Source organism: Bradyrhizobium cytisi, from assembly GCF_008123515.1.
GTDB lineage: Bacteria > Pseudomonadota > Alphaproteobacteria > Rhizobiales > Xanthobacteraceae > Bradyrhizobium > Bradyrhizobium cytisi.
The window spans coordinates 57,401-171,144 of the sequence record NZ_VSSR01000002.1 but is presented as its reverse complement, the minus strand read 5'-3'; the positions used below and the strand labels follow the sequence as shown (position 1 = coordinate 171,144).

The window sequence follows — 113,744 nt, the reverse complement described above, 5'->3', positions numbered from 1 at the left end:
AACTAACGGAAAGAACGCCGTGTCGCATTCAGACGAACAGTTGCAGTCGGTGCTCGAGACGCTCGAGGAGTGCCGCAAGGTTCTCAACGAGAGCAACAGCCGTGAGTCGGCTGAGCTGCTCTCGATCGTCATCCTCGATGTCAGGATGAAGCTCAAAGGAATTGACAGTGCGGACCTCAAGGCGCTGTGCGACGAAATGCTGCGGAGCGCTGCCAGCGAGCCGCTGCCCCCCTCCAAGCAGACGCAGGACCAGCCCCGGCGTCCGCTGCTCCGCGTGGTGAAGTAGCCGCGCCGCTGAATCTCGCTTTTTGGCGAGATTTGTGCGAGTCCCGATGCCGCATCTGTGATCGCAGACGGCATCGGGAGGAGCCTTGGTTTGATCGCGCCTCTGTTGCGCATTCCCCGGCATCGGCTACACCAGAGCCGGTTTGGCTCCGGCCATGCGCCCATTCCCGGCGCGCTGCCCGAGGGCCCGGGATGGCTCCGACTGCATCATGCAAAATGTCTCGATTACGGCGGCGCTGATTGCCGGCCTCGTCAGCTTCCTCTCGCCTTGCGTCCTGCCCCTGGTTCCGCCCTATCTGATCTATCTCACCGGCGCCACGATCGAGCATGTCGAAAGCGACGAGCCGGCGTCGACCTCCAAGCGCGCGATCATGATGGCGGCGCTGCTGTTCGTGCTCGGATTCTCGACGGTGTTCGTGGCTCTCGGTGCCAGCGCCTCGCTGGTCGGCGGGCTGATCCGCGCCTGGTCGGCGGAACTGTCGATCCTGGCCGGCATCGTCATCATCATCATGGGCCTGCACTTCCTCGGGCTGACGCGGATCGGCCTGTTGATGCGCGAGGGGCGCCTGACTGCACCAAGACCCGTCGGTCTCTGGGGCGCCTATGTGATGGGCCTCGCCTTCGCCTTCGGCTGGACGCCCTGCATCGGCCCGATCCTCGCCGCGATCCTCTCGATCGCTGCGGCGGAGGCGACGGTGACGAAGGGGGCGGGACTGCTCGCGGTCTATTCCGCCGGCCTCGGCATTCCCTTCCTGATCGCGGCGCTGATGATCGAGCAGTTCTCAAAGCTGTTCGCGCGCATGAAGGGCCAGCTCGTCAATGTCGAGCGCGCCATGGGCGTGTTGATGGTCATCACCGGCGTCGGCTTCCTCACCGGCGCCGTCTCCAATGTGAGCATCTGGCTGCTGGAGACATTTCCGGCGCTGCAGACGATCGGGTAGGCGTTCACCGCTCCTCGTCCAGCGCGCAGATGACCGTGCAGACCACGCCGCGCGGCAGGAAGTCGACCGTTGCCTCGCCGCCGAGCTGGTCGCGCGCGCTGCGCTCGATCAGGCGCGAGCCGAAGCCGCGCTGCACCGGCGCGGTCACCGGCGGGCCGCCAGTCTCGGTCCAGATCAGCCGGAGCCGCGGCTTGGGCGCATCTTCCATGATCTCCCAGTCCAGGGTCACCCGGCCGGTCTCGTTGGACAGCGCGCCGTATTTCGCGGCGTTCGTCGCGATTTCATGCACGATCATCGACAGCACCACGGCAAGCCGCGGTGACAGTGGCACGGTGGGGCCGGCCATCCTGATGCGATCGGGATTGGCGAGCAGGAACGGCTGTAGCGCGCGTGCGATCACGTCTCGCAGCTCCGAGCCCGCCCACTTCTCCTGGCTGAGGAGATTGTGCGCCTCGGCCAGCGCGCAGAGGCGCCCCTCGAATTTGGCCCGCTCGTCGCGGCTGGCGCTGCGAAAAGTCTGCACTGCGATGGCCTGCATCAGCGCCAGCGTATTCTTGACGCGGTGGTTGAGCTCCTCGATCAGCAGATTGTGCAGCATGTCGCCGCGCGCGATCGTGGTCGCCATCCTGACCGCAAAGGTGAGGCCGACCAGCAGCAGCACGCCGCCGATCAGGCTGGTGATCGCGATGTCGCGCCAGAGCGGCGCGATTAGCGAGCTCTCGGTGACGCCGGCGGCGACGGTCCAGCCGGTCAGCCGCGATCGCGCATAGGCCGAGGCGAGGGCCACGCCGTCGAGCGACACGCTCGACAGAACCGCCTCGGGTGCGCGGAACATCGCCTCATAGAGCGACGGCGAAGCCTGCTTGCCGAAGGTCTCGTTCGGATTGGGGGCGCGCGCGAACACGACGCCCTTGCTGTCGAGCAGCGATACCGTCCACTGCTCGTCGGGGCGCTGCCGTTCGACCAGGTGCTGGAAGATGTCGATCGGCGGGCTGAAGGAGAGCGTGTAGACGACTTCGCCGTCACGCAGCACCGGGACCTCGACCGTGACGATCGGGCGCTTCTTGGACGAGCCGGTGAACAGGTCGGAAAATTGCGGCGTCTTGCTCGCGAAGACTCGTTCGACGATATCGCGATTGTTGCGCGGCGGCAGGCTCGCCGTGTCGGTCGTCAGCGTCGAGAACAGCTGGTGCCCGGACTTGTCGGCCAGCAGCAGGACGCTGTCCTCGCCATACTGGCTGATGAACCCGACTGCAGAGCGGCGGAAACTGTCGAAGTCGTCCCTGTGCAAGGACTCGCTAAGCGCGAGCACCTGCAGGCCGCCCGTCATCCGCTGCACCTCGGAATCGAGCACGAGGCGCATGCTTCGCACCGTCTCGAGCACCCGGCGCGTCGCGTCGCTGCGGTCCTGGCGATAGTTGGAATAGGCGAGGCCGACGGCGAAAACGATCAACGGCAACATCGTTCCCGTCACCAGGAGAGCGAGCCGGACCGGCAAAGAGAGCTTTGACAACGCAGGCGTCCCGGTTCCAGCGCTGCGACGCCGGATTATGATTTTGTCAAACCATACGGGCAGGATTTGCGCTGCGCCATGATTTTCACATCCGGCGAGCAGGCCAGACAGGATTTTTGCGGCGCAATCGCCGCCGTCTCAACTCATGCTGATGGCGGTGAGCAGAAGACACATGGCGTCCACGACCGCCACGCTGAGCCCGGCGATCCGGGCTTCTCGATGCGATGTCGCGGGCTCCGCGATGATGCGCGAAGCCCGTTGCAACAAAAGTTGGGAAGGTCAGAGATTGCTCTCGGTGATCGCGGCGTAGATCATGCTGCGCAGCTCGCGGCGGAGCGGATAGGCGCTCGACGGCAGCACCTGCGTCATGAAGATCGTGATCAGCTCCTCGGCCGGATCGATCCAGAACGAGGTCGTGGCCGCGCCGCCCCAATTATATTCGCCGGGGCTGCCGGCGATCAGTGTCTCCGCCGGGCGGATGGTGACGGCGAAGCCGAGGCCGAAACCGATGCCGTTATAGGTCGCCTCGGAGAACAGCGAGCGCGATACCTCGGGAAGGAAGCGGCCGCCCGGAATGTGGTTGTTCGTCATCAGTGCCAGTGTCTTCGGCCCGATCAGCCTGACCCCTCCGAGCTCGCCGCCGTTGAGCAGCGCGCGGCAGAAGGTGAGATAGTCGGCGACCGTCGAGCACAGGCCGCCGCCGCCGGAGATGAAGGAGGGCGGCGAGAGGAACGAGCTTTTGGTCGGATCGTCCTGGAGCGTCAGGCCCTCGCGTCGCTGGCCGGCATGGAAGGTCATGCCGCCACCGGGATCGGCGGAATAGCAGGCGGCGAAACGATGCGCTTTCGAGGCCGGCACGTGGAAGTCGGTGTCGGTCATGCCGAGCGGATCAAGGATGCGTGTTTTCAGGAACTGCTCGAACGGCATGCCCGAGATCTTGCCGACGAGGTAGCCGAGCACGTCGGTGGAGACCGAGTAATTCCAGGCCTCGCCCGGCGAGAACTCCAGCGGGATCTTGGCCAGCGCCTCGATCATGGTCTGGAGCGTGCCTGACTTCTCGACCTCGCCGATCTTCTCGGCGCGATAGGCGGCATCGACATTGGAGCGCTGCTGGAAGCCGTAAGTCAGCCCGGACGTGTGGCGCAGGAGGTCGACGATCAGCATCGGCCGGGACGGCGGCCGGGTCAGGAAGGCGGGTGAGGTGCCCGCGACGAAGACGCCAAGATCCTTCCATTCCGGAATGTACTTTGCGACGGGCTCGTCGATCGCGACCAGGCCTTGCTCGACCAGCATCATGAAGGCGACGCTGGTGAGCGGCTTGGTCATGGAATAGATGCGGTAGATGGTGTCGTCCTTGACCGGCGCCTTGCGCTCGATATCGGCAAAGCCCTGGACCGAACTGTGCGCGACCTTGCCGCGGCGATAGACCAGCAGATGCGTGCCCGGGAAACGGCCGGCATCGATGTAGCGGTTCTTCAGGTGTGCATCGACGCGGTCGAGCGCGGCCTTGGACATGCCGACGGATTCGGGCGAGGCGGGGGTAGGGGCGAGCATCAGTTCCTCCGGGCAGTTTCTGCAGGAGGTAATAGCCGAAATGGGGACCCCATTCCAAGCGGGTCGCGCTTAACGCGAGCCCACCGACTGGTGTAGGCTCCAGTCTGGAACGCCTCCAGGGAGCCCCCAGGACTTTTCATGGGCCCAACGAGAAAAATGCAAGGCAAACGCATCATGACCCAGTTCAACGAGACCGAACTCACCGAAGCCGTCGTCCGGAGCTTTGACCAGACACCGAATCCGCGTGCGAAATTCCTGCTCCAGGAATTGATGAAGTCGCTGCACGATTACGTAAGCAAGACCGGTCTCACTTTCGAGGAATGGGAATACGCCATCGATTTCCTGACCCGCACCGGCCAGAAATGCACCGACACCCGTCAGGAGTTCATCCTGCTGTCCGACGTGCTCGGCGTCTCCATGCTGGTCGATGCCGTCAACCACCGCGACCGCGACGGCGCGACCGAGACCACGGTGCTCGGCCCGTTCTATGTCGGCGAGCACAAGATCACCGCTCATGGCACCGATATCTCGCCGAACAATCTCACCGGCGAGCGGATGTTCGTGCAGAGCCGCGTCACCGATCTCAAGGGCGAGCCGCTCGCCAATGTCCCCGTCGACGTCTGGCATGCCGACGATGACGGGTTCTACGATTCACAGAAGGCGAATTACGACGAGGTCGGCGCGTCGGCGCGGGCGCGTTTCATCACCGACGCCGACGGCCGCTTCTTCTTCCGCACCATTCTGCCGTGCAGCTATCCGATCCCGACGGACGGGCCGGTCGGCGAGATGATTGTGCAGACCAAGCGCCACCCGATGCGCCCGGCGCATGTGCACTTCCTGGTCAATGCCAAGGGCTACGAGCCGCTGATCACCCACGTCTTCATGGACGGCGACAAATATCTCGATTCCGACGTGGTGTTCGGGGTCAAGGACGACCTCGTCGCCAAGGTCGAGCCGCGCAACGACCCCGAGATGCCCGACGGCGGCAAGGCGAGCGGACAATGGCACCTGATGACCTACGAATTCCACCTCAAGCCGGGCGGCGGCATGGCGCCGAAGCCGCTTGGGACGAAGGCGGCGGAGCCGGCCTGACGGCCCTGCCGGGCGCGCCGCTTCTCACCTCCCGATATAGGCCGCCAGCTCGTCGGGCGTCCCCATCGGAAAGGCCTCCTTCATAAAGTCGAGGAAGGCGGATACGCGCGCGCTCAAGAGCCGGCGCGATGGATAGAGCGTCCACAGCGCGATCTCTGGTCCGTCGACGTTGCCCCAATGCACCAGCGTGCCGGCGGCGAGGTCGTGACTGACCAGTGACACTGGAAGGCGTGCGGCGCCGACGCCCGCCCGGACCGCATCGCGGACCATGACGAGCGATGACAGGCGAAGCACCGGATCAACCGCGATGCGCGATCTTCCAGTTGGCACCGTCACTTCCCAGGTGGTCAGCTGGTCGCCCGCTCCGCGCATGACAGCCGGCACAGCGAGATAGTCCCTCGGTCGTTTCAGCTCCGGGCTCGCCACGATCACCAGCCGGTCGCGCAGAAAGATTCGTCCGACGAGGCTTTCATCCGGATCCGGATTGACCCGGATGACCAGGTCGTAGCCTTCCTCCACCATGTCTACGGTCCGGTCTTCCGTTGTGACCTCAAGCCGGACCTCCGGACATCTGAGCGCGAACCTGGCCGCGAGCTTCCCCATCGCAGTCTGCGAGAACAGCAAAGGCGCGCTGATCCGCAACTTGCCTCGCGGGCTTTCTCCACCCGAAGCGATCGCTGCCGCCGCCTCGTCGAGCTCGGTGAGCAATGCCCCCGTTCGCTCGAAAAGGGCACGTCCTTCCTGGGTGAGCTTCAGGGCGCGCGCACCGCGCTCGAAAAGGCGCAGGTCGAGGCTGCTCTCCAGTTCCGCGACCCGGCGGGACAGGGTCGCCTTCGGCCGCCCAGCGGCACGTGCGGCCCGTCCGAACCCTCCGTGGCGGGCGACGAGATTGAAATCAGCGAGGGCGAGCAGATCCATGCGTTCCACCAGTGAGACAGAAGGTCTAAATATAGCGTCTATCGGGCCAGATGTGGATCGCTAGTTTCCGGAGTGTCTTTTGACCCCAACCGGAGTGGCCCCCATGACCATCCTCGTTACCGGCGCAACCGGCACTGTCGGCCGCCAAGTTGTCGAACAACTGGTGAAGCGCGGCGCCGATGTTCGTGCTCTCGTCCGCGATCCCGCGAAGGCCAATTTCCCGACAGGCGTCACCGTCGCGCAGGGCGACCTGCTCGATGTCGACTCCTTGCGCGGCGCGTTGTCAGGCGTATCCACCCTGTTCCTGCTCAACGCAGTGGTGGCAGATGAATTCACGCAGGCGCTGATCGCGCTCAACCTGGCGCGCGAGGCGGGCGTCGAGCGGATCGTCTACCTGTCAGTGATCCACAGCGATCTCTACGTGAACGTGCCGCACTTCGCGGGCAAGTTCGGTGTCGAGCGGATGATCGAGCAGATGGGCTTCAACGCCACCATCCTGCGGCCGGCCTACTTCATGAACAACGATCTCACGATCAAGGACGTCGTGCTCGGACATGGTGTCTATCCGATGCCGATCGGTAGCAAGGGGCTCGCCATGATCGATGCGCGCGACATCGGTGAGATCGCAGCCATCGAGCTGATCCGCCGCGAGCGGGCCACCGGGCCGCTCCCGCTTGACCGGATCAATCTCGTCGGTCCGGACACGCTGACCGGCGCGGATATCGCCGCCATCTGGTCGGAGGTGCTGGGCCGCACGATCGCCTATGGCGGCGACGACGCCGGCAGATTCGAGCAGAATCTCAGACAGTTCATGCCGGGCTGGATGGCCTACGACATGCGGCTGATGTGCGAGCGCTTCCTGACGGACGGCATGATTCCCGACGCTGGCGACGTCGAGCGTCTGACCGCGCTCCTGGGCCGTCCCCTGCGTTCCTATCGAGACTTCGCCTCCGAGATCGCGGCGTCGGCCTGAGGGCAGGGGCGATACCCGACAACGACAACAAGGATGCAATCGCCAGCGCAGGCGTCCCGCCTTACGAGGTAGCTACCATGCAAAATTCTGAAACCGACGACATCCGGACTGCCCCACCGAAGATACTGGTTCTTGGAGCGACCGGCGGTACTGGCCGTCTGATCGTCAGCCAGGCGGTGGCGCGAGGGTACGACGTCAGCGTGCTCGTGCGTTCTGCCGAGAAGGCGCGTGATCTCAAGGGGGCGAAACTCATTGTCGGAGACGCCCGTGACGAAAAAGTGCTGCGCCAGGCGCTCAAAGGCCGTGACGCCGTCGTGAGTGCGCTGGGCACACGGGCAAGCCCGTTTCGAGAGGTGACGCTTCTCTCGACAGCGACGCGCGCGCTCACGAGCGCAATGCAGATCGAGCAAGTCTCACGTCTGGTCTGCATCACGGGACTGGGAGCCGGTGACAGTGTCGGGCACGGCGGTTTTCTTTTCGACAAGCTGATTTTCCCGCTGCTCCTGCGCAGAGTGTACGCCGACAAGGATCGTCAGGAATCGATCGTGAGAGACAGCGGCCTCGATTGGGTTCTGGTTCGCCCCTCCGTCCTGAACAACAAGCCGAGCCGCGATACGATCCGGGCGCTCACGGATCTATCCAACTTCCATGGCGGAGGCATATCGCGAGAAGACGTTGCGAGGTTCGTCTTGGACCAGCTGCGCGCTGATGCCTGGCTGCATCGTTCTCCGTTGATCACATGGTGAAGGCGGCCGACCCGGCCTGACCCAGACCGGCCCTGCTAGCGCGCGTGCAGCAGGGCGAGCAGGACGACGACGGCGCAGGCCAGGACCACCGTGGTCAGTTTCCAGAACAGAAGCGGATTGCGCTCGATCAGGGGCGTGGTCCGCGTGCTGAGGTACGCGGGGTTCGGGATTCTGAGCTCGTAGGTGAATTCGGACACATCCTCGTGGCGCTTGTTGGGATCCGGATGCAGCGCCTTGCGTAGCGCGCCGTCGATCCAGACCGGGACGGCGCGGTCGTCATGGCTGGCCGGACGGTATCTGAGCTTCCAGGCGTCCGATCGTCCTCTGATACGGCCGACCTGGGCGCCGTAAGGCAGCTCTCCGGTCAGCATCTGGTAGCAGACGGTCGCCAGCGAGAACATGTCCGATCGGGGAGAGCCGCCTTCGCCAAGGAAGTATTCGGGCGCGGTGTACTGCACCGTGCCGAGGATTTCGGCCTCGCCCGGTGCCGCCTCGGCGACGCCGGCGACCTTGACCGCACCAAAGTCGATGATCTTCGCGGTGCCGGTCCTGTCGATCAGGACGTTGTCTGGTCGCAGATCCTGATGCAGCATTTCCATGCGATGGAAGGCGCGCAGGCCCGCGGCGATCTGGTCCACGATGCCGCGCACGGTCTCGAGGTCGGGGCGAGGATTGTCCAGCATCCACTGCCGTAGCGTCTGCCCCTCGATGAACTCGGTCGCGACATAGAGATAGTTGCGTCGTTTGGACCGCGAGCGGGGCTTCAGGACGTGCGGGCTGTCAATCCGTCGCGCGATCCATTCCTCCATCAGGAACCGCTTCAAATAGGCGGGATCGTCGCGAAGATCGATCGAGGGGATCTTCAGCGCGACCGTCTCCTCAGTCTCGGTGTCGACCGCGAGATAGATGTGGCTGCGGCTGCTGGCGTGAATCTCGCGGACGATACGATAGCCGTCAAACAGCGCCCGCGGCTCCGGCAGCGGTGGCGGCGGTAGCTCGGCCGTGCCGCCAAAAATGTCGGATGAGCCGGTCGGCGGCACTTCGTCGATGCGCAGGATCTGGACGGTGATGTTGTCGTCGCTGCCGCGCCGATAGGCTTCCTCGACGATGGATTTCGCCGCTCCATCGAGATCGTCCGCGTGCGTCGCGAGCGCGGTCCGGACGAAGCGATGATCGACGAACTCGTAGGCACCGTCGGTGGCCAGCAGGAAGATGTCGCCCTGCTCGATCTGGAGCGCCTGGTAGTCGATTTCGATTTGCGGGTTGATGCCGAGCGCGCGGCCGAGATAGGTCTGTTCCGACGAGACGATGACGCGGTGATCGTCGGTGAGCTGCTCGAGCGCCTTGCCGGCGACGCGGTAGATCCGGCAATCGCCGACGTGAAAGATATGGGCCATGGTCGATTTGACCACCATGGCTGTGAAGGTGCAGACATAGCCCTTGTCGCGATCATAGGCGTATTGGCTACGGCGCGTCTCGGCGTGGAGCCATGAATTCGTGGCTTCCAGCACGCGTCGCGCCGAGGTCTTCACCGTCCAGGACTCGGGCGTGCAGTAATAGTCGGTCAGGAAACTCTTGACCGCGGACTCGCTCGCCACCTGGCTCACCGCGCTGCTCGAGATGCCGTCGGCCAGGACGACGGCAATCCCCTTCAGGCCTAACAGCGGCTCCGCCGGGATGAGGGCGCCGTGAAAGTCCTGATTGACCGGCTTGCGCCCCCTGTCGGAGTGCTGCCCGATCGAAATTCGCAAGCCCCGGTCCATCCTCGCCACCAATGCAAAGGGAGCCTCACCTTATCAGGCGAGGCTCCCTTTGTTGACGATCAGGCCGCGGCGCGGGTCTGCGCCTTCGCACCCGGTTCGCGCTTCGGCTTCGTCAGCACATGCGTCGCGTACAGCGTCAGTCCGGTGAAGGCGAGGCCGCCCACGAGGTTACCCAGCACGGTCGGGATCTCGTTCCAGATGAAATAGTCCATGATCGAGAACTTGGCATGGAGCATCAGGCCTGAAGGGAACAGGAACATGTTCACCACGGAATGCTCGAACACCATGTAGAAGAACACCAGGATCGGCATCCACATCGCGATGACCTTGCCCGGCACAGTCGTGGAGATCATCGCGCCCACGACGCCGGTCGAGACCATCCAGTTGCAGAGCATGCCGCGGATGAACAGCGTCGCCATGCCGGCGGCGCCATGTGCCGCGTAGCCGAGCGTTCGGCCTTCACCGATATTGCCGATGGCCGCGCCGACCTTGTCCGGGTCCTGCGTGAATCCGAACGTCGTCACGAAAGCCATCATGAAGGCCACCGTGAGGGCGCCGGCGAAATTGCCGATGAAGACGAGGCCCCAGTTCCGCAAGACGCCGCCGAGCGTGACCCCCGGCCGCTTGTCGATCAGCGCGAGCGGCGCGAGCACGAACACGCCGGTCAGAAGGTCGAAGCCCAACAGATAGAGCATCGAGAATCCGACCGGAAACAGCAGTGCGCCGATGATCGGCTGGCCGGTGTTGACGTTGATCGTGACGGCGAACCAGGCGGCGAGTGCCAGGATGGCGCCGGCCATGTAGGCGCGGATGACCGTATCCCTGGTGGACATGAAGATCTTGGATTCGCCTGCGTCCACCATCTTGGTGACGAATTCCGAAGGTGCGAGATACGACATCAACAGCTCCTTTGCTCATGTGCATGATCGACCCGGTCCGTGCCGGATCGACGCCTTTGTCAGACCAGTGAGCTTTCGCGCCCCGTGGGATTGGGGCGCGTACCGGAAAGCGACATCGACATGCGCAAGGGATAGCGTCACGATGACCGCGCCTTGGCGGACCAGCGAATAGGCTTCCCAGTGGCCTTCGGTGGCTTCGCGCTCCGGCTCACTGTCAGTCATCGTTGACTAGGCAGAGTGGAAGCAATCGATGTGCCAGATGATCCGGCACGGCAGGCTGCATTCCGAGCCCAAATTTGCTCGTGCTGGAAGGGGATAGCCCTTCTGGAGAACATCGCGTCCGACCGCCGCCGCGGCGGGCTGGCGCGAAAACGGGCTCCTGCCCAACTCTTGTGCGACGCACAATCAACGGGCGAATCCGCATTCAAGAAATGAGCGGCCAGCAAGTTTTTGATGCAATTATAGGCGTGATTATTTTTTCATCATAGACACAAGTGGCTGTAATTACTTATTTTTCTCTCATTTGCCGACTTGGCATGGAGCTTGAATTAAGCGTCTCGACGCCATCGACGCCGTCACCGAGCAATCATTCAAATCGTGACACCGCCGAAAACGGGGGGCTTCCCCGAGCGTGCATCTTTGCGCCCCGCGTCAGTCGGTGTCCCGCTTCCTAGTGAAAGGGACTTTTCCAATGAAGGAAGGCAATCCGAAGTGGATTTCTGACTGGCGCCCCGAAGATGAGGCGTTCTGGAATGCGAGCGGCAAAGTCGTCGCCCGGCGTAATCTGATCTGGTCGATCGTCGCTGAGCACATCGGCTTCTCCGTCTGGCTGATCTGGAGCATCGTCGCGACCAAGCTGCCGCAGGCGGGCTTCCACTACTCGACCGACGAACTGTTCCAGCTCGTGGCTGTGCCGGGCCTGATCGGCGCCTTGATGCGCTTTCCCTATACGTTCGCGGTCACCACGTTCGGCGGGCGCAACTGGACGATTTTCAGCGCAGCCGTGCTGTTCATCCCGACTCTGGCGCTTGCGTATTTCGTCGGTCAGCCCGAAACGCCGTTCTGGCTGATGCTGCTGATCGCGTCGACGGCCGGTCTCGGCGGTGGCAATTTCGCTTCCAGCATGACCAACATCTCCTTCTTCTTTCCTGACCGGATGAAGGGTTGGGCACTCGGCCTGAACGCGGCCGGCGGCAATATCGGCGTCTCCAGCGTGCAGCTGCTGACGCCGATCCTGATGACGCTCGCCGTCATCAACCTGTTCCAGGCAGCGCCGGTCGGCGGCGTCTATCTCCAGAACGCGGGCCTGATGTGGGTGTTGCCGATCGCGATCGCGGTGATCGGCGCGGTGTTCTTCATGAATAACCTGACCTCGGCCAAGTCGTCGATCAAGAACCAGCTTGCGATCGTCAAGCGCAAGCACACCTGGATCATGGCCATCATCTACATCGGGACGTTCGGCTCGTTCATCGGCTACTCCGCGGCGTTTCCGCTGCTGATCAAGACGCAGTTTCCGACTGTCACGATCTCGATCGCGTTCCTCGGTCCGCTGGTCGGCTCGTTGTCGCGTCCGTTCGGCGGCTGGCTCGCCGACAAGGTCGGCGGCTCCATCATCACCTTCTGGAATTTCATCGCGATGGCGGCGGCCACGATCGGCGTGCTGTACTTCGTCGGAGAGAAGGACTTCACCGGCTTCCTCGCGATGTTCCTGATCCTGTTCCTGACGACGGGCATCGGCAACGGCTCGACCTACCGCATGATCCCCTCGATCTTCCGCGAGGAGAACCTGTTCAAGGTGCGCGGCAAGGGCGATGGGGCGCGCGCTCTCGCGCTGAAGACCGCGAGCATCGAGAGCGGTGCGGCTGTCGGCTTCATCGGCGCGGTCGGTGCGGTTGGCGGTTATCTGATCCCGAGCAGCTTCGGCAAGTCGATCGCGATGACGGGCGGACCGCAGGTCGCGCTCGCCATCTTCCTCGCGTTCTACGCGATCTGCCTCGGAATGACCTGGTGGTTCTACCTGCGTCGCAGCCCGCAGGCGGAAGGCGCGCCAAGCCTCGCCGAAGCGCGCGTGTAATCGCGCGTTACGAAACTCGCTTCTCCCCGCACGCGGGGAGAAGCCGCTCTGATGACGTTTGATCCATGAGCTTTCTCCGCAACGGCGCGGACAAAGGCAGACCGAAACAGACAGGAAACCATCATGACACCTCAGCAGATCGCCCTCGTGCAGCAAAGCTTTTCCAAGGTCGCGCCGATTTCCGAAGCAGCTTCGCAGCTGTTCTACGACCGCTTGTTCGAAGTGGCGCCGTCCGTGCGTGCGATGTTTCCCGAGGACATGACCGAGCAGCGCAAGAAGCTGATGGGCATGCTGGCTGCTGTCGTCAGCGGCCTGTCGAATCTCGAGACGATTCTTCCCGCGGCCTCGGCGCTCGCCAAGCGTCACGTCGCCTATGGCGCCAAGGCCGAGCACTATCCCGTGGTCGGCGCGACCTTGCTCTGGACCCTGGAGAAGGGCCTCGGCGAGGCCTGGACGGGCGAACTCGCAACCGCCTGGACCGACGCCTATGGCGTGCTGTCCGGCTACATGATTTCCGAGGCCTACGGCGCACAGTCGCAGGCCGCCGAATAGGAGATGCCTTGTGAGTGAACCGCTGGTCATCGTCGGTAACGGTATGGCGGCCGCGCGTCTGGTCGATGAACTCGCCAAGACTGCGCTCGGCCGCTACGCGGTTGCCGTTATCGGCGATGAGCCGCGGCTCGCTTACAATCGCGTGCTGCTCTCCTCCGTGCTGGCCGGCGAGACCGGCTCGCACGAGATTGAGCTCCGCCCGGCGGACTGGTGGCGCCATCGCGGTGTCACCGTGCGCTATGGCTATCGCGTCACCGAGATCGACACTGGCCGCCGCGAGCTCAAGATCGCCGGCGAAGAGAGCATGGAATATTCCAAGCTTGTGCTCGCCACGGGATCGACGCCGCTGCGGCTCAACGTGCCGGGCGCCGATCTCGCCGGTGTCCATACCTTTCGCGACACGCGCGATGTCGACCTGTTGCTGACGCTGGCGGCCGCGAAGAAGCGGGTCGTCGTGGTTGGCGGCGGCCTGCTCGGGCTTGAGGCAGCCTACGGCCTGGCGAAAGCCGGCGCGCCCGTGACGCTACTCCATCTGATGGACCGGCTGATGGAGCGCCAGCTCGATGCGCCGGCCGCCGATCTGCTCAAGACGCTGGTCGAGCGCAAGGGCATCCGCATTATGCTCAATGCCTCGACCGCCCGCATCCATGGCGAGCGCCATGTCGAGGCCGTCGAGCTTGCCGATGGTAGCCGCATCGAGGCCGACGCCGTGATCTTCGCCGCCGGCATCAGGCCCAACATTGCGCTGGCCAAGGAGGCCGGCATTGCGGTCAACCGCGGCGTCGTCGTCAATGACGAGATGCAAACCGCATCGCCCGACATTTACGCGCTCGGCGAGTGCGCGGAGCATCGCGGCACCTGCTACGGCCTGGTCGAGCCGGCTTATGAGCAGGCGCGCGTCTTGGCGCGGCATCTCGGCGGCCGACCCGCCGCCTATCAGGGCAGCGTGGTCTCGACCAACCTCAAGGTCTCCGGCGTCAGCGTGTTTTCCGCCGGCGACTTCATGGGCGGCGAGGGCAGCGAGAGCCTCGTGCTGACCGACCGCTGGCGCGGTACCTACAAGAAGCTTGTCATTGCCGACGGATGCCTCACCGGCGCCGTCCTGATCGGCGATACCACGGATGCGCTCTGGTATCTCGAGCTGATCCGCACTCGCGAGAAGATCGCCGGGATTCGCGCGGACATGATGTTCGGCCGCGCGCTCGCGTTTCCGTCCAAGGCGGCGTGAAGGAGACGGCTTGACATGACGGCGATCGACCCCAGCCTCCGCACCACCAAGACGACCTGTCCCTATTGCGGCGTCGGCTGCGGCGTGCTCGCAACGCCCGACGGCGCGGGTGGCGCTGCGATTGCGGGTGATCCCGATCATCCCGCGAATTTCGGCCGGCTGTGCTCGAAAGGCTCTGCGCTCGGTGAGACCGTCGGGCTCGAGAGCCGGCTGCTGTATCCGATGATCCGCTGCAAGGGCGTGCTGGAGCGCGTTGCCTGGAGCGATGCGCTCGATCACGTCGCCCATCGGATGCAGCACATCGTCGCGCGCGACGGTGCCGATGCGGTCGCGTTCTATCTTTCGGGCCAGCTCCTCACCGAGGATTATTACGTCGCCAACAAGCTGATGAAGGGCTTTGTCGGCACCGCCAATGTCGACACCAATTCGCGGCTCTGCATGTCGTCCTCGGTCGCCGGCCACCGCCGTGCCTTCGGCGCCGACACCGTGCCGGGCTGCTACGAGGATCTCGACCAGGCCGATCTGCTCGTTTTCGTCGGCTCGAATGCCGCCTGGTGCCACCCGGTGCTGTTCCAGCGCATGGTGAAGAACCGGCAGGAGCGCGGCGCGCGCATGATCGTGATTGATCCGCGCCGCACCGATACCGCGAGCGACGTCGATCTGTTCCTCGGCCTCAAGCCCGGCACCGACACCGCGCTGTTCTCGGGCCTGTTCGTCCATCTGGCCGACAGCGGCGCACTGGATCAGGAGTATATCGCTCGGAACACGTCGGGCCTTGATGATGCGCTGGCGCGCGCGCGCAGCATCGCCGGCAGCGTCACCGCGACCGCGCTGGCGACCGGCCTCTCCGAGCAGGACGTCGCAGCCTTCTTCAGGATGTTCCGCGACACCGAGCGTGTCGTTACGCTCTATTCGCAGGGCGTCAACCAGTCGGCGCAGGGTACCGACAAGGTCAACGCGATCCTGAATTGCCATCTCGCGACGGGGCGCATCGGCAAGCTCGGTGCTTCGCCGTTCTCGCTCACCGGCCAGCCCAACGCGATGGGCGGCCGCGAGGTCGGCGGCCTCGCCAACCAGCTCGCGGCGCACATGAACTTCACGCCGCCCGACATCGACCGTGTCAGGCGGTTCTGGAAAGCGCCGCGCATCGCCACCCATGAAGGGCTGAAGGCGGTGCAGCTGTTCGAGGCGATCAACCGCGGCGAGGTCAAGGCGCTCTGGGTGATGGGCACCAATCCCGCGGTGTCGCTGCCCGATGCGGATTTCGTGCGCGAGGCGCTGAAGAAGCTCGAGCTGTTCGTGGTGTCCGAGAACGTGCTCTCCAACGACACGGTCGAGGCCGGCCCGCACGTGCTGCTGCCGGCGCTGGCCTGGGGCGAGAAGTCGGGCACGGTGACCAATTCCGAGCGCCGCATCTCCCGCCAGCGCTCGTTCCTCCGCGCACCCGGCGAGGCGCGCCCCGATTGGTGGATCCTCAGCGAGACCGCAAAACGCCTCGGCTTCGGCGACGGATTCAATTACAAATCCGCCGCCGAGATTTTCCGCGAGCATGCCGCGCTCTCGGCGTTCGAGAACAACGGCAGCCGCGATTTCGACATCGGCGCGCTGACGTCGCTGTCTGACGAGGACTTCGACGCCTTGAAGCCCGTGCAATGGCCGGCGCGCGAGGGCGAGGCGCCGGGCGAGCGCTTCTTCGCGACTGGCGGCTTCTTCACCAATGACGGCAAGGGCCGCTTCGTCGCGCCGGAGGTGCCGGCACTGCGCAGCGAGACAGGACCGTCGCGTCCCCTGCGGCTCAACACGGGACGCATCCGCGACCAGTGGCACACCATGACGCGTACGGGGCTGAGCAAGCGGCTCGGCGGACACCTGCCCGAGCCGTTTGTCGAGATCCATCCCGACGACGCCAATAAATACGGTATCGTCCATGACGGCTATGCCCGCATCGCCACCGATTACGGCCAGTGCATTTTGAAGGCCGTCGTCAGCGAGCGGCAGCAGCGCGGCACGCTGTTCGCGCCGATCCACTGGAGCGCGATGAATGCCTCGCACGGCCGCGTCGGTGCGCTGGTCGCGCCGTTCACGGATCCGTTCTCCGGACAGCCGGAGTCGAAGGCGACGCCGGCTGCGATCGCGCCGTATGAATACGTCTTCCGCGGCTTTGTGCTGTCGCGCAAGCAGCTCGATCTGCCGCCGAATCTGTTGTGGACCCGCGCGACCGTCGCCGGCGGCTTCGGCTATCTCTTCGCCGACAATGCGGATCTGTCGCGCTGGCCGGCCTGGCTCGATGGCCTCGCCGGCGACGACGTGGCCGAGTACCGCGATTTCGGCGGCGGCGTCTACCGCGCGGCCTCGTTCGCGGGCGATCGCATCGAGGCCTGCCTGTTCGTCGGCCCCGCGCATGATGCCGGCGACTGGGAGGTGGTGAAGAGCGTTTTCGCGGCCGATCATGTCACCGACGATCAGCGCCGCATGCTGCTATCAGGCAAATCCAGCGAAGGAGCCGCGGCGACCGGCCCGATCGTCTGCGCCTGCTTCGGCGTCGGCCGCGGCACCATCTGCGATACCATCGCGAGCGGTGCCCGCACCGCCGCCGAGATCGGAGCCAAGCTTAAGGCCGGCACCAATTGCGGCTCCTGCATCCCCGAGCTGAAGCGGCTGATTGCGACGACCGAGGTGGCCCCGGCGAAGCAGGTAAAGGTCGCGGGCGCGGCGAGCTAGGCCCAGCTCTCTCCATCGTCATTGCGAGCGCAGCGAAGCAATCCAGATTTCCTCCGCGGAGACAGTCTGGATTGCTTCGCTACGCTCGCAATGACGGTGTTGATGCAGCTGTACACGAATTTTTGCGATGACATCCGCAGCAATCGACGGCCGCGCCGTTGTGCCCTATCGTGCCTGCCGTCCAACACCTTGCTGTCGTCAGTGAACTGAACTCTTGAGCTCCGTGGTAGTTGCTTGGACGAGAGATCGGCATCGGAGACGAACATGAACGCAAAACCCTTCGGCAGGACCGGCGCCAATGTCTCCGTGATCGGGCAGGGCACCTGGTATCTCGACCATGGCGATCGCAAACGTGCGGTCGCGGCGCTGCAACGCGGGCTCGATCTCGGCATGACCCATATCGACACCGCGGAGATGTATGGCGATGCCGAGCTCGTCATTGCCGATGCGATCGCGGGCCGCCGGGATGACGTGTTCCTCGTGTCGAAGGTGCTGCCGAGCAACGCCTCGCGTCGCGGCACCATCACCGCTTGCGAGCGCTCGCTGAAGCGGCTGAAGACGGACCGTCTCGATTGCTATCTGCTGCACTGGCGTGGCTCGTATGACCTTGAAGACACCGTCGCCGCGTTCGAGGAACTGGTGAAGGCCGGCAAGATCAAGTCCTGGGGCGTCTCCAATTTCGACGCCGCCGATCTCGACGAGATCCTCGACGTTTCCGGCGAAGGCAAGATCGCCTGCAATCAGGTGCTCTATCATCTCAAGGAGCGCGCGATCGAGCACGCGGTGATCCCGTGGTGCGAGCGGCATGGCGTCGCGGTCGTCGCCTATTCGCCGTTCGGACACGATGATTTTCCCGATGAGCGCAGCAAGGGCGGCGCCGTGCTCGCGCGCATCGCGGCGGCGCGTCGCGCGACGCCGCGTCAGGTCGCGCTGAGCTTCCTCACCCGTGCGACTACGGTGTTCGCGATTCCCAAGGCGTCGTCCGCGGAACACGCCAGCGAAAATGCGGCCGCTGGCGATCTCGTGCTGACGAAAGAGGAGATTTCAGCGCTGGATGCGGCGTTTCCGCGCGGTCCGAAGCCACATGGCCTGCCTATGCTGTAGTGCACAAAAGCCTATTATTAATGGAGTATTGACACGCGCGGACGTGAGCGCATATCGGCATCCTGTTTTCGGAAGTTGTGAAAGCGGCGCATTTGTCGTTTTTTACGACCGTTCCCGAATCGTCGTTTTCCCAGGTTCCAGCCGTGACACCGCCGCCCGCCGCAGCCGCAAGGCTCGACAGTATTTCCATGCCCGTGCCGGAGAAGAAGCAGCAGACGCGCCGCGCGCCTGCGCGCGTCGATCATCCCTTCAAGGGCATCGCGCTGGTGTTGCTGTCGACGGTGTTTCTCGGCTGCTCCGACGTCACCGCGAAATATCTCTCGACGAGCCTGCCGTCGATCGAGATCACCTGGATCCGCTTCGTCACCTTCGCGTTGATGTTCACGCCGGTGATGCTGCCGGGCTCGCCGCTACATGCGATGCGCACCGAACGTCTCGGGCTGCAATTGATGCGCGGCGTCGCGCTGCTCGGCTCCTCGCTGTTCTTCATCACCGGCTTGCGTTTCCTCCCCATCGCAGAAGCCTCGGCCACCGGCTTCGTCTCGCCGCTGTTCGTCACCGCGCTGTCGATCATCTTCCTCAGCGAGAAGGTCGGCATGCGTCGCTGGATCGCGACCGCGATCGGGCTGATCGGTGTGATGATCATCCTGCGGCCGGGCTCGAGCGCGTTCCACATCGCTGCGTTCTTCCCGATCGTCTCGGCGTTCTGCTGGGCTGCCGCGCTGATCATGACGCGCTTGATGAGCGGGCGGGAAGCCGTGCTCACCACGATGGCGTATTCGGCTCTCACCGGCGTTGCGATCCTCAGCATCATGGTGCCGTTCGTCTGGGTCACGCCGACCTGGACGGGCATCGGGCTCGGCATCGTGATCGGTCTTGCCTCAACGATCGGCCAGTGGATCGTCGTGCTCGCCTATCGTTATGGCGATGCCTCGGTGCTGGCGCCGTTCTCCTACACGCAGCTGCTGTGGGTCAGCATTCTGGGCTTCTTCCTGTTCGGCGAGCTGCCTGATGTCTGGACCGTCACCGGCGCGGCCTTCATCGTCGCCAGCGGTCTCTACATCGCCCATCGCGAACGCATCCGCCGCGCCCAGCTGCTGGTGCTGGAAGAGCGTTCCCCGAACCCCTGACGCAAGTTCACACGTCCTGCTTCGTGCTATCAACGGCTCCAACGAACAGGGAGGAGCCGGATGCGCGCTGCGATTTTCAGGAATGGTGAGATTGTCGTCGACCGGATGGCCGAACCGAAGCCCGGCCCCGGCCAGGTGCTGGTCAAGACGCTTGCCTGCGGCATCTGCGGCTCCGACCTGCACGCGCGCCAGCACGCGCCGCGGATGGTGGAGATGGCGAAGAAGACCGGGCGAACGCCGATGGATCTGTCGCGCGATGTCGTCTTTGGCCACGAGTTCTGCTGCGAGATCGTCGACTATGGCCCCGGCACCGCGCGCAAGCTCAAGCCCGGCACGCATGTGTGCTCGCTGCCCGCCCTGCTGACGCCGGAAGGCATCAAGGGCATCGGCTATTCCAACGACTTTGTCGGCGGCTATGCGGAAGCGATGCTGCTCAGCGAGCCGTTGCTGCTGGAGGTGCCGAACGGCCTTGCGCCGGAACACGCCGCGTTGACCGAGCCGCTCGCGGTCGGCGTTCACGCCGTGGCAAAGGCCAATATCGGTGGCGGCGAAGTGCCGCTCGTGATCGGCTGCGGCCCGGTCGGCCTCGCGGTGATCGCAGCTCTGAAGATCAAGGGGCTGCATCCGATTGTCGCGGCCGACTATTCGCCGGCGCGCCGCGCGCTCGCAGCTCAGCTCGGCGCAGATATCGTCGTCGATCCCCTGACGTCGCAGCCCTATGCGACCTGGGCCGAGCACGCGCAGATGTCGGAGGCGGAGAAGGCGGCGCGGCCGCCGCTCCAGGCCATGCTGCCGGCGCTGAAGCCCGCGGTCATCTTCGAATGCGTCGGTGTGCCCGGCCTGCTGCAGCAGGTGTTCGAAGGCGCGCCGCGCGATGCCAGGATCGTCGTGGTCGGCGTCTGCATGGAGAGCGACAGATGCGAGCCTATGCTCGGCATCATGAAGGAGCTCAACGTCCAGTACGTGCTCGGCTACACGCCGGAGGAGTTTTCGGGGTCGCTGCGCCTGATCGCCGAAGGGCAGGTGGATGCGGCGGCGATGGTGACGGCGGAAGTGGGCATCGACGGCGTCGCCAAGGCGTTCGCCGATCTCGCCAATCCCGAGGCGCACACCAAGATCATCGTGCAGCCGTGGCGATAACGGTGTCGTAGGGTGGGCAAGGGCGCAAAGCGCCGTGCCCACCATGCGTCCACGTCCGTGGTAAGAATGGTGGGCACGCTACGCTTTGCCCACCCTACGAGACCTTCGTCAGTATTTCGAAGGCACGTACATCTCCGGCGGGATCGGACCGCGGTGATAGTCGGGATTGCGCACGCGCGGCGGCAGCACCACCGGAGCGCGACCAACTTCCTGATAGGGGATCTGGCTCAAGAGATGCGCAATGCAGTTGAGGCGCGCGCGCTTCTTGTCGACGGCGTCGACGATCCACCATGGCGAGTCCGGCAGATGCGTGTGCTCCAGCATCGTCTCCTTGGCCTTGGTGTACGCCTCCCAGCGGCTGCGGGCCTCGACGTCCATCGGGCTCAGCTTCCACTGCTTCAAGGGATCCTTGATGCGCATGGTGAAGCGGAACTGCTGCTCGTCGTCAGTGATGGAGAACCAGTATTTGACCAGGATGATGCCGGAGCGGATCAGCATCCGTTCGAACTCCGGCACCGTCTGGAAGAACTCCTGGTACTGCTCGTCGGTGCAGAAGCCCATCACGCGTTCGACGCCGGCGCGGTTGTACCAGCTGCGGTCGAACAGCACCATCTCCCCGCCGGCCGGCAGGTGCGACACATAGCGCTGGAAATACCATTGCGTGCGCTCGCGCTCGCTCGGCGCCGGAAGCGCCGCGACGCGGCAGATGCGGGGATTGAGGCGCTGGGTGATGCGCTTGATGACGCCGCCCTTGCCGGCGGAGTCGCGGCCTTCGAACAGCACGACGACCTTCTTCTTCTCGCTCTGCACCCAGTCCTGGAGCTTGACCAGCTCGGCTTGAAGCCGGAGCAGCTCCCGGAAATAGAGCCGGCGATCGACCGTCGGGTTGAGAACGTCGGTCTCGTCCAGCAACTCGTCGAGCCTGGAGTCGTCCAGCTCCATCTCCAGCTCCTCGTCGAGATCGTCGGCCATCTCCTGGATGATGCGCTCGCGCTTGGCGGTCTGGGAGGTGCGGTCGGATGCAGTCATGGGTCTCTCTCTCGGGCCAAGGATGCCTGTCGCCCGCGACCATCGACGGGGTTTATTGCGTCCATGTGACACCGGTGGCTGGCAGGGGCCGTCAGACCGGCAGCGCGATCGAATATTTGACCTGGCTGAGCGCAAAGCTCGACTCGATCGAGGCGATGCCGTCGAGCCGGGTCAGCTTGGTCTTGAGGAAGATCTCGTAGGAGGCAAGGTCGGCCGCCACCACGCGCAGGAGGTAGTCGCGGTTGCCGGTCATCAGATAGCATTCCAGCACCTCGTCCCATTTCGATATTGCGCGGGCAAAGCGGTTGAGGTCTTCCTCCTTCTGCCGCGCGAGCTTGATCGAGATGAAGACGCTGACATGCAGCCCCAGCGCTTTCTGGTCAACGGTTGCGATGTAGCGCGAGATGACCCCGCGCTCCTCCAGGAGCTTGACCCGGCGATGGCAGGGCGAGACCGAGAGCCCGACCTTGTCGGCAAGCTCCTGCATGGTCAGTCGGCTGTCGGTCTGGAGAGAGCTGAGGATTTTGCGGTCGATGGCGTCGAGCTCGGGCATTGGAATGGAACCTACGTTTGGCTGGCTGTCATTGGTAAACTATCCCAATATTTGAGCGCACGGCGCGAAAAATTGAGAAGTTTGGCGCCGCCCGCAGGCGTATCATCTTCCGACCTGTTTTCCGGGAGCATTGCCATGCCCGTTGATTCCGCCCGTCTCGACACATTGACCGCGCTGGCCCGCAAGGCGCTGTGGCTGTCGTCATGGACCATCCACCATGCCAACCACGTCCGGTCGAACACGGATGGACTGAAGGTCGGCGGACATCAGGCCTCATCGGCCTCGCTCGCCACCATCATGTCGGCGCTGTATTTTAGCGTGTTGCGGCCTGAGGACCGCGTCGCGGTGAAGCCGCATGCGAGCCCGGTGTTCCACGCCATCCAGTATCTGTTCGGCCGGCAGAGCCGCGAGAAACTGGAGAATTTTCGCGGCTTCAAGGGCGCGCAGTCCTATCCCTCGCGCACCAAGGACGTCGACGACGTCGATTTCTCGACCGGCTCGGTCGGCCTCGGCGTCGCGCAGACGCTGTTCGCCTCGCTGGTGCAGGACTACGTCAAGGCGCATGGCTGGATGAAGGATCGCCGCGAGGGGCGGATGATCGCGCTGGTCGGCGACGCCGAGATGGACGAGGGCAACATCTTCGAAGCGCTGGCCGAAGGCTGGAAGCACGGCCTGCGCAACACCTGGTGGGTGGTCGACTACAACCGCCAGTCGCTCGATGCCGTGGTGCGCGAAGGTCTCTGGGAAAAGTTCGAGACCATGTTCCGCAATTTCGGCTGGGACGTGATCATCGTGAAATACGGTCGCCTGATGCGCGAGGCCTTTGCCGAGCCCGGCGGCGAGGCGTTGAAGCGCTGGATCGACAATTGCCCGAACGCGCTCTATGCGGCGCTGTGCTTCCAGGGCGGCGCGTCCTTTCGCAAGCATTTGCATGACGAGATCGGCGACCAGGGGCCGATCACGAAGCTGATCGACAAGCGCAGCGACGACGAGCTCTTGGCGCTGATGTCGAATCTCGGCGGCCACGACATGGCGAGCATGCTGGAGGCGTTCGAGTCCATCGATCACGATCGCCCGGTCTGCTTCATCGCATACACCATCAAGGGTGTCGGCCTGCCGTTCCAGGGCCACAAGGACAATCACGCCGGCCTGATGACGGTCGCGCAGATGGAGAAATATCGCGAGAGCCAGAACATCCGCCCCGGCCACGAATGGGACAAGTACGAAGGCCTCACGCAAAGTGCCGCCGAGCTCGACGCCTTCCTCGCGCGCGTGCCGTTCAACAAGGACGGCCGTCGGCTGACGGCGCCCGTCGTCGAGGTGCCGCAGCAGCTGGCGTTCAAACCCTCGCCGCAGATGTCGACGCAGCAGGGCTTTGGCCTCGTGCTGAACGAGATCGCGCGCGGCGACAGCGAGCTGGCACAACGGATCGTCACGACCTCGCCCGATGTCACGGTCTCGACCAATCTCGGTCCGTGGGTGAACCGGCGTGGCCTGTTCGCGCGCGGTGAGAAGGCGGATTTATTCCGCAGCGAAAAAATTCCGTCCACCTTCAATTGGGACTTCTCGCCCAAGGGACAGCATCTCGAGCTCGGCATCGCCGAGATGAACCTGTTCATCATGCTCTCGGCGCTCGGCCTGTCGCACCAGATCAACGGCGCGCGGCTGTTGCCGGTCGGCACGCTCTACGATCCCTTCATCGAGCGCGGTCTCGATGCGCTGAATTACGCCTGCTACCAGGATGCACGCTTCATGGTGGCGGCGACGCCGTCAGGCATCACGCTCGCGCCGGAGGGCGGTGCGCACCAGTCGATCGCGACGCCGCTGATCGGCATGGCGCAGGACGGGCTCGCCTCGTTCGAGCCGGCCTTTGTCGACGAGCTCGCCGTGATCATGGGGTGGGGCTTTGAGCACATGCAGCGCGATCCCGGCGAGGGCGGTTCCGTGTACCTGCGGCTCTCGACGCGCTCGATCGAGCAGGCGCAGCGGATCATGACGCCGGAGCTGCAGCAGGGCATTACCGATGGCGCCTACTGGCTGCGCAAGCCGGGCCCCAATGCCGAACTCGTGATCGCCTATACCGGCGCGGTCGCGCCCGAAGCGATCGAGGCGACCGGCTTCATCGGCGAGAGCCGGCGCGACATCGGCCTGCTTGCGGTCACCTCGGCGGATCGCCTGCACTCGGGGTGGACCGCCGCGCGAAAATTGCGGCGCGACCGGCGCGGCGTGCAGCACCTCAGCCACGTCGAAAAACTGCTGGCGCCACTGCCGCGCGATTGCGGCATCGTGACTGTGATCGACGGCCATCCGTCGGCGCTCGGCTGGCTCGGCAGCGTCCGCGGCCACCGCGTCGAGGCGCTTGGCGTCGAGCAGTTCGGGCAGACCGGCACCATCGCGGACCTTTATCGGCACTATGGCATCGATGCGAATGCGATCATCGATGCGGCGGAAAGCCTCACCACCGGCGCGCCGGTGCTACATCGCAAGATGGCGGTGTAGTCGACGTAACCCGGTCGCATGGGCCCCGGCTCTGCAGCGCATCACTGAAGAGGTGCTGCGCTGCGTCCGGGGCACGAGAATGGTTCGGCGGATGCGATCTCGTGTCCCGGACGCGGCGCGACATGAAATGTCGCGACGCAGAGCCGGGACCCATGGCGCTTGCTTCAATCGAACGCACGCACCATATTCCGCGCGTCCGCCGCAGCGCTGGCCCCGCATATGGCGGGTTCAATTGCCGGCGCTTTCGTGCAAGGATGCCTGCCGAAACGCCCCCTCCAAGCCCCAAGAAGAGGTTAACGATGGTCAATCGCATGCAATTCTACATCGACGGCGCCTGGGTCGATCCCGCCGTCAAGAAGTCCACCCCGGTCGTCAATCCGGCGACGGAAGAGGCGATGTACGAGGTTGCGCTGGGCTCCAAGGCCGACGTGGACAAGGCGGTTGCCGCCGCCAAGCGCGCCTTTGCAACGTTCTCCCAGACCAGCCGCGATGAGCGCGTCGCGCTGCTCACGAAGGTGATCGAGGTTTACAAGGGCCGTCTCAAGGAGATCGGGGCCGCCGTCTCCGACGAGATGGGCGCGCCGCTGCCGATGGCTGAAAAACTCCAGGCCGGCGCCGGCCTCGGCCATCTCATGACCACGCTCGACGTGCTCAAGAACTATCATTTCGAGGAGCCGGTCGGCACCGCCATGGTGCTGCGCGAGCCGGTCGGGGTGGTCGGCATGATCACGCCCTGGAACTGGCCGCTCAACCAGATCGCCTGCAAGGTCGCGCCCGCGCTCGCCGCCGGCTGCACCATGATCCTGAAGCCGTCGGAGTTCACGCCCACCTCGGCGCTGATCTTCGCGGAAATCCTCCATGAAGCCGGCGTGCCGAAGGGCGTGTTCAACCTCGTCAACGGCCTCGGCCCCGAGGTCGGCGCCGCCATGAGCGAGCATCCCGACATCGACATGATCTCCTTCACCGGCTCGACCCGCGCCGGCATCGACGTCGCCAAGCGCGCGGCGCCGACCGTGAAGCGCGTCAGCCAGGAGCTGGGCGGCAAGTCGCCGAACGTCATCCTCGAAGGCGCCGACCTGCAGAAGGCGGTGACCGGCGGCGTGATGCACATGTTCAACAACTCCGGCCAGTCCTGCAACGCGCCCTCGCGCATGATCGTGCCGCTGTCGAAGATGAAGGAAGTCGCCGCGATCGCGAAGGCTGTCGCCGACAAGACCAAGGCCGGTGATCCCCGCGCCGAAGGCACCACCATTGGTCCGGTCGTCAACCGCGGCCAGTGGGACAAGATCCAGGGCCTCATCAAGAAAGGCATCGACGAGGGCGCAACGCTCGTGGCCGGCGGCCCGGGCCTGCCCGAAGGCGTCAACAAGGGGTTCTACGTCCGCCCGACCATCTTCGCCGACGTCACCCCCGAGATGACGATCGCCCGTGAAGAAATCTTCGGACCGGTGCTGACCATCATCGGCGCCAAGAACGAAGCCGACGCCGTGCACATCGCCAACGACACGCCGTATGGCCTCGCTGGTTACGTCACGGGCGCTTCAGTCGAGGATGCCAAGCGCGTCGGTCGCCAGATCCGCGCCGGCAACGTCAACCTCCAGGGCGTGCCCAACGACCGCAGCGCGCCGTTCGGCGGCTACAAGCAGTCGGGCAACGGCCGCGAGTGGGGCAAGTACGGCCTCGAGGACTTCCTCGAAGTGAAGGCCGTCGCCGGCTTCAACGCCGCGTAAGTTTTAGCGCCTGAACAGAATGACGCCGGAGCGGGAAACCGCTCCGGCGTTTTTCGTTTCGTTTCTCTCCGTCATTGCGAGCGAAGCGAAGCAATCCAGGAATCCTTCCGCGGAGGCAGTCTGGATTGCTTCGTCGCAAGGGCTCCTCGCAATGACGAGGAGAGAGTTCGAAAGCCTATCCCCCCACCGCCCCCTGCGTGTTCACATACAGCGCGTAGATCGACTGGCTCGCAGCCATGAACAGGCGGTTGCGCTTGAGGCCGCCGAAGCAGAGATTGGCGCAGCGCTCGGGCAGCGCGATACGGCCGATCATGACGCCGTCGGGCGCGAACACCACGACGCCGTCGAGCTCGGGATCGCCCATGCCCCAGCCGCACCACAGATTGCCGTCGATGTCGCAGCGCATGCCGTCCGGCGTGCCCGGACCCGCATCGATGTGCACGCGCTTGTTGGAGATCGTGGTGCCATCCGCCGAGACGTCATAGGCGAGGATTTTTCGGTTCGGTTGCCCGCGCGATTCCACCACGTACAGTACCTTCTCGTCCGGCGAGAAACACAGCCCGTTCGGTCCCAGCACGCCCTCGGCGACGACACTCGCCTTGCGCGTCGCGGGATCGAGCCGGTAGACGTTCGGGTCGATCTCGGAGTCCGCCTTGTAGCCCTCGTAATTGCCGAGCAGGCCGAAGGTCGGATCGGTGAACCAGATCGAACCGTCGGACTTGACCACGACGTCGTTCGGCGAGTTCAGCCGCTTGCCGTTGAACGATTCCATCAGCACCGTGATCTCGCCGTCATATTCGGTGCGGGTCACGCGGCGGCCGCCGTGCTCGCAGGTGACAAGCCGTCCCTGGCGGTCGCGCGTGTTGCCGTTGGCGAAATTGGAGGGCTTTCGGAATACCGACACCGCGCCGGTCTCTTCCTCCCATTTGATGATGCGCTGGTTCGGGATGTCGCTGCAGAGCAGATAGCGCCCGTCGCCGAACCAGACCGGGCCCTCGGCCCAGCGCAGGCCGGTCGCCAGCCGCTCCACCGCAGAAAGTTTCAACCAGTATTTTTCGAAGCGGGGGTCCAGTGCTTTTATCGCTGGATCGGGGTAATAGGTCGCCGGCTGCCAGCCTGACCGCTCCTCGGTGTGGGACGATGCCTCATTCATGTCGGTTCTCTCGTTTCGTTCCCTCTGGACAATCCAGCTATCATTAGAGACACGTGACGGCAAATCTGTCGCCAAAGACGAGGAATGACATGCGCATCTTGATGACGGGAGCTTCGGGCGGGATCGGAACGCGCCTGCGGAAACTTCTGCCCCCGATCTATCCGGACCTCCTGCTCTCCGACATCCGCCCGCCCGCCGATCTCGGGGCGAACGAGCAGTTCAAGGCGGCGGACCTGTCCGATCTCGCGCAAGTCGAGGCGATCTGCGAGGGCGTCGACGGCATCATCCATTTCGGCGGCTATTCGGTCGAGGGCCCGTGGGACGACATCCTCCAGGCCAACATCATCGGCGGCTATAATCTGTTCGAGGCCGCGTATCGCAAGGGCGTCAAGCGCGTGGTGTTCGCGTCCTCGAACCATGCCGTTGGATTCTATCCGCGCCACCGCAGGATCGATACCGACGTCACCGCGCGCCCGGACGGCCGCTATGGCGTCAGCAAGGTGTTCGGCGAAGCACTCGGCGCGCTCTACGCCGATAAGCACGGCCTGAAGGTGACTTGCCTCCGCATCGGCAATTTCGGTGACGTGCCGCTGGACCTTCGCCGGATCTCGATCTGGCTGAAGCCGGAAGACCTGGTGCAGCTCTGCCAAATCGGGCTCGAGCATCCCGACATCCATTTCGAGGTTTTTTACGGCGTGTCGCTGAACGAGCGCGCCTGGTGGGACAACCACCGCGCCTACGAATTCGGTTATCGTCCCACCGGCCGCTCTGAGGATCATGTCGCGCACGCCATGGCCGAACAGGCCAAGCTGAAGCCGGATCCGGTCGGCGACCACTACCAGGGCGGCGCGTTCTGCAGCAACGAGTTCGACGGCGACACGAGCCGGATCATTGATTGGAATAAGCGGTAGTCTTGAACGGCGGCGCTAGCTCTCCCCCGCAATCCTTGCCAGATAATCCGCTTTGCTGAACTGCATGTGATCCACACAGAGCTGCGCCAGCGCCCAGCTGTCGCGGCCCTTCAACAGCTCGATCATCAGCTCGTGCTGGCGCCGAGACTGCGCCAGCCCTTCGCGGTCGGCGAGGTTCTTCGCGCGCATCGGCAGCGTCAGGCTCATATAGTCCTGCAGCGAGCGCACCAGGTAGGGATTGCCGCAAGCCGAAAACAGCGCGACGTGGAAGGCGTCGTTGGCCTCGTGGATGCCGCGCAGATCCTGCACGTCCGCCCTGGCACAATATTGTCGTTGCAAGGCGGTCAGCTCGTCGATCAGGACTTGCGGCGCGGGCAGGGGGATCATCAGCGCGGCCTGCCGCGTCAGCATCTCCCTGACCTCGTAGATCTGCCGGACCTCCTCGGCGGAATAGAACCGCACGGTGGCGCCGACGTTCTTCTCGCGGCGGACGATGCCGCGGCGCTCTGCGTCCACCAGCGCCTGCCGCACGAAATGCCTGGAGGTGCCGTAGCGCGACATCAGCGCGTCCTCGGTCAGGCGCGCGCCCGGCGGCAGACGACCGAAGATGATGTCCTCCTCCAGCCGCGCGACGACGTCATCGGGATCGTCGCGCCGGATAGTCATGGCGTCTGCGGTGCGAATGTCGGACATGCCCTCAGCCTCCGGCGCCTCGCCGGTCCGCCTTGTGGAGCAGGGCGAACCCAGATTGTCAATAATTTGTGCCCAGGAGCGCCATCAGGAGCAGAAAGCGTGGCGATCCGGCCCTGTCTTATTGACAATCAGGGGGCAGGCTGTACCACAATGGCAAGCTAAGGAGCGGCATGATGACGAGTGGTTTGCGCAAGGGTCTGACGAGCTATGGCGATGCCGGCTTCTCGCTGTTCCTGCGCAAGGCGTTCATCAAGGCCATGGGCTATTCCGACGACGCGCTGGAGCGCCCGATCGTCGGCATCACCAACACCTATAGCGACTACAATCCCTGTCACGGCAACGTCCCTCAGATCATCGAGGCCGCCAAGCGCGGCGTGATGCTGTCGGGCGCGATGCCGTTCGTGTTCCCGACCATCTCGATCGCCGAGAGCTTTGCGCATCCGACTTCGATGTATCTGCGCAATCTGATGGCGATGGACACCGAGGAGATGATCCGGGCCCAGCCGATGGATTCGGTGATCGTGATCGGCGGCTGCGACAAGACGCTCCCGGCGCAGGTGATGGCGGCGATCAGCGCCGACCTGCCGACCGTGGTCATTCCCGTCGGTCCGATGGTGGTCGGTCATCACAAGGGCGAGGTGTTAGGGGCCTGCACCGATTGCCGCCGTCTCTGGGGCAAGCATCGCGCCGGCGAGATCGACGATGCCGAGATCGAAGCCGTCAATGGCCGCCTGGCGCCGTCGGTCGGCACCTGCATGGTGATGGGCACGGCCTCGACCATGGCCTGCATGATCGAAGCCATGGGCCTGTCGCTGCCGATGAGCGCGACAATTCCGGCGCCGCATGCCGAGCGTTTCCGTCTGGCCGAGGCGAGCGGCCGGGTTGCGGCCGAGATGGCCAAGACCAAGGGCCCGAAGCCGAGCGAGCTCTTGACGCCGGCCTCCTTCAAGAACGCGCAGGTCGTGCTGCAGGCGATCGGCGGCTCGACCAACGGCCTGATCCATCTGACCGCGATGGCGCACCGCTCGCCGCACCGGCTCGATCTCGAAGTGTTCGACCAGATCGGCCGCGAGGTGCCGGTGCTGGTCGATCTCAAGCCGTCCGGCGAGCACTACATGGAGCATTTCCATCACGCCGGCGGCGTGCCGAAACTGCTGGCGCAGCTCGGCGATCTCGTCGATCTCGACGCGAAGACGATCTCGGGCGAGAGCCTGCGCGACGTCGTCGCGAATGCGGAGGACGTGCCGGGCCAGGACGCGATCCGTCCGCGCCACAATCCGATCAAGAAGGAGGGTGGCCTTGCCGTCCTGCACGGCAATCTCGCGCCGCGCGGCGCGGTCATCAAGCAATCTGCTGCGAGCCCCAAGCTCCTGCAGCATACGGGCCGCGCGGTGGTGTTCGAATCCGTCGAGGACATGACCTTGCGGGTCGACGATCCCGATCTCGACGTCACCGCCGACGACGTGCTGGTGCTGCGCAATGCCGGCCCGAAGGGCGCGCCCGGCATGCCCGAGGCGGGCTATCTGCCGATCCCGAAGAAGCTCGCACGGAATGGTACCAAGGACATGGTGCGCATTTCGGATGCGCGCATGAGCGGCACCGCGTTCGGCACCATCGTTCTGCACATCACGCCGGAATCCGCGGTCGGCGGCCCGCTGGCGCTGGTGAAGAACGGCGACAAAATTCAACTCGATGTGGCCAAGCGCAGCATTGAGCTTTTGGTCGATGCCGCCGAGCTGGAGCGTCGGCGCGCCGCGCTGAAGCCGGCCGCAGCGCCGGATGAAGCGCGGCGCGGCTATGCCTGGCTGTTCAACGAGACCATCATGCAGGCCGACGAGGGCTGCGACTTCGATTTCATGCAGAGGGCTGGGAAGAAGACCGAGAAGGGGTGATAACCACCCAAACGAACGCTCAGACCGCTAAAGCGGCGAGCGATAAACAGGGGGAAACGATGATTGAACGATCGATGCCAAGATTCTTACATCGGCTGGCGGCAACGGCCGCTGTTCTCTTCGTCACGGGCGCCGGGGCGCAGGAGGTGAAGCATTATCGCTTCGCCTATGACCAGCCCAAGATCACCGGCTATGGAATCCTCGGCGACATCTTCAGCGAGAAGCTCAAGGCGCTGAGCAAAGGAACGATGTTGATCGACCAGTATCCCGGCGCGCAGCTCGGGCAGGAGCCGCAGGTGTTGCAGCTCGTCAAGGCGGGGGATATCGAGTTCTGTATTTCATCGTCTGCGAACGCCGCGACGCTCTCGCCCCAGGCAGGCGTTATGTCAATGCACTACCTGTTCCGCTCGGAAGACCATCTCATCAAGGCGATAGCGAATCCCGAGGTGGCAAATGCGGTCAAAGTGATGATTGCAGAGACAGTTCAGGGCACTCATGTCATCGCGCTGGCGACGCTTGGCTTGCGCAACATGTATTCCAAACGGGAGATCAAGAAGGTCGAGGACATGAAGGGCCTCAAGGTGCGGGTGCAGGCGACGCCGACCGAGGACATAATGTTCCCGGCCTATGGCGCCCAGATCGTGCACATGCCGTTCGGCAGCGTCTACACTTCTCTGCAAACCGGCGTGGTCGATGTCGCCGAGAATGGCGTCAACGTCTACCTCGCCAACAAGCACTATGAAGTGGCGCCGGTGCTCTCGATGACCGAGCATGAGGCCAACAACAGTCTGGTCTGGGTCAGCGACAAGCTCTGGAACAACCTCACACCAGAGCAGCAGGGTTGGGTGCAGGCCGCCGCCGACGAGGTCAACAAGACCCAGCCCGCCAAGGCGATCGAGCTTGAGCATCAATCGCAAGTCAAGCTGAAATCGATCGGCGTCAAGATCGTTCCCGATGTTGACAAGTCCGGCTTCATTGCGATCGCCGATCCCTATCTCGACAAGCTCGCCAAGGAGCTCGGCCCGCACGCGGTGAAGGTCAAGGACCTGATCCGGTCGATCAAGTAGACCCCGCGCGCAGGCGCTTCTCCGCGTCGTCCCGGCGAAGGCCGGGACCTCTACTCCGCGGCGGCGCTTTGGGGGGATAGCTGTCAACTCGCTAACACAATGAGCAGCTGGGGCTATGGGTCCCGGCCTTCGCCGGGACGACGAGGGTAACAATGGCCATCGCCGACAAGCTCGTATTGCAACGCCAGCGTCACCTGAAATGGCGCTGGCTCGACTGGCTCGAGCTCTCGCTGATGATCCTCTGCGGCGTGCTGTGCTTCGGCTTCTCGCTGTCGGTCACCGCCGACATCGTCACCCGCACCATCGGCCATCCCTGGCTGTGGCTGCAGGAAGTCACCTCGACGCTGTTCATCTATGCGATCTTCATTGGGACCGCGGTTGCGACCCGCCGCAACGATCACCTCTATCTCACCGCGATTTCCGAGGCGATGCATGGCGTGCCCAGGATCATCGTCGAAATCATCATCCGTCTCATCGTGCTCGGCGTCGCCTTCTGCCTGATCTGGTACGGTTACCAGAACTATCTGCGCGGCTTCGGCAGCTTCCGCCTGCCATCGGGCACGCCGATTGCCTCGCTTTACGCGATAATTCCGCTATCCGGCGTCCTGGTCGGCCTGTTCACCATCGAGCAGCTCGTCAACGGTCTGCGCAACGGTTTTGACCATCCGGAGCCGCTGGACGAGGACGCTGCGCCCGTCGTCACCGAAGCGCAAATGAGGGCGCAGCCGTGAGCGCACCCATTGTCCTGGCGTTGATGTCGATCTGCTTCCTGTCGTTCGGCTACCTCGGCGTGCCCGTGCCGTTCTCGCTGATGGCGGGTGTGTTCATCGGTGCGATCCTGTCCGACGTCTCGCTCGCCGCAATCATCCAGAAAATCTTCGACGGCGTTGATTCCGAGGCACTGCTGGCGATCCCGTTCTTCCTGCTGGTCGGTGAGCTCATGAGCTCGGCCAATGTGGTAGTGCGAATAGCCAATCTCTCGGTGTCGCTGGTCGGGCATATCAGGGGCGGGCTGTCACAGGTCGTGGTCGTCTTCAGCATGTTCTTCTCGGAGATGTCGGGCTCGACGACGGCCGATGTCGCCGTGATGAGCCGCGCGCTGGGTGGGCCGATGAAGCGCGAGGGCTATGAGCCCGCGTTCATCGCCGCGATCATCGCGTCGGCCTCGACCATTGCGGCGCTCGTGCCCCCGAGCATCACCGCGGTGGTCTATGGTGCGGTCGGCAACGTCTCGATCGCCGGCCTGTTCATGGCGGGCGTGGTGCCGGGCCTGATGATCGGCTTCGGCCTGATGATCTACTGCTATTTCTTCGGCCCCTCGGGCTTGCGCAAGCCGCGCGCGCCGCTGCGGCAAATCGTGTTCGCCGCCGGCGATGCGGCGCTGCCGCTGATGATCCCGGTGATCCTGCTCGGCGGCATTCTGACCGGCTGGTTCACGCCGACGGAAGCAGGCGTCGTCGCCGTGGCCTGGATCATCCTGGTCGTGATCCCCGCGCTCAACCGCGGCCACCTCAGGAAGATCCCGTATGATTTCTGCCTCGCCGGGCTGATCTTCTCGCTGCCGCTGATCACGATCGGCGCCGCCAATGCCTTCGGCTGGATGCTCGCTTACTTGCGCGGCGCGAGCTACATCGCCGACATGATCACCTCGATCGCGGGCAACGACCCGCATCTGATCATGCTGCTGATGGTGCTGCTATTCACCGTGGTCGGCGATTTCATCGAGCCAGTGCCGACCATCATCATCTTCATGCCGCTGGTCAACACGCTGACCGAAGCCGGCGACATCAACGGCGTCCACATGGGCGTGGTGCTGATCGCGACGCTCGCCTTCGGCCTGATCACGCCGCCTTATGGCCTGGTGCTGCTGATGGCGTCGAAATTCGTCGGCGTCAGCTTTGCGAAAGCGCTACGCGCGGCGCTGCCGATCTATGTCGTGTTCTTCGCCACCATTGCGTTCGCGATCTACTTCCCGAACGTGGTGCTGTGGCTGCCGCAGCACGTGCTGCCGGAATCGGTCGGCTGCTTCAAGTCGCCGGCGGGGACCGGCTACATCTGTCCCAAGTGAGTGCCGCGGCTACTTGCTCTTGCTCGTGAACTTCTTCACGGCGACACGAAACTCCTCCGTATTCATCGCCATGATGATCTTGTGCTCCTCGGCATCGAGCTGCTGTTTTACGGGCGTGGTGGCGGCCGCATAGACCAGCGATTTGGTGCCGGCGATCGCTGCCGGCGCGTTCTGCGCCAGCCGCTCGGCAAGCTGCCGCGTCGCGGCCTTCAGCTCGGTCGCGGGAACGATCTTGGCGACGAGGCCCCATTCAAGGGCTTGCTTCGCGGTGAAATTATCCTCGGTCAGAAAGATCTGCAGCGCGCGGCGCGCGCCGACCGTGCCGACGATCCCGACTGTCGAGCCGCCATCCGGCGAGACGCCGATCTTGGCATAGGCCGGCGTGAACTTCGCGTCCTCGGCGGCGATGCAGAGATCGGTGACGAAGGCGAGGCCCATGCCGGCGCCGGCCGCCGAGCCGTGCACGCTCGACAGCGAGATCTTTGGCATGCGCCGGATGATCTCGATGAAGGCATGGTAGTGCTTGAGCAGCTCGCCGACCACCGGCGTCACCGTGTTGGCCTCGGCTGCCGCGCCAATCGTCTGCAGATCGCCGCCGGCGGAGAAGGCGCGGCCCGCGCCCTCAAGGATCACGACCCTGATCGCGTCGTCGCCCTCGATGGTGGCCGCGAGCTGCTCGAGCTTCTGCGCGATCGCCAGGTTGATCGAGTTGAAGGCGGCGGGGCGATTGAGCGTGATGGTTGCGATCGGGCCTTCGATCCGCAGCAGGGCGGGATCATCGGGTTGGGAGACGGGAGCTGGCATCGGAAATCCCCGGCATGAGGTTCGTTGCCGCAACTAAATCGCAGAAGGCGAGGGGTGACAATCCCTGGCCGCCAGTGCCCCGCGTAGGGGCCTTGCGTCGTGCGGAATGATCGGCTCAAATGGGGCCGCCTTCGTTTAGGGACGGACACGAGCGCCGGCTCCTCGTAAGGCTAGCCAAGCCAATCTTAGCGAGAGAGGAGACGACATGGGTGACGCTCGTGTCTTGCGGAAATGGGCTGTCCAATGACGGACGGTCCCGTGATCATTGTCGGTGCCGGCCATGGTGGCTATCAGGCCGCGGCATCCCTGCGGCAGGCGGGTTTTTCGGATCGCATCTGCCTGATCAATGACGAGGCGCATCTGCCCTATCAGCGGCCGCCTTTGTCCAAGGCCTACATCAAGGGTTCCGCCGGGCCGGAGAGCCTGATGTTCCGGCCGGAGAAATTTTACCTGGACCAGACCATCGAGCTGATCGCGGGCCGCGCCGTGTCGATCGACCGCGCGAGGCGCAAGCTGCTCCTCGCATCCGGCGAGATGCTGCCTTACGGCCATCTCGTGCTGGCGACGGGCGCGCGCAACCGCCTGCTCGATCTGCCCAATGCCAATCTGCCCGACGTGAAATATCTGCGCATCCTCGACGAGAGCGAGGCGCTGCGAAAGATCATTCCGTCAAAGACGCGGGTCGTGGTGATCGGCGCCGGCTTCATCGGCCTCGAATTCGCCGCGACCGCGCGGATCAAGGGGCTCGAGGTCGACGTGCTCGAGCTTGCGCCGCGCGTGATGGCGCGCGCGGTGACGGCGGAGGTCTCGGAGTATTTTCAGGCGCGGCATCGCGAGGCCGGCATTCGCATTCACCTCGGCGTGCAGGCTACTTCCATCGAGGCCCAAGGCGATAAGGATACCGGCAAGGTCACCGGCGTGTCCTTGAGCGACGGCCGGCATCTGCCCGCCGATCTCGTCGTGGTCGGCGTCGGCGTGCTGCCGAATATCGAGCTGGCGGCCGAGGCGGGGCTGCCAGTTGCCGCCGGCATTATCGTCGACGAATATCTCTCGACATCCGACCCTAACATTTCCGCGGTCGGCGACTGCGCGCTGTTCGCGAGCCCGCGCTTCGGCGGCTCGCTGCGGCTGGAATCGGTGCAGAACGCCACCGACCATGCCCGCTGCCTCGCCGCGCGGCTGACCGGCGACAAGAAGCCCTATGACGGCCATCCCTGGTTCTGGAGCGACCAGGGCGACGACAAGCTCCAGATCGCAGGTCTCACCACCGGCTACGACCGCGTCGTGCTGCGCGGCGATCCCGCCAAAAAGGCGTTTTCCGCGTTCTGCTACCACGGCGACCGGCTGCTCGGCATCGAATCGATCAACCGCGCCGGCGATCACATGTTCGGCCGAAGGTTGCAGGCCATGAATCGCTCGATCACGCCGGAACAGGCGGCGGATGAGAGCTTTGACCTGAAGAGCGCGCTGGCGTGAGGCTCTCTCCCTCTCCCCGTTCTTACGGGGAGAGGGTTGGGGTGAGGGGCTCTATCCGCGCATACTGTGACAGTTGGACTCGCGGAGGCTCCCCCTCACCCGGATTGCATCTTCGATGCAATCCGACCTCTCCCCGCAAGCGGGGCGAGGTGAAGAGGGACCTACAGAATCATCGCCACCTCCGCGGCTGTCGGCATTGACGGCCCGGCGCCCATGCGCTGCACGCTGATCGATGCGGCGGCGTTGGCGAAGGCGAGGGCTGCGCGCAAGGCGGCGCCCTCAGCGAGCTGTGATGCGAGCGCGCCGACGAAGCAATCGCCGGCGCCGGTGGTGTCGACCGCCTTCACCACGCGTCCCGGCACCGCGAATTCTTCGGCGGCAGCGAGTGCGAGCACGCCGCGCTTGCCGAGCGTGATGCAGATTGTCTGGTCCGCGCGCGCCTGAAGTTTTCGTGCCACCGCGATGATCCTTGCAGCCTCGTCGCTGTCGGTGAGCTCGGTGCCTGCAAGGAAACCAAGCTCGGTCTCGTTCAGCACCAGGATATCGACTAGCGCGAGCAGCTCGCTCGACATCTTTTGCGCCGGGGCAGGATTCAGCAATGTGGTGGCGCCCGCCGCGCGCGCGCGCTGGAAGAAGGCGGCAATGGTGGGCAGCGGGATCTCGAACTGGCTGACGGCGACATCGCCCTTCGCCAGCGGCGTATCCGCAACGTCATCCGCGCTGACCAGCCCATTGCTGCCGGGAATGACGATGATGGTGTTGTCGGAGGCTGCGACCGTGATGATCGCGGTGCCGGTGTGTGTCCCGGGCGTCTCCTTGATCGCGCCGGGATCGATGCCCTGAGCGTTAAGAAACGTCCTGAGCTCAGCCCCGAACGAATCCGTGCCCAGCCGCCCGATCAGCGTGGTCTTCGCGCCGAGCCGTGACGCGGCCACGGCCTGGTTCGCACCCTTGCCGCCCGGAAAATACAGCACCTGCCGACCCGCGACGGTCTCGCCGACCCTGGGGTGGCGATCGGCGGTCGCCACCACATCCATGTTGATGCTGCCGGCTACGAAGACGCGCCCCATGATATGCCCTCTCAAGCATGATCCCGAAAAGTGTGAAGCGGTTCTCCCTCCCGACAAACGCGGAGCGCGTTTGCGCGGAGATCATGCTCAAACAAAGAATCCCTAGACCCTGGCTTCGAACTCGTGCCTGACTTTGGCGATGTCCACAAGGGTCGGCAGGCCGGCCTCGTTGCCGAGGCGCTGGATCTTGAAGGTCGAGGCGGCGCGGGCAAAGTCGAAATGCTCGCGCCAGCTTTTGCCGGGATGGGCGAGGTAGGAATAGATATAGGCGCCGTGGAAAACGTCGCCGGCGCCATTGGTGTCGATCACGCGCTCGCGCGGGATCGGCATCGCCGGCATGGTCTCGACGGTGCCGGTCTCGTTGTACCAGAGCAGGCCCTTCTCACCCATGGTGATGCCGCCGATCTTGCAGCCGCGGCCCTTGAGGTAGTCGAGCATCTTCTCCGGCGTCAGATCCATCTGCTCGCACAGCCGCTCGGCGACGATGGCGACGTCGATGTATTCGAGCAGCTCATGGGTGTTGGTGCGCAGGCCGCCGCCGTCGAGCGAGGTCAGAATGCCGGCCTCGCGGCAGACCTTTGCGTAGTGAATCGCGGCGTCCGGCTGATGGCCGTCGACATGCAGCGCACGGCAGCCGCCGAGGTTGAGCATCGGAAAAGGGTGGATGTGCTCGTCGTCGCGACAGCGGACGATGGCGCGCTTGCCGTCCTTCGGCATGATGAAGGAGAGCGAGGACTGGTTCACCTTCCGCCCGTGCAGCGAGATCGCGTATTTCGCGCACATGTCCTGGAACATGCGCCCTAGCCAGTCATTGGCCGCGGTGGCGATCAGATCCGGAACGATGCCGAGCTTGGCGCAGCAGAACGCCGCCGTGACAGCGTTGCCGCCGAAAGAAACCGCGTAGTCGGTTGCCACGTGCTTTTCGTCGCCGGTCGGCATGTGGTCGGTAATGAAGACGACGTCGATATAGGTCTGTCCGATAAAGAGAGCCTGCATTGCTTGTCCGTGATGCGCTTGGTGGTCCCGGCCGGCGGGCTTACTCTAACACCGGTTCCGCTTCGGGGACGCTGAAATTATTCGCAAAATCGCCCCGGAGCGCTTGAGGTCGGCATAACGCCGGAATACGACCATGTCAGGCCCATGCCAAGCCCGGACAAATGCCGTTTTCCGGCTCCTGGTTCCAGGTCGATCAAAAGGGACAAACATGATCACCGGCCTCGATCACGTCGTCGCTCTGGTCAAGGATATCGGTGCGGCCAAGGCCGACTATCAGACGCTCCTGGGGCGCGCGCCGGCCTGGCAGAACTCCGGCGAGGGCGCCGACCGCGTGCTGTTCACCCTCGACAACGTGACCATCGAATTGATGGCGCCGAGCGGCTTCACCGCGACGGCGGACCGGATGCGTGCGCTGCTCGACGATCAGGAGGGCGTGCTCGCCAGCCTGTGCTTTCGTGTCGCAGACATGGGAAAGATGCACCGGCGGCTGGAGCGGGTGGCGCTCAAGCCGGAGCCGATCGCCGAGGTCGAGAGCAGCGACGCTGCGAGCGGTGCGGTCCTGCACTGGAAACGCACGCGGGCCGCGACCGAGCTGACGCGGGGCGTGCGCATGTTCTTCCTCGAGCTCGCCGAGGAGCGTCCGAAGTCGGCCGCGACCGAAATCGCGCCGATCGACGGGCTCGACCATGTCGTGATCACCACCGAGGATTCCGATCGCGCCGCTGCACTCTATGGCGCACGGCTCGGGCTCGATCTGGCGCTCGACCGCTCGCACCACGACTGGGGGCAGTTGATGTTCTTCCGCTGCGGCGATCTCATCGTCGAGGTGGTGCGCCGCCCCGTGGCGGGCGGGGATTCCCAGCACGACCGTCTCTGGGGCCTGAGCTGGCGCGTCGCCGACATCGACGCCACCCGCGCCCGCCTGATCGCTGCCGGCCTCGACGTCACCGAAGTCCGCAGCGGCCGCAAGCCGGGCACGCGGATATTGACGGTGCGGAGCGGCACCTGCGGAATCCAGACGGTGCTGCTGGAGCGCGCGCCGAAGCCGGCGGACTAGGGGACAGTCCCTCCTTCGTCATTGCGAGCGCAGCGAAGCAATCCAGGCTGCCTCCGTGGTGACAGTCTGGATTGCTTCGTCGCAAGGGCTCCTCGCAATGACGGCGAGTGCGTGGTAGAGGACGTACCGAGATCACCCAGCGAGCACCCGGTTTGGCGAAGGCAACGGCAAAGCGAACTCTGAAATGGCAGCGCGATCCCGAGGGGATGCGGCTGCGCATTCTCGAGGCTGCCAAGCAGGAATTTTCCGCTCACGGGCTCGCCGGCGCGCGCGTCGACCGGATCGCGGCCAAGGCCGGCGCCAACAAGCGCATGCTGTACTACCATGTCGGCAACAAGGACGACCTCTATCTCGCGGTGCTGGAAGGCGCTTATGACAAGATCCGCAGCGAGGAGCGGGGGCTCGATCTCGAACATCTCGATCCGCCCGAGGCGATCAAGCGGCTGATCGGGTTCACCTGGGGTTACTTCCTGCGCAACCCCGAATTCCTGTCACTGCTCCAGACCGAGAACCTCGTCCGGGCAAAACACCTCAAGCGCTCGACCAAGGTCAAGTCGATGCACTCGCCCTTCGTCGAGATGATCCGCACCGTGGTGCGGCGCGGCGTCGAGAGCGGGGATTTCCAGGTCGCGGTCGATCCGGTGCAGCTCTACATCTCGATCGCGGGCCTCTGCTTCTTCTACCTGTCGAATTCGGCGACGCTCAGCGTGATCTTCGGTCGCGACCTGCTCGCCAAGGATGCCAAGGACGAGCGGCTTGCGCACATGGTCGGTCTCGTGCTGGCGGCGCTGACGGGGCAGACCGCCGCGCTGTTCGAGATCGCCAAGGCGCCGAAGTCGCGCACGGCGGTGGCGCAGACGGTTTAGCGTGCAGCACCTGGTGTCATAGCGATAGTCTCGTGCCCCGGACGCAGTGCAGCACGTAAGTGATGCGCTGCAGAGCCGGGGCCCATGCAACCGCAAAGTACGCAGCTCCTGGGTCCCGGCTCTGCGCAGCAGCGCAAGGGCGCTGCAGCGCGTCCGGGACACGAGAGAGGCGCGGAACCCGGCGCAAAACGTCACAGGGAAAGCTCTGGACAGTATTTATCCAACGGGTTAATTTCTCCCCGAACGAAAAAGACGACCGGGAGTGAGGCGTGGCTGAGCTGAAGCCGCAAAGTGCGGTGTCCAAGATGCTGAATGCGGCCTGGGTGCGGCCGTTTCTGTTTCTGGTTTTCATCGTCGTGGCCTGGGATCTCGCAATCCGGCTGTTCAAGATCCCGGCCTATCAGATCCCGTCGCCCGCCGACGTCGTCGCGGTGCTGCGCACCGACTGGCCGGAGCTGCTGCGCCAGTGCTGGCCGACCACCTATGCGACTGTCTGCGGCTTCCTGCTGTCCGCATTGTTCGGCATTCCCGTCGCGATGCTGATCGCGGGCTCGAAGACAGTGGAGAGTTATGTCTATCCGCTCCTGGTGTTCTCCCAATCCGTGCCGAAGATCGCGATCGCGCCGCTGTTCGTGGTGTGGTTCGGCTTCGGCATCATTCCAAAAGTGATCTCGGCCTTCCTGCTCGGTTTCTTTCCCGTGGTGGTTTCGGCGGTGCAGGGCTTCAAGTCGGTCGACCCTGATATGGTCGATCTCGCCCGCGCCATGCAGGGCAGCCGCTTCCAGGTGTTTTGCGCGGTGAACCTGCCGCATGCGCTGCCGGCGATCTTCTCCGGCCTGAAAGTGTCGGTGACGCTCGCCGTGGTCGGCGCCGTCGTCGGCGAGTTCGTCGGCGCCAATTCCGGCATCGGTTATGTGATGCAGCGCTCGATCGGCACCTTCGACCTGCCGACGATGTTCGCGGCCCTCGTCATCCTTGCGCTGCTCGGCGTCATCCTGTTCTGGATCGTCGACCGGATCGAGAAGCTGGTTATTCCCTGGCATGTCAGCCAGCGCGAAGACGTGATTTTCGCCTCTTAAGCAACGGCCACCAACGGCCGAAACATAACGACAAGGGAGAATGACGATGAAGCGGTGGATTGGGGCTGTAGCAACAGCGCTGATGGTGTTTGCGGCCATGCCGGCGCAGGCGGCCGACAAGGTCGTGCTGATGCTGAACTGGTACGTCTATGGCGAGCACGCGCCGTTCTACTACGGCAAGGCCAAGGGCATTTACGCGGCCGAGGGCATCGACCTCGAGATCCAGGAAGGCCGCGGTTCGGCTGCGACCACGCAGGCTGTCGCGGCCAAGACCGCCGATTTCGGCTATGTCGACGTTCCCACCATGATGCGCGCCGCGATCAAGGGCGCGCCTGTGATCGCGACCGGCGTGCTGCTGCAGACCAGCCCGATGTCCGCCATGGGCTTCGTCGACAAGAACATCAGGAAGCCGGAAGACATCAAGGGCAAGACGGTCGCGATCACGCCGGCGGACTCCATGACCCAGATCTGGCCGCTGTTCCTGAAGAAGACCGGCCTGAAGGAAAGCGACTTCACCACCGTTGCCGGTGACGGCCAGACCAAGCTCAACGCCGTCATCAACGGCCAGGCTGATCTGCTGCTCGGATACGTCATGGACCAGTCGATGAAGATCAAGGACGCCACCGGCAAGGACGTCTATCCGATCAAGTTTGCCGACTACGGCATCAACATGGTCTCCTCCGGCCTCATCGCCAATTCCGACTATGTGAAGGCCAATGCCGACCTCGTCCGCCGTTTCATGTCGGCGACGACCAAGGCCGTCGAAGCCGCCGAGAAGGAGCCGAAGGCGGCAGCGCAGTCGATCCTCGATGCCAACCCGAAGGGCGGCAAGATCGACACGCTGACGCAGGGCTTTGAGCTGACCATTCCGCTCTACCGGACGGCCGAGACCAAGAGCAAGCGGCCGTTCCAGGTCACCGACCAGAACATGACGGATACGGTCAATCTGATGGTCGAATATGGCGGGCTCGATGCCAAGGCCAAGGAGAACCCGAAGGCCTTCTACACCAACGACTACCTGCCGAAGAGTGGCACGTGAAGCAAGCCGCAGTAACCAGTGAAACCGTGCAGTCGGCCGCGCATCTGAGACTGGTGAGCGACCGGGCTGCCGGCGGGACGCCAGGCATCAAGCTCTCAGGCGTCTCGAAGACTTACCGGACGCGCGACGGCGATGTGCCATCGCTGCGGCCGCTCGACTTCCACATCAACGACGGCGAGTTTTTCGTCGTGGTCGGCCCAAGCGGCTGCGGCAAGTCCACGCTGCTCAAGCTGATCTCGGGCTTGCTGCCGCCGACCGCTGGCGAGGTGTTGGTTGAAGGCGAGAAGGTGACGAAGCCGCATGGCAATGTCGGCATCGTCTTCCAGAATGCACTGCTGCTGCCCTGGCGCAATATCCTCTCCAACGTGATGCTGCCGATCGACATGAAGCGTCTCGCCCGGGACGAATATCTCGTCCGCGCCAAGGCGCTCTTGAAGCTGGTCGGGCTCGAAGGGTTCGAGAAGAAGCTGCCCTGGCAGCTCTCCGGCGGCATGCAGCAGCGGGCCTCGATCTGCCGCGCGCTGGTGCACGATCCCAAGATCATGCTGATGGACGAGCCGTTCGGCGCACTCGACGCGCTGACGCGCGAGCGCATGAATGTCGAGCTGATGCGAATCCAGCGCGAGACCAGGAAGACGGTGCTCTTGATTACGCATTCGATTCCGGAGGCCGTGTTCCTCGCCGACCGCGTGCTGGTGATGACCGAGCGGCCCGGTGCGGTCGCTGCGATCTACGACGTGCCGCTGCCGCGCCCGCGCTCGCTCGACGTGATGGCCGATCCTGTTTTCACCGAGCTCGTGCAACGCATCCGCAAGCATTTTTTCTCACAGGGGTCGCTGGACTAAAACCATGCCCCCGCGCCTGAAGCTGCGAGATATCGCCTTCTTCGAACGTCCCGTGCATTTCGCGCGGCCGTTCCGCTTTGGCGCTGTTACCATCAACGCGACGCCGCAGCTGTTCGTCCGCGTCGAGATCGAGGTCGAGGGTAAAGGAAGTGCTGTCGGCGCCAGCGCCGAGCTGCTGGTGCCCAAATGGTTCGACAAGCGGCCGGAGCTGTCGCCGGTGCAGACGATCGACGAATTGCGTCGATCGCTCGCGATCGCGCGCGGGCTTTATCTTGCGCGCACCGGATTCCTGACGGCGTTCGATCTGCACGCGTCCTGCATCGGCGCCCAGGTCGCGACCTGTGCGCAGCAGAACATTCCGGCGCTTGCCGCGGCCTATGGTCCGGCAGAAATCGACAAGGCGATCCTCGATGCGCTGCTCCGCGCCATCGAGGCCAATTTTTTCGACGGCATGGCAGCCAACATCGCCGGCATTGATGCCCGCCTGGCGCCGGACCTGAAGGACGCGGACCTCGCGACGTTTCTCGCCGGCCGCAAGCCGCTGCCGCGTGTAGCGATCAGGCATACCGTCGGTCTCGACGACACCGTCGAAGGCGAGGGCGGTGTTGCCGATGTCCTCGAGAACGCTGGTGCGAATTACTTCAAGCTGAAAATGTCCGGCGATCCCGCGGCCGATACGGCGCGGCTGACGCGCATTGGCAAGGAGCTCGACACGCTCGGGCGCGACCACAAGGTGACGCTCGATGCCAACGAGCAATATGCAGATCTCGACGCACTGCAGGCGCTGATCGACCGGCTCGATCGCGAGCCCGCGCTGCGGTCGATCGCGTCGCGATTGCTCTATGTCGAGCAGCCCATGCCGCGCGACATCACCCGGCAATCGCCGCTCGGCTCGCTCGCCGCGCGCGGCTTCATCATCGACGAGGCCGACGATTCCTATGATGCGTTCCCCGCGGCGCGCGCGCTCGGCTATCGAGGCATCTCGTCAAAGTCCTGCAAGGGGCTCTACAAGTCCATCGTCAACGCCACGCGCGCAGCGAAATGGAGCGCGGGCGGAGAGAGGTTCTTCGTGACCGGCGAGGACCTGACCTGCCAGGCGGGCCTTGCCGTGCAGCAGGATCTCGCGCTCGGCGCCTTCATCGGCGTCACCCATGCCGAGCGCAACGGCCATCACTATGTCGATGGCTTTGGCGACACGCCTGCTGCCGAAGCGCAGGCCTTCGCGATCGCGCATCCCGATCTCTATGCCGATGCCGGGCAGGGCATCAGGCTTTCCATTCACGACGGCGATCTCCTGACGGGGTCGCTCCATGCTGCGGGCTTTGCGACGTCGATTCATCCGGACTGGTCGGCGCTTCGTCCGCTCGAACAGCCAAAATCACCTAGGGAGCAATTGGCATGACCACCCAACGCCTCGGCCTCATCATGAACGGCGTCACCGGCCGCATGGGGCTCAACCAGCATCTGATCCGCTCGATCGTGGCGATCCGCGACCAGGGCGGCGTTCGCCTGAAGAACGGCGATCGCATCATGCCCGATCCGATCCTGGTCGGTCGCAGCGCCGAGAAGATCGAGGCGCTCGCAAAACGCTTCAACATCACGCGCTGGACCACCGACCTCGATGCCGCGCTCGCCGACAAGAACGACACCATGTTCTTCGATGCCGCGACCACGCAGGCGCGGCCCGGCCTGCTGACACAGGCCATCAACGCCGGCAAGCACGTCTATTGCGAGAAGCCGATCGCGACGAGTTTTGAGGAGGCGCTCGAGGTCGTCAAGCTCGCCAATGCCAAGGGTGTCAAGCACGGAACGGTGCAGGACAAGCTGTTCCTGCCCGGCCTGAAGAAGATCGCCTTCCTGCGCGACTCCGGCTTCTTCGGCCGCATCCTCTCGGTGCGCGGCGAGTTCGGCTATTGGGTGTTCGAAGGCGGCTGGCAGGAGGCGCAGCGGCCGTCCTGGAATTACCGCGACGAGGACGGCGGCGGGATCATTCTGGACATGGTCTGCCACTGGCGCTACGTGCTCGACAATCTCTTTGGCAACGTCCAGAGCGTGGTCTGTATCGGCAACACCGACATTCCCGAGCGTTTTGACGAGCAGGGCAAGAAGTACAGGGCGACCGCGGATGATTCCGCCTACGCGACCTTCCAGCTCGAGGGTGGCGTCATCGCACACATCAACATGTCCTGGGTCACGCGTGTCTATCGGGATGACCTCGTCACCTTCCAGGTCGACGGCACGCATGGCTCGGCGGTCGCGGGTCTCACCGACTGCATGATCCAGCCGCGGCAGGCAACGCCCCGACCGCTGTGGAATCCCGACGAGAAGCGGCTGCATGATTTTTACGGCGACTGGCAGAAGCTGCCTGATAACGTCACCTACGACAACGGCTTTAGGGAGCAGTGGGAGATGTTCATCCGCCACGTCTACGAGGATGCGCCCTACAAGTTCACGCTGCTCGAGGGCGTCAAGGGCGTGCAGCTCGCCGAATGCGCGCTGAAGAGCTGGAAGGAGCGGCGCTGGATCGACGTCGCCCCGATCAAGGCCTGAAGTCTATTGGATAAGTCGCGATGTTTACCAAGCCGTCATTGCGAGCGAAGCGAAGCAATCCAGTGTCCCTCCGCGGCGACGGTCTGGATTGCTTCGTCGCGGAGTTTATCATCCGGCCGGCCAAAGGCCGGACCGGGTGGCTCCTCGCAATGACGGGGAGAGGTTCGAAATCATGAACAAGCCCGTCCCGCCGATGTCGTCATTGTCGCTCAAGTTGCCGAAGGCCGACCGTTCGATCGAGACCTACCGGCTTGCGGCCTCGCGCACGTTCCCCGCAAAGCTCGACGGACCGCTCAACCGGATCGCCTTCTCCGCCGTGCATACGGTGGCCGATCCCTTTGCCGACAACGATCCCTGGCTTTCTGTGGCCGTCGACTGGGACAAGACCATCGCCTTCCGCGAGCACGTCTGGGATCTCGGCCTCGGCGTGGCCGAAGCCATGGACACCGCGCAGCGCGGCATGGGGCTGGACTGGCCGACCTCGCTGGAGCTGATCACGCGCTCGGTGTCCGCCGCCAAGCGCCGCAATGCGCTGGTGTTCTCAGGCGCCGGCACCGACCATCTCGCCGTGGAGGACGCCAAGAGCCTCGACGACGTGATCCGCGCCTATGAGGAGCAAATTTCGGCGGTCGAGAAGGTCGGCGGCCGCATCATTTTGATGGCGTCGCGCGCGCTGGCCAAGCTCGGCCGCAACGCCGACGACTACGCGAAGGTCTATGACCGTGTGCTCACGCAAGTCCGAGAGCCCGTGATCATCCACTGGCTCGGCGACATGTTCGATCCGGCGCTGACGGGATATTGGGGCACCAAGGATCTCGACAAGGCGATGGACACGGCGGTGGCCATCATCAACGGCAATGCCGCGAAGGTCGATGGGGTGAAAGTCTCGCTGCTCGACAAGCAGCGCGAGATCGACATGCGCCGTCGCCTCGACAAGCGCATCAAGATGTACACCGGTGACGATTTCAACTATGCGGAGCTGATCGCTGGCGATAGCCAAGGCTTTTCACACGCGCTGCTCGGCATCTTCGATGCCATTGCGCCCGCAGCATCCTACGCGCTGTCGCGGCTGGCTGCGGGCGACGAGGCCGGCTTCCACGACGTGCTTGGGCCGACGGTGCCGTTGTCGCGCCACATCTTCAAGGCGCCGACACGCTTCTACAAGACCGGCGTCGTGTTCATGGCGTATCTCAACGGCCATCAGGACCATTTCACCATGGTCGGCGGCCGGGAGAGCGCGCGCTCGATGCTGCATCTGGCCGAGCTGTTCCGGCTCGCCGATCAGGCCGGCCTGCTCGCCAAACCCGAACTGGCGACGCGGCGGATGAAGACCGTGCTGGCCGCGCACGGGATCGACGCCTGATGCGCGATTTCTCGTCCGACCATCGCTGGCTGTCGCTGAACACGGCGACAGTCCGCAAGCAGGGTGACCTCGTCCAGACCGTCGAGGCCTGCGCCAGGCACGGCATCCGCGCCATCGATCCCTGGCGCGATCAGGTCGCGACCGTGGGCCTCGATCGCGCGGCGCGCGCGGTGCGCGATGCAGGGCTTGATCTTTCGGGCTATTGTCGCGGCGGCATGTTCACGTCGGACGCATCGCGCCGCGCCGAAGTGCGTGACGACAACCGCCGCTGCGTCGATGAGGCCAAGGCGCTTGGCGCGCCCTGCATCGTGCTCGTCGTCGGCGGCCTGCCGCAATATTCCCGGCCCGGCAGCGAAGCGTCGAAAGATATCGCGGCGGCGCGCGGGCAGGTCGAGGAAGCTCTCGCCGACATGCTCGATTACGCCAAGCAGGCAAAGCTGCCGCTGGCGATCGAGCCGCTGCATCCCGCCTATGCCGCCGACCGCGCCTGCGTCAACACGACAAAGCAGGCGCTCGACATCTGCGACCGGCTCGACCCCGGCCGCACCGGCATGCTCGGCGTCGCGCTCGATGTTTATCACATCTGGTGGGATCCGGAGCTGTCGGGGCAGATCGCACGGGCCGGCAAGGACCGCCTGCTCGCGTTCCACGTCTGCGACTGGCTGGTGCCCACCAGGGACATCCTCAACGACCGCGGCATGATGGGCGACGGCGTCATCGACATCAAGTCGGCGCGCGCGGCCGTCGAGGCGCAGGGTTTTGCCGGCTATTCGGAAATCGAGATCTTCTCCAACGATTGGTGGGGCAAGCCGATGGACGAGGTGCTACGGACTTGCATCGAACGGCATCGGACATTTGTGTAGAGCGCGATGAAATTAGGTTCGATCGGCTGTCCGGGCTCGCCGCAGGGCGATCGCATATGCCTTTCGGGCGGCCGGCGCTGCCGGCTCGACCGGGTCGCGAATGACCCTCAACGGTTCAGGAACATGCGCGGCGGGGCTGGTGTCCGTATCCGTCCGAAGCGGGCGGCCAAAATCTGAGCCACCCGCCATTTGGATAAGGTTCGCGCAGGAACCTTGCCCCCGTCTGGGATGTTGGAAAACGACACAATCACTCAGGAGGAAACTCTCATGAGAACACTGTTACTGGCTGGTGTGCTGGCGGTTGCTGGTTTCGCTGTCGCCACGCCGATATCCATTGCACCCGCGTCAGCTCAAGTTGCCGTTGATACTCCGCTCGGCGGCGTAAGAGTGGGCCCGGAGCAGCGTTACTACCGGGAGTATGATCGACCCGCTTATCGCGCCTACGGATATGATCGCGGATATCGCGGATGCCGCACCGTCACAATCGAGCGTGACGACGGTTCGGTCCGCAGGGTCCGCCGTTGCGACTAGCAGTACCGGGCTAGAAGATCGAGTTTGACAGGAGCGTCGAGCCGGTTCTCGCGCGGCAAGCAATCTGCGTTGACCAGCGATGAGGCCACGGCTCAGCGAGCTGGTTGGAGTACTACCAGCGAGAGGTGGACAGCCTTCAGCTTTCAGGCTGAATATCATCACCCCGATGCCGCAGCCGCGCCTCAGTCTGTGCAAGATCGGATGCGGTAATCAGAGGCATCAGAGATCGGCAGGCACGGCGGATGTACCCTGCCTGCCGATCTTGAATGGCCCCGACGTGTCATCGTCGGGGCCATTGTTGTGATCGGCGTGGCAAGGCTGGCGATTTTTTGCGGCCATAAGGAAAGACCGCCGAAGGCGGTCTTGCAGTCCAATTGGCCGGGCCAAAATAGTTTCGGGATCAAACTTTGTCCGGCCCGGTCTGATCACGAGCTAACCACCATCCAGGAACGGCCGCTCACAATTAAAATTTCAGTCCTGAAATGGAATGCGCCTCGTAGAGCGCAGGCCGAAAGAGCGGTCATTCTGCGCAGCGCCTTTTGCTGCCGTCAGTGCCCGCGTCGTTCGGCTCGACTATTCGGTGAAAAGTCAGACGATTGCGCTATCATCGATGACCGTCAAACACCGGACTATCGCTCGTCAATTCAATCTGCAAAGCTGTGACAACACGAATGCGCTTGTAAAACAAACAAGCGCGAAGGGAGGTTCGCAGTGGAGAAGGTGCAACGCTTGCGTGCGATGGGTTCGCTGTGCCGTCAACAGGCCGCCTACAACAGCATGAACAAATGGAAGCTGCTCGCAGAAGCAGAATACTGGGACCACCTGGCCGATCTTGAGCTGTCTTCATACTTCCAGCAATGCAACGCCGCTAGCGCAAATGAGATAGAGCGGCCTCAAGCGATCGCAAGCACGAATGGCGCGCGGCAGGAGACGATTTCCAGCGCATGAGGAGGAACGAGGCTGTCGCTTGCATTCCGTGCCACCGCAGTCTCACGGCGAGCCGCGGCCCGGACAGGCATGCTCTCGTCGAGCTTTGAGGCTGGGCGACTACGTCATCCACGGCGTTTGGCCACGTTGCAACGAGAGAATGCGACGCCGCCTTCAAACGCCGGCGCATGACGAAACTGATCTGGGCGGTGTTCATGCGGCCCTGGGGCGGAGCGTGGGGATTCCGCTCACGTCCTCTTCCCGTTCCGCGTGCCAAGTATCATAGGCTGCCTGCATGCGCACCCAAACTCCGGCGCCATCTCCGAACAACTTGCCGAGCCGAACAGCAACGCCCGGCGAGACCGGTTTGCGCTCGCGCAAAATGTCGTAGAGGTGCTGGCGGGAAATGCCGAGAAGCTGCGCAATCTCGGCCTTGGTCTTGCCGGTCGCCGGAATCACGTCCTCCCTCAGCAACGCGCCGGGGTGGGTCGGGCAGCGATCAGGATTACGTTTCGTGACATGAGCCATGATCGTCTCTCTCAGTGATATTGTTCGAAGTCGATCCGACAGGCGTCGCCGGCCTCGAATTCGAACGTGATGCACCACGGCCCGTTCACGTGGACCGAATAGCGCGTTGGCTTAAAGCCTCGCAAGGCATGGAAATCAAAGCCCGGGATATTCACTTCCTCGGGCACTGCAGCTGCATCCAGGCGATCAAGACGACGAAAAATCCGCGCGTGCATTTTCGCGTCGATTTTCGCTGTTCGTCCCTTTTCCCAAAGCTCCGCGAGAGCCTTGCTCTTGAAGCCTCTGATCATAGCTTCAAGCATGTAAGCTAATAGCTGACATATGTCAATAACTAGCTTACGTCATAGCTCCGCTTATGTGCCTAGGGACCAGCGACCTGTTGCAGCGTGTTGAAGCGCGCCTTTTGCTCGCTGCTCAGCGTCGCATAGAACTCGTCCAGGGCCGGCTCGACCAGCTTGGCGGCGCTCACCATGGCCTCGAGCCGGTGCTGCATCGCCTCTAGCCGCCCGACCGGCGTCAGCGGTACATCGTTCGGGCAGGCCGCCTGCAGGTCTTCGACACCTTTGGCCGTCGCTTCGCTGAGGCGGTCGAGCGCGTCCTTTTGCTTGCCCGCGGGGTGGAGCACGGCCTCGATCCTTTGGATCGGCAACTGGGTGAGGCCGGACTTCGGATCGCCGCAGCCCTCGGCAGTGGTTTGGGCACTGGCTTGCTGCTGCGGCGGCGAGCGCTCGCCAACATTGGGGCCGAGCGCGTTGAAGCGCGCCTGCTGCTCGTCACTGAGCGAGTTGTAAAAATTCTCCAGTGCCGGCCGCACGATCTTGACCGCTTCCAGCGTCGCACTGACGCGGTTCATCATCGCCCGCAAGCGGCCGGGCGGCGTCAACGCATAAGTTTCCGCGCAGGAGTCCTTGAACACGCCGGCAGCGTTGGCCGCCGCGGCCTTCAATTCGTCGAGCAGCGCGCGTTGCTCCGGCGTCGGCCGCACGGCTCGCGCGATATCGGCGAGCGGCCACGCCGTGACGCCCTTGTCCGGCGTGCCGCACAATTGCTTGAGCGTCTGCGGGCTCACGCTGGCGCGCTGGCGCGCGGGATAGCCGCCGCCGGCTTGCGGATAGTCATACGGGTTGGTGCTGGCATAGGCGGAGTAGGGGCTGCTGTCCCCGCCCCAGAACACGGTGTCGACGAGGTCGTCATAGGCGTAGGCCCAATAGCCGGGCTCGTAGGCTTGGGGCCAGAACGTGTAGTCAAAAATGTCGGAATAGGCGTAAGGCCAGAACACCGGTCCAAGCCATGCCACGAAGGCCGCCGGATGGCGGTGCCGCCAGGCCTGCCGGGGCGCCCAGCCGCTTTGGCGAGCGATAAGCGCCGCCTGGCTTTGCGCATTGGCTTGCTCGCGGAACCGCGCGGCAAAGCGCCCGCGCTCGGCAGCCCGCGCGGCGGCCGCCGCTGCAGCTGTTGCAGCGGGAGCCTGTCCCAGCCTTTGCTGGCGCGCCAGATCGCCCTGCTGCGCGCGTTGCTCGCGCTGGAGCAGGCGGTTCTGCGATTGCAGCATGCGTTCTTGCGTCCGCTGCGCGCGCGCACCTTCCGGCTTTTGCGACTGGAGTTGCTGCACGCGCTGCTGGAGCCGATCGATGCGGGTCTGGCGCTCCGTCGTCTGGCGCGATAGCACGTCGCGCTGCCGCTGCTGCACCATCTGCTGGTGCTGCTGGATCTGCTGCTGATGCTGTTGCGCGCGCTGATCGATCTGCCCCTGTCGCGACAGCCGCTCGCTCACGGCCGGCGGCGCGCTTGGGCGCGACGGCGCGGCGATATGCGGCGTCGGCCGCGGCGCCATGGCCGGACGTTGCGGTGCAGGCGGCGGCCGATGGAATTCAGGCCGCGGCGTTGCCAGGTGCGGGGCCGTGTGCGGCGGGGCCATGTGCGGGGCAGCCCGCGGCGGCGGTGCAGCGAAGTGGGGCGCCGGACGCGGCGGCGGTGCGGCGATGTGTGGCGCCATCGCCGGTCGCTGCGCCATGGCCGGCGGATGGAATGCCGGCGCGGCGGGACGCGCCATGGCTGGTGGCGCGGCAGGGCGGGCCATGGCTGGCGGCGCCGCAGGACGCGCCATTGCGGGTGGCGCTGCCGGCCGTGCAGCCGGCGCTGCGGCCGGCCCTGGTGGTCCACCCCTTCCATGGGGCTGGGCGGATGCACTGATGCTCGCCGCCAGCATCGAGGTACTGATCAAAAAAGCCGTCAAGCAGACGCCACGCGGAAGCATGATCGTAGCTCCCAGCTCCTAACTGCCCGCGACGTTCAACGCAGAAGTGCCGGAATGGTTCGTTGTCGGCCGCGGCCGACATTGCGATCTTCCGCCGCAGGCAGCCTCAAGAGAAATCCTGCGTCAGGATCGTCGCGAACTGCTCCAGCGCCCAGTCGACCTGGTCGCTGGTGATCACCAGCGGCGGGGCGATGCGGATCGTGTGCTCATGGGTGTCCTTCGCCAGGATGCCCTTGCCCTGGAGCGCCTCGCAGTAGCGGCGGGCGCGGCCGGCCTCGGGATGCAGCTCGACCGCCAGCATCAGGCCGCGCCCGCGCACCTCGCGGATCGTGTTGGCGCGGATGTCCTTCAAGCCTTGCAGGAAGCGCGCGCCTTGCGTGGCCGCGTTCTCGATCATGCCTTCCTCGACCAGCACGCGCATCGCCGCGCGCGCCACCGCGCAGGCCAGCGGGTTGCCGCCGAAGGTCGAGCCATGCTGTCCGGGTCGGAGTGTCCCGAGCACGTCGTTGTTCGAGAGCACGGCCGACACCGGATAGAAGCCGCCGGACAAGGCCTTGCCGAGCAGCGTCACGTCCGCCTCGATGCCCTCGTGCTGTTCGGCGAGCAGCTTGCCGGTGCGGCCGAGCCCGGTCTGGATCTCGTCGAGCACCAGCATGACGTTGTGGGCGGTGCAGAGCTCCCGCACCCCAGTGAAATAGCCGGCTGGTGGAATGATGACGCCGGCTTCGCCCTGGATCGGCTCGACCAGAAAGGCGACCGTGTTTGGCGTGATCGCTGCTTCCAGCGCCGCGGCATCGCCGAACGCGATGATCCTGAAGCCCGGCGCGAACGGCCCGAAGTGTCCGCGGGTCTCGGCGTCCGTCGAGAAGCCGACAACGCCCAGCGTGCGTCCGTGGAAATTGTCGGCGCAGACGATGATCTCGGCCTGGCCGTCCGGCACGCCTTTCACCTCGTAGCCCCATTTGCGCACCGACTTGATCGCGCTTTCGACCGCCTCGGCGCCGCTGTTCATCGGCAGCACCTTGTGGGAGCCGGTCAGCGCCGCGATCTCCTCGTAGAACAAGGCGAGCTGGTCGTTGTGAAAGGCGCGCGAGGTGAGCGTCAGCCGGTGTGCCTGTTCCACCATCGCCGCCAGGATCTTGGGGTGGCAGTGGCCCTGGCTGACCGCGGAATAGGCGGAGAGGCAATCGAGATAACGGTTGCCTTCGGTATCCCAGACCCAGACACCTTCGCCGCGCGTCAGGACGACGCCGATCGGCTGGTAATTATGGGCGCCAAAGCGTGCTTCCGTTGCGAGGAGATCAACGACCGACGGGCTCATTTTTCGTCACTCCCATGGACAGCTTGGGACGTGCGCGATGCTGCCGATTTGCCCCGGCGTGTCAAATGGTTCTGGGCATCCACCGGGAATTTTCGACCAACCCGGCCCCTACTGTGCATGGGGTTGTTTTCGACATTTTTGTTTGGGCCGGGCTTTTCAGGAGTCCTGATCGCGATGCGCGATCTCCAGCGTGACCAGCCGCGCCAGCAGCGTCGCCGGATAGAGCTGGCCGAAGATGGCTTCCATGTTGCACAGGCTGCGCGCAACCGGGTGCAGCGGGGCGACGTCGCCATATCCGGTCGTGGTCATCGTTGCGAAGCTGAAATAGATGACCTCGCTTGCGAGGCTGGGACTGTCTTCCACCTTCATGCTGACGAAGGCGTCCTGATCCAGCGAGCCGATAAAGGTGTAGAGGGCTGCGAAAATGATCGCGACAGTCAGATACAACAGCACCGCGCCGATCACGCGATGATAGGTCACGCGCCCCGGCGCAAAAGTCTGGCGCGCGACCGCCCAGGCCATCGTCGCGCCCACAATGAACCACGAGCCCGCGAACAGATTGAGATCGAGAATGGACGGCGATTTGATCCGCAGGATCGCGCCGGTCACGATCATGCCGAGCGCGATCAGCATGCCGATGACCGCGACCGGGCTGCCTGATATCACGAAGATGCCGCAGACCAGCAGCAGCGCCAGCACCAGCTCGGACACCTGGAATGCAAAAAGCCCCAGCGCCTGCAGCGGCGCGATCACGAACATCATGATCACCAGCAGCACTGTCAGCACCGTCAGGGCCGGATCGGCCCAGCGTTCGCGCAATCGATCGATGTTCATGACGCCTCAGCCGATCGAGCAGGGTACGCTCAGGAAGCCGCGGAACCGGACGCGGCCGCCGCGCACGGGCTGACTGCCCACGGCATAGTCCGGGAAGCGCGCCAGGAACCGCGAGATCGCAATCGCGCCTTCGAGCCGGGCCAGCGCCATGCCGGCGCATTGGTGCGCACCGGTGGCGAACGCAAGGTGCCGGTTCGGCGTGCGCGCGACGTCGAAGCGTTCGGGCTCCGGAAACTGCGCGGGGTCGCGATTGGCAGCTCCAATGCACAGCGTCACCGACGTGCCCGCTTCGAGCATGACGCCGCCGAGCTCGACCCGCTCCGTCGTCATGCGGTTGCCGAGCTGGTTCGAGCTTTCGTAGCGCAGCATCTCCTCCACCGCGGTCTTGATCATATCGGGATTGTCGATCAGCCGCTGCTTCTGGTCCGGATTCCTGTCGAGCGCGACGAGGCCGTTGCCGATCAGATTGGTGGTCGTCTCGTGGCCGGCGTTGAGCAGGAAGATGCAATTGTGCAGCAGCTCTTTCTCCGTCAGCCGCTCACCGTTGTCTTCACCCTGGATCAGGCGCGTCAGCACGTCTCGCTCGGGATTGCCGGGCTTCTGGCGCCGGCGCGCGACCAGCGTCTCGAGATAGGCAAGGAAGTCCGTCACCGCCTTGTTGCCCCGCGCGGCGACCTCAGGCGATACGACCGGCTCGAGCGCGCCAAGGATCGCCAGCGACCAGTCGCGCAACGGCGTGCGCTCCTCATGGGGGACGTCGAGCAGATTGCCGATCACCTCGATGGGGATGGAGGCGGCAAAATCCTCGATCAGCTCGCAATCGCCCTTGGCAGCGATGGTGTCGAGCAGGCCGTCGACCAGCTTGACGATGTCAGGCTCCATCCCCGCGATCGCGCGCGGCGACAGCGCGCCCATGATCAGGCGCCGCACCCTTGTGTGCGCCGGCGGATCGTTGAAGACGAGGCTTGTGGTGTGGTGCTCGTAGAGCGGGGTGTCGCCATATTTCGGCGCGAACTCGCGCTTCTTGTCCGAGCTGAACGATTTTGTGTTCTTGTAGGTGGCGACAAGGTCGTCGTAGCGGGTCAGGAACACGGTGCCGCTTGGCAGGCGCTTGACCGGCTCATTCTCCCGCAGTGCACGATAGGTCGGGTAGGGATCGTAGTAGAATTCGCGCGTCAGCATCGCCAGATCGAAATTGGCCGCCAATTCTTTCGCATCTGCGTTCATGCGCCATACTCACCGGTTGAGACCGATATGCCGTTTTCGCTCTTTCGAGCCGTGCTGATCACCGTCTACAGTCTCGCCGTGATTTGCTAGCCGACCGGACAGGAAAATGCACGCCCGCGCTGATGCTTCCGACACGGCCCCGAATTGGCCGGACGATATTTTCGCGACCTTGCAACGCTTCGACGTCCGCCAGGTGCCCTACGTGCCCGATGCCGGCCACTCGAAGCTGATCCAGCGCGTGCTCGGCTCCTCCACAATGCGCGGCATTCCGCTGACGACGGAGGAGGAAGGCGTGGCACTGCTCGCCGGCGCCTGGACCGGCGGTCAGCGCGGTGTGCTGCTGATGCAGTCGAGCGGCGTCGGCAATTGCATCAACATGCTGTCGCTGATCCCGATCTTGCGTTTTCCGTTCCTCACCCTCGTGACCATGCGCGGCGAGTGGGGCGAGTTCAATCCGTGGCAGGTGCCGATGGGCTCGACCACGCAGGGCGTGCTCGAGCTCTCCGGCATCAAGGTGCTGCGCGCCTCGAACGCAGCCGAGGTGCCGGCCGTGTTGGAGGCGGCCGCGGCGCAAGCCTACAATGCGCTGACGCCCACCGCCGTCCTGCTATCGCAGCGCCTGATCGGCGCCAAGGTTTTCACCAGATGAGCAAGGCCAATCTCCTCGACCGCCGCCAGGTGGTGTCCGCGCTGCTGGCCAACCGCAAGGACGTCGTCGCGATCGGTGGCCTCGGTGCCTCCACCAACGACATCACCGCCGCGGGCGATCATGCCCGCAACTTCTATCTCTGGGGGGGCATGGGCGGCGCTGCGATGATCGGGCTGGGTCTCGCGCTGGCGCAGCCAAAGTTGCCGGTGCTGGTCATCACCGGCGACGGCGAGATGCTGATGGGGATGGGCAGCCTTGCCACCATCGGCCTGCAGAAGCCGGCCAACCTCTCGATCGCAGTGCTCGACAACGAGGCCTATGGCGAGACCGGTGGCCAGACCAGCCACACTTCGGCTGCGGCCGATTTGGTGGGCGTCGCCAGGGCCTGTGGCATCACCGACAGCCGGGCGATCTCGACCATGGCCGAGGTCGAAACCTTCGCCAAGACCGTCCATGATCTCTCGGCGGGGCCGCGCTTTGCCAATGTGAAGATCGACAGCGCCAGCGTCGAGCGGATTTTGCCAAGTCGGGACGGGACCTACATCGTCAACCGGATCCGCGGCGATCTCGGCTTCCAGCCGATCTGACATCGCCCGGTTGCTCTCGCCCTCGCCGACGGCCGGCCCTCGGTGGTCGGGAAAGTGTGACCAATTTCCAACAAGTCGGCACCCACCTAGGTTGCGTCGCACCATTTGGCTTGACTTTGGCGTGGGTGAGTGCTTACTCACTAGCATGAGCTCATTGCGTATGACGAGCGACCTGAGGCGTCAATTGATCCTCGGAGCCGCAAAGCGTTGCTTTGCCCGACACGGCTATACCGGCACCACGACCAAGAGCGTGGCGGCCGCTGCTGCCATTTCCGAGGCGCTGCTGTTCAAGCATTTCCCGTCCAAGGCGGCGCTCTATGCCGAAATCCTAAGCGACGAGTGCGAGGCGGACCCGGCGCTCATGGATCTGCTCGAGCGCGAGCCATCGACGGCCACCCTGGTCGAGCTGATCCGCGGCATGGTCCAGCATTTCCTGCGGATTGCCGACGGCCCCGACCAGGAGGAGGCCCAGCGCCTGCGACTGATGGCCACCAGTCACCTGGATGACGGCGAATTCGCTCGTTTGCTATATGCCAAGATCGAGACGCTGATCGGGGCGGTCTTCGTCGCCTCGCTCGAACGCGCGGTCGCCGCCGGCGATGCGCGGGCGAGTGGCAGTGAACCGCTCAACCTGTTCTGGTTTGCGCATCATACGGTGATGACCGCTGCGCTGACCAGGCTGCCGTCCGTGCCCTGTCTCGCTTATGGCAGGGCGAACGATCTGGAGCGGCAGCTCTGTGAGTTTCTCTTGAGAGGCATCGGACTTAACGACGCCGCAATTGCTTCGCATTTGGGCCGCGATCAGGCCGCTTGTGCCGGCAAAACGGCGATTGCAGAAAGCGCATGACATGAACATCGTAACCGAACACAAGATTTCGGGCGAACCGATCGACAGCAAGGCTCCCAAGCGTCCGGTTCGGCCGGTGCTCTGGTTCATCATCGTCGGCACGCTCCTGGGCGCGCTGGTCGGTGGTCTCGTCTGGTTCAACTATTTCCGTGGCCAGATGATCAAGCAGTTCTTCGCCAACAACAAGCCGCCGCCGACTGCCGTCAGCGCGGCGGAAGCGAAGTCCGAGGTGATCCCGAACCTGCTCACCGCGGTCGGCGGCCTCACCGCCGTGCACCAGGTCGACGTCAGCGCCGACGTAAACGGCCGCGTCACCGAGATCAAGTTCGAGCCCGGCGCCCATGTCGAGGCCGGCACGCCGCTGGTGCAGCTGTTCGACGCGCCCGATCAGGGCGACCTCGCCAACTACAAGGCCCAGGCAACGGTCGCACAGCTCTCGCTCGACCGCGCAAAACAGCTGGCGTCGCGCCAGTTCGGTCCGCAGGCGACCGTCGATTCCGCGCAGGCCGCCTATGACCAGGCGCTGGCCGGCATCGCCAAGACCGAAGCGCTGATCTCGCAGAAGCTCGTCCGCGCGCCGTTCTCAGGCGATCTCGGCGTCCGCAAGGTCGAGGTCGGTCAGTATCTGACCGCGGGCACGGCGATCGTCTCGCTGACTGATCTGTCGGAGCTGTGGGCCAACTTCACGGTGACGGAAAAGGACTCCGCGAATCTCAAGGTTGGCCAGCTGGTCCGGCTGAAGGTCGACGCCTATCCGGGCCGCACTTTTGACGGCAAGATCACCACGATCGAGCCGCAGATCGCCGCCGACACGCGCAACATCCGCGTGCAGGCGACTGTCTCCAATCCGGAGAAGATCCTGAAGCCCGGCATGTTCGTGACCACCACGGTGGTGCTGCCGGACAAGCCGGCCGTGATCACCGTTCCGGAGACGGCAGTTGACTACACGCTGTACGGCGACTCGGTGTTCGTGATCACCGAGAAGCAGGGAGAGGACGGCAAGACCAGCCTGAGTGCGGTGCGCACGTTCGTGCAGACCGGCAGCCGGGTCAATGGTCGCACCGAAATCATCAAGGGCGTGAAGCCGGGCGACAAGGTCGTCGCCGTCGGCCAGCTCAAGCTGCAGTCGGGCGCCGCCGTGGCGATTTCGCCCGACCCTGCTCCGCAGATCCCGGCGCAACCGCCGCGCTACTGACACTACACTCACGTGATCCGGCCTGGCCGGATCACGTTTCTTGAGACATAGAAATCGAGATCGCCGCGATGGCCTTTACTGATATTTTCATCAAGCGCCCGGTTCTGTCGGTCGTCGTCAGCCTGCTGATCCTGCTGATCGGACTGCGCGCGGCGATGGTGCTGCCGATCCGGCAGTACCCGAAGCTGTCGAATACGGTCATCAACATCACGACCGTTTATCCCGGCGCGTCCGCAGACCTGATCCAGGGCTTCATCACGACGCCGATCGAGCAGGCGGTCGCCTCCGCCGAAGGCGTGGACTACATGACCTCGTCCTCGGTGCTCGGCACCTCGACGATTCAGGTCTACATCAAGCTGAACTTCGATCCGAACCAGGCGCTCACCGAGGTGCTGGCCAAGACGAATTCGGTCAAATATCTGATTCCGAAGGAATCGAACGATCCGGTCGTCACCAAGACCACGGGCCAGACAACGGCCGTGATGTATCTCGGCTTCTCCTCCGAGGAGCTGTCGGGCTCGGCGATCTCCGATTATCTGACGCGCGTGGTGCAGCCGGTGCTGTCGACCGTCGACGGCGTGGCCTCGGCCGATATTTTGGGCGGCCAGACCTTTGCGATGCGGCTGTGGCTTGATCCCGTGAAGATGGCAGGCCGCAGCGTATCGCCGGCCGATGTCGCGTCCGCGATTGCAGCCAACAACTTCCAGTCTGCGGCGGGACAGACCAAGGGCTATCTCATCGTTTCCAACATCTCGACGAACACCAGCCTGACCGACGTCAACCAGTTCCGGAAGATGATCGTCAAGGCCAAGGACGGTGGCTTCGTCCGGATGGAGGATATCGCCACGGTCGAACTTGCGGCGCAGAGTACCGACGCGAGCGTCGCCTTCAACGGAGAGCATGCGATCTTCATTGGTGTGAACGCGACGCCGCAAGGCAATCCGCTGACGCTGGTCAAGGGCGTGCGGGCGCTGTTCCCGGAGCTCGAGCGCAATCTGCCGCCGTCAATGAAGATGAAGGTCGCCTACGATTCGACCAAGTTCATCCAATCCTCGATTGACGAGGTGGAGAAGACGCTGGGCGAAGCCGTCATTATCGTGATCGTGGTGATCTTCCTGTTCCTGGCCTCGCTCCGTTCGGTCATCATTCCGGTTGTCACCATCCCGCTGTCTATGATCGGCGTCTGTACCCTGATGCTGGCGCTGGGCTTCAGCTTCAACTTGCTGACCTTGCTCGCGATGGTGCTCGCGATCGGCCTGGTGGTCGACGACGCTATCGTGGTGGTGGAGAACATCCACCGCCATCTCGAAGAAGGGAAGACACCGGTGCAGGCGGCGCTCGAAGGCGCGCGCGAGATCGTCGGCCCCGTCGTCTCGATGACCATCACGCTTGCGGCGGTGTATGCCCCGATCGGTTTCCTCGGCGGTCTCACCGGTTCGCTGTTCCGCGAATTCGCCTTCACGCTCGCCGGCTCGGTGATCGTGTCGGGCGTGATCGCGCTGACGCTGTCGCCGATGATGTGCTCGGTGCTCCTCAAGAACACCGAAGAGGGCCGCTTCGCCAAGCTCGTCAACAGGGTGTTTGGCGCGCTGACGCGCTGGTACGGCCGCAGGCTTGACCGCTCGCTCGACTACAAGACGATCACCGGCCTGTTCGCCGTGACGATCCTCGGGCTTGTCGGCTTCCTCTATATGCACACCTCGAAGGAACTGGCGCCCGAGGAAGACCAGGGTATCGTGTTCGCGGTCACCAAGGCGCCGAAATACGCCAACATCGACTATGTCGATTTCTACGGCGAGAAGCTCGACAAGGAATTCCAGAAATTCCCCGAGACCGATTTGCGCTTCGTGCTGAACGGCATCAACGGTCCGCAAGGCGGCATCGCCGGCATGCTGCTCAAGCCGTGGGAAGAGCGCAAGCGGTCGTCGATCGCGCTGAAGCCGCTGGTCCAGGCCGAGCTCTCCAAGATCGAGGGCGTGCAGGCCTTCGCATTCAACCTGCCGCCGCTGCCGGGCGGTCCGGGCGGTCTGCCGGTGCAGATGGTCATCAACTCCACCGCGGGCTACCAGACCGTCTTTGAGCAGATGGAGAAGCTGAAGGACGCTGCCCGCAAGAGCGGCATGTTCATCGTCTCCGACAGCGACCTCGCCTATAACCAGCCGAACGTGCAGGTCACGATCGACCGCACCAAGGCGCAGGATCTCGGCGTCAACATGCAGAACCTCGGCAGCACGCTCGCGGTTCTGCTTGGCGGCAACTACATCAACCGCTTCAATCTCGAGGGCCGGTCCTACCAGGTGATCCCGCAGGTGCCGCGCAGCGATCGTCTTTCGCCGGAATCGCTCGGCGGCTACTATGTGACGACCAACACCGGACAGCAGCTCCCGCTGTCGACCGTGGTCTCGATCAAGACCAAGACCGACCCGAACTCGCTGACGCATTACAATCAGCTCAACTCGGCGACGTTCTCGGCCGTGCCGATGCCCGGGGTGACCGTCGGCGCTGCGGTGGAGTTCCTTGAGAGTGAGGCCAAGAAGCTGCCGCAGGGTTTCAGCCACGACTTTCTCGCGGATAGCCGGCAGTATGTTCAGGAAGGCAACCAGCTCGCGATCACCTTCGGTTTCGCGCTGATCATCATCTTCCTGGTGCTGGCCGCGCAGTTCGAGAGCTTGCGTGACCCGCTGGTGATCATGATCTCGGTGCCGATGGCGATCGTGGGAGCGCTGATCCCGCTGTTCTTCGGCGCGGCCACCATGAACATCTACACTCAGGTCGGTCTGCTCACCCTGGTCGGCCTGATCACCAAGCACGGCATCCTGATGGTGGAGTTCGCCAACGAGCTCCAGGTCAATGAGCGGCTCGACCGTCGATCGGCGATCGAAATGTCTGCCCGCATCCGCTTGCGGCCGATCCTGATGACGACGGCTGCGATGGTCACGGGCCTGATCCCGCTGCTGACGGCAAGCGGCGCCGGTGCGGCCAGCCGCTTCTCAATCGGTCTCGTGGTCGTGGCCGGCATGTCGATCGGCACGCTGTTCACGCTGTTCGTGCTGCCGGCCGTCTATGTCGTGCTGGCGACCGACCATCGCGCGGCGGCCGATTCCGAGCGTAACAAGCAGGTCAATGAACTCGACGTCGGCGCCAAGGCGCTGCGGCCGACCTGACCTGACCTGACCTAAGCTCGATTTGCGTGCGAAGCGGCAATAGCCACGGCTGTTGCCGCTTTTTCTTGTCGCGCGGTATCTCGTGCTATGATCGCAGCTGCGCCGTGATTGTGCGCTTGAGGCGGGTTGTCGGATGAAGAGGCGCGAATTTCTGGCAGTGCTTGGCGGGGCGGCATTGGCGCGCCCAGGCATGGCGTCGGCCGATACGCCGGGTCGTATCTATCGCCTGGGTACGGTGGCCCCGATCGCGCCGGTGACCGCGGAGAGCCGGGGCGGCAAGATCCTGATCAAGGTGCTCGAAGAGCGCGGTTTCAAGCTTGGCCGCAACCTGACCTTCGAAGCGCGGGGCGCACTTGGCGACGTCGCGATGCTGCCCGCGCTCATCACAGAGCTGAAGGCCGGGAACGTCGACGTCGTCGTGATCATTGGCTACCCGACGGCCATGGCCGCCAAGGCCGCCGGCATTGCCACTGTCGCGGCCAGCGGCGTCGGTGATCCCGTCGAGACCAAGCTGATCGAAAGCCTGGCGCATCCAGGCGGCAAGATCACCGGCATTTCGGACGTCGCAGCGACGCTCAGCGCCAAGCGGCTGTCGCTGCTCAAGGAGGTTTCGCCGAAACTGACCAAAGTCGCGATGCTCTGGAACAAGGACGACCTCGGCATGACCATGCGCTATCAGGCATCCGCGAAGGCGGCCCAGGCGCTCGGACTGACCGTGCAAGCGCTCGGCGTGCGCGAGCCCGACGATTTCGACGAAGCCTTTTCGGCGATGAACAACGATTTGCCCGACGGCATCCTGATGGTGGCGGACGCGCTGACCGTTCTTAATCGCGAGCGCGTGTTCGAGTTCGCCGCGGTCCGAAGGCTGCCGGCGATCTACGAATTCGACCAATTCGCCCGCGACGGCGGCCTGATGTCCTACGGTGCGGATTCTTCGGAATCGTTCGAGCGAGCGGCCGCGCTGGTCGCCCGCATTTTCAATGGGGCAAATCCCGGCGACCTGCCGTTCGAGCTCCCGACCCGCTATCCCCTGGTGCTCAATCTCAAGACGGCGAAGGCGACCGGACTTGAAATTCCACCCACCTTGCTGGCACTTGCCGACGAGGTCATTGAGTAACCCAGTGCGCTGCGGCGGGAGACAAGGTTCGGCCTTCTTGCTAGGCTTGGGGGAATGAGCATTTCCGTCCATCCCGACACTCCGCAAACCAGGACCCTGCCGCGCGCGGCCGAGGGCGGGGTCGCGTCCGGCGAGGCGGGGCGGGGGATCAGGACCCGGCTGTTCACCAAATATGTCGCGCTGTTCGTGGCCGTGGTCGCCGTCGCCCTGCTGGCCAATGGCCTGTTCGAGGTCTTCTTCTATTATCGGGAGCACAAGGCCTCGCTGATCCGGGTCCAGCACGAGCAGGCCGAGGCGGCGGCCGCCAAGATTGGCCAGTTCATCAAGGAGATCGAGAGCCAGCTCGGCTGGACCACGCAATTGCCGTGGTCGGCGGGCTCGATCGAGCCGCGCCGGTTCGACGCGCTGCGGCTGCTGCGTCAAGTGCCGGCGATCACCGAGCTCGCCCAGGTCGACGCGACCGGCAGAGAGCGCCTGCGCGTTTCGCGGCTGGCGATGGACGCGATCGACAGCGGCGTCGATCTGTCGGACGATCCAAAATTCACGCAGGCGGTCGCGCACAAGGTTTTTTACGGGCCGATCTATTTCCGCAGGGATTCCGAGCCCTACATGACGCTGGCGCAGGCCGGCGCCCGTAAGGATGCGGGCGTCAGCATCGCAGAGGTCAATCTCAAGCTGATCTGGGACGTCGTGTCCCAGATCAAGGTCGGCGAGCACGGACACGCCTATGTGGTCGGCCCGGAGGGACGCCTGATCGCGCATCCCGACATCAGCCTCGTGCTGCGCAACACCGACATGTCCAAGCTCGAGCAGGTACGCGGTGCTCAGGCCGGTGGCGGCGCAATGCCGGATGCATTGCAGGAAGCGACCAACATCCAGGGGCAGAAGGTCCTGACGGCCTCCGCGCCGATCGCGCCGCTCGGCTGGACCATGTTCGTCGAATTGCCGGTCGAGGAGGCCTATGCCTCGCTCTACGCATCGCTGCAGCGGCTCGCGATCGTCCTGCTCGCAGCCTCGATCTTCGCGGTGCTCGCTGGAATATTCCTCGCGCGCCGCATGGTTGGCCCGATCCAGGCGCTGCGCAGCGGTGCCGAGCGCATCGGCGGCGGCGATTTCTCTCAGCGCATCTCCATCAAGACCGGCGACGAGCTCGAGGAGCTAGCCGACCAGTTCAACGACATGGGCGCGCGCTTGCAGGAATCCTACGCGGATTTGGAAAAGAAGGTCGAGGTACGAACGGCCGAATTGAGCGAGTCGCTGGAGCAGCAGACAGCGACTTCGGAGGTGCTACAGGTGATCAGTTCGTCTCCGGGCGAACTCACGCCGGTTTTCCACAAATTGCTCGAGAATGCCACGCGCGTCTGTGGCGCGAGTTTCGGGATCATGAACCTGTGGGACGGCGAAGGCTTCACCATCGCGGCTGACTACAACGTGCCGCCTGCGTTCGCCGCTTCGCGAAGAGATGTGGCGATACGCCCTCATCCGGAGAGCGCGCTCGCTGCGGTCGTCAGGACGCGTCAGGTCGTTCACGTTCACGATGTGCAAAGCACACCGGCCTATATTGCGGGAGGACCAAGCATTCGCGGAATCTCCGATGTGGCCGGTGCCCGCACGATCGTCGTCGTACCGATGCTGAGGGAGAGCGAGCTGATCGGCACGATCGCAGTCTATCGCAAGGAGGTCCGTCCGTTCACCGATAAACAGATTTCTGTGGTCGAGAATTTCACGAAGCAAGCCGTCATTGCCGTCGAGAATGCGCGGCTGCTGAATGAGTTGCGCAAACGCACGATGGAACTCTCGCAGTCCCTTGATGAGTTGCGCGCGGCTCAGGGCCGCCTGATCCAGACCGAGAAGCTGGCCTCGCTCGGCCAGCTCACGGCTGGCATCGCCCACGAGATCAAGAACCCGCTCAACTTCGTCAATAATTTCTCGTCGATCTCGGCGGAGCTGATCGACGAGCTCAACGAGGTCCTGCAAACGGCATCGCTCGACGGCAAGACGAAGGACGAGGTGGACGAGCTGACCGGCATGCTGCGGGGGAATCTCGAGAAGGTGGTGCAGCACGGCAAGCGCGCCGATTCCATCGTCAGGAACATGCTGTTGCACTCGCGCGAAGGCTCCAGTGAGCATCGCCCCACCGACATCAACGCGATCGTGGAGGAGAGCCTTAATCTTGCCTATCACGGCGCGCGCGCCGAACGGCCGTCGTTCAACGTGACGCTCCAGCGCGACCTCGATCCGGCCGCCGGGATGGCCGACGTCTATCCGCAGGAGATCACTCGCGTCTTCCTCAATCTGATCTCGAACGGCTTCTATGCTGCGGCCAAGCGCAAGGAAAGCGCCGCGGATGGATTCGAACCGAGCTTGAGCGCTGCGACGAAGAATCTCGGCGGCAAAGTCGAGATCCGGATCCGCGACAACGGCACCGGTATTCCGCGGGACGTGAAGGAGAAGATGTTCAATCCCTTCTTCACCACCAAACCGGCCGGCGAGGGCACCGGGCTTGGTCTGTCCATGAGCCATGACATCGTCGTGAAACAGCACGGCGGCACGATCGACGTGAACACCGAGCCCGGTGTCTTCACCGAATTCATCATCTCCCTGCCGCGCGTCATGGCGGCAAGCGGTCCTTCCGGAGGCAAGACGTGAACGTTTACATCCTGGTCGTCGATGACGAGCCCGATGTCGAGGCGCTGTTCCGGCAGCAATTCCGGCGCGATCTGCGCGCCGGCCGTTTCCAGATGGAGTTTGCACCCTCGGCGCCCGATGCGCTGAGGCTCGCGGCCGAGGTTCGCGACCCCTCGTTGATCCTGATCCTGTCCGATATCAACATGCCCGGCATGAGCGGGCTCGACATGCTGCCCAGGGTGCGCGCCGAGCATCCGCATGTTCCGGTTATCATGATCACGGCGTACGGCGATGCCGAGACGCGTCGCAAGGCGATCGAGCGCGGCGCCATCGGGCTCCTCACCAAGCCGATTGATTTTGCGCTGCTGCGCCAGCAGATCGACACAAGGCTCGAGCAAGCGGCATGACCCCGACCATCCTCTTCGTCGACGACGAGCCCGACCTCGAGGCGCTGATCCTGCAGAAATTCCGCAGGCAGATCCGCGACGGGCTCGTCTCCATCATGTTCGCGCGCGACGGTTTGGAGGCGCTGGAATCGCTCGAGCAGAACCCGCAAGTCGATATGGTGGTCTCGGACATCAACATGCCCAGGATGGACGGGCTGTCGCTGCTGCAGAAGTTGCAGGAAGCCGAGGACAAGAAGTCGACCATCATCGTCTCGGCCTATGGCGACATGAGCAATATCCGCACCGCCATGAACCGCGGTGCGTTCGATTTCCTGACCAAGCCGATCGACTTCACCGACCTGGAAACCACGATCGATAAGACCCTTCGCCACATCGAGATGTTGCGCGAGGTGCGTCGTCGTCAGGCGGAGGCCGAGCGCGCCCATGCTGCGCTGTCGCGCCACTTCTCGCCGGAGTTGGCCAAGCGTCTGGCGGCAAGCGGCGAGGGCGAGGGGATCGAGGTGCAGTGGCGCGATATCGCGACCATTTTCACCGATATCACCGGCTTCACTTCGCTGGTCGAGAGCGCGCCGCCCGAGACGCTGGGCGCGCTCCTCAACGAATATGTCGGCGGGATGACCGAAGTGGTGTTCGCGCATGACGGCACCGTCGCCAAGATCATCGGTGATGCGATCCAGGTGCTGTTTAACGCGCCCGGCGATCAGCCGGACTATGCGACGCGTGCGGTCGCATGCGCCCATGATCTGGATGCGTGGGCACAGGAGTTTTGTGCGCGCCAAAGTGATCGAGGCGTGGATTTCGGAGCCACCCGCATCGGCATTCACGCCGGGTCAGCACTGGTCGGCAATTTCGGCGGGAACCGCTTTTTCGACTACACCGCGTATGGGGACACGATCAACATCGCCGCGCGGCTGGAAGCTGCGAACAAGCAGCTGGGCACCCGCATCTGTGTCAGCTCCAGTGTCGCCGAGGCAGCCAGGAACTTCCAGGGGCGACCCGTCGGCGATCTGATGCTGCGCGGGCGCAGCGAGCCGCTGCGCGCGTTCGAGCCGCTGCCGCGCGAAAGATTCGAGGCGCCCGAGACGGCGCAGTATTCCGAGGCCTTTGCCAAGATGCAAGCCGGTGACGCCGCGGCCATGCCGACCTTTGCCGCGCTGGTCGGCGCGCACGCCGACGATGCTCTCGCCGGATTTCACTTGAGGCGCCTGCTCAACGGCGGCAAGGGCATCCGCATTCAATTGGATTAGGAGCTCGTCATGACGCGTGAATTCTCCGCCGGCAACTATCGGTTCATTCCCTCCGTATTTCAGTACTCGGCTGGGGCTGCCGCCGATGACGGCTATGAGATCGAGCGCGTCCGGTTCGATCGCCTCGTGCCTCTGGCCGAGGGGTTTGCGCTTGCGGCAAAGTTCATCCAGGAGGCAGGGCGTCCGTTGACGGCTTTCTGTGCCTGCGAGCTGCGTTCGCCGGCCGCCTTCAGCGAGGAGGGCTTCCGCGCGTTCAACCTGCATTACGTCAAGATGCTGTCGGAATGGGGCATCTTCGACGGCACCACCAATCCGGTGGCGCGCAGCAATGTCTGTCCGGAACTCGATCCGCCGTCGGAGCCGTCGTTCTATGCGTTCTCTTTCACGCGCCCGACCAACTCCAAGGCGCCGTCCTTCGTCATTGCCGGCGGCGCCGAGGCGCGCGAGGGCCGCGGGACCTATGTCGAGCGCACGGTACGCTACCGCGACCTCAGCCCGGAGGGTTTGCGCGAGAAGGTGCGGTTCACCACCACGTCCCAGATGGAGAACCGGATGACGGCGTTTGGATTTGGCTGGAAGGACACGACGGGCGTGCAGGCCTACTCCGTGCACGACTTCCATCACGCGCTCGTCGATGAACTGGTTCGGCGTGGTGCACTACGCTCAGGTCTCACCTGGCACTTTGCGCGGCCGCCGGTGGTCGACCTCGAATACGAGATGGATTGCCGCCGCGTGATGCGCGAGAGCGTGATCTAGCGCTGGCGCGGGTCGAGGGCGTCGCGCAGGCCGTCGCCAAGCAGGTTGAGCGACAGCACCACGAGGAAGATCGCCAGCCCCGGCCAGATCGCCATCCAGGGCGCCTGGGTCAGGAAGCGTTGCGCTGCGTTAAGCATGCTGCCCCAGGACGGCGCCGGCGGCTGCTGGCCAAGGCCGAGGAACGATAGCGCCGCCTCGGCGATGATCGCTGCAGCGATAGAGAGCGTGGCCTGAACCAGCAGTGCGGGCAGGATGTTCGGCAGGATGTGCGAGACGGCGATGCGCCAGGGCGGATTGCCGAGTGCGCGCGCCGCTTCGACATAGTCCTCGGCCTTGACACTCAGCACCTGGCCGCGGGTCAGGCGGATGAAGATGGGCGTTGCCGAGATGCCGATCGCGATCATGGCGTTGCCAAGACTCGGGCCGAGGAACGCCGCCAGCGCAATCGCCAGGATCAGGAACGGGCAGGCCAGCATCGCATCGGTGATCCGGCTGATCAGCGCATCGGTGAAGCCACCGCGATAGCCGGCGATGAGGCCAAGCGGCACGCCGATGCCGAGCGCGATCGCGACCGAGATAAGGCCTGCCAGCAGCGAGGCCCGCGCACCGTAGACGACACGGCTCAGGATATCGCGGCCGAGCTCGTCAGTGCCGAACCAGTGCGCCATTGTGGGCGGCTTGCGCACCAGGCTCCAGCTCGTCGCGACGGGGTCGTAGGGCACGATCAGAGGCGCCAGCAGCGCGAGCAGGATGAAGGTGGTGAGGACCGCGAGGCCCGCAACCGCCGCCTTGCGCTTGAACAGGCGGCGCCGCGCGCGGCGCGCCGGGCTGTCCAGCTCGTCGGCTTGCACAAGGGGGCCGGACAGGGCGGCGTCGGTCATGGCCTAGCCCCTCAGCCGCGGATTGACGAGGATATAGGCGACGTCGGCGACCAGATTGAGCGTGATGTAGACGGTCGCGGTCACCAGCACCACGCCCTGCACGACGGCATAGTCGCGGTTGAACACGGCGTCCACGATCAGCTTGCCGAAGCCGGGAATGGAGAAGATCTGCTCGGTCAGCACGGCGCCGGAGAGCAGCGTGCCGAGCTCGAGCGCGCCGAGTGTGATGATCGGCGTCAGCGCGTTGCGCATGGCATGCTTGAGGATCACGGAACGCTCGGAGAGGCCCTTGGCGCGTGCGGTGCGGACGTAATCGCTTTCCAGCACCTGGAGCATGGCGCTGCGCGTATGCCGCATCAGGACCGCGGAAATGGCGTTGCCGAGCACGAAGGCCGGCATGATCGTGGCGGCAAGGCTCGCGCGCCAGTTCTCGGTGAGCGGCACGTAGCCGGAGGCCGGCAGCCAGCCGAGCTCGATCGAGAACAGGAAGATCAGCATGATCCCGAGCCAGAAGTTCGGCGTCGAGATGCCCCACAGCGCGAAGAAGTTGGCGCCGTAGTCCCAGGCCGTTCCCTTCTTCACGGCGGCGACGATCCCGGCGGGAATGCCGATCAGAAAGGCGATGATGATCGCCATCGAGCCGAGCTGCAGCGTCACCGGCAGCTTTTGCGCAATCAGCTCGCGCACCGGCATCTTGTTGCGCAGGGACTCGCCGAAATCGCCAGATAACACGCCCTTCATCCAGTAGGCGTACTGCACGGGGACCGGTTGATCGAGCCGGTATTGGTGGCGGATCTGCTCGATCACGGCCGGATCGCGCTCTTCGCCCGCCATCACCAGGGCGGGATCGCCCGGCAGCAATTGCTGCAGCGAGAAGATCAGCACCGACACGAAGAACAGTGTCGGCACGATCTGCGCAAGCCGGCGGGTGAGAAAGTTCAGCATCGCCGCGGCGTCACTTCAGCTTGAGGCCGACGACGCGCACGAGGCCGTCGGGCATCTGCTTGTAGCCATCGAGCTTGGTCGTATGCGCGATGATGATGCGGCGGTGATAGAGATAGAGCAGCGGCTCCTCATCCTGGACTAGCTTCGCCAAAACTTCGTAGCTGGCCTTGCGCTTGGCAAGGTCGGTCACGAGCCGCGCGTCCTCCAGCGCCTTGTCGGCCTGCGTATTGTTCCAGTCGCCGTAATTCTGAGGAGCGCCACTGTGCAGGAAGATGAAGGTGTTGCCATCAGGATCGACGCGGCCACTCCAGGCGAGCATGAAGGCCTGGTAGTCGCCGGCCTCGGCCTGCTTGAGCCCGGTTGCAAATTCGGTGACGCGGATCTTCATGTCGAAGCCGGCCTCCGCCGCCATCGACTGGATCACTTGCGCCGGCGTCTCTGTCTCCGCTCCCTTCGGCACGAGGAAGTCGACGCCGACCGGCGGCGTCACGCCGGCTTCCTTCAGCAGCGCCTTGGCCTTCTCCACGTTGCGGGGACGGACCGGCAAGCTCTTTTGATAGTAGGGATGATCAGGATTGACCCATTGATTGCCGACCTGGAACTCGCCGTTGAACACGACCTGGTTGATCGCCTCTCGGTCGATGGCAAGGTCGAGGGCCTGCCGCACCTTGGCTGATTGGCTCAGCGGTCCCTTGGCCTTGTCCTTGCCGATGTTGAGCGTGATACCCTGATAGCCGAGCTCGATCGCGGTGGCGACCTTCAGCCGTGAATCGGCGCGCACCTCCTTGAGATCGGTGGCGAGCACGCGCTCGATCAGATCGAGGCCGCCGGATTTCAGGTTCGCCAGCCGCACGGTGGCGTCGACGATGGGCTGGAACACGATGCGATCGATGAAGATGTTGTCCCTGTTCCAGTAGTCCGCGAACTTCTCGAACACGATGCGGTCCTGCTGCACGCGCTCGACGAATTTGTAGGGGCCGGCGCAGACCGGGTGCAGACCGAACTTGTCGCCGGCTGCCTTTGCCGCTTTCGGCGACATCATCATGCCGGCGCGATCTGTGAGCTGGGCAAGCAGGGGCGAGAACGGCGATTTCAGCACCAGCTTGATGGTGAGGGGATCGACGACATCGATGTGGTCGACCGAGGCGAGCTCCGGCTTGCGGAACGAGCCGGGGAGGGTCAGATGGCGCTCAAGCGAGAATTTGGCGGCCTCCGCGTCGAACGGCTCGCCGTCGTGGAATTTCACGCCGGGCCTGAGCTTGATGACGAGGCCCCTGCCGTCATCGAGCGTCTCGCTCGACAGCGCGAGCTGGGGCACGATGTTGAGCTTCTCGTCGATGTCGAACAGCTTGTCGCAGAATGCGGCGAACACGATGCGGCCGACATAGGTGCGCGCCATCGAGGGATCGAGGATATCGGGGTCCTCGGCAAGGCCGATGCGCAGCGTGGTCTGCGCCTGGGCGGCTCCAAGCGACAGCAGGAACGCAGCCGCGGTTGCGGCCAGGCGAAACATCTTCATCGGACAGTCCCCATTGCTCCGGCTACGTCGTTGTAGGCCTTGCACTCTGTATACCAACCCCGGCCAGGCTCGCGCCTTCCGTCTTTCGGCTGAAGGCGGCGACTAATTTTGCCAGTTCCGGCGTGAATCCTCCGGCTGTGGGCAGGATGGTGTCGGCCGGGGGCAGCTCGCTGACGCGATGGCAGGCGGTGGCGTGGCCTGCCTCGTCTGCCACCAGCGCCGGCGCCTCGGCGCGGCAACGGTCGATCACGAAGGGGCAGCGGGTGTGGAAGCGACAGCCGGCCGGCGGATTGAGCGCGCTCGGGGTCTCGCCCTGCAGTACGATCTTCGCCCGCCTTGCGTGAGGCTGCGGCAGCGGAATCGCGGACAACAGGGCCCGGCTGTAGGGATGGCGTGGCTCGGCGAACAACTCGCCCGCATCGGCTTCTTCGACAATCTGGCCGAGATTCATCACCGCGACGCGGTCGGCGATGTGCTTGACCACTGCGAGATCATGCGAAACGAAGATGTAGGCCAGACCAAGCCGGTCCTGGAGCTCGCGCAGCAGGTTCAATATCTGCGAGCGGATCGAGACGTCGAGCGCCGAGACCGGCTCGTCGCAGATGATCAGCTTCGGCTCGACCGCAAGCGCGCGCGCGATGGCGATGCGCTGGCGCTGGCCGCCGGAGAACTCGTGCGGATAGCGCCGCGCCAGCCGCGGTTCGAGCCCCACCAGCCGCAGAAGCTCCGCGACGCGCTCGCGCCGGTGTGCCGTCGGCACGAGATCGTGCAGCGCCAGCGGCTCGGTCAGAATCTGGCCGACCGTCATGCGAGGATTGAGCGAGGCGTAGGGGTCCTGAAAGATGATCTGCGCCTCGCGGCGGAATTTGCGGAGCGCATCCGGATCGAGTGAGAGCAGATCGCGGCCGTCGAATCGCACCGTGCCCGCGTCTGGCTCGATCAGCCGCAGCACGAGGCGGCTGACAGTGGACTTGCCGCAGCCGGATTCACCGACCAAAGCGAGGGTCTTGCCGGGCTCGAGTGTGAAGCTGACACCATCGACCGCTTTGACATGGGCCAGCGCCCGGCCGAACAACGAGCGCCGGGCGACGAAATGCTTGACCAGGCCTTTGACCTCGAGGAGAGCGGTCATCCTCGGCGCTCCCCGCGAAATCCGGTCTCGTGTCCCGGGCGCGGCGCAGCACGAAGTGGTGCGACGCTGAACCGGGACCCAGGTTGTTGCCGCATGGGCCCCGGTTCAGCAGCGCAGCACTGCGCTTCGCTTGTGCTGCGCTGCGCCCGGGGCAAGATGGAAGAAGGCAGCGCCATCACGACACCAGACGTTCGAGCGGCGCGCGGATGCAGCGCGAGAGGTGGCCGGGACTGAGTTCCAACAGCGGCGGCGGCGCAATGGTGCAGGCGTCCAGCACGAACGGGCAGCGCGCCGCGAAACGGCAGCCTGCGGGCGGCTGTGCCATGTTCGGCACCATGCCCTCGATCGTCGCAAGCTGTTCGGCGCGATGGTCCAGACGCGGGATCGAGCCGAGCAGTCCGACCGTGTAGGGGTGCTGCGGCGCGGAGAACAATTCGTCGACCGGCGCGCGCTCGACGATCTCGCCGGCATACATCACCGCGACTTCGTCGCAGACTTCGGCGACGACGCCGAGGTCGTGGGTGATCAGAATGATCGCGGCGCCGCTCGCGGCCTTCAGCTCGCGCATCAGCTCCAGGATCTGGGCCTGCAGGGTGACGTCGAGTGCAGTGGTCGGCTCGTCGGCGATCAAGAGCTGTGGATCGCAGGCAAGCGCCATCGCGATCATGACGCGCTGGCGCATGCCGCCGGAGAGCTTGTGCGGATATTCGTCGATCCGACGCTCGGGCGAAGGGATGTGCACGCGGCGCAGCAGCTCGATCGCCCGATCCCGTGCGCTGCGGCGTGAGCCGCCGCGATGGCGCAAAATGGTCTCGATGATCTGGTCGCCGATGGTGAAGCTCGGGTTGAGTGAGGTCATCGGCTCCTGGAAAATCATCGCGAGCCGGTTGCCGCGCAAGTCGCGCAGCGTCTGGTCCGAGGACTTCAACAGGTCGAAGCCCTCGAAGCGGATCGTGCCCGATATCTCCGTCGTCTGCTTCGGCAGCAGGCCCATGATCGCGAGCGAGGTTACGCTCTTGCCGCAGCCGGATTCGCCGACGAGGCCGAGCGTTGCGCCATTGGCGACGCTGAGATCGACGCTGTCGACCGCATGGGTGATGCGGCCATCGTCGCCGTGGAAGCGGATGCGCAGATCCTTGATCTCGATGAGAGGGCTTGCGCTCATGCTTGTCTCGCCCGCGCCGCGGCGATGCTGGCGTCGATGACGCTGCGATCGGTGTTGCCGGCCGGGTTCTGCCGGGTCGGCATGGAAGAGCGGAAGTGGACCCAGAGTTCGTGGCTGACCCGTTCGAGTCGCTCGAGCTCGCCGAGCGGGTCGGGATGATCGTCGGTGCGGATGTCCAGCGCCGGCCATTCCTCCTCGCCGTGGATCAGCAGCGCGGCAGATTGCTTGCCGCGCTTGTCGCCGCCGGCGGCTTCGCCTGCGCGCATCGCCGCAAGCAGTCGGCGCGGGAAGGGCAGGCAGTCATTGGCGATGTAGGTCTTTGCCGTCTCGGCGAGCACGTCGGCGCCCGCGAGCATGTTGCCTGCGATCGAGAAGCCGCTGCCGGCGATGTGCCCGCACCAGTCGACGCAATCGCGCCCGATATGCGCGGCGATCGCGCCACTCGCATCCATGATGTGGATCTGGCGGCTCTCGCGGCCGTCGTCGGTCGCGACCAGGGCGGCGAGCACGTCATGGGCGTTCAGGCCTTCGCGTAGCAGCTTGATGCCGTCGATGCCGTAATAGGGATTGACGAAAGCTTGCGTTGCGATGGCCCCGAGGCCTGCCGCGATGTAGGGCACACGTGCGCCGACCGCGAAGAAGCGGGTCGCTACCGCAATGCCGAACTGGCCGGTGGCAGGATCGCGCGCGATGATCGACCAGGTCATGTGCTGCCTTCAGCGTCCCGCGGCGTAGCCCTGCATGCCGCGCGGATTGGCGGCGGCGCGGCGGCGCACGCCGACACGCGAGGCGGCGGTGAGGCGGCCCTCGGACCAGTCGGGGCCGACCTCGACGATATGCCCGCGCTCGCGAAGGCTCTCGATGGTTGCCTTCGGCACGCGGTTTTCGACCACGAGCACGCCGGGACGCGCGGTGCGCGGCCAGAACGAGATCGGGAAATGCTCGGAGTGCCAGGCCGGTGCGTCGATCGCCTCCTGGAGGTTGAGGTTGCAATGGACGTGGCGCAGGAAGAACTGCGTGATCCATTGGTCCTGCTGATCGCCGCCGGGCGAGCCCCAGGCGAGGTAGGGCTCGCCGTCACGCAGCGCCATGGTCGGCGACAGCGTGGTGCGCGGCCGCTTGCCCGGTGCGAGTGCTGCCGGGTGATCTTCCTCGAGCCAGAACATTTGCGCGCGGCTGCCGAGGCAGAATCCGATCTCCGGGATCACCGGTGAAGATTGCAGCCAGCCACCCGACGGCGTCGAGGACACCATATTGCCTGCCTTGTCGATGATGTCGAAATGCACGGTGTCGCCGCGGACCTCGCCGAAGCGCCCCACGGTGGGCTCGCCGGCGCCGAGTGCGCCGACGGCCTCGCGTTGGCCCTCTGCACGGCGCAGCTTGACCACACCGCCAAAACCTTCGATCGATCCCGGGATGAAATCGAGCGACGCCTTGTCGGTGACGAGCTTGCGGCGCTCGTCGTTGTAGGCGTCCGACAGCAGCGTTGCGATCGGGATTTCGCTGAACTTGGGATCGCCGTAGAACTTTTCGCGGTCGGCGAAGGCGAGTTTTGCGCATTCGATCTGGAGATGGATGAACTCCGGCCCGGTCGGATCGAGCCCGTCGAGCGCGAAGCCTTTCAAGAGCGCGAGCTGTTGCAGGGTCACCGGACCCTGGCTCCAGACGCCGGCCTTGCAGACGGTGTAGCGGCCATAATCGTAGGTGAGGGGCGCCTCGATCGTCGGCTGCCAGCGTGCCATGTCATCGGCGGAAAGCACGCCGCGATGCGGCGAGCCACTGACGTCCATCACCTCCTGGGTCCGGCAGAACTTGTCGATGGCCTCCGCGACAAAACCCTGGGACCAGGCATTTCGCGCACGCTCGATCTCGGCGTCGCGGCCTCCGCCACCGCTTTCGGCTTCGCTGAGGATGCGCGCGTAGGTCGCCGCCAGCGTCTTGTTGGTGAAGAGCGTACCGGGTTTCGGGACCTCGCCGTTCGGCAGGTAGAGAGCGGCCGAGGTCGGCCAGTGCTTGCGGAACAATTGCTCGACGGTCTGGATCGTGGCGCAGGCGCGCTCGACCAGCGGATAGCCGTCGCGGGCATAAGAGATCGCGGGCTCCAGCACGTCGCGCACGCGCATCGTGCCGTAGTCGCGGAGCAGCATCATCCAGGATTCGAAGGTGCCGGGAACGCAGGCCGCGAGCAGGCCGGTGCCCGGCACCATGTCGAGGCCCTCGCTCTTGTAATGCGCGATGGTGGCGCGTGCCGGTGCCGGGCCCTGGCCGCAGATCACCTCGGTGCGGCCGCGCTTCACGTCATGGACGATAACAGGCACGTCGCCGCCGGGTCCGTTCAGATGCGGCTCGACGACCTGAAGCGTGAAGGCGGTGGCGACACCGGCGTCGAAGGCATTGCCGCCCTTTTCCAGAATAGCCATGCCCACGGCGGTTGCGATCCAGTGCGTGGTTGCGACGACACCGAACGTGCCCTCGATCTCGGGGCGCGTCGTAAAGGGATCGGGATTGACGTTGCTGGCCATGGGCTACCTCATTTGCGGCGCGCGCAATTGATCACAGGCAATGCCGTGCGGCCAATGCACAGGCCGCATGGCACGCGCGCGTCACGCCGGGACCGGCGCGGTGTTAACCGCATGGCAGGCGACGCCGTCGATCAATTCCGGAGCTTGCTTGCGACAGAGGTCGAACGCCAGCGGACAGCGCGGATTGAAGGCACAGCCGGGCGGCGGATTGATCGGGTTCGGGATCTCGCCCTTCACTGGAATGCGCTGGCGACCGGACATCGCGAGATCAGGTACGGCGCCCAGCAGCATCTTGGTGTAAGGCATGCGTGGACGGGCAAACAGCTCGCGCCCCTCCGCGATCTCCACGATCCGGCCGAGATACATCACGCCGACCCGGCTCGCCATGTGGCGGACCACGGCGAGGTTATGGCTGATGAACAGATAGGTCAGGCCGAACTTGTCCTGCAGGTCGCGCATCAGGTTCAGGATCTGCGCCTGCACGGAGACGTCGAGCGCCGAGGTCGGCTCGTCACAGACGATGAATTCGGCGTCGGAGGCGAGCGCCCGCGCGATTGCGATGCGCTGGCGCTGGCCGCCAGAGAATTCGTGCGGGAATTTCAGGCGGTCGTCGGGGTGCAGGCCGACGAGGCTGAGCAGCTCGCCGACGCGCGCCTGGATGTCGCGTTCGCCCTGGATCAGGTCGAAGGCGCGGATTGGCTCGGAGATGATGGCATCGACGCGGAAGTGCGGGTTCAGGCTCGCATAAGGATCCTGAAAAATCATCTGGATGCGGCGGCGCAGCTTTCGGCGCGCTGACGCCTGCCGCGGATCGGTCATCGAGACGCCGTCGATCAGGACGTTGCCGGAGCTCGGCGGCAACAGGCCGACCACCATCCGCGCCACCGTGGTCTTGCCTGAGCCGGACTCACCGACCAGGGCAAAGGTCTCGCCTTTCTTGATGTCGAAAGTGACGTGATCGACAGCCTTGAGATATTCGAGATGTCCGCCTTCCAGCAAGCGGTTGAGCCAGGGCTTTGAGACGTCGAAGACGCGGCGGAGATTTGTGGCCTGGACAAAGGGGGCGCTCATGCCGCGGTCTCCGCCGGCACGCTGTCATAGAGATGGCAGGCAACCGATTGTGTGCCACGCGACAGCGGCTCTGGCCGGTCGACGCGGCAGCGGTCGAAGGCGGAGGCGCAGCGCGGATTGAACGAGCAGCCGCGGGGGATCGCCGACAGGCGCGGCATGGAGCCTGGAATCTGCACGAGACGCTTGTCGTCGCCGGCAAGCGTCGGGATCGCGCCCATCAATCCTTTGGCGTAGGGGTGCAGCGGGTTCCTGACCACGTCCTGCACCGGGCCGATCTCGGCAACGCGGCCGGCATACATCACCGCGACGCGGTCCGAGGTCTCGGCGATCACGCCCATGTCGTGCGTCACCAGCATCACGGCGGTGCCGTGGTCGCGGCCGAGACGCTTGATCAGCGAGATGATCTGGGCCTGCACGGAGACATCGAGCGCGGTGGTCGGCTCGTCCGCGATAATCAGTTCCGGCTCGGCGCAGATCGCCAGCGCAATCACCACGCGCTGGCGCATGCCGCCGGAGAATTCATGAGGGTAGCCGTCGATGCGCTTGTCCGGCGCGGGAATGCCGACCTCGGCGAGGAGGTCGATGGCACGGCGGCGGGCGGCCTGTTCGGAGAGATTGAGGTGGGTCCGGATCGTTTCCACGATCTGGTCGCCGACCTTGTACAGCGGATTGAGGGAAGTGAGCGGATCCTGGAAGATCATGCCGATGCGCTTTCCCCTGATACGGCGCATCTCTTCCGGCGGCAGATTGTCGATGCGCAGGCCCGCGAGATGGATCTCGCCACCGGCGATGCGGCCGGGCGGATCGATCAGGCCGATCACCGAGAGCCCGGTGACGGATTTGCCGGCGCCGGATTCGCCGACCACGCCGAGCACTTCGCCCTTGGCGATGTCGAAGGATACGCCGTCGATCGCACGCAGCGTGCCGCGGCGGGAGGCGAACTCGACCTGAAGATTGCGGACGGAGAGAACAGGTGCGGTCATGAACGGTGCATACTCATCGGAGTTTCGGGTTGAGCGCGTCGCGCAGCCAGTCGCCGAGCAGGTTGATCGACAGGATCAGGGCCGCGAGTGCGATTCCGGGGAATGCGACGATCCACCATTCGCCTGCGAACAGATAGCCGTTGCCGATACGGATCAGCGTGCCGAGCGACGGCATGGTCTCGGGCATGCCCGAGCCGAGGAACGACAGCGTTGCCTCGGTGATGATGGCGAGCGCGAGGTTGATGGTGGCGATCACGAGGATCGGGCCCATCGTGTTTGGCAGCACGTGGCGCAGCATGATCACGGGGGCGGGCAGGCCGATCAGTTGCGCGGCTGCGACATAATCCTTGTTCTTCTCGACCAGCACCGAGCCACGCACCGTGCGCGCGTACTGCACCCAAAAACTCAGCCCGATCGCGAAAACCAGGACCGCCAACATGCTCATCTCGTCGAGCTTGTTGCCAAAGACCGATTTGGCGATGCCGTTGATCAAGAGCGCGATCAGGATGGCCGGAAAAGAAAGCTGCACGTCGGCGATGCGCATGATCAGCCCGTCGACGGCGCCACCGAAATAGCCGGCCGTCAGCCCGAGCATGATGCCGAGCACGCCGGACAAGACCACGCCGAGTACGCCGACGAGAAGCGAGATGCGCAGGCCGTAGAGGATCGCAGACAGCACGTCGCGGCCCTGCTCGTCGGTGCCGAGCAGGAATGGGCTCTGGCCGTCGGCGGTCCAGAGCGGCGAGATGCGCGAATTCATCAGCTGGAGCTGCGCCGGGTCGAACGGATTCTGCACCGACAGCACCGAGGCGAAGATCGCGAGCAGGAAGAACAGCAGCGTCACTGCGGCCGCGATCATGGTGATCCTGGAGCGGCGGAAGGAATAGAACAGGTCGCTGTCGAGCGCGCGCTTGAACCAGCCTGGTGCGGCGGCGGCGCGCTTCTCGGTGCTGTGTGGAACGACGGCCTCGCTCATGTCAGTGCGCCCGGCTGACCGTCGAGCGCAGCCGCGGATCGACGATGGTGTAGAGAATATCAACCACGAGATTGATGGTGACGAAGATCAGGGACACCATCATCAGATAGGCTGCCATGATCGGGATATCGACGTTCTGAACCGCCTGCACGAACAGGAGTCCCATGCCCGGCCATTGGAATACGGTCTCGGTGATGATTGCGAACGCAATGACCGAGCCAAATTGCAGGCCCGCCACGGTGATCACCGGAACCAGCGTGTTGCGCAGCGCGTGGCCGAAATGGATCGCCCGCGTGGTGAGCCCACGGGCGCGGGCGAAGCGGATGTAGTCGGTCCGCAGGACCTCGAGCATCTCCGCGCGGACGAGCCGCATGATCAGCGTCATCTGGAACAGTCCGAGGGTGATCGAGGGCATGATCAGCGCTTTCAACCCTGACCAAGTCAGGAGCCCCGTCGTCCACCAGCCGATATGCACGACATCGCCCCGCCCGAACGAGGGTAGCCAGCCGAGTGTCACCGAAAACAGGTAGATCATGAGAATGCCGATCAGGAAGGTCGGCAGCGAGATGCCGATCAGCGAGACGGCCTGGAATACATGCGTGAGCCAGCTGTCACGACGCAGCGCGGAATAAACGCCCATCAGAATGCCGCTGACCATTGCGAAGATGGTTGCAACGATGGCCAGCTCCAGCGTCGCCGGCATCCGTTCCATCAGCAGGTCGGTGACGGGCAGCCGGAACTGGTAGGACACGCCGAACTTGAATTGCGCGGCATTACCGACATAGCGGCCGAACTGCACGATGACGGGATCGTCGAGGCCGAGCGACTTGCGGATCGCAGCGCGTTCGGCGCCCGACGTATCCATCCCGACCATCTGGTTCACGGGATCGCCGGCAAAGCGGAACATCGAGAACGAGATGATCCCGACGGCGATCATGACACCGATGGCCTGGATGGCCCGGCGCAGTGTGAAAGCGAGCATCTGTTCCTTTCACATCTCTTCAGCAGCACGCATCATTGCGTTAGCCCGAAACAGCAAGTCCCGGAAGCCAGGGCTTCCGGGACTTCACAACTTGTCGACACCTACTCGTCCTGCTTGGTCGCCCAGTAGAGCATGACCATGTTGTCCGCGCGCTGGGTCAGCTTCACTTTCTTCGAGACGCCCCAGGCGAGCGCCTGCTGGTGCAGCGGGACGTAGGCCCAGTCCTTCATCGAGACCTCGAAGGCCTGCTTGATCAGGAGATCGCGCTTGCCCACATCGGGTTCCACGAGGATCTGGTCTGCGAGCTCGTCGAACTGCTTGTTGCAATAGCCGGCGAGATTGGCCTCGCCGCGGTTGGGATCCTTGGGATCGTCCCGGCAGCCCATGATGTCGTGCAGCACGTTATGGGCGTCGAGCGTATCCGGAGTCCAGCCCAGCATGAACAGCGAAGTCTTGTAGCCGCCGGGCTTCAGCACCTTGGCGAAATACAGCGCCTTGGGTTGCGCCAGCAGCTCCACCTTGATGCCGATACGGGCGAGCATTCCGACGACGGCCTGACAGATCGCGGCGTCATTGACGTAGCGATCGTTGGGGCAGTCCATCGTGACTTCGAAACCCTCGGGATAGCCGGCGTCCGCCAGGAGCTTCTTGGAGGCGTCGGGATCGAACTTCGGCCGGGTGAAGTCCTTCGAGAGCGTAAAGATCTCCGGTGCGACCATCAATGCGGAAGGCGTTGAGAGCCCGCGCATGACGCGATTCTTGATCAGGTCGACATCGATCGCCCGGTACACGGCTTCGCGGACGCGAACGTCCTTGAACGGGTTCTTGCCCTTGACGTTGGAGTACAATAGCTCATCGCGCTGCTGATCCATGCCGACGAAGATGGTGCGGAGTTCAGGTCCTGTCAGCACAGTGGCGTTGGGGCTCGCTTTGACGCGCTCGATGTCCTGGACCGGAACCGGTTCGATCACGTCGACCTCGCCCGACAGCAGCGCCGCGACACGCGTGGCCGGGTTTGCGATCGGCGTGAAGATGATCTCCTTCAGATTATGCTCCGGCTTGCGCCACCAGTTCGGATTTGCCTTGAAGACGGTCTTCACGCCCGGCTGATGGCTCTCGATCGTGAAAGGGCCAGTGCCGTTTTCATGAAGCGAGGCATAGCTCGGGGTCGTGGCGGCGGCCGGCGTCGGTGCCACCGCATCGTTCGCCTCTGCCCATTTCTTGTCCATGATGTACCAGGTCGCCCAAAGCGCCGTCAGGATCGGATTGGGCGAGGTCAGGACGAAATCGACGGTATAATCGTCAATCTTGACCGCCTTGGCATCGGCGGGAACGCGGCTCTGGAAATTCGAGCCCTTCGCCCGCACGCGCTCGGCCGAGAATATCACGTCATCGGCGGTGAAGGGGTCGCCATTGTGGAATTTCACGCCCTTGCGCAGATGAAAGCGCCAGCGTGTCGGCTCCGGGGTCTCCCAGCTTTCGGCCAGCGCCGGGACGACTTTCAGGTCCTTGCCGCGGGCGACCAGGCCCTCATAGACGTGGCCGAGATGCGCACTGGTGGTCGACTCATTCAGCGTGTAGGGGTCGAGCGACTTCAGCTCACCCTGGTTGGCGTAACGCAGCGTCTGGCTCGATGCCGGCGAGACCGCCAACGCAAAAACACCGGCGAGCGCCGCCGCAAACAGACTTCGTCCGACTGACATTCTTGACCCTCTCCACTCGCCCGCACCGTCATTTTTGTTGTTCGGCGGGGCCGATCGATCCATGTTGCCCAGAGTTCTCGACCCGTGCAAGCGCCATTCCAGCAAGGAACGCGCCAAGTTGCACCGCTTTGCAGCAATGCTGACCAACAATTTAGCGGCGAGAGCCGCGTGGACGACATTGGACTTTCGGCCAGCCGGGTCCCGAGAATGAGGGCGGGGGCGGCCCGCCGGCGCCATTCGCGCCGACAATTTGATTGACCATATCCGCCGATTGCGGAAGCCGGTTTCCGACCCGACGTCTCAGGTCGCTCGTCTCAGGTCGCTTGCGTCGCACACCATGTCGCGGCGATACTGTGTGACGCCGCTCGAATCTCATCCGGAGGGGATATGAAAGTTAATATCGAAATCGACTGCACCCCCCTTGAGGCCCGCCAGTTCTTCGGATTGCCGGATGTGTCGCCGATGCAGGTTGCCGTCATGGAAAAGCTGCAGCAGCAGGTCCTGAGTAATATCGACAAGGTCTCGCCGGAATCGCTGATCCAGAGCTGGTTCACCTTCGATCCCAAAATCGCCGAGCGGTTTCAGGACATGTTCGTCACCATGGCCGGTCTCGGCGGCCCGCGCAGCAGCGACAAGAAGAAGTAATGCCGACCGCGCGCGACGGGGCGCCAGGCTCAGGCCGGCTTCGTCGGCCGGGCCTCGGCCTGCTGCTCGCGGAGGCGCGCAGCCTGCTCGAATTCAACGCCAGCGTCCTGCTGTCGCCGTTGCTGATGCGCGCGCCCCGGGGCGACGGCCATCCGGTGCTGGCGCTGCCGGGCTTTCTCGCCAGTGATCTCTCGATGGCGCCGATGCGGCGCTATCTCGGCGAGCTCGGCTATGACGCGCATGCCTGGCGGATGGGCCGCAATCTCGGCGGACTGGCGCGGATGCGGGAAGCCCTGCACACTCGCATCACCGAAATCCACGCCGCGAGCGGACGGAAGGTCAGTCTGGTCGGATGGAGCCTCGGCGGCGTCTATGCCCGTGATCTCGCGCTCCAGGCGCCCGAGATGGTCCGCAATGTCATTACGCTCGGCAGCCCCTTTGCCAATGATGTACGGGCCACCAATGCGACGGCGCTCTATGAGGCGTTGTCCGGCGAGCGGGTCGAGGATTTTGCGGAAGCGCGTGAAGCGATCGCCGGCGATCTTCCGGTACCGGCGACGTCGATCTATTCGCGCGCGGACGGCGTCGTGAATTGGCGGACTTGCCTGCTACATCCCTCCGACCGGGCCGAGAATATCGAGGTGCATTTCGCAAGCCACATCGGGCTCGGGGTGAACCCGGCTGCCTTGTGGGCCGTGGCGGATCGCCTGGCGCAACCGGAGGGGGAGTTCTGGCCATTTGACCGGGCTGGTCCGTTTGCCATTGCATATGCCCCGCCGGAGCAGGCAGTATCGGCCTGACGAGAAGCGCCGGCAAAGGCGCCCGTCGAATACGAGCGGAGGGAACTATGGCTGACGGTAAGAAGCTGTCGTCGCTGGACGCGTCGTTTCTTTATCTGGAAACGCCGGAAATGCCGATGCATGTCGGCAGCATGGCGATCTTTCGCCTGCCTGACGATTACAAGGGCGACTTCTTCGAAGACTTCAAGGCGATGATCGTCTCGCGGCTGCACATCGCGCCGATTCTGAAAGCGCGCCTGGAGAAGGCACCGCTCGACATCGATCATCCGACCTGGGTCGAGGACGATCAGTTCGACATCGACCGCCATATCTTCCGTGCCAGCCTGCCGGCGCCGCGCGACCGCGCCACGCTCGAGCGCATCGTCGGCTGGATGCATGCCAAGCTCCTGAACCGTGCTCGTCCGCTCTGGGAGTTCTACGTGTTTGAGGGCATGAAGGACAACGAGGTTGGGCTTTATTCCAAGATGCACCATGCCGCCATCGACGGCGGTGCCGGTGCGGCCCTGACCAACATGATCTACGACATCTCGCCGATCCCGCGAAAGGTCGAGCCGCCGACGGGCGGATCGAAGCCGGGACAGGAGCCGCGCGATATCGCGGCGAACCTGCTCGATTCCTATCAGCAGCTCTTCACCCAGCCGCTCGATGCCTCGGCGGCCGCGAAGAATCTTCAACTGCCGCGCACCGGCAAGAGCGACATCGGTTCGATCCTGTTCGACAATGCGATGTACCAGATCGAGAGCGCGGTACGCTTTGCCGGCAATATCCCGACCATGGTCAAGAGCGTTTCCGACGTGCTCGGCAAGATTTCCGATCCGAAGTCGCGCGAGAGCCTCGCCAGCATGGTGTCGCCGCCGACCATGCTCAACAAGTCGATATCGTCCGAGCGCAGCTTTGCCGGCGTGTCGATCTCGTTGTCGCGATCCAAGGCGCTGGCCAAGCAGGCCGGCGGCAAGCTCAACGACGTGGTGCTGGCGCTCGCCTCCGGCGTGGTCCGCCGCTACCTCCTGCAATACGCCACATTGCCGGCGAAATCGCTGACCGCAGCCGTGCCGATCTCGCTGCGTGAGGAGGGCAACACCGAGGCCAACAACCAGGTGTTCGGCATGATCTGCTCGATCGCGACCAACATCGATGATCCCAAGGCGCGGCTTGAAGCCATCATCGCGCAGTCGGTCAAGTCCAAGGAGATGTCGCATCCGCTGCGCGCCCTGATGCCGCAGGTCTCCAACATCTCGATGCTGGGCGCACCGATCATCGTCCAGATCATGGCGCTGCTCTACAGCCGCTCCGACCTGTCGGATGTGCTGCCGCCGGCTGCGAACATCACCGTCTCCAACGTGCCGGGTCCGCGGCAGACGCTCTATGCCGCAGGTGCCGAGCTGCTGCACATCTTCCCGGTGTCGATCTCGACACATGGGCAGGCGCTGAACATCACCGTGCAGAGCTACCGCGACCAGCTCGATTTCGGCTTCATCGTCGGCGCCAACATCATTCCCCACGTGCAGGTGATGTGCGACATGCTGCCGGAGGAGTTTGCTGCGCTCGAAGCGGCGTATGCGCCGCCCGCGGCCGACATCAAGGGCGCGGCTGAGTAGGAATGTTGAGATGATTGAGATGCCACCACTCAAGTTCGTGCATACGAACGGAATCCGCATGGGTTATTACGAGGCGGGCCCGGTCACCGATAAGCCCCCGATGGTGCTATGCCACGGCTGGCCAGAGCTCGCCTTCTCCTGGCGCCATCAGATCAAGGCGCTGAGCGAGGCCGGCATCCGCGTGATCGCGCCGGACCAGCGCGGCTATGGCGCGACCGACCGGCCCGAGCCGGTCGAGGACTACGACATCGAGCACCTGACCGGTGACCTCGTCGGGCTGCTCGACCACCTCAATATCGACAAGGCAATCTTTGTCGGCCACGACTGGGGCGGCTTCGTCGTCTGGCAGATGCCGTTGCGGCACATCGACCGGGTTGCTGGGGTGGTCGGCGTCAACACGCCTCATACCAATCGTGCCTGGGCCGATCCGATCGAGCTGCTGCGCGCGCGCTTCGGCGACAAGATGTACATCGTGCAGTTCCAGGATCCAGCGCGTGAACCCGACAGAATCTTTGGTAGCCGCGTCGAGCAGACATTCGATGCGTTCATGCGCAAGCCGGCGCCGCGTCCGCCCGACGCACCGGCAGAGGAGGTGGTTGCCGGCGTCGGCGCTTCGCCGCGGGTCAATCTGGCGTTTCCGCAGATGATTGCCGGCTATGACGCCAGGCATGATCCGCGCACACCGATCCTGTCGCCGGAAGAGAAGCAAATGTTCGTCGACAACTTTACCAGGACCGGCTTTACCGGCGGCATCAATTGGTACCGCAACATGTCGCGCAACTGGATACGCTCCGAAGCGCTGGATCACACGGTGCGCGTGCCGTCTCTAATGATCATGGCCGAGAACGACGCGGTGTTGCCGCCGTCTTCCGCTGATGGCATGGACAAGCTGATTCCCGATCTGGAAAAATATCTGGTCCGCGACAGCGGCCATTGGACACAGCAGGAGAAGCCGGAAGAGGTCAGCGCCAAGCTGATCGAATGGCGTCGAAGGCGGTTTGGCTAGCTCGTCATTGCGAGCGGGGGAAGCGTAGCGATGTCATCGAAGAACCGTCTGGACCCGATTCCGCAGCCGCCGCCCAAGCCGGTGGTTGGCAACATGCTGTCGCTGGATTCGGCCGCACCCGTGCAGCACCTGACGCGGCTTGCCAAGGAGCTCGGCCCGATCTTCTGGCTCGACATGATGGGGTCGCCGATCGTCGTCGTCTCCGGACACGATCTCGTCGACGAGCTCTCCGATGAAAAACGATTCGACAAGACGGTGCGCGGTGCGCTGCGGCGCGTGCGCGCGGTCGGCGGCGACGGCCTGTTCACCGCCGATACCAAGGAGCCGAACTGGAGCAAGGCGCACAACATCCTGCTCCAACCCTTCGGCAACCGCGCCATGCAGTCCTACCACCCGAGCATGGTCGATATCGCCGAGCAGCTCGTCCACAAATGGGAGCGTCTGAACGCCGACGACGAGATCGACGTCGTCCACGACATGACGGCGCTGACGCTCGACACGATCGGCCTGTGCGGTTTCGAGTACCGTTTCAACTCGTTCTACCGGCGCGACTACCATCCCTTCGTCGAATCGCTGGTGCGCTCACTTGAAACCATCATGATGACGCGCGGCCTGCCGTTCGAGCAGCTCTGGATGCAGAAGCGGCGGAAGACGTTGGGCGAAGACGTTGCCTTCATGAACAAGATGGTCGACGAGATCATCGCCGAGCGCCGCAAGAGTGCCGAAGGAATTGATGACAAGAAGGACATGTTGGCCGCGATGATGACCGGCGTCGATCGCTCGACCGGCGAGCAGCTCGATGACGTCAACATCCGCTACCAGATCAACACTTTCCTGATCGCGGGGCACGAGACCACCAGCGGCCTGCTGTCCTACACGCTTTATGCGTTGCTCAAGCATCCGGACATTCTCAAGAAGACCTATGACGAGGTCGACCGCGTCTTCGGTCCGGACGTCAATGCCAAGCCGACCTACCAGCAGGTGACGCAGCTCTCCTACGTCACGCAGATCCTGAAAGAAGCGCTGCGGCTGTGGCCGCCGGCGCCGGCCTATGGGATCTCGCCTCTGAACGACGAGACCATCGGCGGCGGCAAGTACAAGCTCAGGAAAGGCACATTCACCACGATCCTGGTGACGGCGCTGCATCGCGACCCCAGCGTCTGGGGGCCCAACCCTGATGCCTTCGATCCCGAGAATTTCAGCAAGGAAGCCGAAGCCAAGCGGCCGGTCAATGCCTGGAAGCCGTTCGGCAACGGCCAGCGCGCCTGCATCGGCCGTGGCTTCGCCATGCATGAAGCCGCGCTCGCGCTCGGCATGATCCTCCAGCGCTTCAGGCTGATCGACCATCAGCGTTATCAGATGCACTTGAAGGAAACGCTGACGATTAAGCCGGAAGGCTTCAAGATCATGGTCCGGCCGCGTGCCGATCGTGAGCGCGGTGCTTATGGCGGCCCGGTCGCGGCGGCGGCTTCTGCGCCGAGGGCACCACGTCAGCCGACCACCCGGCTCGGCCACAACACGCCGATGCTGGTTCTTTACGGCTCCAACCTCGGCACGGCCGAGGAGCTTGCGACGCGCATGGCCGATCTCGCCGAGATCAACGGCTTTGCCGTGCGCCTCGGGCCGCTCGACGACTACGTCGGCAAGCTGCCGCAAGCCGGCGGCGTGCTGATTATCTGCGCCTCCTATAACGGGGCGCCGCCTGACAATGCGACGCAGTTCGTCAAATGGCTCGGCGACGACTTGCCAAGAGACGCCTTCGCCAACGTGCGGTACGCCGTGTTCGGCTGTGGCAACAGCGACTGGGCCGCAACCTATCAATCGGTGCCACGGTTCATCGACGAGCAATTGTCGAAGCATGGTGCCCGCGCGGTCTATCCGCGCGGCGAGGGCGACGCGCGCAGCGATCTCGACGGTCAGTTCCAGAAGTGGTTCCCGGCCGCCGCCCAGGTTGCGACCAAGGAATTCGGCATCGACTGGAATTTCACCCGCACCGCGGAGGACGATCCGCTCTACGCGATCGAGCCGGTCGCGGTGACCGCCGTCAACACCATCGTGGCCCAGGGCGGCGCGGTGGCGATGAAGGTGCTGGTCAATGACGAGCTCCAGAACAAGTCCGGCGCCAATCCGTCCGAGCGCTCGACGCGCCATATCGAGGTGCAGCTTCCGTCTAATGTCACCTACCGGGTCGGCGACCATTTGAGCGTGGTTCCACGCAACGATCCGACGTTGGTTGATTCGGTGGCCCGCCGGTTCGGTTTCCTGCCGGCCGACCAGATCAGGCTTCAGGTCGCCGAGGGCCGTCGCGCGCAGTTGCCTGTTGGCGATGCCGTGTCGGTCGGCCGTCTGCTCAGCGAGTTCGTCGAGTTGCAGCAGGTGGCGACGCGCAAGCAGATCCAGATCATGGCTGAGCACACCCGTTGCCCCGTCACCAAGCCGAAATTGCTCGCCTTCGCCGGCGAGGAGGCCGAACCGCTCGAGCGTTATCGCAGCGAGATTTTGGCCAGGCGCAAATCCGTGTTCGACCTGCTGCTCGAATATCCCGCCTGCGAATTGCCGTTCCATGTCTATCTGGAAATGCTCTCGCTGCTGGCGCCGCGCTATTACTCGATCTCGTCCTCGCCGTCGGTCGATCCGACGCGCTGTAGCGTCACGGTCGGCGTGGTCGAAGGGCTGGCCGCCTCTGGGCGCGGCACCTACAAGGGGATTTGCTCGAACTATCTCGCCAACCGCCGCACAGGCGATACGGTCTACGCGACGGTGCGAGAGACCAAGGCCGGCTTCCGGCTCCCGGATGATCCATCCGTGCCGATCATCATGATCGGTCCGGGTACGGGATTGGCTCCGTTCCGCGGCTTCCTCCAGGAGCGCGCCGCGCGTAAAGCCAAGGGGGCCGTCCTTGGCTCAGCGATGCTGTTGTTCGGCTGCCGCCATCCCGACCAAGATTTTCTCTATGCGGATGAATTGAAGACGCTGTCGGCCGGCGGCATCACCGAACTGTTCACCGCGTTCTCGCGCGCGGACGGACCGAAGACCTATGTCCAGCACATGCTTGCCGCGCAGAAGGACAAGGTCTGGCCGCTGATCGAGCAGGGCGCGATCATCTATGTCTGTGGCGACGGCGGCAACATGGAGCCCGACGTGAAGGCGGCGCTGGTCGCGATCCATCGCGAGAAGAGCGGCAGCGATACGGCCGCCGGTGCGCGCTGGATCGAGGAGATGGGTGCGAAGAGCCGCTATGTGCTGGACGTCTGGGCGGGAGGGTGATTGTTCGTCCGATCGTGCTAAAGCTCTCGCATGATTCCCTGGGAAAAGATCGATACCGCCAAAATCCCCGGCTCCGACGAGGAGCTTCGCCTGATGCGGCGCGGCAAAGAGTTCTCCATTAAGCTCGGCATCAACGAGCTGATGAACAACCGCCTGTCGGGCTCCGAGGTCGCGCTCGCGACGCTCGCGGCGAAGAGAATCGAGACCGTCGCAAAGCCCGTCGTCCTCATCGGTGGCCTCGGCATGGGCTTTACGTTGCGTGCGGCGCTTACCGTGCTCGGAGCTAAGGCGAAGATCGTGGTCTCCGAGCTGGTGCCTGCGGTCGTCGCCTGGGCGCGAGGCCCAATGTCAGAGGTCTTCGGCGACAGTCTCGATGATGCCAGGGTGAGCATCCGGGAGACCGATGTTGGCGAAATCATCCGGGCGAAGAGCTCGGCTTTCGACGCCATTCTCCTCGATGTCGACAACGGGCCGGAAGGGCTGACGAGAAAGGGCAATGACGCGCTCTACAGCGCAAGCGGGCTGAAGGCGGCGAAGGCGGCATTGCGGCCGGGCGGCGTGCTCGGTGTCTGGTCGTCGGGACCCAATCCTGCATTCACCAAGCGTCTCGGCAGCGCCGGTTTCGACGTCAACGAGGTCAGTGTGCGCGCCACCGGCAGGGGTGGCGGCGCGCGCCACGTGATCTGGATCGCGAAGAAGAGCTAGAACATCGTGTTGTTGTTCGCCGGATTCTCCGGGATCGGCTGCACCACGTCCCAATGCTCGACGATCTTGCCGTTATCGAGCTTGAAGATGTCGACGATCGCGTTGCCTTTGGTGCCGGGTTCGCGAACCGCGTGAACGTGGAGAATGACGTAGTCACCATCAACGAAAGAGCGCTTGATCTCGCTGTGCGAGTTCGGGAACTTCTCACGCAGGAAGCCGATGAACTTTCGGAAGCCCTCCGGACCATCGGCAGCGTTCGGATTGTGTTGGGTGTATCGGTCGCCGACATAGGTGAGGGCCGCGTCGACATCCTTCTGATTGAGACCTTTCTCGTAGAAGGCCAGCACCGCTTTGCGATTGGCTTCCTCTTGTGCGCTGCCAGCCATCGCGGCGCCGTTGGCGAGGGACAGCACGAGAATTGAAGCGGCGAGCATTGCGACCGGCCGGACGATGAGATGCATGTGAGCTCCGAGAGGCCGCAGCCCCTGTCTTGCGATTGAGGAAGGCCTCTATAGCTTTCGCGCCGGCACTCGTTAAGAGAGTAACCGGCAGCTCACATGGTCACCGCCAGGAGACCGAGGGCGTCGGTCTACGCCGCCTGCACTGCTGCGCCATGGGCGTGCATGTCGATGGCGCCGATGATCTCAGGCCAGAACCTCATCGGAAGCGCGTGGCCCATGCCTTCGATCATCAGTAGCTTTGCACCCGGAATTGACTCTGCCGTGTCCTTGCCGCCTTCGGGACGGACCAGCGGATCGACCGTGCCGTGAATCACGAGCGTCGGCGTCTTGACGCCATGCAGCCGCTGCTTGCGGCTGCCGGAGGCGAGCACGGCGCGGAGCTGCCGGCCGACGCCGGCCGGATTGAGCCCGCGGGAGAAGACGCGTTCGGCGCGGCCGGGGTCGAGCGCTTCTTCTTCCGGAAAGGAACCGGCGCGCAAGACCTTCCAGGTCTGGCCGTAGCGGGTGATGAACTCCTCCTTACTGCGCGGCGGCGGTGCCATCAGCATGGCAGCGGCCTCCCGCGTCGGCGGTGGCACGCGCGGATTGCCTGTCGTCGACATGATCGAGGTCAGTGAGCGCACGCGCTGCGGAAACGACAGCGTCACCTCCTGCGCGATCATGCCGCCCATGGACGCCCCGACCAGATGCGCCGACTTGATGCCGAGCGTGTCCATCAGGCCGACCGTGTCTTTGGCCATGTCGATCAGCTTGTAGGTTGCGGCCACGGGAATCCTGAGGAAGCGAAGCTTGAGCAGCTCGAGCGGCGTTAGCCGCTTGCCGCCGGCGAGATGGCTCGACTTGCCGATGTCGCGGTTGTCGAAGCGGATCACGCGAAAGCCGCGCGCGGCGAGCTGCTCGCAGAACACATCGTCCCAATGGATCATCTGCGCCCCGAGCCCCATGATCAGCAGCAGCGGCTCGGCATTGTCGTTGCCGAAAATCTCGTAGCAGATGTCGATGCCGTTGGCGCGGAGGGTCTGAGGCGGCTGATGGGCGTTCACAGGCGTGTTCCCTTGGCTTTTGATCAATGCTGTATCGCACGGTTTCCCGCGGCAAAGAAGCCGTGTGCGCGGCACCCGCCGCTTGCCGGTTGACCGGCCCCGCGCAACGGTGTGGTATGGCGGGAAAAGAAGGGCACAAGCCCTCCAAATTGGGAGGACGCTGATGACCGACAAGATCACCGACCCAGTCGCCTTGTGGCAGAAGATGGTCGGCGACATGGAGAAGGGGTTCAACTCCTTCGCCACCAAGGCGATGGAGACGCCTGAATTCTCGCAAGCCATGAATCGCGCCGGCGGCGCTGCTGCGGGTGCTCAGAAGCAGTTCGGCGATCTCATGGAGAAGTACCTGCTCTCCATGAACCTGCCGAGCCGCGAGCAGATGACCGGCATCGCCGAACGGCTGCAAGCCATCGAAGGCCAGATTGGCGAGATCAAGTCGATGCTGAGCCAGATGTCGGCCAATTCGGGCGATGCGCAGATCGGCGTCGCGCCGCGTCCGCCACGCACCAAACGCCCGCCCTCCGAAGGCGGAGAGCAAAGATGAACGCGCCGACGGGACTTGATTTCGCAGCGATCCCGGAGCGCATCCAGTCCGAAGTGCAGCGCGCGATCCAGCGCAGCATCAAGGGCGTCGAATATTTCTCGAGCTCCGGTCCCGCGCTCGGATCGACGCCGAAGGACGTGCTGCACTCGCGCGGTACGATGAGCCTCTACCACTACCGGCCGATGTCGGACGAGATCTACCGCGTGCCGGTGCTGGTCGTCATGGCGACGACCAATCGCGGCTACATCCTCGATCTCGTGCCGGGCCAGAGTTTCATCGAGTTCCTGCTCAAGCGCGGCTACGACGTCTACATGCTCGACTGGAGCGCGCCGCGGCCGGAGGAAAAGAGCCTGAGGATGGAGGACTATGTCCTCGATTTCATCCCAGATTGCGTCCGTCGCGTGCAGGCCGATTCCGGCGAGCAGGATGTCTCCGTCATCGGCTATTGCTTCGGCGGGGTCTTGTCGCTGCTCTATGGCTCGATCTTCCCGGACGGGCCGATGAAGAATCTGATCTGCTTCACCACGCCGATCGACTTCCGCGAGATGAAGCTATTCTCCAATTTCTCCGACCGACGTTATTTCGACGTCGACCGCCTGGTCGACAGCGTCGGCAATGTGCCACCCGAGATGATCCTGTCGTCGTTCGAGATGCTGCGTCCGGCCTCGCGCACGGTCAGCCAGATCCAGCTCTGGGAGAACATCTGGAACGACGAGTTCGTCAAGTCCTACCGGATGTTCGATCGCTGGGCGACCGACACGCTGCCGCTGGCGGGCGAATATTTCCGCACCATCACCAAGGACCTGATGTGGGACAACAAGCTGTTCAACGACACCATGTCGGTTGGCGGTCGCACAGCGAAGCTCGAGAACATCAAGGTGCCGATGCTGCACGCGGTTGCCGAGCACGATCACATCGTGCCGTATGAGGCCGCAAAACATCTGATCGCCAAGATCGGATCCGACGACAAGGAAGAGGTGATGCTGAAGGGCGGTCACGTCTCGCTGGTCGCTGGCGCCAATGCGGTCAAGCGGCTGTGGCCGAAACTGGATTCCTGGCTGGGAAAGAGATCGACATGAGTGAGCAGCGTGCCTATCCGCGTCACGTCAAGACCGACGCGGGCGATATCGATATCCGCCTGATGTCGCCTGCGGACGAAGGCGCTGTGCTCGCTTTCGGCAAGGGCTTGCCGACGCATGACCTGCTGTTCCTGCCGCGCAACATCAGCGAACCGAAGGTGCTGTCCGCCTGGGTCAAGGAGATCGAGCGTGGCGCGATTCAGAGCCTTCTCGCGGTGAAAGACGGCAAGGTCGTAGGTTGCGGCACGCTGGTGCGCGATCCGCACTCCTGGTCGCCCCATGTCGGCGAGATCCGCATGGTGGTTTCGCCCGAGGTCCGCGGGAAGGGGGTGGGGAAGGCGCTGTCGCAGGAGACCTTTGCGCTCGCGCTAGGGGCCGGGCTGGAAAAGCTCTCGGTCCAGATGACGGTCGACCAGCAGGCGGCGATCGCGCTGTTCGAGAGCCTCGGCTTCAAGGCCGAGGCGCTGCTCCGCGACCATGTCCGGGATGTCGGCGGCAAGACCCACGACATCGTCGTGCTTGGCCACAACATTGCACAGGTCCAGGCCCAGATGGAAGCCTACGGGCTGACGGGCGCCGTCCAGCACTAGGAGCGCCGTCCAGCACTGAGACGCCATTGGGCAACCCAAAAGCTGGAAATCAACCCCATGCACAGTAGGCGGCGGGCCAGGAAGGCGGCAGATTGCCTGCTCTTTCGGCGGTTCACGGTTTCGTGATATCGCAGTGCAATACGAATGTTGCATCGCACCATTAACTCTGCCATATAAGCCGTGCCCCGGGCCACAACCGGACGGGGTGAGCCCATAGCTCAACTCAATGAGGATGGAGAGACCCCAATGACGACCGAGACCAACACTGCTTTCGAAGGCTTCAAGGACGCGTTCAAGAACATCCAGAACCTGGAAGTTCCCGAGGCCGCCCGCGAGTTCGTCAAGAAGACTGCCAACACCGCCAAGGATCGTGCTGCCGAAGTGTTCGCTGGCTCCGAGCGCGTGACCGCCGCCGTCGAGAACGCGGTGACCGAGTCCGTCACTGAGGCCGGCAAGATCAGCCGCAACATCCAGCAGGCGATCTATGAGGACGCCGAGGCGTTCTTCTCGGGCATCGACAAGCTCGCGTCCGCCAAGTCGTTCAGCGAAGCCGTCGAGATCCAGTCGAGCCTGCTCCGCGCTCGCGGCGAAGCCTTCGTCTCGCGCGCCAAGGCGACCACCGACTATCTCGGCAACCTCGCCGCCAACGGTGCGAAGTCCGCTCAGGACAACTTTGCCAAGGTCTACACCAAGACCGCCTGATTGGCGCCTGAGACGAGAAACTGAATTTGAGGCCCGCTTCGGCGGGCCTTTGTTTTTTGCGCTGCCGTCATTGCGAGCGAAGCAATCCGGAGTCTTTCCGCGGAGGCAGACTGGATTGCTTCGCTTCGCTCGCAATGACGGGTAGGGTGATGCAGTGATGACTTCACCCGCCACCTTTTCCTTCGACACTCCGGGCGATGCCGAACGCGCGGCCGAGCTGCGCCGCGTCAAGGCGCTGGCGACCCTGGTGCTGGCCTCGACGCTTCTGCTGTTCGTTGTCGCGAAATGGCTGCTGCCCGTGCATCCCGTGTTCGGCTTCATCGCGGCCTTCGCGGAAGCTGCGACCATCGGCGGGCTCGCCGATTGGTACGCTGTGGTCGCGCTGTTCAAGCGGCCGCTCGGCCTGCCGATCCCGCACACCGCGATCATCCAGAGCAACCAGGCCCGCATCGCCGACAAGCTCGGCGAATTCATCCAGGTGCATTTCCTCGAGGCAGGTCCCGTCGAGGCCAAGCTGCAGGAGATCGATTTCGGCTCCTTCGTCGCTGACTGGCTGCGCGACCGCAAGCGCAGCAATGACCTTGCGCGCTTCGCGCTGCGGCTGCTGCCGGAGGCGGTCTCAACAACCGAAAGCTCGGGCCTGATGACCTTCATCATCCGCCGCATGTCCTCCCAGCTCCAGGCGATCGACCTTGCGCCGCTCGCTGCCGGAACGCTGCGCGGCTTCGTCGCGGAGGGGCGGCACCAGATCCTGTTCGACGATCTCCTCCGCGTGATGCACGAGACGCTGAACCAGAAAGAGACGATGGCGATGATCCGCGAGAAGGTGCGCGCGGAATTGCCGACCTTGCTCAGGCTCTATCGCGCCGACAAGTTTCTGGTGAACAAGATCGTGGCGTCCGCCACTGCCTTCTTCAATGAGGTGCGCAGCGATCCCAAGCATCCGTTCCGCGGCGAGTTCGACCGCATGGTGCTGAGCTTCGTTGACCGGCTCGGCACCGATCAGGCCTATATCGATCGTATCGACGGCTTGAAGCGCGATCTGTTGGCGCGGCCCGAGCTTGCCGATCTCGCCCGCACCGTCTGGGCTAACACGCGATCCTTCATCGAGCGCAGTGCGTCCGGCGAGACGCAGGTGCTGCAGCATCATCTCGCCGGAATGTTCGTTTCGGCGGGCGATGCGCTCGCCGGCGACGCCGAGTTGCGTGGCGAGATCAACAAGGGGCTGGTGACGGTGCTGCGCAGCTTCGTCGCTGACCAGAAGAGCGGCGTCTCGACCTTCATCTCAGATCAGGTGAAATCATGGAATATGGCGCAGCTGATTTCGCTGATCGAGATCAACATCGGCCGCGACCTGCAATACATCCGCTTTAACGGCTCGCTGATCGGCGGGCTCGCAGGTCTCGTCCTCTACTCCGTAGAATTCCTGCTCCGATGGTTGTGACTTTTGCGTCACGGCCCTTAGCATTAACGCCTGAGCCTATTGTGGCGCAGTGCTGCACCGGCTTGAATGTCGGGAACCGGCCGCCTAGCTGATTCATGTTGCGCTGCGGAACGTTCAAGAAGCCGGCGTATAGGAATTCATGCCCATTGCCGGCATCGCGTCCGGCAAGCTTTCCAGGAATTCTTGCCCAGGGGATCCATTGATGACCGCTACTGCCCAGACGCTGCGTCCGCCATCCCGTACCCTGATGTTTCTGGAAGGGCGCGCGATCCACGAGTTCGGCGCATTCCTCGGGGCGCTGCCGCTGCTGAGCCTCGCGCCGCACGGTGATGGGCATCCGGTGCTGGTGTTGCCGGGCCTCGTGGCCTCCGACGCATCAACGCGGGCGCTGCGCACCTTTCTGACCAGCAAGGGCTACGCGGTGAGCGGTTGGCGCCAGGGCCGCAACTACGGCCTGCGCGAGGGCGTGCAGCACGCGATGGTCGATCTGGTCGAGGAGCTCAGCGACAAGCACGTCCGAAAGATCAGCCTGGTCGGCTGGAGCCTCGGCGGCCTCTATGCGCGCCAGCTCGCCAAGATGATGCCCGAGCGCGTGCGCCAGGTGATCACGCTCGGCAGCCCCTTTGCCGGCGATCACCGTTCGACCAATGCCTGGCGTGTCTACGAATGGGCGAGCGGCCGCAAGGCCGATGATGTCGATCCAGAGTTCGGTGGCGAACTCGCCGTCCCGCCGCCGGTGCCGACCACCGCGATCTTCAGCCGTACCGACGGCGTCTGCGCCTGGCAAGGCTGCATGGAGAAGTCGGGCGCGCAGACCGAGAGCATCGAGGTCGAAAGCAGCCATTGCGGCATGGGCCACCATCCAGCCGTTGTCTATGCGGTCGCCGACCGTCTCGCGCAGAAGGAAGGCCAGTGGCAGCCTTTTGATCGCAGCGGCTGGCGCAGCCTGGTTTATCCCGATCCGCACAGGTAGTTTCTTCGCCTCTCCCGGTAAGAACGGGAAGAGCGAGCAGCAAGATCGTCGCGTCTCTCCATTGTCGCGCCCGCACCAAACGCGCTATGCCTCGCGCATGGCGCATCCGCTCTCTCGCATCATCGACCAGCTCAAGCGCGAGCCGTCGCGCACCGGCTCCATCGTCATCACCATGTTCGGCGATGCCATCGTGCCGCGCGGCGGTTCGGTGTGGCTCGGCACGCTGCTGGCGTTCTTCGAGACCTTGGACATCGATGCCGGCGTTGTGCGCACCGCGATGTCGCGGCTCGCTGCCGATGGCTGGCTGACGCGCGAAAAGGTCGGCCGCAACAGCTTTTATCGTCTTGCCGAGAAGGGCCGAGAAACGTTCGAGGCCGCGACGCGCCACATCTACGATCCGCTACCGTCGGACTGGACCGGCCGCTTCGAGCTGCTGCTGATCGGCAATGGTGAGGACCGCGACGCCTCGCGCGAAGCCTTGCGCAATGCCGGCTTCGGTAGCCCACTGCCGGGCGTCTGGGTCGCTCCGTCGGGTGTTCCGGTGCCGGAGGAAGCTGCCGGTGCCATCCGGCTCGAAGTTTCGGCTGAGGATGACAGCGGGCGTCGCCTGCTCGGCGCGAGCTGGCCGCTGGAGCGCACCGCCGACGCCTATCTGAAATTCATGAAGACGTTCGAGCCGCTGCGCGCCGCGCTTGCGCGCGGCGCGGGCCTGTCCGAGGCCGATGCCTTCACCGCGCGCATCCTGCTGATCCACTACTACCGCCGCGTCGTGCTGCGCGATCCGCTGCTGCCTGAGAGCCTGCTGCCGGCGGATTGGCCGGGCAGGACTGCCCGCGAACTTTGCGGCGAGATCTATCGCGCGCTGCTGGCGCCGTCCGAACAATGGCTTGATAGGCATGGAACCAACGAGAAGGGGGCGCTGCCGCCGGCGAGAAAGCTGCTGGAACGGAGGTTCGAGGCTTGACCTATATGTTACAGAAATATCTTGCATGAGATAATTTTTGTTATATATTTCCTCCCAACCAAACGGGAGGATGCGCATGTATACCCAGGCGCTGAACACGGCCGACACCGATGATCGCGGTCTTGAGGACGCGGCCAAGGCCGCGCAGTTCCAGGCCCGCATCGATGCCGAAGAGCGCATCGAGCCGAATGACTGGATGCCGGCGGCCTATCGCAAGACGCTCACCCGCCAGATCTCCCAGCACGCCCATTCCGAAATCGTCGGCATGCTGCCCGAAGGCAACTGGATCACGCGCGCGCCGACGCTGCGGCGCAAGGCGGCGTTACTTGCCAAAGTGCAGGACGAATGCGGCCACGGGCTCTATCTCTACGCCGCCGCCGAGACGCTCGGAACCTCGCGCGAAGAGCTGGTCGACGCGATGCTCTCGGGCAAGGCCAAATATTCCTCGATCTTCAACTATCCGACGCTGTCCTGGGCCGACATCGGCACCATCGGCTGGCTGGTCGATGGCGCCGCGATCATGAACCAGATCCCGCTGTGCCGCTGCTCCTATGGCCCCTATGCGCGCGCGATGATCCGCGTCTGCAAGGAGGAGTCGTTCCATCAGCGCCAGGGTTACGAGATCATGCTGACGCTGTGCCGCGGCTCGGACGAGCAGAAGGCGATGGCGCAGGACGCGCTGAACCGCTGGTGGTGGCCGGTGCTGATGATGTTTGGCCCGCCCGATGCCACCAGCCAGCACAGCGACACGTCGACGAAGTGGAAGATCAAGCGTTTCTCCAATGACGAGCTGCGCCAGAAATTCGGCGATGCCACCGTGCCGCAGGCGCAATATCTCGGCCTCACCATCCCCGATCCCGGCATGACTCAGGATGCGGAAGGTCACTGGCGCTACAGCGAGATCGACTGGACCGAATTCAAGCAGGTGCTCGCCGGCAACGGCCCCTGCAACCGTGACCGCATGGCCGCGCGCCGCAAGTCGCACGACGAGGGCGCCTGGGTGCGCGAGGCCGCTGCCGCCTACGCGGCGAAGCGCGCGCAGCGTCAGACCGCGCAAGCTGCGGAATAGGGAGATCAAAAATGACCACGCCGAATACGCCGCTGTGGGAAGTCTTCATTCGCAGCCGCAACGGGCTCGCGCACAAGCATGTCGGCTCGCTGCATGCGAGCGATGCCACGATGGCGCTGCTGGCTGCGCGCGATATCTACACCCGCCGCGGCGAGGGCCTTTCGATCTGGGTGGTGCCGTCGACCGCGATCACCGCAAGCGACCCCGCCGAGAAGGGCATGATGTTCGAGCCGGCTGAGTCCAAAATCTACCGGCATCCGACATTCTACGAGGTGCCGGAAGAAGTGGGGCACATGTGATGCCCGCCGCCAACATCCAGGTCTCCGAAACGCCGCTCGTGCTCTACGCGCTGCGCCGGGCCGACGATGCGCTCATCCTCGGACACCGGCTGTCGGAATGGTGCGGGCACGCGCCGATGATGGAAGAGGATATGGCGCTCTCCAACATTGCGCTCGACCTCATCGGCCAGGCGCGCGAGCTCTACACCTATGCCGCCAAGACCGAAGGCAAGGATAACGACGAGGACAAGCTCGCTTATCTGCGCGACGTCAGGCAATACCGCAATCTGCTGCTGGTCGAGCAACCCAATGGTGACTTCGCCCAGACCCTGGTGCGGCAGTTCTTCTATTCGGCCTTCGCCGATCTCTACTGGCGCGCCATGATGACCTCGCGCGACACGACGCTTGCGGCGATTGCAGCGAAGTCGGAGAAGGAGAGCGCCTATCATCTGCGTCACGCCTCGGAATGGATCATCCGGCTCGGCGACGGCACCGACGAGAGCCGTCAACGGACGCAGTCGGCGATCGATCACCTCTGGGCCTTCACGGGCGAGATGTTTGCCGTCGATGACGGCGAGCGCGCGATGATTCATGCCGGTATCGCCGTCGATCCCGGCACCTTGCGCGGCCGCTGGATGACGACGCTGTCTGATGTCGTTGGTGAAGCAACGCTTACTCTGCCGCAGAATGATTGGATGCAGCAGGGCGGCCGTTCGGGTCGGCACGGCGAGCATCTCGGTCATCTCCTGTCCGAGCTGCAATCGATGCAGCGCACGTTTCCGGGGCAGACATGGTGACGGTGCTGGAGCACGATAGCGAGTTGCGCCGGCGCGCCTGGGACGCTGCTGCAAATGTCGTCGATCCGGAAATCCCGGTGCTGACCATCGCCGATCTCGGCGTGCTGCGCGATGTCGTGCTCGACGGCGACCATGTCGAGGTTGCGATCACGCCGACCTATTCGGGTTGCCCGGCCATGAACATGATCGCGCTCGAAATCGAGCTTGCGTTGGAGCGCGCCGGCTTTCGTCAGCCGAAAGTGCGCACCGTGCTGTCGCCGGCCTGGACCACCGACTGGATGAGCGAAGAGGGACGCCGCAAGCTGCACGCCTACGGCATCGCGCCGCCGCAATCCTCACACTCGCGTCGCGCGCTGTTCGGCGAGCAGGCCGTCACATGCCCGCAATGCGGCTCGCAGGAGACGGAGCTGCTGTCCGAATTCGGATCGACCTCCTGCAAAGCGCTTTGGCGCTGCAAGTCCTGCCGCGAGCCCTTTGATTATTTCAAGTGTCATTGACCATGTCCGCAGCCGCACCGCGCTTCCATCGCCTGGCCGTCAACGACCTCCGCCGCGAGGCCTCTGACGCCGTGTCGCTGACCTTCGCGATCCCCGGTGAACTCGCCGGCGACTACGCCTTTACCCCCGGCCAGTATCTCACGCTCCGCACCACACTCGACGGGGAGGAGGTGCGGCGCTCCTATTCCATCTGCTCCGGCCCTGACGACGGCGAGATCCGGATTGCCGTGAAGAAGATCGACGGCGGCGCGTTTTCGAGCTGGGCGGCCGATGAGCTGAAGAGTGGCGACGAGCTCGACGTGATGACCCCGACCGGCCGCTTCGGCGTGGTCCCGCCGGCGGATGCTGGGCGTATCCATGTCGGCTTCGCGGCCGGCTCCGGCATCACGCCGATCCTGTCGATCGTGAAGGGCGTGCTGGCGCGCGAGCCCAATAGCCGCTTCTTCCTGTTCTATGGCAACCGCGCGACCGATAACATCATGTTCCTCGAGGCGCTGGAGGAGCTGAAGGACCGCTTCATCGACCGCCTCTCGATCTTTCACGTCATCTCGGGCGAGGAGCAGGATATCCCGATCCTGCATGGCCGGCTCGACGACGACAAGGTGAGGGTGCTGCTACGCTCGCTGGTGCCGGCGGAGAGCGTTGATCACGTCTTCGTCTGCGGGCCCCTTGGCATGAGCGAGGAGATCGAGGCAACCTGCCGCGATCTCGGCATCGCCGACGACCGCATCCATGTCGAACGCTTCGTCTCCGAATTCGGCGGCAAGCCGCGACCGAAGAAGATCGTTGCTCCCGATGCGCCGCCGAAGGCGATCGCATCACTGATCATCGACGGCAAGCGCCGCGACGTGCCGGTCGCTGACGGCGAAGCGATTCTCGATGCTGCGCTGCGCGCGGGCGTCGATCTTCCCTTCGCCTGCAAGGGCGGCATGTGCTCGACCTGCCGGGCGAAGCTGGTGGAGGGCGAGGCGCCGATGGACACCAATTATTCACTGGAGCCGTGGGAGCTGAAGGCGGGTTTTGTTCTCACTTGCCAGGCCAAGCCATCGTCGGAGCGGGTCGTGGTCGACTACGACCACGTTTGACAGTGTTGGCCAACCAGCAGAACATCATGAGCAAGCATTTCGTCGGGAGAAGCGCGTGAACGTCAAAGCCGCCTTGTCGCCTGAGGATGTCGCGCGGGCCTGTGCAGATGTGATGTGGGCGGAGGACGACGCCTCAAAGGGCCTCGGCATGGAGATCGTCGAGGTCGGCCCGGGCTTTGCGACGCTCGCCATGACGGTGCGGCCGGACATGGTCAACGGTCAGCGCATCGCCCATGGCGGATTCATCTTCACGCTCGCCGATTCCGCCTTCGCCTTTGCCTGCAATTCGCACAATGACCGTGTTGTGGCTGCACAAGGCCAGATCACCTTCATCAAGCCGGGCAAGCTCGGCGATCGGCTCGTTGCGAAAGCAAAAGAGGTCACCCGCGGCGGCCGCTCCGGCATCTATGACGTGCGTGTCACCACCGGCGATACCGTCATAGCCGAATTCCGCGGGCATTCGCGTGTCATTCCCGGCACGTGGTTGCCGGCGCAAGAACAGTAAGAAATCAATAAAGAGAACAAATCAATGTGGGGAAACGAAAATGGCTTCGACGAAGCTGAAGGAAGGCGGCCACGTCTATAGGGCCGAGTTGGACGCGCAGGAGCGCGCGTCACGCGACGAGATCATGGCGTTGCAGAAGCAGCGGCTGGCCTGGTCGCTGAAGCACGCCTATGACAACGTCGCGCATTATCGCAAGGCTTTTGATAAGGCTGGCGTGCATCCGTCCGACTTTCGCGAGCTTCCTGATCTCGCAAAGTTTCCGTTCACAGTGAAGACGGATCTCCGCGACAACTATCCCTTCAACATGTTCGCCGTGCCGCGTGAGAAGCTTGTGCGCGTGCATGCGTCCTCCGGCACGACAGGCAAGCCGATCGTCGTCGGCTATACCCAACGCGACATCGAGACCTGGTCGGAGGTGGTGGCGCGCTCGATCCGGGCGGCCGGCGGCCGCACCGGCATGATCATCCACAACGCCTATGGCTATGGTCTTTTCACCGGAGGTCTTGGTGTGCATTACGGTGCCGAAAAGCTCGGCTGCACCGTGGTGCCGATCTCGGGCGGCATGACCGAGCGGCAGGTGCAACTGATCAACGACTTCCGGCCTGACATCATCACGGTGACGCCGAGCTACATGCTGGCGATCCTGGACGAGTTCAAGCGGCAGAAGCTCGACCCGCGCCAATGTTCGCTCAAGGTCGGCATCTTCGGTGCCGAGCCGTGGACCAACGCCATGCGCGGCGAGATCGAGGACGCCTTCGACATGGATGCGACCGACATCTATGGCCTGTCCGAGGTGATTGGCCCCGGCGTCGCGCAGGAATGCATCGAGACCAAGGACGGCCTGCACATCTGGGAGGACCATTTCTATCCCGAGGTGATTGATCCCGTGACCGGCGCGGTGCTGCCGGATGGCGAGAAGGGCGAACTTGTGTTCACCTCGCTGACCAAGGAAGCCTTTCCGGTGATCCGCTATCGCACGCGCGATCTGACGCGGCTGTTGCCAGGCACGGCGCGGCCAGGCATGCGGCGGATGGAAAAGGTGACGGGCCGCTCGGACGACATGATCATCCTGCGCGGTGTCAATCTGTTCCCGACCCAGATCGAGGAGGTGCTGCTCGCCACCGACTGGTGCGGCGGTCACTTTATCCTCGAATTGACCCGCGAAGGCCGGATGGACGAACTGACCATCATCGCCGAGGCGCGCCCCGAAAGCTGGGATGGACAAGGCCTCATCGACCAAGCAGATCGGATCTCGACCCATATCAAGAACACCATCGGCGTCAGCTCCAAAGTGCAGATCGTCGCGCCGGCCACGCTGGAGCGCTCGCTCGGCAAGGCCAAGCGCCTTTACGACAAGCGGCCGAAGGATTGACTTGACCGCCCCCAAAGGCGACAAGGCCCGCGAGAAATCGCGGGTCTTTCCTATGTCGCCAGCCGATACCAGAACCGTCGAGGCGCGTTGCGTCCGCCTCGATGCCAAGGCCGAAAACGCCGCCGCGATTGCACCCAGCGTCGAGCGCCGTATGCTGACGTGCGGCCCGAACGATCTCCTGATCGAGGTGAAGGCCGCCGCCGTCAATCCGTCCGACGTCAAGGCTGCCACCGGGCTGATGCCCTATGCCGTGTTCCCGCGTACGCCCGGCCGAGACTACGCCGGCGTGGTGATCGACGGGCCGGCCGGCACGATCGGCCGCGAGGTGTTCGGCTCCTCGGGTGATCTCGGCATCCGCCGCGACGGTACGCACGCGAGCCATCTCGTGGTCGAAGCTGACGCGGTCGTGGAGAAGCCGAAGAGCGTATCGTGGGAGGAGGCCGCCGGCATCGGCGTGCCCTTCGTCACCGCGATGGAAGGCTTTCGCCGCGCGGGCGTGCCGAAGAGCGGCGAGACGGTTCTGGTGTTCGGCGTTAACGGCAAGGTCGGTCAGGCCGCGGTGCAGATCGCGACCTGGCAGGGTGCGCGCGTCGTCGGCGTGGTGCGCAAGGCGGAAGCCTATGAAGGCCACAGCAATGCGCCGATCGAGGTCATCGACGCTTCCGCCGTCGATGCCGCCACACGCGTGCGCGAATTGACCGGCGGCAACGGCGCCGACATCGTCTTCAACACCGTCGGCGATCCCTATTTTCAGGCCGCGCACAAGTCGCTCGCGCTGCGCGGCCGCCAGATCCTGATCGCCGCGATCGACCGGATCGTGCAGTTCAACATCCTCGAATTCTACCGGGGACAGCACACCTATGTCGGCATCGACACGCTCGGCCTGTCGTCGGCCGCAACGGGCGCCGTGCTGCACGATCTCGGTCCGGGCTTTGCGGGCGGCCACCTGAGGCCGTTCCCAATCAACGCGAATGCGATCTATCCGCTCGAGCGCGCGAAGGAAGCCTACGTTGCGGTCGCCGGCTCCTCGCGTGATCGCGTGATCCTGAAGCCGTAATCATGGACTCGCCCGCCCAACTCGTCATCATCGCCGGCCTCGTCATCGGCCTGGTCTATGGTGCCGTCGGCCTGCTCAGCGGTTTCTGCCTGATGAGCAGCATGCGCGGATGGCTGGCGGCGGGAGACGGGCGGCTGGTGCGTAGCTATGCGTTGGCGATCGCGGTCGCGATTGCCATGAGCCAATTCCTCGCCGGCGAAGGCATGGTCGATCTGGGCAAGTCGATCTACCTGCAGCCGACCTTTTCGGTACCGGTGCTGTTCCTCGGCGGCCTGCTGTTCGGCTACGGCATGGTGCTGTCGAACGGCTGCGGCTCGCGCGCGCTGGTGCTGCTCGGCGGCGGCAATCTCCGCTCCTTCGTCGTCGTGATCGTGCTCGCCATTGCCGCGCAGATGACGCTCAAAGGTTTGATCGCGCCAGCGCGCATTGCGCTGGTTCAGGCTTCCCAAACCACCGCCGGCGCCAATTCGCTGCCCACGCTGTTGACGACGCTTGGTCTTGGTGAAGCTCTTTCTCGCGTACTCTGCGCTGCCGCGATCGTCGTAGCGCTGGTCCTGTTTGCCTTTGCCCATCCGGCGTTTCGCCGCTCGCCGGGTCAGATCGCGGCGGGCATCATCGTAGGCCTTCTCGTCGCCGCTGGCTGGTACGTCACCGGCTATCTCGGCGCCGACGACTTCAATCCCGTCCCGGTGACCTCGCTCACCTTCGTCGCGCCGATCGCCGATAGCCTGCAATACGCGATGCTCTCGACGGGCCTGACACCGAACTTCGGCATCGCGACCGTTGCCGGCGTCTTTGCCGGCAGTCTGGTCACTGCGCTCACCACGGGCCGCTTCCATCTCGAAGGTTATTCCTCGCCGCGCCACATGCTGCGCTCGGCCGGCGGCGCCGCGCTGATGGGGATCGGCGGCGTGATGGCTTTTGGCTGCTCGATCGGGCAGGGGCTCACGGGCATATCGACGCTCGCACTGGGCTCGTTCATTGCGGTTGCCGGCATCCTGCTCGGTACGACGGCGGGCCTGCGCGGAAGCTTGCGCGTTCAGCCGCTCGCGGTGGCCTGACGGCGCAGCAGCCGGTCGCCCAGCGTCGCAAGGCCAATGCCGGCCACGATCAGTCCGGCCGCAACGGCCAGACTGATGTCGATTGGCTCACCCAGCAGGACGGCCGCACTGGCGATACCGACGAGCGGCGTCCCGGTGGTGCCGAGCGAGGTCGTCAAGGCGGAGATACTCTTGTTGACCATCGACATCGCCCAATAGGCCAGCGCTGTCCCGATCAGGCCGGAGTACAGGAACAGCAGCACGAGCCTCCACGACCACTCCGCATGCGGCAGGCCGTCCGTGATCAGCGCCGACCCTGTGAGCACGATGGTTGCCACGAGCACCTGCCAGATCAGGAGCTGGAGCGGGGAGCCGATCCAGCGATGCGCGCGGATATAGATGATGTTCGCGGCCCAGGAGATCGCGGCCAGGATCACCATGCCGGCACCAAGCACGACGTTTGTGTTGGTCCAATCGATCGATGCCGGGTTCAGGATCACGGCTAGCCCGATCAGTCCGAGCAGGGCGCCCGCGAGCTTTGGCGCCGTCAGCGTATCTTCCCCCAGCAAGGGTGCTGCAATCGCAACCCAGAGCGGCGTGGTGTAGCCGAGCACGACGGCCTTGCTCGCGGGCAGGAAGCGCACACCGGCCGCAACCAGAACCGAGAACACCGTCATGTGCAGCAGCGCCACGCTCAAGACCACAGGAATGTCGCGCCGCTCCGGGATCACAAGATTGTTGCTCAGTCCCAGGATCACGAACAACCCAGCCAGCGCGATCCAGCTCCGGATCGCCGACGTCCAGAGCGGCGGAAGGAATTGCACGAGCTGCTTCGTGATCGACCAGTTCACGCCCCAGGCCAGCACGACGATGAGGAACAGCCCGATTGCCGTGCGGGGAGAGAGGGAAGAGTTCATCGCAGAATCCTTGAAGCAGTGCGGTCTGCGAGATAGCATCCCAGCTGGCACCTGAAAAAGTGCCAGATCTGAAAGGAATAAAGTGCCAGTTTCAGAAAGCATGATCTCCGGTCTGATCGACCTGAGCCGGACCGAGGAAGAGGGGCTGGTGGCCCAGCTGACCAGCCAACTCCGGAGCCTGATCGCGACCGGCCGCCTCGCCAAAGGTCGCGCGCTGCCGTCAAGCCGCCGGCTTGCGAGCGATCTCGGCGTCTCGCGCAACACTGTCACCTATGCGTTCGAGCAGCTCGCCGCCGAGGGATATCTCCAGGCGTCGCACGGACGTCGTCCTGTAGTGACGGTCGATGGTGCTGAGCCCGTCGAAGGAGCTGGCGCCGCCGCTTCGCACGTTCGCTCCGCCAGGCCGCAGCTCTCGCCTTGGGCTTCGCAGCTCAAGCAGACGGACTGGCCGATGTCCTATCAGGCTCCGCTCAAGCCGTTGCGGCCGGGGCATGGCGATTTCAGGGAGTTTCCGAACGAGGTGTGGGCGCGCTGCCTGCGCCGCAGCGCCGTGCGCGCCGCCAAGCGCGAGCTTGGTCCGCTCAACCGAGCGCGCCTGCGCGAGGCGCTGGCGCATTATCTCGCGACCAGCAGAGGCGTTCGCGCCAGGGCCGACCAGATCATGATCCTGCCAAGCGCACAGGCTGCGTTGACCTTGATAGCGGCTGCGCTCGTTAGCCCGGGCGACGACGTCTGGGTCGAGGATCCCGGCTATCCCGGCGCCGCGGCGGCTTTCCGCGCCTCTGGCGCGCGCGTGACCGGCATCGGGCTGGATGAGCAGGGCATGCAGCCGATGCCGGGAATGGCCGTGCCCAAACTCGTTTTCATGACGCCGTCGCACCAGCACCCGACCGGACGGCTGATGTCGCTGGCCCGCCGCACCGAGTTTCTCAGGTCAAGCAGGCCCGGCAAGACCTGGATCGTCGAGGACGATTATGACGGTGAATTCCACTATGACAGCCGGCCGGTGCCGGCCTTGCAGGGGCTCGACGCCCATGGCCGCGTGTTTTATGTCGGCACGTTCTCAAAGGCGATGACGTCGGATATCCGGCTCGGCTATCTGGTGGTGCCGCCGGCGCTGGTCAGCACATTCGAGATCGCACAGCGGCATATCGGCTTGATCGCGTCCAGTCATATCCAGGAAGCGCTCGCCGAGTTTATCGCTGATGGGCATTTTCTGGCGCATCTGCGTCGGATGCGCCGACTCTATCACGCGCGCCGCGATCACCTCGTCGAGGGGCTGGAGCGCAATCTCGGTGAGGTGCTCTTGGTCGAGGTGCCATCGGGCGGCATCCAGCTCGTCGCCCGCCTCAAGCGCAGTCGTACCGATCAGGCGGCGGTGAAGCGGCTCGTCAAGGCAGGCGTTGAAACGCGCGCCCTGTCCAGCCTGGCGCTGGGCAAGCCGCGCGATAATGGCCTGTTGCTCGGCTTTGCGGCCTGGCGCGAGAGCGAGATCAGCGCAGCGGTGCGAACGATGGCGTCATGTTTCTAGGCAGTCGCGCTAGTCAACCGCCTTCGTGACGATACGGATCTCCGAGGTCAGCGTCCGGTGCACCGGGCACTTGTCGGCGATCTCCATCAGCTTCTTGCGCTGCTCAACGTCGAGCGCGCCGTCGATTGCGATATCGCGCTCGATCTGGTCGAGCATGCCGTCGCGCGTCTCGCACTCCGCGCAGTCCTTGGCATAGATTTTTGAATGCTTCAGCGTGACGGTGACGCGGTCGAGCGGCAGCGACTTGCGGTCGGCATAGAGGCGCATGGTCATGGAGGTGCAGGCACCGAGACCGGCGAGAAGGAAATCATAGGGCCCGGGACCTGCATCTTCACCCCCAGCCGCCACCGGCTCGTCCGCTACCAGATGATGCGGTCCGACTGTGATGATCTGGTTGAACTTGCTCTTGCGGGCATCCCGGACCACGACCTTCCGCGGTTCCTCAGGGAGGTCCATCGCTTTCGCGGGCTTTGCCGTGTCGACATATCGGCTCGCCCAGGCAGCGATCACATCGGCCGCATAGAGCGCGTCGGCCGGCCTGGTCAGCAGGTGATCCGCATGGTCGAGCGAGACGAAGCTCTTGGGATGTTTCGCCGAGACGAAAATCTTTGTCGCGTTGTCGATCCCCACGGTATCGTCGACCGGCGAATGCATCACCAGCAGCGCCTTGTGCAGGCCGGTGACGTCCTTCATCAGCTCGTGTTCGACGATGTCGTCGAGAAATTCGCGCTTGATCCGGAACGGGCGGCCCGCGAGAGAAACCTCGACCTCACCCTGCGCGCGGATATTGTCGAGATGCTCTCTAAAGAGACCGGTGACGTGAGCAGGATCGGACGGCGCCGCGATGGTCGCGACCGCCTTGGCCTCCGGAATCTTTCCGGCGGCCGCCAGAATCGCCGCGCCGCCGAGACTGTGCCCGACCAGGATCGACGGCGCCTTGCGGGTCGCACGCAGATGATCGGCGGCATGCACGAGATCGGCGACATTGGAGGAGAACGTCGAATTGGCAAACTCGCCTTCGCTGGAGCCGAGCCCGGTGAAGTCGAAGCGCAGCACTGCGATGCCTTTGGCGGCGAGGGCGACCGAGATGCGCTTGGCCGCCAGCGTGTCCTTGCCGCAGGTGAAGCAGTGGGCAAACAGTGCGTAAGCTACGGGCTCGCCGTCAGGGAGCTCCAGCGCGGCGGCGAGTTGATGGCCGCCTTCGCCGGTGAATTGAAAGCGTTCCGTCGTCATGGGCTTCCCCCGTTCTTGCTTGAGCCTAGTCGGCCGAATAGCGCTGCTCGGCCCAGGGATCGCCGCGGTTATGATAGCCGCGGACCTCCCAAAAGCCCGGCGCGTCGTCGGTCAGGAATTCGATAGCCTGGAGCCACTTTGCGCTCTTCCAGAAATAAAGATGCGGCACGACCAGCCGCACCGGGCCGCCATGCTCGTCCGACAGGGGCTGCCCCGACCAGCTGTGGGCGAGTAGCGCGTCCTCGGCGGCAAAGTCTTCGAGCGCGAGGTTGGTGGTGTACCCGTCATAGGAATGCAGCACGACGAAGCGTGCATCGTCGCGCGGCTGGCAGGCTGCCAGCAGCTCGCGCGTTGCGAGCCCTTCCCACTCATTGTCGTAACGCGACCAGGTCGTCACGCAATGGATGTCGGAGGTGAACCGGTCCTGCTTTTGCGCGGCGAGCTCCGCAAAAGTCCAGAACACGGGATTCTCGATCGCGCCGTAGACGTCGAGCCGCCAGCGATCGCGCGAGACCGGCGGCAGGACGCCAAGGTCGAGCACCGGCCAGTCTTTCGTCAGATGCTGGCCGGGCGGCAGGCGCTGATCCTCGGAGCGCGTAACCTTACCCGTGAGAAAGCGGCCCTCGCGCGCCCATTTCTCCTTGGTGCGCGTCAGCTTGCTGTCGTATGGCGTCTGGTCGGCCATGAGCTACTCGTGGCGGTGCATCGCAGAGGCATGCTTGGTGTCGCGCATGGTGGAATAGATGATCAGCGACAGGAAGATGACGCCGGCGAGATAGTAGTAGAACCATTCCTCGTGCCCGACGCTCTTGAAATAGAGCGCGATCGCGGGCGCCGTGCCGCCGAAGATCGAGACCGTGATCGCGTAGGGCAGGCCGACGCCGAGCGCGCGGACGTTGGTCGGGAACAGCTCGGCCTTCACCACCGCGTTGATCGAGGTGTAGCCGGCGACGAACAGCCATGCGGCGCAGATCAGGATGAACGCCACGAATGGCGACTTGGTCTCTTTCAGCGTCATCAGCAGCGGCACGGTGGCGAGCGTGCCGGCGACGCCGAAGAAGATCAACAGCGGCTTGCGGCCGATCTTGTCGGAGATCGCACCATAGATCGGCTGCAGGATGGTCGCGAAGATCAGCGTGCCGAAGATCACGAAGGTGGTCTGGTCTTCGGTCAAGCCGACCGAGAGCTTCACGAAGGTCTGCATGTAGGTGGTGAAAGTGTAGAACGCCGCGGTGCCGCCGGCAGTGAGGCCGACCACGAGTAGCAGCTCGCGCGGATACCGCAGCAAATTGGTGATCGAGCCGGTCGGCTTCACCACCTTCTTGGCTTCCTCGAACGCCTCGGTCTCCTGCAGATTGCGCCGCATCACTGCGGCAAAGATCGCGAGCGCCGCGCCGATCGCGAACGGAATCCGCCAGCCCCAGGCCTTCAGCTCGTCGGGCGTCAGGAAGACCTTTTGCAGCAGCAGTAGCACGATGATCGCGGTGAGCTGGCCGCCGATCAGCGTGACGTATTGAAAGCTCGAATAGAAGCCGCGATGCCTGGGATCGGCGACTTCGCTCAGGTAGGTGGCGCTGGTGCCATATTCGCCGCCGAGGCTCAGGCCCTCGATCACGCGGGCCAGCGCCAGGATCACCGGGGCGGCAAAGCCGATCGTGGCATAGGTCGGCGTCGCCGCGATGATCAGCGAGCCGAAGCACATGAAGACGACTGACAGCGTCAGTGAGATCCGCCGCCCGAAATGGTCGGCGATGTAGCCGAACAGCCAACCGCCCAGCGGCCGCATCAGGAAGGTTGCCGCGAACACCACGGCGACGTTCAATTGCTGGACGACGGGATCGCTGCCCGGGAAGAAGGCCGGGGCAAAATAGAGCGCGAACGCCGTGTAGGCGTAGAAGTCGTACCACTCGACGAGATTGCCGATCGAGCCGATCAAGATCGCCTTGATCCGGCGCTCTGCGTCGGCGATGTCAATGTGGTCGGAGCCCGGTTTGATTGCTTGCTCTGTCACGTCCGGCCTCCCAGAAATCATGTGTTGGGAGCCTACATCGCCTTTCCAAGCAGAAATGGCAACTGGCGGGGGCCTCGTACCGTGCCCTGCGACCAGGTCACGGTGCCGGCTGGGTCGAGCCGGAAGTCCGGAATCCGCTTCAGCCATTCCTCGAGCGCGACCTGCATCTCCATCCGCGCCAAATTGGAACCGACGCAGCGGTGGATGCCGAGGCCGAAGGCGGCATGGCGGTTTTCCCGCCGGTCGATCACGACCTTGTCAGCGTCCGGAAACATTTTTGGGTCCCGGTTGGCGGCCGGGAAGGACAGCAGCACCATGTTGCCCGTCTTGACCGGGCAGCCCGAGACCGTGGTCTCCTTGACGACCTCACGAGCCATGGTCACCGGCGAATAGGCACGGAGCAGTTCCTCTACGGCGATCGGGATCAACCCGGGCTCGGCGATCAGCCGCTCGCGATCGGCCGGCGTCCGGGCGAGATGCCAGAGCGAGGAGCCGATCGCGCTCCAGGTGGTATCGATGCCGGCAATCAGGAGCAGCCGCAGAGAGCCCAGCACGTGCGACTCCTCCAGCGGCTGGCCTTCCTTGTCCTTTGCATTCATCAAATAGGAGATGAGATCGTTGGTCGGCTTCGACCTCCGCTCCTCGATATGCGTCCTGAAATAGGCGCTCATCTCCTGCACCGCCTGGAGCAATCTGTTCTCGTCCTTGATGCCGAGCTCCAGGATCATGTGGATCCAGTTGATGAAGAGATCGCTGTCAGACTCGGGAATGCCGAGCATGTGCGCGATGGCCTGAACCGGAATGTATTTGCTGTACTGCGCTGCGGCATCGACCTTGCCGTCGGCAATGAACCCGTCGATCAGCTCGTTGCAGATTGCGCGCATCCGCGGCTCCAGCTTCTTCATCGCATCCGGCGTGAAGGGCGGTAGCAGCAATTGCTTGGCCGGCTTGTGCACGGGCGGATCCGAAGTGATCGGCGGGGCCGCGTTCCTGGCGACCTCGGGCCGTACGTCGCGGACGATGATGCGGCGTGACGAAAAATGTTCGGTGTCGTTGGCGATTTCGCGCACCGCCTCATAGGTCGTCGGCATGTAGCAGCCGAGGAAGCGCCCGGTATGGACGACCGGGCTCGCGGCGCGCAACTCTTCCCAGATCGGAAAGGGATCGTCGGTCCATTGCGGATCGGTGTGGTCGAAGTCATTGACCCAGTCGGTCACGGGCGGATGGGCGGCGGGCTGGCTGACGTCGGACATGGCAGTAAAATCCCTTGAATATCCCTTGGGGCTCGTGTTCGCTGAAGGCACGCAAAGCGCGCGCGGGCAGGCGCCGCGCTACTCCTCGATCACATCGATCGCGATTTCCGGGCAGTTGGATTTGGCAAGCCAGGCCTTGTCCTCAAGGCCCGGTGGAACCGTGCCGTCTCCGGCCTCGTGGGCGTTGCCGTACTCGTCGAGCTCGAACAGCTCTGGCGCCAGCGCCTTGCAGCGGGCATGGCCCTGGCATTTGTCGGGATCGACGCGAACCCTCAGTCGCTCCGTCATTGCGGCTTCCTCGGTCGTATACGCGCGGCCGGAAGGTGGCGCGCGCTCCTCATGTAAATTTTTATCCGCGGCATTTGCCGCTGGCTTTAAGTTATAGTCTATTACATTCGCGACAGGCTTCCCCTGTCAAGCGCAAACTTATAGGCTCGGCGCAACATGCGTTCACAACTTGCCCGCAAGCCGCACAATACCTACCACCATGGCGATCTCCGCGACGCCCTGATCAAGGTCGCGCTGCGCGAGGCCGAGCAGGGCGGGGCGGAAGCGATCAGCATCAAGGCGCTGGCAAAGCAGCTCGGTGTTTCGCAACCGGCGCCGTACCGGCATTTTGCTGACCGAGAGGCGCTGCTTGCCGCGGTGACGGCGAAGGCGTTCCGGCAGCTCAGCGCGATTCTGCGTGAGGCAATGGCCAAGCCGTCGAAGCAATCAAAGCTGTCGCGGCTGGCGCAGGCGACGCTCGATTTCGGCCTACGCCGCAACGGCATCTACCGGTTGATGTTTGCCTCGCGCACGGTGTCTTGCGCAGCCAAGGGCAGCGAGCTGCACGAGGCCACGCGCGACACATTTTCGCTCGTCATCGAGGCGCTGGAAGCGCCTGCGGTCGGCTATTTGCGCGAGCGGCAGGCACTCAAGATCTGGGCCGCGCTGCACGG

General features: G+C 64.1%; 103 protein-coding genes (1 of these 103 cut by a window edge). 65 read left to right on the top strand and 38 right to left on the bottom strand.

The features are described from left to right. The first annotated feature begins 19 nt into the window (after positions 1-19). On the top strand, positions 20-286 hold the full coding sequence (locus FXB38_RS01445; RefSeq protein WP_027528892.1) for a hypothetical protein: 267 nt from the start codon (positions 20-22) through the stop codon (positions 284-286). Positions 287-494: 208 nt separating this feature from the next. Next, the gene (locus FXB38_RS01440; RefSeq protein WP_148749001.1) at positions 495-1,226 is read left to right on the top strand and encodes a cytochrome c biogenesis CcdA family protein; all 732 of its coding nucleotides are present in this window, start codon (positions 495-497) and stop codon (positions 1,224-1,226) included. A 4-nt stretch (positions 1,227-1,230) separates the two neighbouring features. Here FXB38_RS01440 and FXB38_RS01435 read toward each other — a convergent pair whose 3' ends face one another. Together FXB38_RS01435 and FXB38_RS01430 are read right to left on the bottom strand one after the other, a co-directional pair. Further along, positions 1,231-2,688 (bottom strand): sensor histidine kinase, encoded by a 1,458-nt coding sequence (locus FXB38_RS01435; RefSeq protein ID WP_148749027.1) that lies wholly within the window; start codon positions 2,686-2,688, stop codon positions 1,231-1,233. A 330-nt stretch (positions 2,689-3,018) separates the two neighbouring features. Further along, a complete protein-coding gene (locus FXB38_RS01430; protein WP_148749000.1) occupies positions 3,019-4,293 on the bottom strand; it encodes a serine hydrolase domain-containing protein in 1,275 nt (424 codons plus the stop codon). A gap of 174 nt (positions 4,294-4,467) precedes the next feature. On the opposite strand from FXB38_RS01430, the gene FXB38_RS01425 reads away from it, so the two are divergent. Next, positions 4,468-5,385, top strand: coding sequence for an intradiol ring-cleavage dioxygenase (locus FXB38_RS01425; RefSeq protein WP_148749026.1), 918 nt, complete (start codon positions 4,468-4,470; stop codon positions 5,383-5,385). 24 nt (positions 5,386-5,409) lie between these two features. On the opposite strand, the gene FXB38_RS01420 is transcribed toward FXB38_RS01425, so the two are convergent. Beyond that, positions 5,410-6,303 (bottom strand): LysR family transcriptional regulator, encoded by an 894-nt coding sequence (locus tag FXB38_RS01420; protein ID WP_148748999.1) that lies wholly within the window; start codon positions 6,301-6,303, stop codon positions 5,410-5,412. 103 nt (positions 6,304-6,406) lie between these two features. Between FXB38_RS01420 and FXB38_RS01415 the strand changes: the two genes are divergently transcribed. Together FXB38_RS01415 and FXB38_RS01410 are read left to right on the top strand one after the other, a co-directional pair. Further along, positions 6,407-7,276 carry an SDR family oxidoreductase gene (locus FXB38_RS01415; RefSeq protein WP_148748998.1) on the top strand — a complete coding sequence of 290 codons (870 nt, stop codon included), beginning with the start codon at positions 6,407-6,409 and terminating at the stop codon, positions 7,274-7,276. 77 nt (positions 7,277-7,353) lie between these two features. Next, positions 7,354-8,022: an NAD(P)-dependent oxidoreductase gene (locus tag FXB38_RS01410; RefSeq protein WP_148748997.1), complete on the top strand. Its 669-nt coding sequence runs from the start codon at positions 7,354-7,356 to the stop codon at positions 8,020-8,022. Positions 8,023-8,057: 35 nt separating this feature from the next. Here the strand turns inward: FXB38_RS01410 and FXB38_RS01405 are convergent, their stop codons facing one another. Then, positions 8,058-9,785: a bifunctional protein-serine/threonine kinase/phosphatase gene (locus tag FXB38_RS01405; RefSeq protein WP_187434595.1), complete on the bottom strand. Its 1,728-nt coding sequence runs from the start codon at positions 9,783-9,785 to the stop codon at positions 8,058-8,060. Positions 9,786-9,844: 59 nt separating this feature from the next. After that, positions 9,845-10,684 (bottom strand): formate/nitrite transporter family protein, encoded by an 840-nt coding sequence (locus tag FXB38_RS01400; RefSeq protein ID WP_148748995.1) that lies wholly within the window; start codon positions 10,682-10,684, stop codon positions 9,845-9,847. A gap of 691 nt (positions 10,685-11,375) precedes the next feature. On the opposite strand from FXB38_RS01400, the gene FXB38_RS01395 reads away from it, so the two are divergent. From FXB38_RS01395 to FXB38_RS01360, 7 genes are all read left to right on the top strand, one after another. Further along, positions 11,376-12,758: an MFS transporter gene (locus tag FXB38_RS01395; protein ID WP_148748994.1), complete on the top strand. Its 1,383-nt coding sequence runs from the start codon at positions 11,376-11,378 to the stop codon at positions 12,756-12,758. 123 nt (positions 12,759-12,881) lie between these two features. Further along, positions 12,882-13,310 (top strand): globin family protein, encoded by a 429-nt coding sequence (locus tag FXB38_RS01390; protein WP_148748993.1) that lies wholly within the window; start codon positions 12,882-12,884, stop codon positions 13,308-13,310. Between the two features lie 10 nt (positions 13,311-13,320). Next, positions 13,321-14,538 (top strand): NAD(P)/FAD-dependent oxidoreductase, encoded by a 1,218-nt coding sequence (locus FXB38_RS01385; RefSeq protein WP_148748992.1) that lies wholly within the window; start codon positions 13,321-13,323, stop codon positions 14,536-14,538. A 15-nt stretch (positions 14,539-14,553) separates the two neighbouring features. Next, on the top strand, positions 14,554-17,259 hold the full coding sequence (locus tag FXB38_RS01380; RefSeq protein ID WP_148748991.1) for a nitrate reductase: 2,706 nt from the start codon (positions 14,554-14,556) through the stop codon (positions 17,257-17,259). Positions 17,260-17,523: 264 nt separating this feature from the next. Next, a complete protein-coding gene (locus FXB38_RS01370; protein WP_148748989.1) occupies positions 17,524-18,363 on the top strand; it encodes an aldo/keto reductase in 840 nt (279 codons plus the stop codon). A gap of 188 nt (positions 18,364-18,551) precedes the next feature. Next, positions 18,552-19,493: a DMT family transporter gene (locus FXB38_RS01365; RefSeq protein ID WP_187434601.1), complete on the top strand. Its 942-nt coding sequence runs from the start codon at positions 18,552-18,554 to the stop codon at positions 19,491-19,493. Positions 19,494-19,553: 60 nt separating this feature from the next. After that, complete coding sequence (locus FXB38_RS01360) at positions 19,554-20,633, top strand: zinc-binding dehydrogenase (protein ID WP_148748987.1); 1,080 nt, start codon at positions 19,554-19,556, stop codon at positions 20,631-20,633. A 108-nt stretch (positions 20,634-20,741) separates the two neighbouring features. Here FXB38_RS01360 and ppk2 read toward each other — a convergent pair whose 3' ends face one another. Both ppk2 and FXB38_RS01350 read right to left on the bottom strand, forming a co-directional pair. Beyond that, complete coding sequence (ppk2, locus tag FXB38_RS01355) at positions 20,742-21,662, bottom strand: polyphosphate kinase 2 (protein WP_187434594.1); 921 nt, start codon at positions 21,660-21,662, stop codon at positions 20,742-20,744. Between the two features lie 91 nt (positions 21,663-21,753). Beyond that, positions 21,754-22,215, bottom strand: a complete 462-nt coding sequence (locus FXB38_RS01350) for an Lrp/AsnC family transcriptional regulator (RefSeq protein WP_148748985.1) — start codon at positions 22,213-22,215, stop codon at positions 21,754-21,756. Between the two features lie 135 nt (positions 22,216-22,350). On the opposite strand from FXB38_RS01350, the gene FXB38_RS01345 reads away from it, so the two are divergent. Both FXB38_RS01345 and FXB38_RS01340 read left to right on the top strand, forming a co-directional pair. Beyond that, a complete protein-coding gene (locus tag FXB38_RS01345; RefSeq protein ID WP_148748984.1) occupies positions 22,351-24,714 on the top strand; it encodes a transketolase in 2,364 nt (787 codons plus the stop codon). 299 nt (positions 24,715-25,013) lie between these two features. Next, complete coding sequence (locus FXB38_RS01340) at positions 25,014-26,444, top strand: aldehyde dehydrogenase family protein (protein WP_148748983.1); 1,431 nt, start codon at positions 25,014-25,016, stop codon at positions 26,442-26,444. Between the two features lie 175 nt (positions 26,445-26,619). Here FXB38_RS01340 and FXB38_RS01335 read toward each other — a convergent pair whose 3' ends face one another. Beyond that, the gene (locus FXB38_RS01335) at positions 26,620-27,597 is read right to left on the bottom strand and encodes an SMP-30/gluconolactonase/LRE family protein (RefSeq protein ID WP_148748982.1); all 978 of its coding nucleotides are present in this window, start codon (positions 27,595-27,597) and stop codon (positions 26,620-26,622) included. An 89-nt stretch (positions 27,598-27,686) separates the two neighbouring features. Between FXB38_RS01335 and FXB38_RS01330 the strand changes: the two genes are divergently transcribed. Next, positions 27,687-28,508: an NAD-dependent epimerase/dehydratase family protein gene (locus FXB38_RS01330; RefSeq protein ID WP_148748981.1), complete on the top strand. Its 822-nt coding sequence runs from the start codon at positions 27,687-27,689 to the stop codon at positions 28,506-28,508. Between the two features lie 15 nt (positions 28,509-28,523). On the opposite strand, the gene FXB38_RS01325 is transcribed toward FXB38_RS01330, so the two are convergent. Continuing rightward, positions 28,524-29,201, bottom strand: coding sequence for a GntR family transcriptional regulator (locus tag FXB38_RS01325; RefSeq protein WP_148748980.1), 678 nt, complete (start codon positions 29,199-29,201; stop codon positions 28,524-28,526). A 173-nt stretch (positions 29,202-29,374) separates the two neighbouring features. Between FXB38_RS01325 and FXB38_RS01320 the strand changes: the two genes are divergently transcribed. The 4 genes from FXB38_RS01320 to FXB38_RS01305 all read left to right on the top strand — a co-directional run bounded on the left by FXB38_RS01320 (position 29,375) and on the right by FXB38_RS01305 (position 34,228). After that, positions 29,375-31,093 (top strand): IlvD/Edd family dehydratase, encoded by a 1,719-nt coding sequence (locus FXB38_RS01320; protein WP_187434599.1) that lies wholly within the window; start codon positions 29,375-29,377, stop codon positions 31,091-31,093. 59 nt (positions 31,094-31,152) lie between these two features. Further along, the gene (locus FXB38_RS01315) at positions 31,153-32,160 is read left to right on the top strand and encodes a TRAP transporter substrate-binding protein (RefSeq protein ID WP_148748978.1); all 1,008 of its coding nucleotides are present in this window, start codon (positions 31,153-31,155) and stop codon (positions 32,158-32,160) included. A 152-nt stretch (positions 32,161-32,312) separates the two neighbouring features. Continuing rightward, positions 32,313-32,891 (top strand): TRAP transporter small permease, encoded by a 579-nt coding sequence (locus tag FXB38_RS01310; protein ID WP_148748977.1) that lies wholly within the window; start codon positions 32,313-32,315, stop codon positions 32,889-32,891. Beyond that, a complete protein-coding gene (locus tag FXB38_RS01305) occupies positions 32,888-34,228 on the top strand; it encodes a TRAP transporter large permease (RefSeq protein ID WP_148748976.1) in 1,341 nt (446 codons plus the stop codon). The genes FXB38_RS01310 and FXB38_RS01305 overlap by 4 nt, the downstream gene beginning before the upstream one ends. Positions 34,229-34,237: 9 nt before the next feature. Here FXB38_RS01305 and FXB38_RS01300 read toward each other — a convergent pair whose 3' ends face one another. Then, positions 34,238-35,032: an enoyl-CoA hydratase/isomerase family protein gene (locus FXB38_RS01300; RefSeq protein ID WP_148748975.1), complete on the bottom strand. Its 795-nt coding sequence runs from the start codon at positions 35,030-35,032 to the stop codon at positions 34,238-34,240. A gap of 243 nt (positions 35,033-35,275) precedes the next feature. Here FXB38_RS01300 and FXB38_RS01295 point away from each other — a divergent pair, with 243 nt between their 5' ends. Then, on the top strand, positions 35,276-36,508 hold the full coding sequence (locus tag FXB38_RS01295) for an NAD(P)/FAD-dependent oxidoreductase (RefSeq protein WP_148748974.1): 1,233 nt from the start codon (positions 35,276-35,278) through the stop codon (positions 36,506-36,508). Positions 36,509-36,669: 161 nt separating this feature from the next. On the opposite strand, the gene rbsK is transcribed toward FXB38_RS01295, so the two are convergent. Both rbsK and FXB38_RS01285 read right to left on the bottom strand, forming a co-directional pair. Beyond that, complete coding sequence (gene rbsK, locus FXB38_RS01290) at positions 36,670-37,578, bottom strand: ribokinase (RefSeq protein WP_148748973.1); 909 nt, start codon at positions 37,576-37,578, stop codon at positions 36,670-36,672. A 102-nt stretch (positions 37,579-37,680) separates the two neighbouring features. Beyond that, positions 37,681-38,574 (bottom strand): sugar kinase, encoded by an 894-nt coding sequence (locus FXB38_RS01285; protein WP_148748972.1) that lies wholly within the window; start codon positions 38,572-38,574, stop codon positions 37,681-37,683. A 208-nt stretch (positions 38,575-38,782) separates the two neighbouring features. Here FXB38_RS01285 and FXB38_RS01280 point away from each other — a divergent pair, with 208 nt between their 5' ends. The 10 genes from FXB38_RS01280 to FXB38_RS01230 all read left to right on the top strand — a co-directional run bounded on the left by FXB38_RS01280 (position 38,783) and on the right by FXB38_RS01230 (position 49,715). After that, positions 38,783-39,631 (top strand): VOC family protein, encoded by an 849-nt coding sequence (locus tag FXB38_RS01280; protein ID WP_187434593.1) that lies wholly within the window; start codon positions 38,783-38,785, stop codon positions 39,629-39,631. Positions 39,632-39,837: 206 nt separating this feature from the next. Beyond that, positions 39,838-40,497 (top strand): TetR/AcrR family transcriptional regulator, encoded by a 660-nt coding sequence (locus tag FXB38_RS01275; protein WP_148749025.1) that lies wholly within the window; start codon positions 39,838-39,840, stop codon positions 40,495-40,497. A gap of 269 nt (positions 40,498-40,766) precedes the next feature. Beyond that, the gene (locus FXB38_RS01270; RefSeq protein WP_148748970.1) at positions 40,767-41,576 is read left to right on the top strand and encodes an ABC transporter permease; all 810 of its coding nucleotides are present in this window, start codon (positions 40,767-40,769) and stop codon (positions 41,574-41,576) included. Positions 41,577-41,622: 46 nt separating this feature from the next. Next, complete coding sequence (locus tag FXB38_RS01265; RefSeq protein WP_187434592.1) at positions 41,623-42,615, top strand: ABC transporter substrate-binding protein; 993 nt, start codon at positions 41,623-41,625, stop codon at positions 42,613-42,615. Further along, the gene (locus FXB38_RS01260; RefSeq protein WP_148748968.1) at positions 42,612-43,460 is read left to right on the top strand and encodes an ABC transporter ATP-binding protein; all 849 of its coding nucleotides are present in this window, start codon (positions 42,612-42,614) and stop codon (positions 43,458-43,460) included. Before FXB38_RS01265 ends, FXB38_RS01260 begins: the two co-directional genes overlap by 4 nt. A 4-nt stretch (positions 43,461-43,464) precedes the next feature. After that, positions 43,465-44,862, top strand: a complete 1,398-nt coding sequence (locus FXB38_RS01255) for an enolase-like domain-containing protein (RefSeq protein ID WP_148748967.1) — start codon at positions 43,465-43,467, stop codon at positions 44,860-44,862. Next, positions 44,859-46,010: a Gfo/Idh/MocA family protein gene (locus FXB38_RS01250; protein ID WP_148748966.1), complete on the top strand. Its 1,152-nt coding sequence runs from the start codon at positions 44,859-44,861 to the stop codon at positions 46,008-46,010. Before FXB38_RS01255 ends, FXB38_RS01250 begins: the two co-directional genes overlap by 4 nt. A gap of 172 nt (positions 46,011-46,182) precedes the next feature. Beyond that, the gene (locus FXB38_RS01245; protein WP_148748965.1) at positions 46,183-47,373 is read left to right on the top strand and encodes a dihydrodipicolinate synthase family protein; all 1,191 of its coding nucleotides are present in this window, start codon (positions 46,183-46,185) and stop codon (positions 47,371-47,373) included. Beyond that, a complete protein-coding gene (locus tag FXB38_RS01240; RefSeq protein WP_148748964.1) occupies positions 47,373-48,236 on the top strand; it encodes a sugar phosphate isomerase/epimerase family protein in 864 nt (287 codons plus the stop codon). Before FXB38_RS01245 ends, FXB38_RS01240 begins: the two co-directional genes overlap by 1 nt. Positions 48,237-49,478: 1,242 nt before the next feature. Then, positions 49,479-49,715 carry a hypothetical protein gene (locus FXB38_RS01230; RefSeq protein WP_148748963.1) on the top strand — a complete coding sequence of 79 codons (237 nt, stop codon included), beginning with the start codon at positions 49,479-49,481 and terminating at the stop codon, positions 49,713-49,715. Between the two features lie 192 nt (positions 49,716-49,907). Here the strand turns inward: FXB38_RS01230 and FXB38_RS01225 are convergent, their stop codons facing one another. The 3 genes from FXB38_RS01225 to FXB38_RS01215 form a co-directional block, all read right to left on the bottom strand. Then, positions 49,908-50,222 (bottom strand): HigA family addiction module antitoxin, encoded by a 315-nt coding sequence (locus FXB38_RS01225; RefSeq protein ID WP_187434591.1) that lies wholly within the window; start codon positions 50,220-50,222, stop codon positions 49,908-49,910. 11 nt (positions 50,223-50,233) lie between these two features. Continuing rightward, entirely contained in the window at positions 50,234-50,512 is a 279-nt protein-coding gene (locus FXB38_RS01220; protein WP_148749023.1) for a type II toxin-antitoxin system RelE/ParE family toxin, read from the bottom strand. 71 nt (positions 50,513-50,583) lie between these two features. After that, complete coding sequence (locus FXB38_RS01215) at positions 50,584-52,056, bottom strand: Spy/CpxP family protein refolding chaperone (protein ID WP_148748962.1); 1,473 nt, start codon at positions 52,054-52,056, stop codon at positions 50,584-50,586. Between the two features lie 82 nt (positions 52,057-52,138). Here FXB38_RS01215 and FXB38_RS01210 point away from each other — a divergent pair, with 82 nt between their 5' ends. Further along, positions 52,139-52,501, top strand: a complete 363-nt coding sequence (locus tag FXB38_RS01210) for a hypothetical protein (RefSeq protein WP_148748961.1) — start codon at positions 52,139-52,141, stop codon at positions 52,499-52,501. 84 nt (positions 52,502-52,585) lie between these two features. Here the strand turns inward: FXB38_RS01210 and rocD are convergent, their stop codons facing one another. The 3 genes from rocD to FXB38_RS01195 all read right to left on the bottom strand — a co-directional run bounded on the left by rocD (position 52,586) and on the right by FXB38_RS01195 (position 55,861). Then, positions 52,586-53,800 (bottom strand): ornithine--oxo-acid transaminase, encoded by a 1,215-nt coding sequence (gene rocD, locus FXB38_RS01205; RefSeq protein ID WP_148748960.1) that lies wholly within the window; start codon positions 53,798-53,800, stop codon positions 52,586-52,588. Between the two features lie 156 nt (positions 53,801-53,956). After that, a complete protein-coding gene (locus FXB38_RS01200; RefSeq protein WP_148748959.1) occupies positions 53,957-54,634 on the bottom strand; it encodes a potassium channel family protein in 678 nt (225 codons plus the stop codon). A 6-nt stretch (positions 54,635-54,640) separates the two neighbouring features. After that, positions 54,641-55,861 (bottom strand): cytochrome P450, encoded by a 1,221-nt coding sequence (locus FXB38_RS01195; protein WP_148748958.1) that lies wholly within the window; start codon positions 55,859-55,861, stop codon positions 54,641-54,643. Positions 55,862-55,967: 106 nt separating this feature from the next. Here FXB38_RS01195 and FXB38_RS01190 point away from each other — a divergent pair, with 106 nt between their 5' ends. The 10 genes from FXB38_RS01190 (at position 55,968) to cnbZ (ending at position 68,458) form a co-directional block, all read left to right on the top strand. Continuing rightward, positions 55,968-56,510 (top strand): phosphonopyruvate decarboxylase, encoded by a 543-nt coding sequence (locus FXB38_RS01190; protein ID WP_148748957.1) that lies wholly within the window; start codon positions 55,968-55,970, stop codon positions 56,508-56,510. Further along, positions 56,507-57,097 carry a thiamine pyrophosphate-dependent enzyme gene (locus tag FXB38_RS01185; RefSeq protein WP_148748956.1) on the top strand — a complete coding sequence of 197 codons (591 nt, stop codon included), beginning with the start codon at positions 56,507-56,509 and terminating at the stop codon, positions 57,095-57,097. Before FXB38_RS01190 ends, FXB38_RS01185 begins: the two co-directional genes overlap by 4 nt. A 145-nt stretch (positions 57,098-57,242) precedes the next feature. Then, positions 57,243-57,944, top strand: a complete 702-nt coding sequence (locus tag FXB38_RS01180; RefSeq protein WP_148749022.1) for a TetR/AcrR family transcriptional regulator — start codon at positions 57,243-57,245, stop codon at positions 57,942-57,944. A 1-nt stretch (position 57,945) separates the two neighbouring features. Then, positions 57,946-59,139 carry an efflux RND transporter periplasmic adaptor subunit gene (locus tag FXB38_RS01175; protein ID WP_148748955.1) on the top strand — a complete coding sequence of 398 codons (1,194 nt, stop codon included), beginning with the start codon at positions 57,946-57,948 and terminating at the stop codon, positions 59,137-59,139. 68 nt (positions 59,140-59,207) lie between these two features. After that, positions 59,208-62,303 (top strand): MexW/MexI family multidrug efflux RND transporter permease subunit, encoded by a 3,096-nt coding sequence (locus FXB38_RS01170; RefSeq protein ID WP_148748954.1) that lies wholly within the window; start codon positions 59,208-59,210, stop codon positions 62,301-62,303. Positions 62,304-62,436: 133 nt separating this feature from the next. Further along, positions 62,437-63,420: an ABC transporter substrate-binding protein gene (locus FXB38_RS01165; RefSeq protein ID WP_148748953.1), complete on the top strand. Its 984-nt coding sequence runs from the start codon at positions 62,437-62,439 to the stop codon at positions 63,418-63,420. A gap of 54 nt (positions 63,421-63,474) precedes the next feature. Next, a complete protein-coding gene (locus FXB38_RS01160; RefSeq protein WP_148748952.1) occupies positions 63,475-66,069 on the top strand; it encodes a cache domain-containing protein in 2,595 nt (864 codons plus the stop codon). Then, positions 66,066-66,455 (top strand): response regulator, encoded by a 390-nt coding sequence (locus tag FXB38_RS01155; RefSeq protein ID WP_148748951.1) that lies wholly within the window; start codon positions 66,066-66,068, stop codon positions 66,453-66,455. Before FXB38_RS01160 ends, FXB38_RS01155 begins: the two co-directional genes overlap by 4 nt. After that, a complete protein-coding gene (locus FXB38_RS01150) occupies positions 66,452-67,702 on the top strand; it encodes a response regulator (protein ID WP_148748950.1) in 1,251 nt (416 codons plus the stop codon). Before FXB38_RS01155 ends, FXB38_RS01150 begins: the two co-directional genes overlap by 4 nt. Positions 67,703-67,711: 9 nt before the next feature. Beyond that, positions 67,712-68,458: a 2-amino-5-chloromuconate deaminase CnbZ gene (gene cnbZ, locus FXB38_RS01145; protein ID WP_148748949.1), complete on the top strand. Its 747-nt coding sequence runs from the start codon at positions 67,712-67,714 to the stop codon at positions 68,456-68,458. On the opposite strand, the gene FXB38_RS01140 is transcribed toward cnbZ, so the two are convergent. The 12 genes from FXB38_RS01140 to FXB38_RS01085 all read right to left on the bottom strand — a co-directional run bounded on the left by FXB38_RS01140 (position 68,455) and on the right by FXB38_RS01085 (position 82,337). Then, positions 68,455-69,339 carry an ABC transporter permease gene (locus tag FXB38_RS01140; RefSeq protein ID WP_148748948.1) on the bottom strand — a complete coding sequence of 295 codons (885 nt, stop codon included), beginning with the start codon at positions 69,337-69,339 and terminating at the stop codon, positions 68,455-68,457. The two genes, cnbZ and FXB38_RS01140, sit on opposite strands and share 4 nt — an antisense overlap. A 3-nt stretch (positions 69,340-69,342) precedes the next feature. Next, a complete protein-coding gene (locus FXB38_RS01135) occupies positions 69,343-70,284 on the bottom strand; it encodes an ABC transporter permease (RefSeq protein WP_148748947.1) in 942 nt (313 codons plus the stop codon). A gap of 10 nt (positions 70,285-70,294) precedes the next feature. After that, on the bottom strand, positions 70,295-71,803 hold the full coding sequence (locus FXB38_RS01130; protein WP_148748946.1) for an ABC transporter substrate-binding protein: 1,509 nt from the start codon (positions 71,801-71,803) through the stop codon (positions 70,295-70,297). Positions 71,804-71,825: 22 nt separating this feature from the next. Beyond that, complete coding sequence (locus FXB38_RS01125) at positions 71,826-72,935, bottom strand: ABC transporter ATP-binding protein (protein ID WP_148748945.1); 1,110 nt, start codon at positions 72,933-72,935, stop codon at positions 71,826-71,828. 175 nt (positions 72,936-73,110) lie between these two features. Next, positions 73,111-74,100 carry an ABC transporter ATP-binding protein gene (locus tag FXB38_RS01120; protein ID WP_148748944.1) on the bottom strand — a complete coding sequence of 330 codons (990 nt, stop codon included), beginning with the start codon at positions 74,098-74,100 and terminating at the stop codon, positions 73,111-73,113. Further along, positions 74,097-74,807, bottom strand: coding sequence for a DUF1028 domain-containing protein (locus FXB38_RS01115; RefSeq protein ID WP_148748943.1), 711 nt, complete (start codon positions 74,805-74,807; stop codon positions 74,097-74,099). The genes FXB38_RS01120 and FXB38_RS01115 overlap by 4 nt, the downstream gene beginning before the upstream one ends. A gap of 9 nt (positions 74,808-74,816) precedes the next feature. Beyond that, positions 74,817-76,622 (bottom strand): gamma-glutamyltransferase family protein, encoded by a 1,806-nt coding sequence (locus FXB38_RS01110; RefSeq protein WP_148748942.1) that lies wholly within the window; start codon positions 76,620-76,622, stop codon positions 74,817-74,819. 81 nt (positions 76,623-76,703) lie between these two features. After that, a complete protein-coding gene (locus FXB38_RS01105) occupies positions 76,704-77,693 on the bottom strand; it encodes an ABC transporter ATP-binding protein (RefSeq protein ID WP_148748941.1) in 990 nt (329 codons plus the stop codon). Next, positions 77,690-78,676, bottom strand: coding sequence for an ABC transporter ATP-binding protein (locus FXB38_RS01100; RefSeq protein ID WP_148748940.1), 987 nt, complete (start codon positions 78,674-78,676; stop codon positions 77,690-77,692). The genes FXB38_RS01105 and FXB38_RS01100 overlap by 4 nt, the downstream gene beginning before the upstream one ends. Positions 78,677-78,689: 13 nt before the next feature. After that, complete coding sequence (locus FXB38_RS01095; protein ID WP_148748939.1) at positions 78,690-79,652, bottom strand: ABC transporter permease; 963 nt, start codon at positions 79,650-79,652, stop codon at positions 78,690-78,692. Position 79,653: 1 nt separating this feature from the next. Then, the gene (locus FXB38_RS01090) at positions 79,654-80,634 is read right to left on the bottom strand and encodes an ABC transporter permease (RefSeq protein ID WP_148748938.1); all 981 of its coding nucleotides are present in this window, start codon (positions 80,632-80,634) and stop codon (positions 79,654-79,656) included. 101 nt (positions 80,635-80,735) lie between these two features. Continuing rightward, positions 80,736-82,337: an ABC transporter substrate-binding protein gene (locus tag FXB38_RS01085; RefSeq protein WP_148748937.1), complete on the bottom strand. Its 1,602-nt coding sequence runs from the start codon at positions 82,335-82,337 to the stop codon at positions 80,736-80,738. 387 nt (positions 82,338-82,724) lie between these two features. Between FXB38_RS01085 and FXB38_RS01080 the strand changes: the two genes are divergently transcribed. The 6 genes from FXB38_RS01080 to FXB38_RS01055 are packed head-to-tail and all read left to right on the top strand — an operon-like array spanning position 82,725 to position 90,358. Further along, positions 82,725-82,982 carry a DUF6489 family protein gene (locus FXB38_RS01080; protein WP_148748936.1) on the top strand — a complete coding sequence of 86 codons (258 nt, stop codon included), beginning with the start codon at positions 82,725-82,727 and terminating at the stop codon, positions 82,980-82,982. Next, positions 82,982-83,782, top strand: a complete 801-nt coding sequence (locus tag FXB38_RS01075) for an esterase/lipase family protein (protein WP_148748935.1) — start codon at positions 82,982-82,984, stop codon at positions 83,780-83,782. Before FXB38_RS01080 ends, FXB38_RS01075 begins: the two co-directional genes overlap by 1 nt. A 47-nt stretch (positions 83,783-83,829) precedes the next feature. Further along, positions 83,830-85,380 (top strand): wax ester/triacylglycerol synthase family O-acyltransferase, encoded by a 1,551-nt coding sequence (locus FXB38_RS01070; RefSeq protein WP_148748934.1) that lies wholly within the window; start codon positions 83,830-83,832, stop codon positions 85,378-85,380. A 10-nt stretch (positions 85,381-85,390) separates the two neighbouring features. Further along, entirely contained in the window at positions 85,391-86,386 is a 996-nt protein-coding gene (locus FXB38_RS01065; RefSeq protein ID WP_187434590.1) for an alpha/beta fold hydrolase, read from the top strand. 30 nt (positions 86,387-86,416) lie between these two features. Continuing rightward, positions 86,417-89,653 (top strand): bifunctional cytochrome P450/NADPH--P450 reductase, encoded by a 3,237-nt coding sequence (locus FXB38_RS01060; RefSeq protein ID WP_148748932.1) that lies wholly within the window; start codon positions 86,417-86,419, stop codon positions 89,651-89,653. A gap of 30 nt (positions 89,654-89,683) precedes the next feature. Next, a complete protein-coding gene (locus tag FXB38_RS01055; RefSeq protein ID WP_148748931.1) occupies positions 89,684-90,358 on the top strand; it encodes a spermidine synthase in 675 nt (224 codons plus the stop codon). Here FXB38_RS01055 and FXB38_RS01050 read toward each other — a convergent pair. Together FXB38_RS01050 and FXB38_RS01045 are read right to left on the bottom strand one after the other, a co-directional pair. After that, positions 90,355-90,819 (bottom strand): nuclear transport factor 2 family protein, encoded by a 465-nt coding sequence (locus FXB38_RS01050; RefSeq protein WP_148748930.1) that lies wholly within the window; start codon positions 90,817-90,819, stop codon positions 90,355-90,357. The two genes, FXB38_RS01055 and FXB38_RS01050, sit on opposite strands and share 4 nt — an antisense overlap. Before the next feature lie 128 nt (positions 90,820-90,947). Next, complete coding sequence (locus tag FXB38_RS01045) at positions 90,948-91,862, bottom strand: alpha/beta fold hydrolase (RefSeq protein ID WP_148748929.1); 915 nt, start codon at positions 91,860-91,862, stop codon at positions 90,948-90,950. 163 nt (positions 91,863-92,025) lie between these two features. Between FXB38_RS01045 and FXB38_RS01040 the strand changes: the two genes are divergently transcribed. The 16 genes from FXB38_RS01040 to FXB38_RS00965 all read left to right on the top strand — a co-directional run bounded on the left by FXB38_RS01040 (position 92,026) and on the right by FXB38_RS00965 (position 105,879). Continuing rightward, complete coding sequence (locus FXB38_RS01040) at positions 92,026-92,406, top strand: hypothetical protein (RefSeq protein ID WP_148748928.1); 381 nt, start codon at positions 92,026-92,028, stop codon at positions 92,404-92,406. After that, the gene (locus FXB38_RS01035; protein WP_148748927.1) at positions 92,403-93,485 is read left to right on the top strand and encodes an alpha/beta fold hydrolase; all 1,083 of its coding nucleotides are present in this window, start codon (positions 92,403-92,405) and stop codon (positions 93,483-93,485) included. The genes FXB38_RS01040 and FXB38_RS01035 overlap by 4 nt, the downstream gene beginning before the upstream one ends. Continuing rightward, on the top strand, positions 93,482-94,075 hold the full coding sequence (locus FXB38_RS01030; protein WP_187434589.1) for a GNAT family N-acetyltransferase: 594 nt from the start codon (positions 93,482-93,484) through the stop codon (positions 94,073-94,075). The genes FXB38_RS01035 and FXB38_RS01030 overlap by 4 nt, the downstream gene beginning before the upstream one ends. A gap of 246 nt (positions 94,076-94,321) precedes the next feature. Further along, positions 94,322-94,777, top strand: a complete 456-nt coding sequence (locus FXB38_RS01025; protein WP_148748925.1) for a phasin — start codon at positions 94,322-94,324, stop codon at positions 94,775-94,777. Positions 94,778-94,934: 157 nt separating this feature from the next. Then, a complete protein-coding gene (locus FXB38_RS01020) occupies positions 94,935-96,221 on the top strand; it encodes a DUF445 domain-containing protein (RefSeq protein ID WP_148748924.1) in 1,287 nt (428 codons plus the stop codon). Between the two features lie 202 nt (positions 96,222-96,423). Next, the gene (locus FXB38_RS01015) at positions 96,424-97,194 is read left to right on the top strand and encodes an esterase/lipase family protein (protein WP_148748923.1); all 771 of its coding nucleotides are present in this window, start codon (positions 96,424-96,426) and stop codon (positions 97,192-97,194) included. A gap of 97 nt (positions 97,195-97,291) precedes the next feature. After that, entirely contained in the window at positions 97,292-98,158 is an 867-nt protein-coding gene (paaX, locus tag FXB38_RS01010) for a phenylacetic acid degradation operon negative regulatory protein PaaX (protein ID WP_148748922.1), read from the top strand. A 76-nt stretch (positions 98,159-98,234) separates the two neighbouring features. Further along, positions 98,235-99,227 (top strand): 1,2-phenylacetyl-CoA epoxidase subunit PaaA, encoded by a 993-nt coding sequence (gene paaA / locus FXB38_RS01005; protein ID WP_187434588.1) that lies wholly within the window; start codon positions 98,235-98,237, stop codon positions 99,225-99,227. Positions 99,228-99,238: 11 nt separating this feature from the next. Continuing rightward, positions 99,239-99,526 (top strand): 1,2-phenylacetyl-CoA epoxidase subunit PaaB, encoded by a 288-nt coding sequence (gene paaB / locus FXB38_RS01000; protein ID WP_148748920.1) that lies wholly within the window; start codon positions 99,239-99,241, stop codon positions 99,524-99,526. Further along, on the top strand, positions 99,526-100,302 hold the full coding sequence (gene paaC / locus FXB38_RS00995) for a 1,2-phenylacetyl-CoA epoxidase subunit PaaC (protein WP_187434587.1): 777 nt from the start codon (positions 99,526-99,528) through the stop codon (positions 100,300-100,302). Before paaB ends, paaC begins: the two co-directional genes overlap by 1 nt. Next, positions 100,296-100,799, top strand: coding sequence for a 1,2-phenylacetyl-CoA epoxidase subunit PaaD (paaD, locus tag FXB38_RS00990; RefSeq protein WP_148748918.1), 504 nt, complete (start codon positions 100,296-100,298; stop codon positions 100,797-100,799). The genes paaC and paaD overlap by 7 nt, the downstream gene beginning before the upstream one ends. Before the next feature lie 2 nt (positions 100,800-100,801). Beyond that, positions 100,802-101,884, top strand: a complete 1,083-nt coding sequence (gene paaE, locus FXB38_RS00985) for a 1,2-phenylacetyl-CoA epoxidase subunit PaaE (RefSeq protein ID WP_148748917.1) — start codon at positions 100,802-100,804, stop codon at positions 101,882-101,884. A gap of 55 nt (positions 101,885-101,939) precedes the next feature. Further along, positions 101,940-102,389: a hydroxyphenylacetyl-CoA thioesterase PaaI gene (paaI, locus tag FXB38_RS00980; protein ID WP_148748916.1), complete on the top strand. Its 450-nt coding sequence runs from the start codon at positions 101,940-101,942 to the stop codon at positions 102,387-102,389. 40 nt (positions 102,390-102,429) lie between these two features. Continuing rightward, on the top strand, positions 102,430-103,761 hold the full coding sequence (gene paaK / locus FXB38_RS00975; protein WP_148748915.1) for a phenylacetate--CoA ligase PaaK: 1,332 nt from the start codon (positions 102,430-102,432) through the stop codon (positions 103,759-103,761). 52 nt (positions 103,762-103,813) lie between these two features. Then, positions 103,814-104,818: a quinone oxidoreductase family protein gene (locus FXB38_RS00970; protein WP_148749021.1), complete on the top strand. Its 1,005-nt coding sequence runs from the start codon at positions 103,814-103,816 to the stop codon at positions 104,816-104,818. A gap of 2 nt (positions 104,819-104,820) precedes the next feature. Next, the gene (locus tag FXB38_RS00965) at positions 104,821-105,879 is read left to right on the top strand and encodes a YeeE/YedE family protein (protein ID WP_148748914.1); all 1,059 of its coding nucleotides are present in this window, start codon (positions 104,821-104,823) and stop codon (positions 105,877-105,879) included. Here the strand turns inward: FXB38_RS00965 and FXB38_RS00960 are convergent. After that, positions 105,858-106,775, bottom strand: a complete 918-nt coding sequence (locus tag FXB38_RS00960; RefSeq protein WP_148748913.1) for a DMT family transporter — start codon at positions 106,773-106,775, stop codon at positions 105,858-105,860. The genes FXB38_RS00965 and FXB38_RS00960 overlap by 22 nt on opposite strands. Before the next feature lie 100 nt (positions 106,776-106,875). Between FXB38_RS00960 and pdxR the strand changes: the two genes are divergently transcribed. Continuing rightward, on the top strand, positions 106,876-108,306 hold the full coding sequence (gene pdxR, locus FXB38_RS00955) for a MocR-like pyridoxine biosynthesis transcription factor PdxR (protein WP_187434598.1): 1,431 nt from the start codon (positions 106,876-106,878) through the stop codon (positions 108,304-108,306). A gap of 9 nt (positions 108,307-108,315) precedes the next feature. Here the strand turns inward: pdxR and FXB38_RS00950 are convergent, their stop codons facing one another. From FXB38_RS00950 to FXB38_RS00930, 5 genes are all read right to left on the bottom strand, one after another. After that, positions 108,316-109,539 (bottom strand): bifunctional alpha/beta hydrolase/OsmC family protein, encoded by a 1,224-nt coding sequence (locus FXB38_RS00950; RefSeq protein ID WP_148748911.1) that lies wholly within the window; start codon positions 109,537-109,539, stop codon positions 108,316-108,318. Positions 109,540-109,564: 25 nt separating this feature from the next. Next, entirely contained in the window at positions 109,565-110,224 is a 660-nt protein-coding gene (locus tag FXB38_RS00945) for a sulfite oxidase-like oxidoreductase (protein ID WP_148748910.1), read from the bottom strand. Between the two features lie 3 nt (positions 110,225-110,227). Continuing rightward, positions 110,228-111,550 carry an MFS transporter gene (locus tag FXB38_RS00940; protein WP_148748909.1) on the bottom strand — a complete coding sequence of 441 codons (1,323 nt, stop codon included), beginning with the start codon at positions 111,548-111,550 and terminating at the stop codon, positions 110,228-110,230. Between the two features lie 32 nt (positions 111,551-111,582). Beyond that, positions 111,583-112,803, bottom strand: a complete 1,221-nt coding sequence (locus tag FXB38_RS00935; RefSeq protein ID WP_148748908.1) for a cytochrome P450 — start codon at positions 112,801-112,803, stop codon at positions 111,583-111,585. 78 nt (positions 112,804-112,881) lie between these two features. Next, entirely contained in the window at positions 112,882-113,091 is a 210-nt protein-coding gene (locus tag FXB38_RS00930; protein WP_045008980.1) for a ferredoxin, read from the bottom strand. A 156-nt stretch (positions 113,092-113,247) separates the two neighbouring features. On the opposite strand from FXB38_RS00930, the gene FXB38_RS00925 reads away from it, so the two are divergent. After that, positions 113,248-113,744: the 5' portion of a TetR/AcrR family transcriptional regulator gene (locus FXB38_RS00925; protein WP_148748907.1), read on the top strand. It continues 151 nt past the right edge of the window; the window shows 497 of its 648 coding nt (coding positions 1-497); it begins with the start codon at positions 113,248-113,250; its stop codon lies beyond the right edge, outside the window.

Excerpts from the sequence above, each read along its gene's own strand:
- FXB38_RS01440 (WP_148749001.1), top strand. The coding sequence starts at position 495 with ATGCAAAATGTCTCGATTACGGCGGCGCTGATTGCCGGCCTCGTCAGC.
- FXB38_RS01435 (WP_148749027.1), bottom strand. The coding sequence starts at position 2,688 with ATGTTGCCGTTGATCGTTTTCGCCGTCGGCCTCGCCTATTCCAACTAT.
- FXB38_RS01430 (WP_148749000.1), bottom strand. The coding sequence starts at position 4,293 with ATGCTCGCCCCTACCCCCGCCTCGCCCGAATCCGTCGGCATGTCCAAG.
- FXB38_RS01425 (WP_148749026.1), top strand. The coding sequence starts at position 4,468 with ATGACCCAGTTCAACGAGACCGAACTCACCGAAGCCGTCGTCCGGAGC.
- FXB38_RS01420 (WP_148748999.1), bottom strand. The coding sequence starts at position 6,303 with ATGGATCTGCTCGCCCTCGCTGATTTCAATCTCGTCGCCCGCCACGGA.
- FXB38_RS01415 (WP_148748998.1), top strand. The coding sequence starts at position 6,407 with ATGACCATCCTCGTTACCGGCGCAACCGGCACTGTCGGCCGCCAAGTT.
- FXB38_RS01410 (WP_148748997.1), top strand. The coding sequence starts at position 7,354 with ATGCAAAATTCTGAAACCGACGACATCCGGACTGCCCCACCGAAGATA.
- FXB38_RS01405 (WP_187434595.1), bottom strand. The coding sequence starts at position 9,785 with ATGGACCGGGGCTTGCGAATTTCGATCGGGCAGCACTCCGACAGGGGG.
- FXB38_RS01400 (WP_148748995.1), bottom strand. The coding sequence starts at position 10,684 with ATGTCGTATCTCGCACCTTCGGAATTCGTCACCAAGATGGTGGACGCA.
- FXB38_RS01395 (WP_148748994.1), top strand. The coding sequence starts at position 11,376 with ATGAAGGAAGGCAATCCGAAGTGGATTTCTGACTGGCGCCCCGAAGAT.
- FXB38_RS01390 (WP_148748993.1), top strand. The coding sequence starts at position 12,882 with ATGACACCTCAGCAGATCGCCCTCGTGCAGCAAAGCTTTTCCAAGGTC.
- FXB38_RS01380 (WP_148748991.1), top strand. The coding sequence starts at position 14,554 with ATGACGGCGATCGACCCCAGCCTCCGCACCACCAAGACGACCTGTCCC.
- FXB38_RS01370 (WP_148748989.1), top strand. The coding sequence starts at position 17,524 with ATGAACGCAAAACCCTTCGGCAGGACCGGCGCCAATGTCTCCGTGATC.
- FXB38_RS01365 (WP_187434601.1), top strand. The coding sequence starts at position 18,552 with ATGCCCGTGCCGGAGAAGAAGCAGCAGACGCGCCGCGCGCCTGCGCGC.
- FXB38_RS01360 (WP_148748987.1), top strand. The coding sequence starts at position 19,554 with ATGCGCGCTGCGATTTTCAGGAATGGTGAGATTGTCGTCGACCGGATG.
- ppk2 (WP_187434594.1), bottom strand. The coding sequence starts at position 21,662 with ATGACTGCATCCGACCGCACCTCCCAGACCGCCAAGCGCGAGCGCATC.
- FXB38_RS01350 (WP_148748985.1), bottom strand. The coding sequence starts at position 22,215 with ATGCCCGAGCTCGACGCCATCGACCGCAAAATCCTCAGCTCTCTCCAG.
- FXB38_RS01345 (WP_148748984.1), top strand. The coding sequence starts at position 22,351 with ATGCCCGTTGATTCCGCCCGTCTCGACACATTGACCGCGCTGGCCCGC.
- FXB38_RS01340 (WP_148748983.1), top strand. The coding sequence starts at position 25,014 with ATGGTCAATCGCATGCAATTCTACATCGACGGCGCCTGGGTCGATCCC.
- FXB38_RS01335 (WP_148748982.1), bottom strand. The coding sequence starts at position 27,597 with ATGAATGAGGCATCGTCCCACACCGAGGAGCGGTCAGGCTGGCAGCCG.
- FXB38_RS01330 (WP_148748981.1), top strand. The coding sequence starts at position 27,687 with ATGCGCATCTTGATGACGGGAGCTTCGGGCGGGATCGGAACGCGCCTG.
- FXB38_RS01325 (WP_148748980.1), bottom strand. The coding sequence starts at position 29,201 with ATGTCCGACATTCGCACCGCAGACGCCATGACTATCCGGCGCGACGAT.
- FXB38_RS01320 (WP_187434599.1), top strand. The coding sequence starts at position 29,375 with ATGACGAGTGGTTTGCGCAAGGGTCTGACGAGCTATGGCGATGCCGGC.
- FXB38_RS01315 (WP_148748978.1), top strand. The coding sequence starts at position 31,153 with ATGATTGAACGATCGATGCCAAGATTCTTACATCGGCTGGCGGCAACG.
- FXB38_RS01310 (WP_148748977.1), top strand. The coding sequence starts at position 32,313 with ATGGCCATCGCCGACAAGCTCGTATTGCAACGCCAGCGTCACCTGAAA.
- FXB38_RS01300 (WP_148748975.1), bottom strand. The coding sequence starts at position 35,032 with ATGCCAGCTCCCGTCTCCCAACCCGATGATCCCGCCCTGCTGCGGATC.
- FXB38_RS01295 (WP_148748974.1), top strand. The coding sequence starts at position 35,276 with ATGACGGACGGTCCCGTGATCATTGTCGGTGCCGGCCATGGTGGCTAT.
- rbsK (WP_148748973.1), bottom strand. The coding sequence starts at position 37,578 with ATGGGGCGCGTCTTCGTAGCCGGCAGCATCAACATGGATGTGGTGGCG.
- FXB38_RS01285 (WP_148748972.1), bottom strand. The coding sequence starts at position 38,574 with ATGCAGGCTCTCTTTATCGGACAGACCTATATCGACGTCGTCTTCATT.
- FXB38_RS01280 (WP_187434593.1), top strand. The coding sequence starts at position 38,783 with ATGATCACCGGCCTCGATCACGTCGTCGCTCTGGTCAAGGATATCGGT.
- FXB38_RS01275 (WP_148749025.1), top strand. The coding sequence starts at position 39,838 with ATGCGGCTGCGCATTCTCGAGGCTGCCAAGCAGGAATTTTCCGCTCAC.
- FXB38_RS01265 (WP_187434592.1), top strand. The coding sequence starts at position 41,623 with ATGAAGCGGTGGATTGGGGCTGTAGCAACAGCGCTGATGGTGTTTGCG.
- FXB38_RS01255 (WP_148748967.1), top strand. The coding sequence starts at position 43,465 with ATGCCCCCGCGCCTGAAGCTGCGAGATATCGCCTTCTTCGAACGTCCC.
- FXB38_RS01250 (WP_148748966.1), top strand. The coding sequence starts at position 44,859 with ATGACCACCCAACGCCTCGGCCTCATCATGAACGGCGTCACCGGCCGC.
- FXB38_RS01245 (WP_148748965.1), top strand. The coding sequence starts at position 46,183 with ATGAACAAGCCCGTCCCGCCGATGTCGTCATTGTCGCTCAAGTTGCCG.
- FXB38_RS01240 (WP_148748964.1), top strand. The coding sequence starts at position 47,373 with ATGCGCGATTTCTCGTCCGACCATCGCTGGCTGTCGCTGAACACGGCG.
- FXB38_RS01225 (WP_187434591.1), bottom strand. The coding sequence starts at position 50,222 with ATGGCTCATGTCACGAAACGTAATCCTGATCGCTGCCCGACCCACCCC.
- FXB38_RS01220 (WP_148749023.1), bottom strand. The coding sequence starts at position 50,512 with ATGATCAGAGGCTTCAAGAGCAAGGCTCTCGCGGAGCTTTGGGAAAAG.
- FXB38_RS01215 (WP_148748962.1), bottom strand. The coding sequence starts at position 52,056 with ATGGCGCCGCGGCCGACGCCGCATATCGCCGCGCCGTCGCGCCCAAGC.
- FXB38_RS01210 (WP_148748961.1), top strand. The coding sequence starts at position 52,139 with ATGTGCGGGGCAGCCCGCGGCGGCGGTGCAGCGAAGTGGGGCGCCGGA.
- rocD (WP_148748960.1), bottom strand. The coding sequence starts at position 53,800 with ATGAGCCCGTCGGTCGTTGATCTCCTCGCAACGGAAGCACGCTTTGGC.
- FXB38_RS01200 (WP_148748959.1), bottom strand. The coding sequence starts at position 54,634 with ATGAACATCGATCGATTGCGCGAACGCTGGGCCGATCCGGCCCTGACG.
- FXB38_RS01195 (WP_148748958.1), bottom strand. The coding sequence starts at position 55,861 with ATGAACGCAGATGCGAAAGAATTGGCGGCCAATTTCGATCTGGCGATG.
- FXB38_RS01190 (WP_148748957.1), top strand. The coding sequence starts at position 55,968 with ATGCACGCCCGCGCTGATGCTTCCGACACGGCCCCGAATTGGCCGGAC.
- FXB38_RS01185 (WP_148748956.1), top strand. The coding sequence starts at position 56,507 with ATGAGCAAGGCCAATCTCCTCGACCGCCGCCAGGTGGTGTCCGCGCTG.
- FXB38_RS01180 (WP_148749022.1), top strand. The coding sequence starts at position 57,243 with ATGAGCTCATTGCGTATGACGAGCGACCTGAGGCGTCAATTGATCCTC.
- FXB38_RS01175 (WP_148748955.1), top strand. The coding sequence starts at position 57,946 with ATGAACATCGTAACCGAACACAAGATTTCGGGCGAACCGATCGACAGC.
- FXB38_RS01170 (WP_148748954.1), top strand. The coding sequence starts at position 59,208 with ATGGCCTTTACTGATATTTTCATCAAGCGCCCGGTTCTGTCGGTCGTC.
- FXB38_RS01165 (WP_148748953.1), top strand. The coding sequence starts at position 62,437 with ATGAAGAGGCGCGAATTTCTGGCAGTGCTTGGCGGGGCGGCATTGGCG.
- FXB38_RS01160 (WP_148748952.1), top strand. The coding sequence starts at position 63,475 with ATGAGCATTTCCGTCCATCCCGACACTCCGCAAACCAGGACCCTGCCG.
- FXB38_RS01150 (WP_148748950.1), top strand. The coding sequence starts at position 66,452 with ATGACCCCGACCATCCTCTTCGTCGACGACGAGCCCGACCTCGAGGCG.
- cnbZ (WP_148748949.1), top strand. The coding sequence starts at position 67,712 with ATGACGCGTGAATTCTCCGCCGGCAACTATCGGTTCATTCCCTCCGTA.
- FXB38_RS01140 (WP_148748948.1), bottom strand. The coding sequence starts at position 69,339 with ATGACCGACGCCGCCCTGTCCGGCCCCCTTGTGCAAGCCGACGAGCTG.
- FXB38_RS01135 (WP_148748947.1), bottom strand. The coding sequence starts at position 70,284 with ATGCTGAACTTTCTCACCCGCCGGCTTGCGCAGATCGTGCCGACACTG.
- FXB38_RS01130 (WP_148748946.1), bottom strand. The coding sequence starts at position 71,803 with ATGAAGATGTTTCGCCTGGCCGCAACCGCGGCTGCGTTCCTGCTGTCG.
- FXB38_RS01125 (WP_148748945.1), bottom strand. The coding sequence starts at position 72,935 with ATGACCGCTCTCCTCGAGGTCAAAGGCCTGGTCAAGCATTTCGTCGCC.
- FXB38_RS01120 (WP_148748944.1), bottom strand. The coding sequence starts at position 74,100 with ATGAGCGCAAGCCCTCTCATCGAGATCAAGGATCTGCGCATCCGCTTC.
- FXB38_RS01115 (WP_148748943.1), bottom strand. The coding sequence starts at position 74,807 with ATGACCTGGTCGATCATCGCGCGCGATCCTGCCACCGGCCAGTTCGGC.
- FXB38_RS01110 (WP_148748942.1), bottom strand. The coding sequence starts at position 76,622 with ATGGCCAGCAACGTCAATCCCGATCCCTTTACGACGCGCCCCGAGATC.
- FXB38_RS01105 (WP_148748941.1), bottom strand. The coding sequence starts at position 77,693 with ATGAGCGCCCCCTTTGTCCAGGCCACAAATCTCCGCCGCGTCTTCGAC.
- FXB38_RS01100 (WP_148748940.1), bottom strand. The coding sequence starts at position 78,676 with ATGACCGCACCTGTTCTCTCCGTCCGCAATCTTCAGGTCGAGTTCGCC.
- FXB38_RS01095 (WP_148748939.1), bottom strand. The coding sequence starts at position 79,652 with ATGAGCGAGGCCGTCGTTCCACACAGCACCGAGAAGCGCGCCGCCGCC.
- FXB38_RS01090 (WP_148748938.1), bottom strand. The coding sequence starts at position 80,634 with ATGCTCGCTTTCACACTGCGCCGGGCCATCCAGGCCATCGGTGTCATG.
- FXB38_RS01085 (WP_148748937.1), bottom strand. The coding sequence starts at position 82,337 with ATGTCAGTCGGACGAAGTCTGTTTGCGGCGGCGCTCGCCGGTGTTTTT.
- FXB38_RS01080 (WP_148748936.1), top strand. The coding sequence starts at position 82,725 with ATGAAAGTTAATATCGAAATCGACTGCACCCCCCTTGAGGCCCGCCAG.
- FXB38_RS01075 (WP_148748935.1), top strand. The coding sequence starts at position 82,982 with ATGCCGACCGCGCGCGACGGGGCGCCAGGCTCAGGCCGGCTTCGTCGG.
- FXB38_RS01070 (WP_148748934.1), top strand. The coding sequence starts at position 83,830 with ATGGCTGACGGTAAGAAGCTGTCGTCGCTGGACGCGTCGTTTCTTTAT.
- FXB38_RS01065 (WP_187434590.1), top strand. The coding sequence starts at position 85,391 with ATGATTGAGATGCCACCACTCAAGTTCGTGCATACGAACGGAATCCGC.
- FXB38_RS01060 (WP_148748932.1), top strand. The coding sequence starts at position 86,417 with ATGTCATCGAAGAACCGTCTGGACCCGATTCCGCAGCCGCCGCCCAAG.
- FXB38_RS01055 (WP_148748931.1), top strand. The coding sequence starts at position 89,684 with ATGATTCCCTGGGAAAAGATCGATACCGCCAAAATCCCCGGCTCCGAC.
- FXB38_RS01050 (WP_148748930.1), bottom strand. The coding sequence starts at position 90,819 with ATGCATCTCATCGTCCGGCCGGTCGCAATGCTCGCCGCTTCAATTCTC.
- FXB38_RS01040 (WP_148748928.1), top strand. The coding sequence starts at position 92,026 with ATGACCGACAAGATCACCGACCCAGTCGCCTTGTGGCAGAAGATGGTC.
- FXB38_RS01035 (WP_148748927.1), top strand. The coding sequence starts at position 92,403 with ATGAACGCGCCGACGGGACTTGATTTCGCAGCGATCCCGGAGCGCATC.
- FXB38_RS01030 (WP_187434589.1), top strand. The coding sequence starts at position 93,482 with ATGAGTGAGCAGCGTGCCTATCCGCGTCACGTCAAGACCGACGCGGGC.
- FXB38_RS01025 (WP_148748925.1), top strand. The coding sequence starts at position 94,322 with ATGACGACCGAGACCAACACTGCTTTCGAAGGCTTCAAGGACGCGTTC.
- FXB38_RS01020 (WP_148748924.1), top strand. The coding sequence starts at position 94,935 with ATGACTTCACCCGCCACCTTTTCCTTCGACACTCCGGGCGATGCCGAA.
- FXB38_RS01015 (WP_148748923.1), top strand. The coding sequence starts at position 96,424 with ATGACCGCTACTGCCCAGACGCTGCGTCCGCCATCCCGTACCCTGATG.
- paaX (WP_148748922.1), top strand. The coding sequence starts at position 97,292 with ATGGCGCATCCGCTCTCTCGCATCATCGACCAGCTCAAGCGCGAGCCG.
- paaA (WP_187434588.1), top strand. The coding sequence starts at position 98,235 with ATGTATACCCAGGCGCTGAACACGGCCGACACCGATGATCGCGGTCTT.
- paaB (WP_148748920.1), top strand. The coding sequence starts at position 99,239 with ATGACCACGCCGAATACGCCGCTGTGGGAAGTCTTCATTCGCAGCCGC.
- paaC (WP_187434587.1), top strand. The coding sequence starts at position 99,526 with ATGCCCGCCGCCAACATCCAGGTCTCCGAAACGCCGCTCGTGCTCTAC.
- paaD (WP_148748918.1), top strand. The coding sequence starts at position 100,296 with ATGGTGACGGTGCTGGAGCACGATAGCGAGTTGCGCCGGCGCGCCTGG.
- paaE (WP_148748917.1), top strand. The coding sequence starts at position 100,802 with ATGTCCGCAGCCGCACCGCGCTTCCATCGCCTGGCCGTCAACGACCTC.
- paaK (WP_148748915.1), top strand. The coding sequence starts at position 102,430 with ATGGCTTCGACGAAGCTGAAGGAAGGCGGCCACGTCTATAGGGCCGAG.
- FXB38_RS00970 (WP_148749021.1), top strand. The coding sequence starts at position 103,814 with ATGTCGCCAGCCGATACCAGAACCGTCGAGGCGCGTTGCGTCCGCCTC.
- FXB38_RS00965 (WP_148748914.1), top strand. The coding sequence starts at position 104,821 with ATGGACTCGCCCGCCCAACTCGTCATCATCGCCGGCCTCGTCATCGGC.
- FXB38_RS00960 (WP_148748913.1), bottom strand. The coding sequence starts at position 106,775 with ATGAACTCTTCCCTCTCTCCCCGCACGGCAATCGGGCTGTTCCTCATC.
- pdxR (WP_187434598.1), top strand. The coding sequence starts at position 106,876 with ATGATCTCCGGTCTGATCGACCTGAGCCGGACCGAGGAAGAGGGGCTG.
- FXB38_RS00950 (WP_148748911.1), bottom strand. The coding sequence starts at position 109,539 with ATGACGACGGAACGCTTTCAATTCACCGGCGAAGGCGGCCATCAACTC.
- FXB38_RS00945 (WP_148748910.1), bottom strand. The coding sequence starts at position 110,224 with ATGGCCGACCAGACGCCATACGACAGCAAGCTGACGCGCACCAAGGAG.
- FXB38_RS00935 (WP_148748908.1), bottom strand. The coding sequence starts at position 112,803 with ATGTCCGACGTCAGCCAGCCCGCCGCCCATCCGCCCGTGACCGACTGG.
- FXB38_RS00930 (WP_045008980.1), bottom strand. The coding sequence starts at position 113,091 with ATGACGGAGCGACTGAGGGTTCGCGTCGATCCCGACAAATGCCAGGGC.